This window comes from Variovorax sp. GW822-FHT04A09 (assembly GCF_058801005.1).
This window is the reverse complement of record NZ_JBXAMV010000008.1, coordinates 57672-170528: the sequence shown is the minus strand read 5'-3', so window position 1 is coordinate 170528 and position 112857 is coordinate 57672. Positions and strand designations below refer to the sequence as shown.

Genomic DNA, 112857 nt, shown 5'->3' with positions numbered 1-112857 from the left:
GTACATCACGACCGTCTTGGCGTCGCGCTGCTTGAGCAGGTCGGCCAGGCTGGCGTAGTCGGCGGGTTTGGACAGGTCCATGCGCAGGTAGTGCAGCATGGACGCGAACTTCTTGAACTCCTCGGGGGAGGGGCGCTTGGCGCCCTCGACGGCGCTGAAGCGCGACTGGATCAGCTCGCGGTACTGGTCGTCGGACAGGTCGTCGCGTGCCACGCCGACGATGCGCCCGTCCTGCGGCAGGCTGCCGTGCCTGAAGGCCTGGAACAGCGCGGGCATCAGCTTGCGCCACGCAAGGTCGCCAGTACCGCCGAACAGAACGAGATCGAAGCTCATGAGAAAACTTTCCTTTGTCTGAATGCCGAGCAGGCAACGTGCCAGTCGCGATGGTACTTGTACCGATTCGGCACACCTGTACTAAAGCTACGCTGTCCCATGGCCGCGAGGCCTTTTTTTATTGCCGAGGCAGGGGAATACCAATGAAGAAGCTTTTCACGGCAGCCGCGCTGCTGGGTCTGTCGGCCGCCGCGTCGGCGCAGACCGTCAACGTCATCTGCTCGGTGCAGGCCGAGTGGTGCAACGTGATCTCCACCGTCTACGCCCGCACCACGGGCGTGCGCATCAACATGGCGCTCAAGGGCTCGGGCGAGGCGCTGGCCCAGCTCATCGCCGAGAAGGACAACCCCAAGACCGACGTCTGGTTCGGCGGTACGGGCGACCCGCACCTGCAGGCGGCCGAGCAGGGGCTCACGCTCGAGTACAAGTCGCCCACGCTCACGCAGCTGCATCCCTGGGCCCAGCAGCAGGCCAAGCAGTCGGGCTACAAGACCGTGGGCATCTACTCGGGCCCGCTGGGCTTCGGCTACAACCCCGAGCTGCTGGCCAAGAAGAAGCTGCCCGTGCCCAAGACCTGGGCCGACCTGCTCAAGCCCGAGTACAAGGGCGACATCCAGGTGGCCAACCCCGCGTCGAGCGGCACGGCCTACACCATGATCGCCACGCTGGTGCAGCTCATGGGCGAGGACAAGGCCTTCGACTACCTCAAGGCGCTGCACAAGAACGTGGGCCAGTACACCCGCTCGGGCACCGGCCCGATCAAGGCGGTGGCGCGCGGCGAAACCGCGATCTCCATCAGCTTCGTGCACGACGGCCCCGGCGAGAAGATGCAGGGCTTCCCCGTCGAAACCATCACGCCCAGCGACGGCACCGGCGCCGAGATCGGCTCCATGAGCGTCATCAAGGGCGCGCGCAACCTCGATGCGGCCAAGAAGTTCTACGAATGGGCGCTCACGCCCGCCGCGCAGGAGCTGGGCGCCGCCAACAAGCAGTTCCAGCTGCCCAGCAACGCGAGCGCCAAGCTCGACCCGCGCATTCCTGATTTCAAGAAGATCAAGTTCATCAACTACGACTACGCCAAGTACGGCGCCAGCGCCGAGCGTCGCCGCCTGATCGCGCGCTGGGAAAAAGACGTCAACTCGCTGCCGCGCTAAGTGCAGGCGCGTTCCAACGAAGGCGCGCCGGCCAACCCGGCGTCCCTGGCCGCCGCCCGGCGCGCGCGGCGATGGATCTGGGCCTGGGTCGTGCTGGGCCTGGCGGCCTACCTCGTGCTGCCCTGGTATGCGATCCAGGATGCGACCTGGTACGAAGCCGTTCCGCAGGTCTTCGGCCAAGCCGAGGGCGCCAACGGCCTGATGCAGGCGGCCACGCAGGGCCGCAGCTGGCTCTTCATCGGGCTGGCCGGGCTGCTGCTGTGCGCTGTCGGCGCGGCCTTGCCCGCCGGCAAGGCGCAGGGGCGCTGGCTGCTGGTGGGTGGCGCAATCGGCGCCATCGGCCTGGCCGTGGCGGGCTTCACCATCGGCGCGCGCGGCTGGAGCGTTGCGGCGCTCAACACGCAGTTCGGCGAACTGGCCGTCAACCAGTTCGGCATCGGCGCGGGCGGCTTCGTGGCGCTCACGGCGCTGGTGCTGCTGGCGGCCTTCGGCGTCGCGCGGCTCGGCCTGTTCAAGGGCGACCTGTTCGTGTCCGCCTCGGTGGTCGGCTGCGGCGTGCTGATGGCGCTGTTCATCGCCTACCCGGTGAGCCGGGCGCTGTCGGGCGCCTTCTTCAACGAAGACGGGCAGTGGTCGATCGCGGCCTTCGCGGCGCGTGTGTTCACCGAGCGCATCTGGGGCCTGGGTTGCCTGGCGGGCGGCGTGCGCTGCGGCGTGGCCTGGAACACGCTGGTGCTGGCGCTGCTCACGGCCGCCGGCACCACCTTCCTGGGCACGCTGATGGCGCTGATGGCCGAGCGCGGCAGCCGGCGCGGGCAGGGCGCATTGCGCGTGCTGGCGCTGCTGCCGATCATCACGCCGCCGTTCGTGGTCGGCCTGGGCCTGATCCTGCTGTTCGGCCGTGCCGGCATCGTCAATCAGGTGCTCGAAAACGTGTTCGGCATCGAGCCCACGCGCTGGTTCTACGGCATGCCGGGCGTGCTGGTGGCGCAGCTGTTCGCCTTCACGCCCATCGCCTTCATGATCATGCGCGGCGTGGTGCAGGGCATCGCGCCCAGCCTGGAAGAAGCCGCGCAGATGCTGCGCGCCGACCGGCGCCGCGCCTTCTTCACCGTGACGCTGCCGCTGCTCAAGCCCGGGCTGGCCAACGCCTTCCTGGTCGGCTTCATCGAGAGCATTGCCGACTTCGGCAACCCGGTGGTGGTGGGCGGGCAGTTCTCGGTGCTGTCGACCGACATCTTCTTCGCCATCGTCGGCGCGCAGTACGACCAGGGCCGCGCCGCGTCGCTGGCCTGGGTGCTCACGCTGTTCGCGCTCGGCGTGTTCGCGCTGCAGCGCGGCCTGCTCGGCAAGCAGAACTACACGACGGTGAGCGGCAAGGGCGATGCCGGCATCGCGATGCCGTTGCCCGACGGCGTGCGCCGCACCATCCAGTGCATCGCGCTGCCGTGGATCGCATTCACCGCCGTGGTCTACCTGTTCGCCTTCGCGGGCGGCTTCGTGCAGACCTGGGGCCGCGACTACAGCTTCACGCTCAACCACTTCAAGAGCGCCTTCGCGCTGGAGTGGGGCCAGTTCGGGCTGGTGTGGGCCGGTACGGCGTGGAACTCGCTGATCACCACGCTGAAACTGGCCGGCATCTCGGCGCCGATCACCGCGGCGCTGGGCCTGCTCATTGCCTGGCTGCTGGCGCGCAACGAGTTCAAGGGGCAGGGCGCCTTCGAATTCGGCGCGCTGCTGGCCTTTGCGATCCCGGGCACGGTGCTGGGGGTGAGCTACATCCTGGCCTTCAACGTGCCGCCGTTCGAGCTCACGGGCACGGGGCTCATCATCGTGCTGTGCTTCATGTTCCGCAATCTGCCGGTGGGCGTGCGGGCCGGCACGGCCGCCTTCAAGCAGCTGGACCGCTCGCTCGACGAGGCCTCGCTGATGCTGCGCGCGTCCACGTCGCAGACGCTGTTCAAGGTGGTGCTGCCGCTGCTCAAGCCGGCGCTGGTGGCGGCGCTGGTCTACAGCTTCGTGCGCGCCATGACGACGGTGAGCGCGGTGATCTTCCTGGTCACGGCCGAGAACGAACTGGCCACCACCTACATCATCGGCCGCGTCGGCAACGGCGACTACGGCATCGCGCTCGCCTACTGCACGGTGCTCATGGTGCTGATGTCGCTGGCCATTGCGCTGGTGCAGTTCGTGGTGGGGGAGCGCAAGCTGGGGCGGCGCGGGGCAGTGCCCCCGCATGAGGGACATCACAAAATGGAAAGCCTGGCAGCATGAACGGTATCGAATTCCGCAACGTCACCAAGCGCTACGGCACGGACAAGAACGGGCCGATGGCCGTCAAGGGCATCAGCTTCGAGGTGCCCGTGGGCACGCTCACCACCATCCTCGGCCCCTCGGGCTGCGGCAAGACGACCACGCTGCGCATGATCGCGGGGCTCGAATCGCCGACCTCGGGCTCGATCTTCATGGGCGGGCGCGACGTCACCACGCTCGGCCCGGGCGAGCGCAACGTGAGCATGATGTTCCAGAGCTACGCGCTGTTCCCGCACATGAACGTGATCGAGAACGTGGGCTACGGCCTGCGCATGAGCGGCGTGAAGAAGGACGAAGCCACGGTGCGCGCGCGCGAGGCGCTCAGGGGCGTGGGCCTGGTCGGTTTCGACGAGCGCCTGCCCAGCGAGCTGTCGGGTGGCCAGCAGCAGCGCGTGGCCCTGGCGCGCGCGCTGGTGCTCGAGCCGGCGGTGCTGCTGTTCGACGAGCCGCTGTCCAATCTCGATGCCCGCCTGCGGCGCGAGATGCGCGAGGAAATCCGCTCATTGCAGCAGCGCCTGAAGCTCACCGTGGCCTACGTGACGCACGACCAGAGCGAGGCGCTGGCCGTGAGCGACCAGATCATCGTGATGGACCACGGCGTGATCGCCCAGCGCGGCACGCCCGAGCAGCTCTACGGCCGGCCCGAGAGCGAGTTCGTCGCCGGCTTCATGGGCGAGGCGATGGTGTTCCCGGCCGTGGCACAGGCCGACGGCAGCGTCACGCTCGGCCCGCTGCGGCTGCAGCCGCGCTACGCGGTGGCGCCCGGCACGGTGAAGGTGGCGGTGCGGCCCGAGGCCTGGGACATCGGCGCGCTCGACGGCCTGCCCGCCACGCTGCGCAAGTCGGCGTACCTGGGCAGCTTCTACGAATACGGCTTCGACACCCCGCTGGGGCCGGTCTTCGTGGTTTCGACCGACCTGTCGCGCCCGCTGGCGGCCGGCACGCAGACCACCCTGTCGCTCGGAACCCATGGCGTGAGCGTGGTGCCCGGCGCATGAAACAATGGCGCCATGAACGTGGTTTTCGATCTTGGCGCCGTGCTGTTCGCCTGGGAGCCGGCACGGCTGGTCCAGGCCCATCTCCCCTCTCACGCCCCCACTGACGCCGCCGCCGCGGCCCTGGGCCGGGCCCTTTTCCATCACGACGACTGGACCGGCTTCGACTGCGGCACCCGCACGCTGGACGATGCCATCGCCCGCATGTCGGCACGGCTGGCGCTGCCCGCCGAGTCGCTGCACGCCATGCTCGACGGGCTCGGGGAGCGGCTGGCGCCGATCGACGTCACGGTCGCGATGCTCGAAGAGCTGCTCGTGCAGCGCGACGCCGGCGAGCCGCTGCGGCTGTACTACCTGTCGAACATGCCCGTGCCGTTCGCCCGCGCCCTCGAGCGCCGGCACGCCTTCATGCGGCGCTTCGACGGCGGTGTGTTCTCGGGCGACGTGAAGTTCCTCAAGCCCGAGCGCGAGATTTACGAGCTGCTGGCCATGCGCCACGGCCTCGACCCCGAGCAGACGGTGTTCATCGACGACTCGGCCGCCAACGTCGAGATGGCCCGCGCCTTCGGCTGGCACGCCATCCACTGCACCGCGCCCGACAAGCTGCCGGCGCAACTGCAGCGCTACCTGCCGGTGAGCACCACCTTGTCGGTGTCGAACCCCAGGCTGCGGGCGTAGTCCAGCTCGGCCTGCAGCGCGTCGTCCTCCAGGCGCGGCGCGCGCGACAGCACCCAAAGGTACTCACGGTCGGGCGTACCGACCAGCGCCACCTGGTAGTCGCGGTCGAGCTTCAGGATCCAGTAGTCGCCCCACACCAGCGGCAGCCAGCCCATCCAGGCGGGGGCGAAGCGCACCTGCAGCCGTCCCGCGCCGGGCTGGCCGGCCACGGGCACCACGCGCGCGCTGCCGAAGGCCTCGTCGAAGTTGCCATCGTCGCGCACGCAGCGGTTGCGCACCTGCACGGTGCCGTCGGGCTGCGGCGTGTACTCGGCGCTCACCGGGCCGGCGCATTGTTTCTGGAACCGGTTGGGCAGCCGCGCCTGCTCGTGCCAGACACCGGCGTAGCGGTGCAGGTCGACCGGCGCCACCACCTGCAGCGGCGCGCGCATCAGCGGGGCGCCATCGGCCGGGCCGGCGGGCCGGGCACGGGCCGTGCGTGCGGCGCCCAGCGCGTACCAGGTGGCCACGCCGCCCACGACGAAGGCGGTGGCCATGGTGCCGATCGCGTGGCTGGTGCGGCGGTCGTCGAAGGCGCGACCGGCGGCGGTCGCGGGGCGTGGGGGGCGAGGGGTCATGAGGGCTCCTGGGGAAAGTCGTTCTCGGCGTGGATGCCGCGTCCCGTTGAGGGTGCCCCCGGCCGCGGCCGGCTGCCGTCAGCCGGGGACCACAGCCCCTGTAGGGCAGGGCGGCCGACAACCCTTCGCGCTGCAGGCCGATGGAGCTTCGCGAAAACCCGTGCTACGGTTCGCATGAAAACATCGACCGCCGCGCAACTGCGTGCAGGACTTGTCACACCCCTCCCCGGATAATTGATTTCATGAACCAACTCGATGCACTCCGCCAGTGGACCACCGTGGTTGCCGACACCGGTGACTTCAAGCAGCTCAGCATTTCCAAGCCGCAGGACGCGACCACCAACCCGTCGCTGATCCTCAAGGCCGTGCAGAAGGCTGAGTACCGGCCGCTGCTCGATGAAACCGTGAAGGCCCATGCCGGCAAGCCGCTCGACGAGGTCATCGACCGCCTGCTGGTGCGCTTCGGCACCGAAATCCTCTCCATCATTCCGGGCCGCGTGTCCACCGAAGTCGACGCGCGCCTCTCGTTCGACACCGCCGCCACCGTGGCCCGCGGCGAGCGCATCGTGGCGCTGTACAAGGCCGAGGGCATCGACACCGAGAAGCGTCTGCTGATCAAGGTCGCCTCCACCTGGGAAGGCATCGAAGCTGCGCGCCTGCTCGAGCAGAAGGGCATCCGTACCAACCTCACGCTGCTGTTCTCGTTCGCGCAGGCCGTGGCCTGCGGCGCGGCCGGCGTGCAGCTCATCTCGCCCTTCGTGGGCCGCATCTACGACTGGTACAAGAAGTCGGCCGGTGCGAAGTGGGACGAAGCCGCCAGCGCGGGCGCCAACGACCCGGGCGTGAAGTCGGTGCGCGAAATCTTCAACTACTACAAGCAGCAGGGCATCAAGACCGAGGTCATGGGCGCGAGCTTCCGCAACGTGGGGCAGATCCAGGCGCTCGCCGGTTGCGACCTGCTGACCATCAGCCCCGAGCTGCTGGCCGAGCTGGCCGCGAGCAACGCGCCGCTCACGCACGCGCTCGACGCCAAGGCTGCCGCGAGTGGCACGGCCGAGAAGGTGCACTACGACGAAGCCGGCTTCCGCTTCGCGCTCAACGAAGACGCCATGGCCACCGAGAAGCTCGCCGAGGGCATCCGCGCCTTCGCGGCCGACGCCGTGAAGCTCGAAAAGCTCATGCAGGAAAGCGGCAAGTAAACATGACCATGACCCTGCGCTGTGACCGCGCGCCGGCCTGGGCGCAACTGCAGTCCAGCTTCGACACGGCCGGTCGCCAGTTCGATCTTCGCCATGCCTTCGTGGAGGACGCCGGGCGCTTCGCGCGCTTCAGCCAGGAGGCGCCGCACGTCTTCGCCGACCTGTCGAAGAACCTGATCGACGCGCGCACCGAGGCGCTGCTGTTCACGCTGGCGCGCGAATGCGGCCTCGAAGCCCACCGCGACGCCATGTTCGCGGGCGCGCACATCAACAACACCGAAGACCGCGCCGTGCTGCACACGCTGCTGCGCGCGCCGGCCGATGCGGCCGCCGGCCGCCAGACGGCCCACGAGTTGCGCGAGGTGCATGCCACGCTCGACGCCATGCTGGCCTACGCCGAGAAGGTGCGCAGCGACCACACGATCACCGACGTGGTCAACATCGGCATCGGCGGCTCCGACCTCGGCCCGCAGATGGCCGTGCTGGCGCTCGCGGAGTTCGTGGCGCCGGGCAAGCGCTTTCACTTCGTCTCGAACGTCGACGGCCACGAGCTGGCGGGCGTGCTCAAGGGCCTGGCGCCCGAGCACACGCTGTTCCTGGTCGCCTCCAAGACCTTCACCACGGCCGAGACGATGACCAACGCGCTCTCGGCCAAGCGCTGGTACGAACAGTCGGGTGGCACCGACATCGCCGGCCACTTCGCCGCGCTCACCACCAACGTCGAGGCCGCGAAGCAGTTCGGCATCGACACCACCTTCGGCTTCTGGGACTGGGTGGGCGGCCGCTACTCGCTGTGGTCGGCCATCGGCCTGCCGATCGCGCTGGCCATCGGTGCCGACGGCTTTCGCCGGCTGCTGGCGGGCGCGCATGCGATGGACGAGCACTTCCGCACCGCGCCGCTCGAGCAGAACCTGCCTGTGCGGCTGGGCCTGCTCGATGTCTGGTACCGCAACTTCCACCGCTTCACGAGCCGCAGCATCGCGCCGTACCACAGCGCCCTGAAGCGCGTGCCTGCCTACCTGCAGCAGCTCGAGATGGAGAGCAACGGCAAGCAGGTCGATGCGAGCGGCGCGCCGCTGGCCTTCGGCACCTCGCCCGTGCTCTGGGGCGAGCCCGGCACCAACGGGCAGCACGCCTACTTCCAGATGCTGCACCAGGGCACCGACGTGATCCCGCTCGAGTTCATGGCGGTGCGCGACGCCTCGCACGACCTCGACGGCCACCACCCCAAGCTGCTGGCCAACGCGCTCGCGCAGGCGCAGGCGCTGATGGTCGGCAAGCTCGACGAAGGCGGCCACAAGAACTTCCCGGGCAACCGGCCGAGCACCTTCTTCGTGTTCGAGAAGCTCACGCCCGAAGCGCTGGGCGCCTTCCTCGCGATGTACGAGCACCGCGTGTTCACCAGCGGCGCGCTGTGGGGCATCAACAGCTTCGACCAGTGGGGCGTGGAGCTCGGCAAGGTGCTGGCGCGCGACATCGAGCCGCGCCTGGCCTCGGGCGATGTCTCGGGGCTCGATGCCTCCACGGCCGGCCTGCTGCAGCGGCTGAGCACCTGACGGCGCACGTCACTGCAAGCCTCGCAAGCCTTGGCCAAAGGCTCTATCCACTAGGCCTTTAGGCCATTGGTTTGCAGGGTGGTGGCCGGTTTGGCCGAGTTTGTCGTTGCACAGTGCGCCGATATGATGGCCCCGGGGAAATTTCCCTGGGATTCATCAAGAGGAGCGAGTCAATGGACTTTCAAACAGCGGTCAAGACGTGCATCGCCAAGTACACCGATTTCACGGGTCGTGCGTCGCGTTCCGAGTTCTGGTGGTTTTTTCTGGCCCAGTTCGGCGTGCTCGTCGTGACGGGCCTGATCCATGAGTACGTGTACTTCATTGCAGCGCTGGCCCTGCTTCTGCCCGCCCTCGCGGTGGGCGTGCGCCGCCTGCACGACATCGGCAAGAGCGGCTGGTTCTTGCTGCTGTCGATCATCCCGCTGATCAATCTGGTGCTGATCTACTTCTTCGTTCAGCCGTCGCAGCCGGAGAGCAATGCTTACGGCGAACCGCCGAGCGCCTGATCTTTCTGCCAAGGGCCGCACACGCGGCCCTTTTCTTTTGGGCGTTAGCAAGCGGCTTAGGCCACCGCCGCCTCCACGGATGCAGGCGCTGGCGCACCGCTTGCCATCCGCACGCACAGGTCGAAAGCCTGCTGCAGCCCTTCGATCTGCGCCACGCCCTGGCCGGCGATGTCGAAGGCGCTGCCGCTGGCCGAGGTGGCCACGGGCACGGGCAGGCCGCCGTGCAGGGTCACGCCCTGTTCGAAGCCCATGAGCTTCATCGCGATCTGGCCCTGGTCGTGGTACATCGACACCACCGCGTCCACGTCGCCGCGCCGCGCGCCGATGAACACGGTGTCGGGCGAGAACGGGCCGCGCGCGTCGTGGCCTTCGGCGCGCAGCTGTTCGATGGCGGGCGCGATGATCTCGATCTCTTCCATGCCGATCGAGCCGCCGTCGCCCGCGTGCGGGTTGAGCCCGGTCACGGCGATGCGCGGTTGTGCCACGCCGGCGCGGCGCAGTGCCGACGCGATGATCTTCACGGCGTCGCGCACGCCTTCCACGGTGATGTGCCGCGCCACGTCCTTGAGCGGAATGTGCGAGGTCACGCGCGAGGTCCACAGCGATCCGGTGAGGTTGAACTCGCAGACGAAGCCCGTGACCGCGAAGCGCTCCTGCATGTAGCGCAGCTCGTCCTCGTGCACGAGGCCGCCCAGGCGCAGCGAATGCTTGTTGAGCGGCGCGAAGAGGATCGCGTCGGCCTGGCCGTTTCGCACGGCCTGCGTGGCCAGCTCCAGTGCTTCGAACGACGCCCGGCCCGAGCGCCCGTTCGACTCGCCGAGCACCGGTTCCTCGCCCGCCATCCAGTCGCGCACGAGGAGGCTCAGCCGGCCGTCCTCGAAGCGCAGGCTGTCGAGGGTGTTCACCTGCAGCGGGGCCAGCTTCGCGCCCGCCACGCGCTCGCCCGCGGCCAGCACGACGGGGTCGGCGATCAGCAGCACGCGCGCGGCTTCGAGGTTGCGCTGGCGCGCGAGCAGCTTCACGGCCATCTCGGGGCCGACGCCGCTGGGGTCGCCGAGCAGCACGGCGATGCGGGGCTTAGCGGAGGTCACGCGTGGGGTTGTCGATGGGGTAGACATGGTCGGCAGTGGATGTGGGAAAAGAGAAGGAAGAGACGGCCTCACTCGGCCTTGATGCGCGCGTCGCGCACGAGCCGGCCGTAGTGGTCGAACTCCTGCCGGTTCATCGCCGCGAAGGGTTCGCCGGTCAGCGTGCCGGGCTCGCCGCCCAGGGCCTTGATGCGCGACTGCACGTCCGCCAGGCCCATCGTGCGCGTGAGTTCGGCGCTCAGCCGCTCGACCGCCGGGCGCGGCGTGCCGGCCGTCACGTACAGGCCGTACCAGGTCGACACGTCGGCGCCCTTGACGCCCTGCTCGGCGAGCGTCGGCACGTCGGGCAGCTCGGGCGAGCGCTGCGGCGCGCTCACGGCCAGCGCGCGGAACTTGCCGGCGCGGATCTGGCCCATGGCCGACGAGGTGCTGTCGAACATCATCTCGACCTCGCCCGAGATGATGTCGATGTGCGCTTGCGAGCTGCCCTTGTAGGGCACGTGGATCGAGGTCATGCCCGTGGCCAGGTTGAAGGCTTCGCCGCCGACGTGCTGCGTGCTGCCGATGCCCGACGAGGCGTACTTGAAGCCGCCGGGCTTCGCGGCCATCGCGGCCAGCAGGTCCTTCACCGACTTGTAGGGCGAGCTGGCCGACACCACCAGCACGTTGGGCATCACGGCCACGAGGCCGATGGGTTGCAGGTCTTTCAGCGGGTCGTACTTGAGCTTGAGGATGTGCGGCGCCACGGCCTGCGCCGTGTTGGTGGCCAGCAGCAGCGTGGCGCCGTCGGCCGGCGCGCGGGCCGTGAGTTCGCCGGCGATGGTGTTCGATGCGCCGGGGCGGTTCTCCACCGTCACGGGCTGCTTGAGCACGGGCGCGAACTTGTCGGCCAGCACGCGCGCGAGGATGTCGGTGCCGCCGCCGGGCGAGGCGCCGACCAGGATGCGCAGCGGCTTGTCGGGGTAGGCCGGCTGCGCACCCGCGCTCAGGCAGGCGGCCAGCGCCAGGAGTGCCGCCAGGCCGGCACCGCGGGCCAGGGGAAAGAGGGTCATCGCGTCGTCTCCTGCTTGTTGTAGGCCCGAGCCTACGGAGCTTCTGTCGCGCGATCCAATCGAAAAAGGCCGAAGCTCCATATACTTTTGTGCATGAAACCCGGCCTCACCGACGCCTCGCTGATGCTGCATGTGAGGCCGCGCCAGCTGCTCCTGCTGGCCCGGCTCGACGCGCACCGCCACCTCGGCCGCGCGGCCGAGGCCATGAACATCAGCCAGCCCGCGGCCACCAAGCTGCTGCAGCAGCTGGAAGAGTCGCTGGGCGAACAGCTCTTCGAGCGCCTGGCGCGCGGCATGGCCCCCACGCCCTACGGCGAGATCCTGATCCGCTACGCCCGCCGCGTGCTCAGCGACTTCGGCACCGCCCGCGAGGAAATGCTCGCGCTGCGTTCCGGCCTGAGCGGTGCGCTGCGCGTGGGCAGCGTGCCGGGTGCGGTGCCCGAGCTGCTGGCGCCGGCGCTGGTCGCCTACCACCTGCGCCATCCGCAGGTGGCCGTGTCGGTGGTGGTCGAGACCAGCGACCTGATGCAGGCGCAGCTGGAGCAGGGCGACGTCGACCTCGTGCTGGGCCGCCTCACCGACGGCCACGACGAGGCCAAGTACGCGAGCGTGCCGCTGCTGGGCGAGTCGCAGGTGGTCGTGGTGCGCGCCGCGCACCCGGTGTTCGAGCGCGCGGCCACGGTCACGCTCGCCGAGATGGCGACCTGGTCATGGGTGCTGCAGCCGCCGGGCTCGCCGCAGCGCGGGCGCTTCGAGGCGGCGATGCGCGAGGCCGGCATCCAGGCGCGGCTGGACATCATCGAAACGGCATCGCCCATCGCGATCACGGCGCTGCTGGAGAACTCCGACATGGCCGCCGTCATGCCGGCCTCGCAGGCCAACCATTACGGCCGGCTGGGCGTGCTGCGCACCGTGCCGGTCGAGCTGCCGGTGCGCGTGCCACCGATCTGCCTCATCACCCGCGAAGACCGCCCGCTGTCGCCGGCGGCGGCGCAGTTCCGGCGCCAGCTGCTGGGGGGCATGCGTGACGGGCGAGAACTTCGGTCGGACGCTTTTCCATCCTGAATTGCGTTAACTAGGGATTTCACTAGCCAACTGGTGCAAGAGAGTACTGGTTGGGCTGCTCGAAATACCAAAATCGCAAGCGCGTTTCTCCAGAATCCGGGCACGGCGACCACGATACCGAGGCGTCGCTCACCCAAGGAGACACCATGAAGCGCTTTCTGAAAGCGGGCCTCGCCCTCGCACTCATCGGCACGGGCCTTGTGTCCCACGCCGCCACCGAACTCGTGATCGCGACCGTCAACAACGGCCACATGATCGAGATGCAGAAGCTCACGCCCTTCTTCGAAAAGGCCAACCCCGACATCAAGCTCAAGTGGGTCACGCTCGAGGAAGGCACGCTGCGCCAGCGCGTGACCACCGACATCGCCACCAAGGGCGGCCAGTTCGACGTGATGACCATCGGCCTGTACGAAGCGCCGATCTGGTCGAAGAAGGGCTGGCTGCAGCCCATCGCCACCGACGCCGCCTACGACGCCGACGACCTGCTGCCCGCCATCCGCGCCGGCCTGTCGCACGAAGGCAAGCTGTACGCCGCGCCCTTCTACGGCGAGAGCTCGATGCTCATGTACCGCAAGGACCTGGCCGACAAGGTCGGCTTCAAGATGCCCGAGCAGCCCACCTGGGCACAGGTGAAGGAGCTGGCAGGCAAGATCCACGACCCCAAGGGTGGCTTGTACGGCATGTGCCTGCGCGGCAAGCCGGGCTGGGGCGACAACATGGCCTTCCTGACCACGCTGGTCAACACGAACGGCGGCCAGTGGTTCGACATGCAGTGGAAGCCGCAGATCGACACCAAGCCCTGGAAGGACGCGATCGGCTTCTACGTCGACCTGATGAAGGCCTACGGCCCGCCGGGCGCCTCGGCCAACAGTTTCAACGAGAACCTGGCGCTGTTCAACGAAGGCAAGTGCGGCATGTGGGTCGACGCGACCATCGCCGCCTCGTTCATCAGCGACCCCAAGCAGTCGAAGGTGGCCGACAAGGTGGCCTTCGCGCAAGCACCTGTCGCCGTGACGCCGAAGGGCGCGAACTGGCTGTGGACCTGGAACCTGGCCATTCCCGCCAGCTCGACCAAGGGCGCCGCCGCGCAGACCTTCGTGAAGTGGGCGACCTCCAAGGAGTACGTCAACCTCGTCGCCAAGGAACACGGCTGGGGCACGGTGCCCACCGGCACGCGCAAGTCGACCTACGCGAACCCCGAGTTCCAGAAGGTCGCCAAGTTCGCCGCCGCCGAGAAGAAGGCCATCGACAGCGCCAACCTCAGCGACAGCACCTTGCCGAAGTCGCCGTACGTCGGCGTGCAGTACGCGGCCATTCCCGAGTTCCAGGCCATCGGCGTGGCGGTGGGCCAGCAGATGAGCGCGGCGCTGTCGGGCAAGGTCACGGTCGATCAGGCGCTGAAGACCTCGCAGCTCGCGGCTGAGCGCGAAATGAAGAAGGCCGGCTACTACAAGTAAGCCACGCTTCTTCCCCTCTCCCCGCGGGGAGAGGGCCGCAGCCTGAGAGGAACAGACCATGAAAAGACTCCTGCCCCGCGCCCTCATGGCGCCCGCCGTGCTCACGCTCTTCCTGTGGATGATCGTGCCGCTGCTGATGACGTTGTACTTCTCGTTCGTGAACTACAACCTCATGCAGCCCGGCGAACGCACGTTCGCGGGCATCGAGAACTTTCACTACTTCGTCACCGACCCCGACTTCTGGCCGGCCACGTGGAACACGCTGCTGCTCATCGGCAGCGTCATCGTCATCACGGTGGTGTTCGGCGTGCTGCTCGCGCTCCTGGTGAACGAACCCTTCCCGGGCCGCGGCATCGTGCGCGTGCTGCTGATCTCGCCGTTCTTCGTCATGCCCGCAGTCAACGCACTGCTGTGGAAGCACATGATGATGAACCCCATCTACGGCATCCTGGCCGACGTGTGGCGCTTCTTCGGCGCGCAGCCGGTCGACTGGCTCACCGACGTGCCGCTGTTCTCCGTGATCATCATGGTGGCGTGGCAGTGGCTGCCTTTCGCCTGCCTGATCTTCATCACCTCGCTGCAGTCGCTCGACCGCGAGCAGATGGAAGCCGCGCGCATGGACGGCGCGAGCTCGTTCCAGCGCTTCTTCTATCTCACGATTCCGCACCTGGGCCGCCCGATGGCCGTGGTGATCATGATCGAGATGATCTTCCTGCTCAGCGTGTTCGCCGAGATCGCCATCACCACCAATGGCGGCCCGGGCAACGAGAGCACGAACATGACCTACATGATCTTCAAGCAGTCGCTCATGAACTTCGACGTGGGCGTGGCGTCGGCCGGTGCGCTGTTCGCAGTGGTGCTCGCGAACATCGTCGCGGTGTTCCTGATCCGCATCATCGGCAAGAACCTGGATTGAAGGAACGACCATGCAACCCAGCAACTTCCTTCCCCAGCTGCTGCGCACCGTCGGTGCGTGGGCCGTGGCGCTGCTTCTGTTCTTCCCGCTCGGCTGGCTGTTCCTCACGGCCTTCAAGACGGAGCTGCAGGCGATCCATGTGCCGCCTCTGTTCATCTTCGAGCCCACGCTCGACAACTTCGGCGAAGTGCAGCGCCGCAGCGACTACCTGCTGTACGCGCGCAACTCGCTCATCACCAGCCTGGGCTCGACGATCCTGGGCCTGCTGATCGCGGCGCCCGCCGCGTACTCGATGGCGTTCTTTCGCACGAAGAAGACGCGCGACATCCTCATGTGGATGCTCTCCACCAAGATGATGCCGGCCGTCGGTGCGCTGGTGCCGATCTACGTGCTCGCGCAGACCGCGGGCATGCTGGACTCGCTCACCGCGCTCACCATCGTGTTCACGCTGTCGAACCTGCCGATCATGGTGTGGATGCTCTACAGCGCCTACAAGGACATTCCGAACGAGATCCTCGAAGCCGCGCGCATGGACGGCGCGAGCCTGTGGACCGAGTTCCGCCATGTCGTGATGCCGCTGTCGGTCGGCGGGCTCGCATCGACCGGCCTCCTGTGCCTGGTGCTGAGCTGGAACGAGGCCTTCTGGGCGTTGAACCTCACCTCCGCCAAGGCCGGCACGCTGGCCACGCTCATCGCCTCGTACTCCAGCCCCGAGGGCCTGTTCTGGGCCAAGTTGTCGGCCGCGTCGCTGATGGCCATCGCGCCCATCGTCGTGTTCGGCTGGTTCAGCCAGAAGCAACTGGTGCAAGGCCTGACCTTCGGCGCCGTCAAGTAAAGAAAGGGAGACATCTCATGGCCTACCTCGAACTCAAGAACATCAAGAAGAGCTTTGGCGACGTCCACATCATCAAGGGCGTCGACCTGCAGATCCAGAAGGGCGAGTTCATCGTCTTCGTCGGGCCTTCGGGCTGCGGCAAGTCGACGCTGCTGCGCCTGATCGCGGGGCTCGAACCGATCACCAGCGGCAACCTGCTGCTCGACGGCAAGGACATCACCTGGACGCCCTCGGGCAAGCGCGACCTGGCGATGGTGTTCCAGAGCTACGCGCTGTACCCGCACATGAGCGTGTACGACAACATGTCCTTCGCGCTGAAGCTCGCGGGTGTGGCCAAGGACGAGATCAGGACCAAGGTCGAGTACGCGGCCAAGACGCTGAACCTCACGCAGTACCTGGACCGCACGCCGAAGGATCTGTCGGGCGGCCAGCGCCAGCGCGTGGCCATCGGCCGCGCGATCGTGCGCGCGCCCAAGGTGTTCCTGTTCGACGAGCCGCTGTCCAACCTCGATGCGGCGCTGCGCGGCAACACGCGCGTCGAGATCCACAAGCTGCACCGCGCGCTCGGCGCGACCACCATCTACGTCACGCACGACCAGGTCGAGGCCATGACGCTGGCCGACCGCGTGGTGGTGCTCAAGGACGGGCTTATCGAGCAGGTCGGCACGCCGCTGGAGCTATACGACCGCCCCGCCAACCAGTTCGTCGCGCAGTTCATCGGCATGCCGTCGATGAACATGGTGGCGGCGAGCGCGATCCCGAGCTTTTCCGCCGCGACCGGCGGGCGCCTGCCGAGCGACGGCTTCCTGGGCGTGCGCCCCGAAGGCCTGCGCGTGCATCCGAAGCAGGGCGCGGCCGCCGGCGTGCCGGGCCGCGTCGAGCTCATCGAGGCGCTGGGCGCCGACACGCTGATCCACGTGGACGTGGGCGGCGTGCCGCTCATCGCGCGCCAGAACGAACGCACGCCGCTGCAGGCCGGCGACGACGTGGCGGTCGAGCTCGACCCGTCCGTGCTGCACCTGTTCAGCCGCGAAGGCCGCGCCGTCGCCGCCTGATCCGACGCCCCCTCACTTTCAACGGACCTTCCCCGTGACCCTCGCAGCAGCGGGCCTCGTGCCCACCCCACCGGCGCCTTCGGAATTCACGGTGCTTCACCTCGGCCTCGGCTCGTTCCATCGCGCCCACCAGGCCGTCTACCTGCAGCGGCTGATCGATGCGGGCGACACCCGCTGGTCGCTGTCGGGCGCCAACATCCGGCCCGACATGGCCGAGGTCGTCGCGGCATTGCAGGCCCAGGGCGGGCGCTACACGCTCGAGACGGTGTCGCCCGCGGGCGAGTACCGTTACGAGCAGATCGAAGCCATCCGCGAGGTGCTGCCGTACGAGCCCTCGCTGGCCCCGGTGATCGCGCGCGGCGCGGCGCCGTCCACGCGCATCGTCTCCTTCACGGTGACCGAGGCGGGCTACTACCTCGACACCAAGGGCAAGCTCGACCTGTCGTTCGCCGACCTCGCGGCCGACATCGAACGCGCGCGGCGCGGCGAGGCCGGCGAGACGATCTACGGCGCGGTCTGCGCGATCCTGCGGGCACGACGCGCCGCGCAGGCGGGCCCCGTGACGCTGCTGAACTGCGACAACCTGCGCCACAACGGCGACCGCTTTCGCGCGGGCCTGCTCGAGTTCATCGCGCTGGTCGGCGACGCGCCGCTGCAGGCCTGGGTCGATGCCAACACCCGCTGCCCGAACGCCATGGTCGACCGCATCACGCCGCGCCCGCCGCCGGAGCTGCGCGCGCGCGTGCGCGCCGCCACGGGCCGCGACGACGGCGCGGCGGTCACGGGCGAGAGCTTCATCCAGTGGGTGATCGAAGACGACTTCATCGCCCGCCGGCCCGACTGGGGGCGCGTGGGCGTCGAACTCGTCGAATCGGTGCAACCGTATGAAGAGGCCAAGATTCGCATCCTCAACGCCACGCACAGCTGCATCGCCTGGGCCGGCACGCTGGCGGGGCTGGGCTTCATCCACGAAGGCACGCACGACGCGGCCATTCGCCGCATGGCCTTCGACTACGTGACCGACGACGTCATCCCGTGCCTGAGCCCGAGCCCGATCAATCTCGCGACCTACCGCGACGTGGTGCTCGACCGCTTCGGCAACCCCGCGATCCGCGACACCAACCAGCGCGTGGCGGCCGACGGCTTCTCGAAGATCCCGGGCTTCATCGCGCCGACCGTGCGCGAGCGGCTCGCGGCCGGGCAGGGCATCGACAGCGTGGCGATGCTGCCCGCGCTGTTCCTCGCGTTCCTGCAGCGCTGGCACCGGGGCACGCTGCCCTATGCCTACCAGGACCAGAGCATGGACGACGCCGCCGCGCACGCCATCTGCGACGCGGCCGACCCCGTGGCGGCACTGTGCGCCGATGCCGGACTGTGGGGCAGCCTCGCGGGCGATGCGCGGCTGGTCGATGCGGTGCGCCGTGCCGGCGAGCGCGTGGCGCGCTTCATCGAAGAGAAGGCCGCGCCATGAGCGGCCGCCTGCAGGACCGCCATGTGCTGCTGACCGGTGCCGGCGGCGGCATCGGCCTGGCCGTCGCCGAGGCCTGCATCGCCGAGGGCGCGCGCTGCAGCGTGATCGACCGCGCGACTGCCGCGCCCGAGGCCGTGCGCGCGCTGCAGCAAGCCCACCCCGACACGCTCGCCTACATCGCGGCCGACGTGACCGACACGCGGGCCATCGCGCACATGCTGGCCGAGGCACAGGTCGCCTTCGGCCCCATCCACACGCTGTTCAACAACGCCGCCGTGTTCGACCTCGCGCCGCTGCTCGACAGCGACGAAGCCTCGTTCGACAAGCTCTTTGCCGTCAACGTGAAGGGCATGTTCTTCGTGATGCAGGCCGTGCTGCGCCACATGGTCGAGGCCGGCACGCCGGGCGCGTCGGTCATCAACATGGCTTCGCAGGCCGGGCGCCGCGGCGAGGCGCTGGTGTCGCACTACTGCGCGACCAAGGCGGCCGTCATCAGCTACACGCAGAGCGCCGCGCTGGCCATGGCGCCGCACGGCATCCGCGTCAACGGCATCGCCCCCGGTGTGGTCGACACGCCGATGTGGGACCATGTCGACAGCCTGTTCGCCAAGGCCGAAGGGCTGGCGCCGGGAGAGAAGAAGCGGCGCGTCGGCCTCGCGGTGCCGCTCGGGCGCATGGGCGTGCCGGGCGACATTGCAGGGGCGGCGGTGTTTCTCGCCAGCGACGAGGCGCGCTACATCACGGCGCAGACCCTCAATGTCGACGGCGGCAATGTCATGAGCTGAACCCACCTTCCTTCCGCATTTCTGCATGAACGACGACTTCCACCTGTACCTCGACAGCGCCGACCTGGCCGAGCTGCAGGCCTGCCTGCCGCACCCGGTGGTGCACGGCGTGACGACCAACCCGACGCTGCTGCAACGCGCCGGCGTGGGGCGCGCTTACGTCCCCGATCTGCTGAAGCGTTGCATCGACCTGGGCGCGCGCCAGGTGCAGGCCCAAGTGTATTCGAGCGAGGTCGACGGCATGCTGGAAGACGCCGCCGTCCTGCTGCCGCAGTTCGACCCCGGCCAGCTCGTCATCAAGATTCCCGCCACGCGCCAGGGCCTGGACGCCGGCGCGCGGCTCATCGCCCAGGGCGTGCCTGTGACGTGGACCGCCGTGTACGCGCCCGAGCAGGCGCACTTCGCCGCGCAGCTGGGCGCGGCCTATGCGGCGCCGTACCTCGGTCGGCTCGAAGACGCCGGCATCGACGGGCTGGCGCTCATCGCGCAGATGCAGTCGCTGGTCGCGCAACGGCCTTCTTCGGGTACGCGGCTGCTGGTGGCGAGCATCCGTTCGCGCGCGGCCTACCTGTCGCTGCTGGGGCTGGGCGTGGGCGCCATCACCATCCCGCCGCGCCTCTTTGCCGAGCTGCTCGACCATCCCGCCACCCTGGCTGCCGAAGCGGGTTTCCTGGCCGACGCCCGCGTCTTGCCCTGACAGAAGAAGAAAATCCAAGCACCATGCGCATTGCACTCACGGGCGAGGCCCTGATCGATTTCACCGCCGGCGAAGGTGGCACCCTGGCGTTCCTCGGCCATGAAGGCGGCTCGCCGCTGAACACGGCCGTGGCCTGTGCGCGGCTCGGGCAGCCGACCGGCTTTCTCACGCAGCTGTCCACCGACCTGTTCGGCGAGCGGCTGATGGCCTTTCTCGAACGCAACGGTGTCGACACCCGGCTCATTTTGCGCAGCGGCGCGCCGTCGACGCTGGCTTTTGTCGAACGCACGCCGCAGACCAACCGCTACGCCTTCTACACACGCGGCAGCGCCGACGCCACCTGGGCGCCCGAGCCGCTGCCGCAGCTGCCGGCGGAATGCCGCTTCCTGCACTTCGGCTCGATCTCGCTGCTGCAGGAGCCGGCGTCGTCGCGCATCGCCGACCTCGTGGCCGCCCACACGGGGCGCTGCGTGATCGTGTTCGATCCCAACGTGCGGCCCAGTCTGATCCCGGACATGGCCGCTTACCGCGCCCGCGTCAGCGAGTGGTTCGCCATGGCCGACCTGGTCAAGCTCAGCGACGAAGACGCCGCGCTGCTCGCCCCCGGGCGGCCCGTGGATGTGCTCGCGGCCGAATGCCTCACGGCCGGCGCGCGCGCCGTGGTCGTCACGCGCGGCGGTGCCGGCGCCACGCTGTGGCGCACCGGCAGCGCGCCGCTCACCGTGGCCGCGCCGCGCGTCGAGGTGGTCGACACCATCGGCGCGGGCGACACCTTCACCGCCGGGCTGTCCGTGGCGCTGCTGGCGCATGGCGTCGAGCATCCGGCGCAACTGGCCGAACTGGGCGACGACGCCTGGCGTGCCGTGATGCGCTTCGCCGCCACCGCCGCGGCCCTGAACTGCACCCGCGAGGGCGCCGATCCACCGACGCTGGAAGCCGTTCGCACGGCGCTTTCGCAGGAAGACAACGAGGCCGTCGCTTCCCGGCCCTGATCGATCCGTGCCGCCATGACCACGACCACCCGCAAACGCGCGATCCCGCGCCAACGCCAACCCGAGCTGGAGCGCGACTTCGCGCGCTCCCCGTCGCTGGGCTACGAGGCACCGGAAGAAACCGGCCTGGTGCGCTGCCTCGCGCACGGCTTTCCGAGCCCGCTGGTGCGATGGCACTTCCATGAAGACTACGAGCTGCACCTGATCACCGAGACCTCGGGCAAGGCCTTCATCGGCGACTGGATCGGACCGTTCCAGCCCGGGCATCTCGTGCTGTGCGGGCCGCGCCTGCCGCACAACTGGATCTCGCTCGATGTGCCCGAAGAAGGCGCCGCCGGGCGCGACCGCGTGATCCAGTTCCGCCATGAGCCCATCGAGCGCGCGGCCGCCGAGATTCCCGAGCTGCGCGACGTGATGCCGCTGCTCGATCGCGCGCGCCACGGCATCGAGTTTTTCGGCATGTCGGCGCAGGCACTCGCGCACTGGGACGCCATCAAGGCCGCGCGCGGCGTGCGCCGCCTGGGCCTGTTCTGCGAGTTCATGGCCGACCTGGCCCAGTGCACCGACTACCGGCTGCTGTCGAGCGTGCAGATGCAGGGCGTGCAGGGCAGCGACGGCGATGCGCAGGTCGACCAGATCAACGACATCGTGAACCGCATCACCAACAACATGACCGACTCGATCTCGATGTCGGACGTGGCCGCCGAGCTGGGCATGAGCGAGAGCCGCTTCAGCCGCTTCTTCCGACGCTCGACGGGCAACAGCTTCACCGACTTCGTGAACCGCGTGCGCATCAACAGCGCCTGCCACCTGCTGATGCAGACCGACCACTACGTGACCGACATCTGCTACCAGGTGGGCTTCAACAACGTGGCGAACTTCAACCGGCGCTTTCTCGAAATCAAGGGCATGACGCCGAGCGAGTTCAGGCGCCAGGCCGACACGCGCTTCGGCTGACTTCTTTCAAGGCGAACGCGCCCGCTCCGAAGGCGCCATCAGGGAGACCATCTTGTATCTGGGACTCGACCTCGGCACGTCCGAGCTCAAGGCATTGCTGCTCGCGGACGATCACCGCATCGTCGGCGTGGCACGCGCACCGCTCACGGTCGACCGGCCGCAGCCGCTGTGGTCCGAGCAGGCGCCTGCCCAATGGTGGCAGGCGCTCGAGGCGGTCATGGCCGAGCTGCGCACCACGCATGCGAAGGCGCTGGTGCAGGTACGCGCCATCGGCCTGTCGGGCCAGATGCACGGCGCCACGCTGCTCGATGCGGAAGGCGAGGTGCTGCGCCCGGCCATCCTCTGGAACGACGGCCGCAGCGGTGCGCAGTGCGAGGCGCTCACGCGCGCCGTGCCGCGCCTGGGCGAGATCGCCGGCAACCTCGCGATGCCCGGCTTCACCGCGCCCAAGCTGCTGTGGGTGCGCGAGCACGAGCCCGAGGTCTTCGCCCGCGTGGCGCGCGTGCTGCTGCCGAAGGACTGGTTGCGCTTCATGCTCAGCGGCGAGGCGGTCAGCGAGATGTCCGACGCGGCCGGCACGCTGTGGCTCGACGTGGGCGCGCGCGACTGGTCCGACGAACTGCTCGCCGCCACGGGGCTCACGCGCGATCACATGCCGCGGCTGGTGGAAGGCAGTGAAGTCTCCGCGTTGCTCAAGCCGGAACTGGCGGCGCGCTGGGGATTGCGCGAGGGCGTGAAGATCGCCGGCGGCGCGGGCGACAACGCCGCCAGCGCGGTCGGCATGGGGCTCGTCGAGCCGGGGCAGGGCTTCGTCTCGCTCGGCACCTCGGGCGTGGTCTTCGTCTCGACCGACCGCTTCCTGCCGAACCCCGCGCAGGCGATGCACGCCTTCTGCCATGCCTTGCCCAGGCGCTGGCACCAGATGTCGGTGATGCTCTCGGCCGCGAGCGCGGTGAGCTGGGCTGCGAAGACCTTCAAGTTCGCGGACGAGGCGGCGCTGCTCGAAGCCGCGGCCTCGGTCGCGCTGGCGGACCGGGCGCGCTGCCCGCTGTTCCTGCCGTACCTGTCGGGCGAGCGCTCGCCGCACAACAACCCGAATGCGCAAGGGGTGCTGTTCGGCCTCACGCATGCGCATGGCCCCGCGGAGATTGCCTACGCCGTGGTCGAGGGCGTGAGCTTCGGGCTGCGCGATGGCTTCGACACGCTGCGCCTGCCGGCCGACATGCCGCTGCGTGAAGTCGCGCTGGTGGGGGGCGGTGCGCGCAGTGTGTGGTGGGGGCAGTTGCTGGCCGACATCTTCCAGGTGCCGCTGACGCTGTACGCGGGCAGCGAGACGGGCGGGGCGCTCGGTGCGGCGCGGTTGGCGTGGCTGGCTGATGGAGGTGCTGTGGCAGAGGTGTGCACGCTGCCGCCGGTGAAGCAGACGCTGGAGCCTTCAACCGAAGGGGCCGATGGGCACAGGACGCGGCATGCGCGGTTCCAGGTGCTCTACATGGCGCTGCGCGACCAGTTTCGATAAGCGAGCGCATCTGATCGCCCCATGAAAAAAGCCCCGCCGAAGCGGGGCTTTTTTCTATTTCGCGAAACACCGCGGAACCGGCTTTGCCGGGCCGCAGGTGTTGCCCCCGGTAGGGGGTTGGCGTAGCGGACACGAAGTGCCGCGCAGCCTGGGGGCGAGCGAAATTACATGCCCATGCCGCCCATGCCGCCCATGCCACCCATGTCGGGCATGCCACCGCCGCCGGCGCCGGACTCGTCCTTGGGTGCGTCAGCAACCATGGCTTCGGTCGTCAGCAGCAGCGAGGACACCGAAGCGGCGTTCTGCAGTGCGGTGCGGGTGACCTTCGTCGGGTCCAGGATGCCCAGCTCGAGCATGTCGCCGTACGTGTCGTTCGCAGCGTTGAAGCCGTAGTTGCCCTTGCCGGCCAGCACAGCGTTCACCACCACCGAGGCTTCGCCGCCGGCGTTGTTCACGATTTCGCGCAGGGGCGCTTCGATGGCCTTCAGCACCAGCTTGATGCCGGCTTCCTGGTCAGCGTTGTCGCCCTTGACCGACTCGCCCACGGCTTGCTTGGCACGCAGCAGTGCCACGCCGCCGCCAGCCACAACGCCTTCTTCCACTGCAGCGCGGGTGGCGTGCAGGGCGTCTTCGACGCGAGCCTTCTTTTCCTTCATTTCGACTTCGGTGGCCGCGCCAACCTTGATCACTGCCACGCCGCCGGCCAGCTTGGCCACGCGCTCTTGCAGCTTTTCACGGTCGTAGTCGCTGGTCGCTTCTTCGATCTGAACGCGAACTTGCTTCACGCGGGCTTCGATGTCAGCAGCAGCGCCAGCGCCGTCGATGATGATCGTGTTTTCCTTGCCCACTTCGATGCGCTTGGCTTGACCCAGGTCGGCCAGCGTCACCTTTTCGAGCGTCAGGCCCACTTCTTCAGCGATGACCTTGCCGCCCGTCAGGATGGCGATGTCTTCCAGCATGGCCTTGCGGCGGTCGCCGAAGCCAGGAGCCTTCACAGCCACGACCTTCAGGATGCCGCGGATCGTGTTCACGACCAAGGTAGCCAGGGCTTCGCCTTCGACTTCTTCGGCAATGATCAGCAGCGGACGGCCAGCCTTGGCGACTTGCTCCAGCACCGGCAGCAGGTCACGGATGTTGCTGATCTTCTTGTCGAACAGCAGCACGAAGGGGTTGTCGAGCAGCGCCGATTGCTTCTCGGGGTTGTTGATGAAGTAGGGCGACAGGTAGCCGCGGTCGAACTGCATGCCTTCGACGACGTCGAGTTCGCTGTCCAGCGACTTGCCGTCTTCCACGGTGATCACGCCTTCCTTGCCGACCTTGTCCATCGCGTCAGCGATGAGCTTGCCGATGGTTTCGTCGCTGTTGGCCGAGATGGAGCCGACTTGCGCGATTTCCTTGGAGGTGGTGGTGGGCTTGGAAGCCTTCTTCAGCTCGGCGACCAGGGCCGTGACAGCCTTGTCGATGCCGCGCTTCAGGTCCATCGGGTTCATGCCGGCAGCCACCAGCTTGAAACCTTCGCGAACGATGGCTTGTGCCAGGACCGTGGCGGTCGTGGTGCCGTCACCAGCGTTGTCGCTGGTCTTGGAGGCCACTTCCTTCACGAGCTGGGCGCCCATGTTCTGCAGCTTGTCCTTGAGTTCGATTTCCTTGGCCACGGACACACCGTCCTTGGTCACGGTGGGGGCGCCGAACGAACGCTCGAGCACCACGTTGCGGCCCTTGGGGCCCAGGGTCACTTTGACTGCGTTGGCCAGGATGTTGACACCCTCGACCATGCGTGCGCGGGCTTCTCCGCCGAAGACTACGTCTTTTGCTGCCATGATGAATTAACTCCGAATGGATTGAATTTGGATGGGATCGAAAGGGAGGAGAAGAATTACTTCTCGACGACTGCGAACAGGTCGTCTTCCTTCATCACGAGCAGTTCGTCGCCATCGACCTTGACGGTCTGGCCGCTGTACTTGCCGAACAGGACGCGGTCGCCGACCTTGACGGTCAGTGCGGCCAGTTCGCCCTTGTCGTTGCGCTTGCCCGGGCCCACGGCCAGGACTTCACCCTGATCGGGCTTTTCGGCGGCTGCGTCGGGGATGACGATGCCAGAGGCGGTCTTGGTTTCGCTGTCAACACGCTTGACGATCACGCGATCGGCCAAAGGACGAAGTTTCATTGCATCTCCTGGAAGGGTAAGAAACGGGTTTGTTTGTGGTCGGGCGCCGGAGAAACCGGCGACCTGTCAACTGGATGGGAGGGCTGTTAGCACTCGTCAGCAGCGAGTGCTAATCATAAGGGCATTCGATGACCTTTCAAGGGCGGCGCCCTTGCCGCCGTTTGGCACCGCCGTGCTTTTCCGGGGAAACACCGGGTGGCCGGGTGCCTTCGGCCGGGAAGTTTTGAGATATTTTGCCCGGGCAAAATAAGGCCGTGCCCATGTCGCCGATGCACGGAGGTCGCGCGCAGATTGCTTTTTTGTAATCCGGGTGATCGGTGGTGGACGGGCTTGGCTTCCTAGAGTCGCGGCATCCCGGCAACCTCCAAGGACACCATGACACACACCTTCCGCAACACCGTTTTCGCCGCAGGAGCCGCACTGGCCGCTGCCGGCGCCTTTGCCTCGGGCACCCATGCCGGTGGCCACGGCCACGATGCCGAGGCCGCCGTCGGCAAGCCTGGCGTGGCCGCCAAGGTGACGCGCACGGTCCAGGTCGACATGACGGACTCGATGCGCTTCACGCCGGCGGACATCAAGGTCAAGCAGGGCGAGACGGTGCGCTTCGTCGTCAAGAACTCCGGCGTCCTGAAGCATGAGCTCGTGCTCGGGACCGAGAAGGCGCTGCTGGCGCACTACGAGGCCATGAAGAAGAACCCCGAGATGGAGCACGCCGATCCGAACATGGTCACGCTGGCCGCTGGCAAGACCGGCGAGATCGTCTGGCAGTTCACCCAGGCCGGCAAGGTCGACTTCGGCTGCCTGCAGCCGGGCCACTACGACGCAGGAATGAAGGGCGCGGTGCTGGTGGGCAAGGCCGGCAAGTGAGCGTCCTGCGCACGCGTCTTTCACGTGCCGGCCGCCATGCCGGCGCTTTTTCTTCCAGGGAATCGCGCGACAGGGCTTGACCTTCACATCGTGTCAACCTGGACACTGATCGCTTCCCCCTCAAGGGCTTCCCCCTTTCCTGTCGGAGAACGCGAATGAACGACACGTCCACCAGGCACGCAGGACACCCCCACGGTCATCACGGCCACCACGATCACCACGCATCGCACGGGCATGCGCCCGCGGGCCCTGCGCAGCCCGCTGCGGAGGGCACGGTCTACACCTGCCCCATGCACCCGGAGATCCGGCAGGACCACCCGGGCAACTGCCCCAAGTGCGGCATGACGCTGGAGCCCGAGATGCCGACCCTCGACGAGGGCGAAGACCCCGAGCTGAAAGACTTCAAGCGGCGCTTCTTCTGGACGCTGCCGCTCAGCGTTGTCGTCACCGTGCTCGCCATGGCCGGCCACCGCCTGCAGTGGTTCGAGATGGGCACGCAAAGCTGGATCGAGCTCGTGCTCAGCGTGCCGATCGTGCTGTGGGCCGGCTGGCCGTTCTTTGTGCGCGCGGTGCAGTCGGTGGCGAACCGCAGCCCGAACATGTGGACCCTGATCGGTCTGGGCACGGCCGCCGCCTTTGTCTACAGCGTCGTGGCCACGGTGGCGCCGGGCGTGTTCCCCGCGTCGTTCGTGTCGATGGGGCGCGTGTCGGTCTACTTCGAGGCGGCGGCGGTGATCATTTCGCTCACCTTGCTGGGCCAGATCCTCGAACTCAAGGCGCGCTCGCAAACCTCCGCGGCGATCAAGTCGCTGCTGGGGCTCGCGCCCAAGACGGCGCGCCGGATCGGCGCCGACGGCACCGAGGAAGACGTGCCCATCGCCCACGTGCACGTGGGCGACCGGCTGCGCGTGCGCCCCGGAGAGAAGGTGCCGGTGGACGGCGTGGTGATCGAAGGCGGCAGTGCGGTCGACGAATCGATGCTCACCGGCGAGCCGCTGCCCGTGACCAAGCGCGTGGGCGACAAGCTCATCGGCGCGACGCTCAACACCAATGGCGCGCTGGTCATGCAGTCGGAAAAGGTCGGCTCGCAGACCGTGCTCGCGAGCATCGTGCAGATGGTCGCGCAGGCCCAGCGCTCGCGCGCGCCGATGCAGCGGATGGCCGACCAGGTCGCCGGCTACTTCGTGATGACGGTGATCGCCATCGCGGTGCTGACCTTCTTCGCCTGGGGGTTCTTCGGGCCGCAGCCCAGCTGGGTCTACGGCCTCATCAATGCCGTGGCGGTGCTCATCATTGCCTGCCCCTGTGCGCTCGGCCTCGCGACGCCGATGTCGATCATGGTGGCCACCGGCAAGGCGGCCACGCAGGGCGTGCTGTTCCGCGATGCCGCCGCGATCGAGAACTTCCGCAAGGTCGATGCGCTCATCGTCGACAAGACCGGCACCCTGACGGAAGGCCGGCCGCAGTTCGAGCGCGCGGTGCCTGCGCCGGGCTTCACCGCGGACGAGGTGCTGCGTCTGGCGGCCAGCCTGGACCAGGGCAGCGAACACCCGCTGGCCGACGCCATCGTGCGGGCGGCGCGCGAGCGCCAGCTGGCGCTGGACACGCCCGAGGGTTTCGAATCCGCCAGCGGCATCGGCGTGAGCGGCGCCGTGGCGGGCCGGAAGCTGGCGCTGGGCAACACGGCGCTCATGGAGCAGCTGCGCGTGCGGGTCGACGCGCTCAAGCCGCAGGCCGAGGCCCTGCGGGCCGAGGGCGCGAGTGTCATGTTCCTGGCGGTGGACGGCCAGGCGGCCGGCCTGCTCGCGGTGTCGGACCCGATCAAGCCCACCACGCTGGAGGCGCTGGCCGCGCTCAAGGCCTCGGGCCTGCGCGTCATCATGGCCACCGGCGACGGGCTGACCACGGCCCGGGCCGTCGCCGCGAAGCTGGGCATCGACGAGGTGCACGGCGAAGTCAAGCCCGCCGACAAGCTCGCGCTGGTCGACAGGCTGCAGCGCGAGGGCCGCATCGTCGCGATGGCCGGCGACGGCATCAACGACGCGCCCGCGCTCGCCAAGGCCGACGTCGGCGTGGCCATGGGCACCGGCACCGATGTCGCGATGAACAGCGCCCAGGTGACGCTGGTCAAGGGCGACCTGCGCGGCATCGCGCAGGCGCGCGTCATCTCCGAGCAGACCATCGCCAACATGAAGCAGAACCTCGGCTTCGCCTTCCTCTACAACGCGCTGGGCGTGCCGCTGGCCGCGGGCGTGCTGTTCCCGTTCACCGGCTGGCTGCTGTCGCCGATGATCGCGGCGCTGGCGATGAGCCTGAGCTCGGCATCGGTGATCACCAATGCCTTGCGCCTGCGCGGCGCTACCTGGCGCGAGGCTTGAGAAGGCCCGCCAGGGCCTTCTGGTCTTCGGCCAGCTGGATGCGCATGAGCTGGAGCACGCGCACCGCCAGGCCGGACAGCGGCTGTCCCGGCGGCAGCACCAGCATGCCAGCGAAGGACACCTCCAGCGACAGCGGGCGCACGGCCAGGCCGCGCTGCGCGTACTCCAGCGCGGTGACCGGGTTGACGACGCCGATGCCCATGCCGCTCAGGGCCATCTCACACACGCTGGCCGCGTACGGGGTTTCGACCAGCACGCTCAAGGCGACGTTGCAGTCCGCCAGGGCCCGCTCCAGGCGGCGCCGGGACGCATCTTCCGGGTTGAGCGCGAGGAAGGGCTCTTCGGCGAGTTGATGCGGCTGGATGGTCCTGGCGCGGGCCAGCCGGTGCTTGGCGTGCATCACCACCACGCCCGGAAAGCGCGCGAATTCGGAGTGCTCCAGGCCGGTCGTCGGCATCTCGTCGGCCATCAGCCCGAAGTCGACCTGGCGCCCCAGCACGGCCTCGTGCACCTCCCGCGAACTGAGCACCTGCAGCGAAATCTGCGGACGGGCGTCGGCGTCGCCGCGCTCGGCCACCAGCCGCGACAGCACCCGCGGCACGAAGCTCAGGCCGAAGGCCGGGTACACCGCCATGCGCAACGTGTTGACGCCGAAGCGCTTGAGGCTGCGCATGCGGTGCTCGATGCTGCTCAAGCCCACGAAGACGCGCTCGACCTCGGTCAGCAGCGCTTGCGCTTCGGGCGTGGGGTGCAGGCGGCCGCGCAGCCGGCGGAACAGGGGAAAGCCCGCGGCTTCCTCGAGCCTGCGCAGCGACTGGCTGATGGCCGGCTGCGTCACGCCCAGCAGCGCCGCCGCCTTGCTCGCGGAGCCCACGGACATCACGGAACGGAACACCTCGATCTCTCGGAGCAACATATAACAACCGCTTATGGAGAAAGAATTTCGGGCGCGATCCGGATTATCTCCAGCGTCCTAGAGTTGGCGTCTTCAGCCACTTCCCGAAAGACGCGAGATGAACCTTCGAACAGCGCTTGCAGTGACGGTCCTGGCGTGTGCGGCGCCCGTGTGGGCGCACGACTTTTCCAGCGACGTCGCCAGGTTCCAGACCCTCGCGGCCACCCGCAAGCCCGACAGCCCGCAGGCGGTGGCCGCGAAGCTTGCTCTGGAGCGGGCGCAGGGCGAGATGGAGCAGTCGGACGTGAAGATGCTGCTGCGCATCCGTTCGATGACCAACGCCGGTCTGCGTGCCCTCGGCGAACAGCCGGCCCTGCTCACCAGCGAGTACAAGCGCCTGGAGGCGGCGCTGGCCAACCCGAAGACGCAGGACCCGGCCCGGATCGCCACCGCCCGCGAAACCTTCACCCGCCTGGGCGTGGAGATGAAGGTCTACACCGATCTCGAAACCATGGCCGTCGAGCAGATGAAGCATGCGCTGCAGCTCATCGAATCGGCCCCCGCGAACTGACTTCCACCGTGAACCCATCCATTTCCCATCCCGGCACGTCCTCTGCAGACGCCGCCTTCGCCAGCCTGGCGCCGCCGGTGTGGCGCGCCTCCACGGTCGTCTTCGACTCGCTCGACGATTTCGTGCATCGCCGCACCCGCCTGCCGGACGGCTTCAGCTACGGCACGACGGGCACGCCGACGCAGCGTGCCCTGGAGGCGCGCATCGCCGAGCTGGACGGCGCCGCCCACGGCATCGTCTTTCCTTCCGGACAGGCGGCCATCTGCGGCGTGCTGCTCGCACTGCTCCAGAAGGGCGACCACCTGTTGATGACCGATGCCGCCTACGGCCTGGCCAAGTCCTTCGCCGTCGAACGGCTGCAGGCGCTGGGCATCGAGGTCGAGTTCTACGCGCCGCGCATCGGCGCGGGCATCGAGCGCCTCGTGCGCCCGAACACGCGGCTCATCTGGCTGGAGTCGCCCGGCACGGTGACGATGGAGGTGGAGGACGTGCCGGCGATCACCGCCGTGGCGCGCGCCCGTGGCGTGCTGACCGCCATCGACAACACCTGGGCCAGCCCGCTGGGCTTTGCCGCGCTGGCGCACGGCGTCGACCTGTGCATTCACGCATGCACCAAGTACATGGGCGGGCATTCGGACGTGCTGATGGGCAGCGTCACCACCCAGGACGAAGGCCTGTACCGCTCCTTGCGCGGCCTGCAGTCGCTGATGGGTCTGGCCGTGAGCCCGGAGGACTGCTTCCTGGTGGCCCGGGGCCTGGACACGATGCAGGTGCGCATGGAGCGCCAGGCCGCCAGCGCGCGCCTGATCGCCGGGCAACTCGCCGCGCACCGCCTCGTGCGCCGCATGCTCTTTCCGGCGCTGCCCGGCGCGCCGGACCATGCGCTGTGGGCGCGCGATTTCGCGCAGCCCGGCTGCGTGATGTCGCTGCAGCTCGTGGACTGCCCCTACGACGCCTACCGGACGCTGTTCGCAGGCCTGAAGCGCTTTGCCATCGGCGCCAGCTGGGGCGGCGTGCGCAGCATCGCGGCCTTCTACCCGGCGGAAGAACTCGCCAGGCGCAATTTCTGCGACGTCGAAGGGCCGGTCATCCGCCTGTCGATCGGCCTGGACGACCCCCAGGCCCTGCGCGACGAGCTGCTGGGCGCGCTGGACGCCTGCGCCACGCGTTTCGATCTCTGATCCCCGACACCTGGAGCCCGCGATGACCCTCAAGCCGACCCTTCACGCCGCGTCGACCCGTTCCTTCCTCGCCATGGCCGGCCTCGCGCTGTGCGCAAGCGTTGCCGCGCAGACCGCGCCGCCGCTGGACGGCACGCTCAAGAAGATCAAGGACACCGGGGCGATCACCGTGGCCACGCGCGGCGCCTCGATCCCGTTCAACTACCTGGACGACCACAACAAGCAGGCCGGCTTCGCCTGGGAAGTCTCGCAGCGCGTGGTCGCCCAGGTGAAGAAGGACCTGCAGCTCGCCCGGCTGGAGGTCAAGACCCTGGAAGTCACGCCGCAGACGCGCATCCCGCTGGTGGCCAACCAGACCGTCGACCTGGAGTGCAGCTCGACCACCAACAACGCCGAGCGGCAGAACCAGGTGTCGTTCTCGACGACCTTCTTCGTCGTGGGCGCGCGGCTGCTGGTGCGCAAGAACTCGGGCATCAAGCACTGGGCCGACCTCGTGGGCAAGAACGTCGTGGTCAGCGCGGGCACCACGGCGGAGCGCATGCTGCGGCAGCTCAACGAGAAGAACAAGTGGGGCATCCAGATCATCCTGGCCAAGGACATCAACGAGAACTTCCTGACCGTGGAGACGGGGCGCGCGGTGGCCGCGACGCAGGACGACATCATTCTGTTCAGCAACATCGCCCGCGCCAGGAACCCGGCGGACTGGGAGGTGGTCGGCGTGCCGCAGCAGAAGGAAGCTTATGGCTGCATGCTGCGCAAGGGCGACGCGGCGTTCAAGAAGCTCGTCGACGGCGTGATCACCGGGATGATGCGATCGGGCGAGTTCACCGCGCTGTACGAGAAGTACTTCCTCAAGCCCATCGCGGTGAAGGGCAGCGTGACGGTCAACTTCCCGATGTCGCCCGACATGCAGGACCTCGTGCGCCATCCGAGCGACCAGCCGCTGTAAGGCGCGGGCGCGGCCACCCCTTCACGAACCGAACCGCCTGCCGGCACCTTTCGCGATGCACTACACCTGGGATTGGTTGATCTTCTTCAAACCCTCGGTCACGGGGGAGGGCCTATACGGCCTGATGCTGGTGCGCGGGTTGCTGTGGACGGTCGCGCTGTCGCTGCTGGCCTGGACGCTGGCATTGGGCCTGGGCCTGATCGCCGGCGTGGCCCGCACGCTGCCCCACCGGACGGCGCGCACGCTGTCGGCGGTGTACATCCACTGCTTTCGCAACACGCCGCTGCTGGTGCAGCTGTTTCTCTGGTACTTCGTGGTGCCCGAGCTGTTGCCGACCGCCTGGGGCCATGCGATCAAGCAGATGAACCCGACCGCGAACCAGTTCCTCACCGTGCTGGTGGGCCTCACGCTCTACACGGCGGCGAAGGCGGCCGAGCAGGTGCGCGCGGGCATCGAGTCGGTGCCGCGCAGCCAGAAGCAGGCGGCCATGGCGATGGGCCTGGGAACCGTGGCGGCCTACCGCTACGTGGTCCTGCCGCAGGCCCTGCGCATCGTCATCCCGCCGCTGACCTCGGACTTCCTGAACGTGTTCAAGAACTCGGCCGTCGCGCTGACGATCGGGCTCATGGAGCTCACCGGGCAGACGCGCCAGCTCAGCGAGTTCAGCGCCCATCCCTTCGAGGCCTTCATCGTGGCGACGCTCATCTACATGGCGATCACCTACGGCGTGATCGTGCTGATGCGCCGCATCGAACATCGGGTGCGCGTGCCCGGGCTGCTGGGCGCCGCGTGATGGGCTACGACTTCGATTGGGTCGCCCTGCAGCGCGCCTGGCCCTACCTGCTGCAGGGCCTGCAGATGACCGCCTTGCTGGTGGCGGCCTCCATGGCCGCGGGCATCGGCCTGGGAACCTTGCTGGCGATCACGCGGATCTTCGCGCCGCGGCCGGTGGCGGCGCTCGTGGCGGGGTACGTGAACCTGTTCCGCTCGATCCCGCTGATCCTCACGATCCTGTGGATCTACTTCCTGATGCCGGTGGTGCTGCGCGCCGTGACCGGCGACCCGAACCTCGGCGTCGGGCCGATCTACGCCGCGCTCGTGGCGTTCGTGCTCGCGGAGTCCGCCTACTACTGCGAGATCATCCGCGCCGGCATCGGCAGCGTGCGCGCCGGCCAGATGCAGGCGGCGCAGTCGCTGGGGATGTCGCCGGGGCAGGCGATGCGGCACGTGATCCTGCCGCAGGCCTTTCGCAACATGACGCCCTCGCTCATCAACCAGACCATCGCGCTGCTCAAGGACACCTCGCTGGTCTACGTGATCAGCCTGAACGACTTTCTCGGCGCCGCCAGCAAGGTGGGACAACGCGACGGGCGCGTGGTCGAGGTCTACATCCTGGTCGCCGTCGTCTACCTGGTGCTGTGTACGGCGGGCGCCTGGTGGGTCACGTGGCTGCAACGGCGCAAGGTGGCGGCGGCGACCTGAGGCCTTCTCAGAACTTCGCGCGCAGCGTCAGCTGCACTTCGCGCCCCGGTCCCGGCAGGATCAGGTTGTCCACGCTGCCGTGGGCCGACACGTAGTACTTGCGGTTCGCGATGTTCTTCAGGTTCAGCGCGATCTCGTAGCGCTCGGTCTTGTAGTTGGCCGCGAGGTCGGCGGTCAGGTACGAGGGCAGCGTGACGAGGTTGCTCAGCGAGGCATAGCGCGCGCTGACGTAGTTCAGGCCGCCGCCGGCGCTGAAGCCGTGGCCCAGGTCCTTCATGGCCCACACGAAGGCCGAGTGGCGCGGCGTGAGCGCGGCGGTCTTGCCCTGCACCGGGATCGCGGCGCCCACGGGCAGCTGCAGCGAACTCACGGTGGCGAGCGACTTGGTCATCTTCGCGTCGAGGTAGGCATAGCCCGCACTCACGTCCCAGCGGCCCGGCAGGCGGCCGTTGAGCGCGAGCTCCAGGCCGTTGGTGCGCTGCGTGCCGACGTTGATCTGGCGGCGCGGGTTGTTCGGGTCGGTGTTCTTGATGCCCGAGCGTTCCAGGTTGAACAGCGCGGTCGTGAGGTTCAGGCCACCGTCGAGCAGATCGAACTTGGCGCCGATTTCCTTGTTGACGGTGATCTCTGGCGCGTTGTCGATGTTGCCGGTGGACAGCGCGAAGTTCTCACCCGAGGGCTGGAACGAGCGGCTGTACGACACGTAGTACGACTGCACCGTGTCGGGCTGCCACACCACGCCGGCGCGCGGGCTGAACTTGCGGTCGGTGCGTTCCAGCGGCGCGAGCTTGCGCTCGAAACTGGTGTCCTGCTTGAACACGTCGTAGCGCCCGCCGATCAGCGCCTTCCAGTGCGGCGCCAGCGTGATCTGGTCCTGGAAGTACACGGCCGCGGTCTTGAACTCGCTGTTGCTCGGGATCGCGCCGTCGGCGAGGTAGGTGGCCAGCGGGATCGGCAGCGGGTCCGCCACCGGGCTGAACAGGTTCACGCGCTGCGCTCCTGTGGCGGAAGACACGCTGAAAAGGCGCTTGCGCTGCACGCCGAACTCGGCACCGACCAGCCACTCCTGCTTGAAGCCGCCCAGGTCGTTGCGCCAGGTCAGGTCGGTCTGGTTGAACCAGCCGCTCTCGTCGCGGTCGACGATGCCGCGCGTGCGGCCCACCGTCAGGCGCACCGGGTCGGTGGTGCCGCTGGGCAGCGTGTTGTTGCGGTCCAGGTGGTAGCTCGAATAGCGCGTGGTGTTGCGCAGGCTCAGCGCGTCGCTGAAGCGATGGTTCAGCGTGGCGGTGAAGGTCTGCACCTTGCTGGTCACGGTGTCGTCGCGCTTGCCGTGCGCCGAGCCGTAGTAGGCGCCGATGGGCACGTCGACCGGGCGGCCGTTGAGCGCCGGAATGCCGAAGTCGGTGAGGCGCTGGTCGCGCAGGTTGGTGTACTGCAGCAGCAGGTCGGTCTGCGGGCTGAACTTGATCGCGAGCGAAGGCGCGATGTTGTGGCGGTCGGTGAACTGCTGGTCGCGGTAGCTGTCCGACTGCTCGCCCGCCACGTTCAGGCGAAAAGCCATGTTCTCGCCGATGGGCGTGTTCAGGTCGATCGTGCTGCGCGTGTAGTGGTGGCTGCCCAGGCCCAGCGAGACCTCGCCGAAGCGGCGCTCGAACACGGGCTTCTTGGTCACGCGGTTGATCAGGCCGCCCGAGGAGCCGCGGCCGTAGAGCACGGCGGCCGGGCCCTTGAGCACTTCGATGCGCTCGGTGTCCGAGAGGTCGCGGAAGTACAGCGCGTCGTCGCGCACGCCGTCCACGAACCAGTCGGAGATGCCGCTGAAGCCGCGGATCACGACCTGGTCGCGCTGGCCGTCGCCGTGGTTGAAGCTCACGCCCGGCACGTTGCGCAGGGCGTCCTGCATCGACACGGCGCCCTGGTCGCGCAGCAGCTGTTCGGGCAGCACGTTGACGGCCTGCGGCACGTCGCGCAGCGGCGCGCTGCCCTTGGTGGCGGTGCTGGCGGCGGCGGGGGCGTAGCCCTTGTCGTCCTCGGCGCTGACGGTGACTTCCTTCAGCGTCGTGGCGGCGGTCTGCGCCAGCGCCATGCCCGACAGCGACGCGAGGGCGGTGCCGGCCAGCAGCGAAAGGGGCCACAGCGGGCGCGAGGGGGTGGCGGTGCGGGAGGAGGGCTTCATGTTGTCCGGTTGTGCTTGTTCTTGGAGGGCGGCGCCGCGCAGGCGCAGCCGTACGCGACAACGCCCTTCGTCGCGAGAGACGAAGGGCGTTGTCGTGCCCTGCCTTGAACTGGAAATGTCTGGGTGAGGCAATGGCGCAGCGCGGACGGAAGAAGCTCCGTGGCGGGACGCCATGACGGCCGCTGGACGCGGCGGGCTGAATTCTAAAGAGCTAAATGCGAGGCGTTTGCATTTGTGGCGAGGATGCGACGCGGGGCCGCCCGCTCGCGGCTCACAGCTGGTCGGTCGGCACGAACCACGAGAACAGCAGCAGCTGCAGGCGCGTGAGCATGCTGGAGTCGGGCTCGCTGTCGAGCACCTCGTTGTGCACGTCGCCGGTGCCGATCCATTGCACGTTCTGGCCGTCGGGCTTGAGCACGACGCGGTACACGCCTTCCATGTCGTCCAGCTGGTAGGCGAAGAGCAGCGCCTGCGTCAGCTCGAAGCTGCGCACGCGCACGCCGAACTCGGTGTTCAGCAGGGCCGAGCGCGGGTCGAGGTTCATCGAGCCCAGCAGCACCCATTGGCGGTCGACCAGCGCCAGCTTGGCGTGCAGGCGACCGCGCGCCTTCTTGAGCAGGCTGCGGAACTGGCCGCTGCGCTTGAGCTGCTGCGTGCTCACCTCGTACAGGTTCACGCCGAGCTTGAGCATGTCGACGCGGTAGCGGTTGTAGTTGATGTTCACCAGCGGCTCGTCGCTGTCGGCCAGCGAGTTGGTGACCACGGTGATGCTCAGGCCGTGGTCGCGGCCCATGCGGATGCGCTCCATGCCCTCGTCGCCGGGAATGAAGTAGGGCGAGATCACCACCACGTTCGACTTCGCGGCGCCCAGCATCTCGTGGAAGCGCTGCGCCAGCGACTCCTGCGGACGCGCCATCGTGCCCAGGGCCTTGTTCGGGCTGTCGGCGGTGGCGGCGGCCTCGGCGCGGATCCAGCGCGTCTCGCCGATGTTGTCCAGCTGCGCGCCCAGCGGCAGGTCGCCCAGCAGGTCGGTGGCGGCCAGCGGGTCGGGCAGCGGCGCGAAGGCCGGCGAGGTCGCGGCGTCGAAGGCGGCCTTGAGTTCGTCGGGCGTGAGCGTCGTGCCGGCCATGCGCTGCAGCGGGTAGACCACGTCGCTGTTCCAGTAGGTGTCGAAGATCCCGGCCGACTGCGGCACCACCGGGCCGGCCAGCAGCAGTTCGAAGTCGATGAAGTTGGCGCTCTCGCTGCGCAGGAAGTACTCGTCCGCGAGGTTGCGCCCGCCGGCGATGGCCATGGCGCCGTCGGCGATGAACAGCTTGTTGTGCATGCGGTGGTTGAGCCGCCGGAAATCGCCGAAGAATTCCAGCCAGCGCAGCGACGAATGGTCGCGTGCGTTCACGAAGGGGTTGAACAGCCGCACCTGCGCGTTGGGCTCGGCGGCCAGCCCGAGCAGCAAGCGGTCCATGCCGGCGGTGTAGAAGTCGTCGAGCAGCAGGCGCACGCGCACGCCGCGCCGGGCGGCATCGCGCAGTTCGCGCAGCAGCAGGCGGCCGGTCTTGTCGTTGCCGAGCTGGTAGGTCTGCACGTCGAGCGAGGCCCGGGCGCGGCGGATGAGCTCCAGCCGCGCATCGAGCGCGAACGAGGCCTCGATCAGCGGCCGCATGCTCGACAGGCCGTCGGGCGGCGAATCGAGGCTGGCGGCGGCATGGCCGAGCGGGGTGGCGGCCGAAGCCGGAATGGCGATCGAGGGCGGCCCATCGGGCAGGCGCGGCGGCAGGCCGGCGCAGCCGGTGAGCACCAGCACGGCCAGCACCAGCGCCGGGCCGCGCAGCGCGGGAAACAACGAGGCGAGGAGCTTGAGCATGGGGCCTGTCAGCGCACGCAAGGGCGTGCGGGCGGCATCGTAGCCCGGCGCGCGACGGCGACCGCGGCGGTTTTGCAACGCTTCGCCCCTGTGTGCTGGAAAACCCGTGGACCGCGACTTTCTTGACAATAGAATGCGAATTGTTATCAATAGTGTTCAATGAGCAATAAAAACATGGCAAGAATGAGGGCGCGGCGCAGAGCCGCTTCGGTGCTGGCGGGCTGCCTGGCGATCTACGCGCAGCAGCACGTTCTGGCGCAAACGGGCGGCACCGGCTCGCTGCCTGAAGTGCGCGTCGATGCGAACGCCGAAGCCGAAACCGCCACCTCGCCCGTGATCGGCTACCGCGCGAAGAACGCCGTTACCGCCACCAAGACCGACACGCCGCTGTCGGAAACGCCGCAGTCCGTCACCGTGATCACGCGCGACCAGATGGTCGACCAGGGCGCCAACAACCTGCAGGACGCCCTCAACTACGCGGCGGGCGTGCGCTCCGACGCCTACGGTGTCGATTCGCGCACCGACTCGATCCGCGTGCGCGGCGCCTATCCCGACATCTACCTCGATGGCCTGCGCCAGGCCTACGGCTACTACACCAGCACCACGCGCACCGAGCCCTACACGCTGGAGCGCCTCGAAGTGCTGCGCGGCCCCTCGGGCATGCTGTTCGGCGCGGGCACCGCGGCGGGCGTGGTCAACATGGTCAGCAAGCGGCCGCTGCAGGAGGCCCAGCGCGAGGTGGGCGTGCAGTTCGGCAGCTTCGGCCGCAAGCAGGTGCAGGCCGACCTGACCGGTCCGCTGAACGCCGACGGCTCGCTGTCGTACCGGTTGGTCGCATTGCAGCGCAAGTCCGATTCGCAGGTGGACAACGTGCCCGACGACCGCAGCGTGATCGCGCCCTCGCTCACCTGGCGCCCCAACGCGGCGACCTCGCTCACGTTGCAGGGCCTGTGGCAGAAGGACAAGAGCGGCAGCAGCTCGCAGTTCCTCCCGTGGGAAGGCACCTTGCTGCCGAACCCGAACGGCCGCGTGCCGGCCAGCCGCTTCATCGGCGAGGCCGGCGACTACTACAACAGCGAGCGCCAGACCTTCGGCTGGCAGTTCGAGCACAAGTTCAACGACAGCTGGACCGTGCGCCAGAACTTCCGCTACGCGAAGAACGAAAACGACAACCGCTACCACTACGGCGGTGCGTTCAGCGGCTTCGACAGCTGGTCGACCGACCCGATCTTCAAGCGCGTGTTCCCCCGCTACTTCGACAGCCAGCTGACGCGCAACCGCACGCAGACCCTGGACAACCACGTCGAGGGCCACTTCCAGACCGGCGCGCTCCAGCACACGCTGCTCGTGGGCGCGGACTTCGCGCGTCAGCGCGAGAACGTCTGGGGCGGCACCACCGCGGACACCATCGACCTCTATGCGCCGGTGTACGGCCACGTGGACGAACCCGAGCGCGTGGCGCGTCCGCGCACCCGCCAGCGCCAGACCGGCCTGTACCTGCAGGACCAGATCAAGCTCGACAACTGGATCTTCGTGGCCGGCCTGCGCCATGACCGCGCCGTGTCCAGCGCCGCCGGCAGCGACGAGCAAAAGAGCAGCGCCACCACCAAGCGACTGGGCGTGATGTACGCCCATCCTTCGGGCTGGTCGCCGTACCTGAGCTACAGCGAGTCGTTCACGCCGCAGTCGCCGCGCGAAGGCCGCATCTTCTCGCCGCTGCGCGGCGAGCAGTGGGAAGCGGGCCTGAAGTACGAGCCGAAGAACCGCGCCATGGCCTTCAGCGCCGCGGTGTACGACCTGCGCGAGAAGAACCAGATCGTCGAAGAGCAGCCGAAGGTGTTCTCGCAGCGCGGCCTGACCAAGACCAAGGGTGTGGAGCTGGAAGCCAAGGGCTCGGTGGGTGCGAACCTCGACCTGATCGCCCACTACAACTACACCGACGCCGACGCGCAGATCGAAGGCCTGCCCAAGCACCAGGCCAGCTTCTGGGCCAAGTACAGGTTCTCGGTGGCCGGCATGAGCGGCTTCTCGGCCGGCGCCGGCGTGCGCGTGATGAGCTCGTTCCGCGACACCCAGTTCGGCGCCGGCCCGCGCATCCCCGGTGTGGCGCTGGCCGACCTGGTGTTTGCTTACGATACGGCCCAGTGGCGCTATGCGCTCAACATCAACAACGTGACGGACAAGGTGTACTTCAGCACCTGCCTGTCGCGCGGTGACTGCTGGTACGGTGCGCGACGCAACATCGTGGCGAGCGCCACCTACCGCTTCTAGCCTTTTCCCCACCCAACGACGCACGACGACATGGACAGCCGAAAGATCAAGACCTGGGCCTGGGTGCACAAGTGGAGCAGCCTTGTCTGCACGGTGTTCATGCTGCTGCTGTGCATCACCGGCCTGCCGCTGATCTTCCACCACGAGATCGGCCACCTGCTGGGCACCGAGGTCGAGGCGCCGAAGATGCCGGCCAACACGCCGCGCATCAGCCTGGACAAGGTGGTCGAGATCGGCCGCGCCAAGCACCCCGACCGCGTGGTGCAGTTCGTCTCGCAGCCCGAGGACGACGACGGCCTGTGGTTCGTCACGCTCACGCCCACGCCCGAACCCACCGAAGACTTCAAGTCGGTGGCGGTCGATGCGCGCACCGGCGTCGTGCTGGCGCAGCCGGAGTTCAGCCAGGGCTTCATGTACGTCATGTTCAAGCTGCACGTCGACCTGTTCGCCGGGCTGCCGGGCAAGCTGTTCCTGGGCTTCATGGGGCTGCTGCTGCTGGTGGCCATCGTCTCGGGCGTGGTGCTGTATTCGCCGTTCATGCGCAAGCTCGACTTCGGCACGGTGCGACGCGAGAAGCGTCCGCGCCTGAAGTGGCTCGACCTGCACAACCTGCTGGGCATCGTCACGCTGGTGTGGCTGTTCGTGGTGGGTTCGACCGGCATGATCAACACTTGGGCCGACCTGATCATCAAGTACTGGCAGTACGACCAGCTGAGCACGCTGCTCGCGCCCTACAAGAACGAGCCGGTGGTGCCGGTGGCCGAGCGCGGCTCGCTGCAGCGCTCGATGGAAGGCGCGATGCAGAAGGCGCCCGGCATGAAGCTGTCGTTCATCGCCTTCCCGGGCACCTCGTTCTCGAGCCCGCACCACACGACCTTCTTCCTGCGCGGCAACGAGCCCTTCACCTCGAAGCTGCTGCAGCCGGTGCTGGTCGATGCCAAGACGGCGGAGGTCACGGCGGCGCCGAAGATGCCGTGGTACCTCACGGGCCTGCTGGTGTCGCAGCCGCTGCACTTCGGCGACTACGGCGGCATGCCGATGCAGATCCTGTGGGCGCTGCTGGACATCGCGACCATCATCGTGCTGGGCAGCGGGCTGTACCTGTGGCTCAAGCGCGGCAACACCGTGCCGGCACGGACGACCACGACGACTGCGGCGCCCGCCACGGTATCGGGCCCGCAGCCTGACCCGGCACCGGCCATGAAGGTGCAGGCATGACGACGCACCACAAGGCACCGCACCAGTCCTTCTGGCGCATGTGGGGCTGGCCGATCGCGCTGGGGGTGATGACCACCGTCGGCCTCATCACCGCGCTGTTCAGTGACGGCGGCCTCGGCGACATGGTGGCCTGGGTGGGCCTGGGCATTCCGGTGCTCGTGTGCGCCTGGTACGGCTGGCGCCGGTCGCCGCGCACGGGTTCGCGCTAGGCGAAAGGGGCAGGGCACCGACGCAGAATCGGTGCCGATGAATGCCGCACTCTCCTACCCGCTTCGCCTCCTGATCCTGGGCGCTCCGCTGGCCGTGCACGGCCAGCAACCCGCCACGTCGCCGGCTGGCACGCTGCGCGATGTCACCGTTTCGACGCCGCGCGGCACGCTGTCTCCGTTCCTCGTGCCCGGCTCGGTCGACCGCGTCGATGGCGACGAGATGCGCGACAGCCGGATGCAGGTCAACCTGTCCGAGAGCCTGGGCGCCGTGCCCGGCCTGCAGGTGCAGAACCGCATGAACTACGCGCAGGACCTGCAGCTGTCGGTGCGCGGCTTCGGCGCGCGCTCGACCTTCGGCGTGCGCGGCGTGCGCCTGTACGTCGACGGCATCCCGGCCACCTTGCCCGACGGGCAGGGGCAGACCTCGAACATCGACATCGGCTCGGTCGATCGCGTCGAGGTGCTGCGCGGGCCGTTCTCGGCGCTGTACGGCAATTCGTCGGGCGGCGTGGTGCAGGCGTTCACGGCCTCGGGGGAGGGCGCACCGCGCCTGTCGTATGCGCTGGCGGGCGGCAGCTTCGGCAGCTGGCGCCAGTCGCTGCAGCTCAGCGGCTCGCAGGGCGCGGTCGACTACCTGCTCGGCGCGAGCCACTTTCGCACCGACGGCTGGCGCGAGCAGAGTGCCGCGCGGCGCAACATCGCGAACGGCAAGCTGGGCATCGCGCTGGACAACGGCGACAAGCTCACGCTGGTGTTCAACAGCGTGCGCATCGAGGCGCAAGACCCGCTGGGCCTGACGGCCGAGCAGGTCGAGCAGGCACCGCGCAAGGCGCCGCTGGCGCTGCAGTACGACACGCGCAAGACGGTCGAGCAGACGCAGGTCGGCCTGCGCTACGAGCGGCGCCTCAATGCCGAGCAGGCGCTGCAGTTCATGGTCTATGGCGGCGAGCGCAAGACGGTGCAGTTCCAGTCGATCCCGCCGTCGGCGGAGCAGAGTCCGCTGCACGCGGGCGGCGTGATCGACCTCTCGCGCCAGTACGGCGGCGTCGACCTGCGCTGGACCGCCGCGCTGCAGCTGGCCGACCGGCCCTTCGACCTCGTGGCGGGCCTGGGCTACGACAGCCTGCGCGAGCGCCGCCGTGGCTACGAGAACTACCTGGGCCCAGTGGCCGCGCCCCTGCTGGGTATGCAGGGGCGCCTGCGCCGCAACGAGCGCAACGAGGTCTGGAACCTCGACCCCTATGCCCAGGCGGCCTGGCGCTTCGCCGAGCGCTGGACGCTCGAGGCCGGCGTGCGCCGTAGCCGCGTGCACTTCGATTCGCACGACCTGTACATAGCCGGTGCCAACCGCAACGACAGCGGCAGCGCGAGCTACAGCAAGACCCTGCCCGTGGCCTCGCTGCGCTACCAGGCCACGCCCGATCTCACGGTGTACGGCTCGGTCGGCCGGGGCTTCGAGACGCCGACGCTCAACGAGCTGTCGTACCGCCCGGGCGGTGCCAGCGGGCTCAACTTCGGGCTGCGGCCTTCGGTGAACGACAGCCTCGAAGTGGGCGCGAAGGCGCGGCTGGGCGGCGGCCTGCTGACGGCGGCGCTGTTCCACACCCGCACGCGCGACGAGATCGTCACCGCCACCAACAGCGGCGGTCGCGCCACCTTCCAGAACGCGGGGCGCACGCGGCGCAACGGCTTCGAGCTGGGCTGGCAGCACGAGACGGCCGACCACTGGCGCACGCAGGTCGCCTACACCTGGCTGGACGCGACCTACCGCGATGCGTTCTGCTCGCCGTCGCCCTGCGCGGGCGGCAATGCCGTGAACGCGGGCAACCGCATCCCGGGCATCGCGCGCCAGTCGCTCTTCGCCTCGCTCGGCTGGGTGCCGTCCGAAGGCTGGCGCGCGGGCGTCGAGATGCGCGCGCTGAGCCGCATCCAGGCCAGCGACCTGAACACCGCGAGCGCGCACGGCTACGCCGTGGCGGCGCTGTACGCCGGCTACCTGAAGAAGTGGGAGCGCTGGGACTTCAACGCCTTCGCGCGCGTCGACAACCTGTTCGACCGCCGCTACATGGGCTCGGTCATCGTCAACGAAGGCAATGCGCGCTTCTACGAGCCCGCGCCCGGTCGCAACTGGACGGTGGGCCTGAGCGGCGCGTACCGCTTCTGAAGAACGCGCCATGAAAGGAAAAGGCCCGCCGCCCCGAGGGGACGGCGGGCCTTGAGACCCGGTATTCGCAGTGCTTACTTGAGGCCGGCTGCAGCGCGCAGTGCGGCCGCTTGCGTCGTGGCTTCCCAGGTGAACTCGGGCTCTTCGCGGCCGAAGTGGCCGTAGGCGGCGGTCTTCTGGTAGATCGGGCGCAGCAGGTCGAGCATCTGGATGATGCCCTTCGGACGCAGGTCGAAGTGCTCGCGCACGAGCTCGGCGATCTTCTCGTCGGGGATCACGCCGGTGCCTTCGGTGTAGACCGTGATGTTCATCGGCTGGGCCACGCCGATGGCGTACGCCACCTGGATCTGGCACTGGCGCGCCAGGCCGGCGGCCACGATGTTCTTGGCCACGTAGCGCGCGGCGTAGGCGGCCGAGCGGTCGACCTTCGACGGATCCTTGCCTGAGAACGCACCGCCGCCGTGCGGGCAGGCGCCGCCGTAGGTGTCGACGATGATCTTGCGGCCGGTGAGGCCGCAATCGCCCTGCGGGCCGCCGATGACGAAGCGGCCGGTCGGGTTGATCAGGTAGCGCGTGTTCTGCAGCCATTCCTTGGGCAGCACGGGCTTGATGATCTCTTCGATGATGGCTTCGTTGAACGAGGCCTTCATCTTGGTCGGCGTTTCGCTCTGGTCGGGGCTGTGCTGCGTGGAGAGCACCACGGTGTCGATGCTGTGGGGCTTGCCGTCCACGTAGCGCATCGTGACCTGGCTCTTGGCGTCGGGGCGCAGGAAGGGCAGGCGGCCGTCCTTGCGCAACTGGGCCTGGCGCTCCACGAGGCGGTGCGCGTAGTAGATCGGCGCGGGCATCAGCTCGGGCGTTTCGTCGCAGGCGTAGCCGAACATCAGGCCCTGGTCGCCGGCGCCGGTGTTCAGGTGGTCGTCCGAGGCGTGGTCCACGCCCTGGGCGATGTCGTTGGACTGCTTGTCGTAGCAGACCATCACCGCGCAGCCCTTGTAGTCGATGCCGTACTCGGTGTTGTCGTAGCCGATGCGCTTGATGGTGTCGCGCGCGACCTGGATGTAGTCGACGTGCGCGTTGGTCGTGATCTCGCCGGCAAGCACCACGAGGCCGGTGTTGGTCAGCGTTTCGGCGGCGACGCGGCTGCGGGGGTCTTGTTCGAAGATCGCGTCGAGGATCGCGTCCGAGATCTGGTCCGCGACCTTGTCGGGATGGCCTTCGGAAACCGATTCGGAAGTAAAGAGAAAGTCGTTCGCCACTGTGGTCACTCCTTGAAGTTCAATTGGCGCGTTGCCAACTCTGCGGAGCCCTGGCGAACGCTTTAGCAGATGTCGATGAATCGACGGGACACAATCGCATTCGCGCTTGTGGGTGTCGCCCTGCAAGTTGTTCCGTAACTCGGCGACAATTTGCATTCTATTCGAGCCGCGCAATACCATGCGCGCGCGTCCGCCTTTTGACCCTCCCTGACTCTCTCCCCCTCCCCGTTCAATGATCACCCTGTTCCGCCTGCTTGCCCGCGTGCCGATGCCGTTGATGCATCGGCTCGGCGCCTTGCTGGGATGGCTGGTCTGGTGGTGCGCGCCGGATTACCGCCGCCGCTTCAAGGCCAACGCCGAGAGCGCCGGCTTCTCGCCCGCGCAGTACCGTCCCGCCATCGCCGCCGCCGGTCACATGGCGTCCGAGCTGCCCTGGCTGTGGCTGCGCCCGCAGGGCGAGAGCGTGCTGACGCGCGTGGTGCGCTGGGAAGGCGTCGAGGCCTTCGAGGCCGCGATGCGCGCGAAAAAGGGCGTGATCCTCGTGGCGCCGCACCTGGGCAGCTGGGAGATGTGCGGCCAGGCCATCGGCGAGCGCTTTCTCGCGGACTTCGGGCCGATCACCGCGCTGTTCCGTCCGGCGCGCAAGAAATGGATGGCCGACCTGATCGCCGCGGGTTCGCGCGACCGGCCCGGTCTGCAGACCCTGCCGACCAACAACACCGGCGTGCGCGGCCTGATCCGCACGCTGCGCGGCGGCGGCTACACCGGCATCCTGCCCGACCAGGTGCCGCCGCTGGGGCAGGGCGTGTGGGCGCCTTTCCTCGGCCGCCCCGCCTACACCATGACCCTGCTTCCCCGTTTGGCCCAACAGACCGGTGCCGCCTGCTTCCTCAGCGTGTGCGAGCGCCTGCCGCGCGGCGCGGGCTACGTGATCCGCTTCGAGCCGATCGTCGGCACCGCGCTCACGGACCCCGAGGCCTCCATCGAGGACGCCGCAGCCGCCATGAACGACGGCATCGGCCGCCTGATCCACAGCCTGCCCGGCCAGTACGTGTGGGACTACGCGCGCTACAAGGAGCCGCGCGGCGAACCCGCCGTGGTGGCCAATGCCGCGGGAGGGGCCGCGCCATGAGCCTCAGTTCCCGACTCGGTATCGGCTTCATGCGGGTGCTGGCCCCGCTGCCCCTGCCGCTCGTGCGCGGCTTCAGCAGGGTCCTCGGCCGCCTGCTGCACACCATCGCCGTGCCGCGGCGGCGCGTGGTCGACCGGAACCTGGCCCTGTGCTTCCCCGAAAAATCGGAGGCCGAGCGCCGCGCCATCGCGCGCGAGACCTTCGTCTTCGTCGCGCAGTCATGGCTGGACCGCAGCTGGCTCTGGCATGCGCCAGAGCAGGTGGTGAAGAGCCGGCTGAAGATCGTCGGTTCTGCCTCGGAGATCCGCGAAATCGCCGAGGGCGACGCGCCGATGATCCTGTTCGCGCCGCACTTCTACGGCCTCGATGCCGCGGCCACCGCGCTCACCATGCACACGGCGCGCCCGTCGGCCACGATCTACACGACCCAGCGCGACCCGATGGTCGATGCCTGGATCCGCGAAGGCCGCACCCGCTTCGGCGACGTGGCGGCGCTCAACCGGGTGGACGGCATCAAGCCCATCCTCTCGGGGCTGCGCAAGGGCGGCCTGCTGTACCTGCTGCCCGACATGGACTTCGGGCGCGACCAGACCATCTTCGTGCCCTTCTACGGCGTGCAGGCGGCCACCGTGCCGTCGCTCTCGCGCTTCGCGCGGCTGGGCAAGGCCAAGGTGGTGCCGGTGGTGGCCAAGCTCACGCCGGGCGGTTACGAGATTCAGGTCCTGCCGGCGTGGCAGAACTTCCCGACCGACGACGTCGAGGCCGACACGGCGCTCATGAACGAGCGCCTGCAGGGCTACATCGACACGATGCCGTCCCAGTACTACTGGGTGCATCGGCGCTTCAAGACCCGCCCTGAGGGCGAGCCACCCATTTACTGAGCGCGCTGGAGGAAGCCCTCGATCTCGCGCGCGACCAGCTGCGGCTGCTCGTGCACGATCCAGTGGGTGGCGTTCGGCACCTTCTTGACCTCAAGCTTCGGCACGTAGTCTTCCAGCCCTTCGAGCAGGCCCGGCAGCAGTGCCGCGTCGTCGAGCGCCCAGAACACGAAGGTCGGCATGGTCACCGTGAGGCGTTCGCGCGGCAGCACCGGAATGCTGTCGATCGACTGGCCCGGCAGTGGCGGCTTCATCGGCGTCACGCGGTACAGGTTGCAGGCGCCCGTGAGGCCCGCGCTCCAGACTTCGCGGTACTGCTGCTTCACCTCTTCGGTGAGCCAGCCGAAACCGTCCGGGCCGGCCTTCATCAGCAGGAAGAAGGGCCACATGCGCTTGAAATCGTCGGCCGCGAGCAGGGCTTCGGCGTCGGGGCGCGCCAGGAAGTGCATGTAGGCGCTGGCCTGCTGCTGCGCCGGGTTGTTGCGCAGCTCGCGCGTGAAGGTGCCCGGGTGCGGCGAATTGATGATGACCAGCTTGCCGACCTGCTGCGGGAAGGCGTTGGCGTAGCCCCAGGCGAAGGCGCCGCCCCAGTCGTGGGCCACCAGCGCGGCCATGGTGCCGTCGGCGCTCTCGGTGGCCACGAGCTGCTGGATGTCCTGGATCAGCAGGTGGGCCTTGTAGTCGGCGACTTCCGTGGGCGCGCTGGACTTCTCGAAACCGCGCAGGTTGGGCGCCACGCAGCGGTAGCCGCCGTGGGCCGGGTCCGAGAAGTAGGCGAGCAGCTCGTCCCAGATGAACGCGGCCTCGGGAAAGCCGTGCAGGAACACCATCAGCGGCTGGCCCGGCTTGCCGGCGGCGCGGCAACTCAGGGTGGTGCCGTTGGGCAGGCTGCGTTGGAAGGTCTCGATCATGCTTCGTGTCTCCTTGGGTTGACTGTCGCTATTGTTTTGATAGTGAACTTCGCAGGCGAGGCGCTCGATGCAGCCGGTTCCTCTAGCGCATCAGGCGTCTTCGGCCGGTGGTGGCGCGGGCGCTGGCGCGGCGTCGTCGGGGTGCACCCAACGCCACAGCAGCTCGGCCGCCTCGCCGACCCCTTGCTTCTTCAGGGCCGAGAACAGTTTGACCTCGCCGCCGCCGGCGTTCAGTCGCGTAATCGACAGCACCTTGGCGGCTTCGGTGCGGGTGAGCTTGTCGGACTTGGTCAGCAGCACGAGGAATTTGAGGCCTTGCTCGACGCGCGGACGGATCACGTCGAGCAGGATCTCGTCGAGCTCGGTCATGCCGTGGCGCGGATCGCACATCAGGACAACCCCGCGCAGACTTTCGCGCGTCATGAGGTAGTTGCCCATCACGCGCTGCCAGCGCAGCTTGGCTTCCTTCGGCACGGCCGCGTAGCCGTAGCCGGGCAGGTCGGCCAGCACGGCGTCGTCGACCTTCTGCTTGCCGATGCCGAACAGGTTGATGTGCTGCGTGCGGCCCGGCGTCTTCGAGGCGAAGGCCAGGCGCGTCTGCTGCGTCAGGGTGTTGATGGCGGTCGATTTGCCGGCGTTGGATCGGCCGACAAAGGCGATCTCGGGCAGGTCGACCGGGGGCAGGTGCTCGAGTTGCGGAGCGCTGGTCAGGAAGTGGGCGGTGTGCAGCCAACCGAGGGCCACGCGCTCGCGTTCAGCGACCTGCGGGTCCACGGCAGGGGCCGCGCGGGGAGGATAAGCGGCGGACTTGGCGCGCGGGGAGGTCATCAATGGGCTTTCGGAACGGGGCGCCATTGTAGAATCGCGGGGTTTTGCGCCATAAATTCGAAGCCCCCGATATGAAGTTGTTTGCCAATATTCTGCTTGCAGCCCTCATGGGCGTCGCAGCCAGCGCGAGTTTTGCAGCCGATGAGCATGCAGCTGCCCCCGCAGCGGCAGCCGCCAAGCCGGCCAAGCCCGATCCCGCCAAGGGCGACACGCTGTTCAATGCGACGCCGGCCAACAGCCAAAGCTGCGCTTCGTGCCACAACGCGGACGGCAACTCGGCCATCGCAGCCAACCCCAAGCTGGCGCAACAACACCCCGAATACATCCTCAAGCAGCTGCAGGACTTCAAGTCCGGCAAGCGCAAGAGCGCCATCATGAAGCCGCTGGCCTCGGCGCTGTCCGAAGAAGACATGCGCAACATCGCCTGGTTCGTCGGCTCCAAGAAGATCAAGCCGGGCTTCTCGAAGGAGAAGGACACGGTCGCCCTCGGCGAGAAGATCTACCGCGGCGGCATCGGCGATCGCCAGATCCCCGCCTGCGCCGGCTGCCACAGCCCGAACGGTGCCGGCCTCCCGGCCCAGTACCCGCGCCTGGGCGGCCAGCACGCCGACTACACCGTGGCCCAGCTCGTGGCCTTCCGCGACAACGTCCGCCTGAACAGCTCGCCCATGAACGGCGTGGCCGCCAAGCTCAACGACCGCGAAATCAAGGCCGTGGCCGACTACATCGCCGGCCTGCGCTGATTTCCGCCGTCGCGCTGTCCAGCGTGAACTAACCGCCGATAAAAATCCCAAACAAAGGGCGGGCCGATCCAGGAGGATGGCCCGCCCTTTTGTTTTTTTCCTCTTTCCTGGTTCCCTCCCGATGACCGTTTCCACCCATGGCCTTCGCGTGCATCGCGGCCCGCAGCTGCTTCGCGCCGCGGTGGAACTGCTGTCGTCGATGCGCTTCGCGATCGCGCTGCTCACGGTCATCTGCATCGCCTCGATCATCGGCACCGTGCTCAAGCAGCATGAGCCGATCAACAACTACATCAACCAGTTCGGGCCCTTCTGGGCCGAGCTGTTCCGCACGGCGCGGCTCGACTCGGTTTACAGCGCCTGGTGGTTCCTGCTGATCCTGCTGTTTCTGGTGATCAGCACGTCGCTGTGCGTCGCGCGCAACACGCCGCGCATCCTGATCGACCTGCGCACCTTCAAGGAAGACATCCGCGCGCAGAGCCTAAAGGCCTTCGGCCAGCGCGCCGAGAACCGGCTGGCTGAAACGCCCGACATGGCGGCCAACCGCATCGGCCAGCTGCTCGTGAGCGGCGGCTGGAAGGTCAAGCTGCAGCAGCGCAACGCCAGCGCCGACGGCAAGGCCGCAGCGGGCTGGATGGTCGCGGCGCGCGCCGGCGGTGCCCACAAGCTGGGCTACATCGCCGCCCACGGCGCCATCGTGCTGGTGTGCATCGGCGGCCTGCTCGACGGCGACCTCGTGGTGCGCGCCCAGACCTGGTTCAATGGCAAGAGCGTGTTCACGGGCGGCGGCATGATCGCCGACGTGGCGCCCGAGCACCGCCTGTCGACCGCCAACCCGACCTTCCGCGGCAACATCCTCGTGCCCGAGGGCGGGCGGGGCAACGTGGCCATCCTGAACCAGGCCGACGGCGTGCTGCTGCAGGAGCTGCCGTTCACCATCGAGCTGAAGAAGTTCATCGTCGACTACTACTCGACCGGCATGCCCAAGCTGTTCGCCAGCGAGGTGGTGCTGCACGACCGCGAGAGCGGCGAGCAGGTGCCCGCGCGCATCGAGGTGAACCATCCGGCCAGCTACAAGGGCGTGGAGATCTACCAGTCGAGCTTCGACGACGGCGGCTCCACGGTGAAGCTCAAGGCGGTGCCGATGGCGGCCGCGGCCAAGCCCTTCGAGGTCGAGGGCATCATCGGCGGCCCGAGCACCGAGATCACCAACGGCAAGGACAAGCTCACGCTCGAGTACGCCGCGCTGCGCGTGATCAACGTCGAGAACTTCGCCGACGGCGGCGCGATGGGCAGCGGCGCCGACGTGCGCAAGGTCGATCTGCGCCACGGCATCGAGTCGCGCCTGGGCGCCGCCAACAAGACCAACAAGCCCAAGGTGCTGCGCAACATCGGCCCGAGCATCGGCTACAAGCTGCGCGACGCGGCCGGCCAGGCGCGCGAGTACCAGAACTACATGGTGCCGGTCGACGCCGGCGACGGCCAGCCGGTGTTCCTGCTGGGCATGCGCGAGAAGCCCGAGGAGCCGTTCCGCTACCTGCGCGTGCCGGCCGACGAGCAGGGCTCGATGGACGGCTTCGTGCGCATGCGCACCGCGCTGGGCGACCCCGCCACGCGCGAGCGCGCCATCCAGCGCTACATCGCCAAGGCGACCGACCCCAAGCGTCCCGAAATGGCCGAGCAGCTGCGCGTGTCGGCCGCCCGTGCGCTGGCGCTGTTCTCGGGCGCCGAGCGCGCCAAGGCCGACGCCGCGTCGCAGGGCGGCTGGCAGGCGATTGCCGAATTCATGGAAGCCAACGTGCCCGAGGCCGAGCGCGAGCGCGCCGGCACGGTGCTGGTGCGCATCCTCAACGACGTGCTGTTCGAGGTGCTCAACCTGAGCCGCGAAGGTGCCGGCCTGGCCGCGCTGCCGAACGACGAGAAATCGCAGGGCTACCTGACGCAGGCCGTGCTGGCCCTGAGCGACGCGCACTTCTACCCGGCGCCGGTCGCGATGATGATGACCGACTTCACCCAGGTGCAGGCCAGCGTGTTCCAGGTGGCGCGTGCCCCTGGCAAGAACATCGTCTATCTGGGGTGTCTGTTGCTGATCGTCGGTATTTTTGCCATGCTGTACGTGCGCGAGCGCCGCCTGTGGGTGTGGCTGACACCCGGCGGCGGCGCCTCTGGAGACAACGACGGCCGCGAAACGGTCGCCACGATGGCGTTCTCGGTCAACCGCAAGACCCTGGACAGCGATCGCGAATTCGAGCACCTGAAGCACAGGTTGCTCGCCCTGAAGAAAGAAGAACCGGCGTCACTATGAACACCACGACCCTCACGCTCCACGAAAGCTGGCTCTCCCGCCGCAACCTGTTCGACTGGGTGTTCGCGGCGCTGGTGCTGGCCGGCGGCGCGTTCGCCTTCATGCGCCACGCCGGCTCGATGGACAGCTACGAAAAGCCGATCCTCGTGGCGGCGCTGGTCTCGGTCATCGGCATCTGCTGGTTCTGGCGCCCGCTGCGGGTGCTGACGCTGGTGGTGGCCGCGGCCTCGCTGCTGGCCATCAGTTCCTACCAGGGCGATCTGGCGCGCGCCGATTCGGTGTTCTGGCTCAAGTACTTCCTGTCGAGCCAGTCGGCCATCCTCTGGATGAGCGTGCTGTTCTTCATGAGCACGCTGTTCTACTGGATCGGCTTCGCCGCCGGCAAGCAGCAGGCCGACACCTTCGACCTGATCGGCTCCCGCCTGGCCTGGGCGGCCGTGACGATGGCGCTGATCGGCACCATGGTGCGCTGGTACGAAAGCCACCAGCTCGGCCCGGACATCGGCCACATCCCGGTGAGCAACCTGTACGAAGTGTTCGTGCTGTTCTGCTGGCTGACGGCGGCGTTCTACCTGTACTTCGAAGAGCGCTACAACACGCGCGCGCTGGGTGCCTTCGTGATGCTGGTGGTGAGCGCGGCGGTGGGCTTTTTGCTCTGGTACACGATCGTGCGCGAGGCGCATGAGATCCAGCCGCTGGTGCCCGCGCTGCAGAGCTGGTGGATGAAGCTGCACGTGCCCGCCAACTTCATCGGCTACGGCACCTTCGCGCTCGCGGCGATGGTCGCGTTTGCGTACCTCATCAAGGAACAGGCGAGCGAGACCTGCTGGTACAAGCTCACGCCGATCTGGCTCTTGGGCGTGGCGCTGTGCTTCGTGCCGGTGGCCTTCCGCCAGCGCGTGCAGGAAGCCGGCGGCAGCTACTGGGTGATCTACGCTGGCATCTCGGCGCTGATCGCCGCGGGCATCCTACTGGGGCGCAAGCGCATCGCGGCGCGCCTGCCGGCCAACGAGGTGCTCGACGACGTCATGTACAAGTCGATCACCGTCGGCTTTGCCTTCTTCACCATCGCGACCGTGCTCGGCGCCCTGTGGGCGGCCGACGCCTGGGGCGGCTACTGGAGCTGGGACCCGAAGGAAACCTGGGCGCTGATCGTCTGGCTCAACTACGCGGCCTGGCTGCACATGCGCCTCGTGAAGGGCCTGCGCGGCACCGTGGCGGCCTGGTGGGCGCTGGCCGGCCTGGCCGTGACCACCTTCGCCTTCCTCGGCGTGAACATGTTCCTGAGCGGGCTGCACAGCTACGGCACGCTGTAGGCGCAGGCCTGGCGCCTTTTGCGAAGAATTGAAACCACGCGCCGCCATGGCGCGTAACCAAACCGGGGCATGTCACGAACTACCCTGAGCACAACGATTCACGCGAAAGGCCTGCCATGTCGTTCCCTTCCCGTTCGCACCGTCGCGACACCCACGGTTTCAACCATCCGCTGTCGAGCGAGATCACGCCGCGCGCCGCCTACGAAGGCCGACGCGACCTGCTCAAGCTGATGGCCGGCGGTGCCGCGGGTGCGGCGCTCGCCACCTTCGCCGGGCGCGAGGCCTTCGCCCAGGCGACCGGCCCGCACAAGCTGGCCCTGCTGCCGGGCGCCAAATCGGCCGTGCCGGGTGCGCAGACCATGGAAAAACTCACCGACTACAAGGACGCGAGCAGCTACAACAACTACTACGAGTTCGGCGTCGACAAGGGCGATCCGGTGAAGAACGCCGGCACCCTCAAGACGCGGCCGTGGACCGTGGAGGTCGAGGGGCTGGTCAAGAAGCCGGGCAAGTACGGCATCGAAGACCTGCTCAAGCTCAGCGCGCAGGAAGAGCGCATCTACCGCCTGCGCTGCGTCGAGGGCTGGTCGATGGTGATCCCGTGGGTGGGCTATTCGCTGGCCGAGCTCATCAAGAAGGTCGAGCCGCAGGGCAATGCCAAGTTCGTCGAGTTCGTGACGCTGGCCGACCCGAAGACCATGCCCTTCGTCGGCTCGCGCGTGCTCGACTGGCCCTACACCGAAGGCCTGCGCATGGACGAGGCGATGCATCCGCTCACGCTGCTGGCCTTCGGCATGTACGGCGAGGTGCTGCCCAACCAGAACGGCGCGCCGGTGCGGCTCGTGGTGCCATGGAAGTACGGCTTCAAGTCGGCCAAGTCGATCGTCAAGATCCGCTTCGTCGAGAAGGAGCCGAGCACAGCCTGGAACAAGGCGGCGGCGCAGGAGTACGGCTTCTATTCGAACGTGAACCCGACCGTCGACCACCCGCGCTGGAGCCAGGCGACCGAGCGCCGCATCGGCGACGGCGGCGGCCTGTTCGCGAAGCGGCGCAAGACCGAGATGTTCAACGGCTACGAGGCGCAGGTCGGCCAGCTCTACGCCGGCATGGACCTGAAGAAGAACTACTGAGCGGGCGCGCCCGCCCAGTCGTTGCGCCATGCTGAACAAGCTGCTCATGCACCCGGCGACCAAGCCGGTCGTCTTCCTGCTGTGCCTGCTGCCGTTCGCGCGGCTGGCCTTCGGTGCCTTCACCGACGGGCTGGGCGCGAACCCGGCCGAGTTCCTGATCCGCGCGACGGGCGACTGGACCCTGCGCTTCATCTGCATCGTGCTGGCGGTGACGCCGGTGCGCGTGATCGCCAAGCTCAACGCGCTGGCGCGGCTGCGCCGCATGCTGGGCCTGTTCGCGTACTTCTACGTGGTGCTGCACCTGCTGTGCTACAGCTGGTTCGACATGGGCTTCGAATGGGGCGAGATCGCCAAGGACATTGCCAAGCGGCCGTTCATCCTGGTGGGGTTCTCGGCCTTCGTGCTGCTGACGCCGCTGGCGGCCACGTCGTTCAATCGCGCGATCAAAGCGATGGGCGCCAAGCGCTGGCAGCTGCTGCACAAGCTGGTCTACGTGATCGCGGGGCTCGGGCTGCTGCACTTCTTCTGGATGCGCGCGGGCAAGAACAACTTCGCCGAAGTGTTCGTCTACGCCGCGATCATCGGGGTGCTGCTGGCGTGGCGCGTCTGGAATTTCGCGCGCAAGCGCCAGGCCAGGCCCGCAGTGGCCGTGCGCGGCAGCGAGAAGCCGCTGCGCACCGGCTGAGACCGGATCAGCCGTCGATCTCGGCGCGCAGCTGGTCTTCCATCGTCTCGCGGCGACGGATCAGCTTCGCTGTGGCGCCGCTCACCAGAACCTCGGCGGCACGGCCGCGCGTGTTGTAGTTGCTGGCCATGCTCATGCAGTACGCACCCGCCGACAGCACGGCCAGCAGGTCGCCGGCCGCCACGTTGAGTGCGCGGTCGCGGCCGATCCAGTCGCCGCTTTCGCAGACCGGGCCCACCACGTCGTAGGTCGGGGCGTCGCCGGCGCGCTCGCGCAGCGGCACGATCTTCTGGAAGGCCTGGTACATCGCGGGGCGCGGCAGGTCGTTCATGGCCGCGTCGACGATGCAGAAGTTCTTGTCTTCGCCGGGCTTGGTGTAGAGCACCTCGGTCACGCACACGCCGGCATTGCCGACCAGCGAGCGGCCGGGTTCGATCACCAGCTTGCGCTGGCCGAAGCCGCGCGCGTCGAGCTTGGCGAGCAGCTGCTGCCACAGCGCATCGGCCTTGGGCGGCACTTCGCCGTTGTAGTCGATGCCCAGGCCGCCGCCGAAGTCCAGGTGATGGACCGGCACGCCGGCTGCCTCGATGGCTTCCACCAGGTCGAGCACGCGGTCGCAGGCGTCCAGGTAGGGCGAGGCTTCGGTGATCTGCGAGCCGATGTGGCAGTCGATGCCGACCACCTCGAGGCCCGGCAGCCGGGCGGCGTGCTGGTAGGCCTGCACCGCACGGTCATGCGCGATGCCGAACTTGTTGCCCTTGAGGCCGGTGGAAATGTAGGGGTGCGTCTTCGGGTCGACGTTCGGATTGATGCGGATGCTGATCGGCGCGCGCACCTTCTCGGCCAGCGCCACCTCGTTGAGCACGTCGAGCTCGGCCTCGCTCTCGACGTTGAAGCAGGCGATGCCGGCCGCCAGGGCCTGGCGCATCTCGGCGCGCGTCTTGCCGACGCCCGAGAAGATGATCTTCTTCGGATCGGCGCCCACGGCCAGCACGCGCGACAGTTCGCCGCCGGAGACGATGTCGAAGCCGCAGCCGGCCTCGGCGAACACGCGCAGCACGCCGAGCGAGGAGTTGGCCTTCATCGCGTAGCAGATCAGCGCCTCGCGGCCCTCGAAGCCGCGCTGGTAGGCGGCCAGGGCGTCGAGCATCCACTGCTTCGAATAGACGAACAGCGGCGTGCCGTGCGCGCGCGCCAGCGCGTCGAGCGTGACGCCCTCGACGTGCAGGGCGCCGTCGCGGTGGGCGATGTGGGGGTGGCCGGGCAGGGGGGTGTTCGTCGTCATTTCTGGGGGGAGGCGGGGGCGCTGCTGGCTGCGGCGGGCTTGGGGGCCGCTTCGTTGTCGGAGGCTTTGGAGCCGCCGGGGGTGAGCAATTGGGGCAAGGTGGCGCGCTGGGCGGCCGCCGGATCGGTCGGCAGATAGAGCGCGCCGCGCTGTCCGCACGCCGCAAGGCCGGCCGCGCTGGCGGCAAGGCAGACCATGAGCGCGGTGCGGGCGCGAGCGCTCACTAGAATTTGGCGAACATTCAACATGCTGAAATTGTAATGACCGACACCGAGTACATGGACCGCGCCGAGGCGGCGCTTGCTGCCATCGAGCAGGGCTGCGACCGCATCAACGACGCGACCGACGCCGACATCGACAACCAGCGGGTCGGCGGGATGATCACGATGTCGTTTCGCAACGGCAGCCAGCTGATCGTGAACCTGCAAAAGCCGCTGCAGGAAATCTGGCTGGCGGCGCGCTCCGGCGGCTACCACTACCGGCACGACGGCCGGGTGTGGGTGGACACCAAGACCGGGGAAGAGTTCTTCGGCAACCTGTCGCGCGAGGCGACCCTGCAGGCGGGGCAGCCGCTGGTGTTCGCGGCGGCCTGAGCCGCCGCTCCGTCTTTTTCGATTAGTTCCTGAACAGGTCGAGGATGCGGTTGCGCTCCTCGGGCGGCGCGGGCGCGCTGATCGCTGGACCGCTCAGGGCTTCGGCCGGTGCCACCGGCGCGGAAGACTCCACGCCCAGGCTCGACACGCCGCGGCCCGGCGCGTAGTCGTCGTAGTACCACTCGCCGCCGACGCTCACGATGCCCGAAGGCGGCGTGGTCGACAGGTCGGTCACGGGCACGCCCTTGAGGGCGGTTTCCATGTAGTTGATCCAGATCGGCAGGCTCAGGCCGCCGCCGGTTTCGCGGTCGCCCAGGTTGCGCGGCGTGTCGTAGCCGATCCACGAGATCGCCGTCATGGTGGGCTGGAAGCCCGCGAACCAGGCGTCGAGCGAGTCGTTGGTGGTACCGGTCTTGCCGTAGAGGTCGGGGCGCTTGAGCATCGCCTGCGCCTTCGCGGCCGTGCCGGCGCGCGTGATGGACTGCAGCAGCGTGTCCATGATGAAGGCGTTGCGCTGCGGGATGGCGCGCGAGGCTTCATTGAGCAGCGGCGGCTGGACGTCGACCAGCACGCGGTCCTTGTGGTCGGTGACGCGGGTCACGAGGTACGGATTCACGCGGTAGCCGCCGTTGGCGAACACCGAATAGCCCACCGCCATCTGCATCGGCGTGACGGCACCGGCACCGAGCGCCATCGGCAGGTAGGCGGGGTGCTTGTCCTTGTCGAAGCCGAAGTTGGTGATCCAGTCTTGCGCGTAGCGCGTGCCGATGGATTGCAGGATGCGGATCGACACGAGGTTGCGCGACTTCATCAGCGCGGTGCGCATCGACATCGGACCGTCGAAGCCGCCGCCGTAGTTCTTGGGCTCCCAGGGCTGGCCGCCGGTGGTGCCGGCGTCGAAGAACAGCGGGCCGTCGTTGATGACCGTGGCGGGGGTGAAGCCCTTTTCGAGCGCCGCCGAGTAGATGAAGGGCTTGAAGCTCGAGCCCGGCTGGCGCCACGCCTGCGTGACGTGGTTGAACTTGTTCTTGCCGAAGTCGAAACCGCCGACCAGCGCCTTGATGGCGCCGTCGCGCGGGTCCATGGCCACGAACGCGCCTTCCACCTCGGGCAGCTGGGTGATTTCCCAGGTGCTCTTGGGCGTCTTCGCGACGCGGATCACGGCGCCGCGGCGGATCTTGATGTTGGGCGGCGCCTTGTCCGACAGGCCGGACTGCGCGGGCTTGAGGCCGTCGCCCGTGATCTGCACGGCGTCGCCGTTGGCGCGGATGGCCTGGATTTCCTTGGGCGTGGCCTTGAGCACCACGGCCGCCATCACGTCGCCGTTGTCGGGGTGGTCGTTCAGCACGTCGTCCACCGCTTCGTCGAGCTCCTTGGGGTCGTTCGGCAGGTCGATGAACTTCTCGGGGCCGCGGTACACCTGACGGCGCTCGTAATCCATGATGCCCTTGCGCAGCGCCTTGTAGGCCGCGGCCTGGTCGGCTGCGACCAGCGAGGTGTAGACCTTGAGGCCGCGCGTGTAGGTGCTGTCGCCGTACTGGGCGTACATCAGCTGGCGCACGGTTTCGGCCACGTACTCGGCGTGCAGGCGGTTCGGGTCGGCGGCGTCGCGCAGGTGCAGCTCTTCCTTCTTGGCCTCCGCCGCCTGCTCGGCGGTGATGAAGCCGGCCTCCTGCATGCGGTCGATCACGTAGAACTGGCGCCCGCGTGCGCGCTGCGGGTTGTTGACCGGGTTGTTGGCGCCGGGCGCCTTCGGCAGGCCGGCCAGCATGGCGGCCTGGGCGATCGTCATCTCGGACAGCGGCTTGCCGAAGTAGGCCTCGGAGGCGGCGGCGAAGCCGTAGGCGCGGTTGCCCAGGTAGATCTGGTTCAGGTAGATCTCGAAGATCTGGTCCTTCGTGAGCAGGTGCTCCAGCTTGAAGGTCAGCAGCACTTCGTAGATCTTGCGGGTCAGCGTCTTCTCGGAGCTCAGGTAGACGTTGCGGGCCACCTGCATCGTGATGGTGGAGGCGCCCTGGCTCTTCACGCGGTTCAGGTTGGCGAGGCCGGCGCGGACCAGACCCTTGTAGTCGACGCCGCCGTGGTCATAGAAGCGGGCGTCTTCGGCGGCGAGGACAGCGTCCTTCACGACCTTGGGGATCGCCGCGATGGGGGTGAGGTTGCGTCGCTCTTCCCCGAATTCGCCGATCTGCGTGCCTTCGGCGGAGAACACCCGCAGCGGCAGCTTGGGGCGGTAGTCGGAGAGCTCCGAGATGTCCGGCAGGTTGGGATAGGCCACTGCCAGGGCCACGGCCACCACGCACAGGATGGAAAGCAGGCCCGCCGCAGCGATGCCCGCCCCCCAGAACACGAAACGCAACAGCCATTTCAGCCAGAAGGGGCGTTCGGGTGGAGGAGTCTTGGCGCGCCCTTTCGGGCTGGAAGTTTCTTGCATGGGAGCCCGGAGAGTCACCGGACATTATAAAAAGCCGCCCCCTCGGCGCCTCCGGATCTTTGTTACCTCGCGCATTCCCTCTCCAGGGGCTAAGCAGAAAGTTACAGAATGCGGCTTTGACGTCACGTTTTGACAACGGTTGTCGGTTTCGGGCTTTCTGCACGCTTGGTGGGCGCTGTGCCTGCTGCTAGCATGCAACCGAACGCATATTTTTCCATTGGTTACAAATAACAGGGGGAGAGGGACCTAACTTGGCTGCTCTTGGATCATTGTTTCGTCGTCAGAACGCCCCCCTGCTGGGACTGGACGTCAGTTCGTCCAGCGTGAAGCTGGTGGAGCTCGGCCGTGAGGCCAGCGGCAAGCTGGTCCTGGAGCGCTGCGCCATCGAGCCGCTCGAACGCGGCTGGATCACCGACGGCAACGTCGAAAAATTCGACGAAGTCGCCGAAGCCGTGCGCCGCGTCGTGCGCAAGAGCGGCACCAAGACCCGCAACGTGGCGCTGGCGCTGCCGCCCTCGGCGGTCATCACCAAGAAGATCATTCTCCCGGGCGGGATGAGCGAGCAGGAGCTCGAGATCCAGGTCGAATCCGAAGCCAACCAGTACATCCCGTTCTCGCTCGATGAGGTGAGCCTCGACTTCTGCGTGACAGGACCGAGCACGACCTCCGTCGGTGACGTGGAAGTGCTGATCGCCGCCTCCCGCAAGGAGAAGGTGCAGGACCGCGAAGGCCTGGCGGAAGCCGCGGGCCTGAAGGCCATGATTCTCGACGTCGAGTCGTATGCCTCGCGCCTCGCAACCGCGCGCCTGATCGAGCAGCTCCCGGGCAAGGGCGTGGACGCCATCGTGGCGCTGTTCGAAGTCGGCGCCTTCACGACCAGCATGCAGGTGCTGCGCAACCAGGAAGTGCTGTACGACCGCGACCAGGCCTTCGGCGGTGCTCAATTGAGCCAGTTGATCGTGCGTCAGTACGGTTTTTCCGCCGAGGAAGCCGAAGCCAAGAAGCGCAGCGGCGACCTGCCCGACGACTACGGTTCGGGCGTGCTCAAGCCCTTCGTCGAAAGCATCGCGCAGGAAATCGCGCGGGCGTTGCAGTTCTTCTTCACCAGCACGCCGCACAACCGCGTCGACTACGTGCTGCTGGCGGGCGGCTCGTCGTCGCTGCCGGGGCTGACCAATGCCGTGACCCGCCAGACTTCTTTTGCCTGTTCGCTCGTGAATCCGTTCGACGGCATGGACTTCGGCCCCAGCATTCGCGAGAAGAAGGTCCGCCGCGAAGCGCCTTCCTATCTGACCTCCTGCGGCCTGGCCATGCGGAGGTTCCTGCAGTGATCCTGATCAATCTGCTTCCGCACCGCGAAGCCGCGCGCAAGCGCCGCCGCGAGGCTTTCTACGGCACCTTGGGTGGTGCCGCGCTGCTGGGCGCCCTGATCGCCGGCCTCGGTTACCTGTGGTTCGAGGCCCAGATTTCGGCTCAGCAATCGAAGAACGGTTTCCTTCAGGCCGAGATCAAGAAGCTCGAAGTCGAGATCAAGGAAATCTCGACACTGCAGGAAGAAATCGCAGCCTTGCGCGCGCGCCAGCTGGCCGTGGAAGACCTGCAAGGCGACCGCAATCTGCCCGTGCACCTGCTCAACGAACTCGTCCGGCAATTGCCCGACGGCGTCTACCTCACCAGCATGAAGCAGGAGAACCAGACCGTGACCCTGCAAGGCATGGCGCAGTCGAACGAGCGCGTGTCGGAGCTGCTGCGCAACCTCGGCAACAACAGCCCCTGGCTGGTGAAGCCCGAGCTGGTCGAAATCACCTCGGCCAACGTGAACCTGAGCCAGCGCGACCAGCGCCGCGTGGCGAACTTCACGATGCGCATCGGCCTCAAGCGGCCCACCGACGCCCAGAAGGCGGAGGCCGAGAAGGCCCTGGCCGCCAAGGCGCAGGCGAAGGGGTAATCGATCATGGCCATCAGCAACCGATCTCTCCCCAAAGTCGACGTCGCCACCGCACTGCGGAACTTCGGCGACCAGTTCCGCGGACTGAATCCGAACGATCCTTCCATGTGGCCGGCGGTGCCGCGCTACGCACTGTGCCTGGCCGTGTCCGCGCTGGTGCTGGCGGGCCTGTGGTTTGTCTGGCTCACGAACTCCAATGACGAGCTCGAAGCCGAGCGCGCCAAGGAAGTCACGCTTCGGACCGACTACCAGAAGAAAGTGGCGCAAGCCGCCAACCTCGACCTGCTGAAGAAGCAGCGCGAGCAGGTGCAGCAGTACGTGATCCTGCTCGAGAAGCAACTGCCCAGCAAGGCGGAAATGGACGCACTGCTCTCCGACATCAACCAGGCCGGTCTCGGCCGCAGCCTGCAGTTCGAACTGTTCCGTCCGGGCCAGGTGTCGGTCAAGGACTACTACGCCGAGCTGCCGATCGCCGTGCGCGTCACGGGCCGCTACCACGACATGGGCGCCTTCGCGGCCGACGTGGCCAGCCTGTCGCGCATCGTGACGCTCAACAACGTGACCGTCACACCGCAGAAGGACAAGGACGTGCTGACGATGGACGCCACCGCGCGCACCTACCGCTACCTCGACGAAGACGAGCGGGCCGCCCAGAAACGCGCCACGGCGCCGAAGGCGAAGAAATGAAGCCGGTCGCCAAAGTCCTGTGGCTGGCACTGGCCACGCTGGGCCTGAGCGCCTGCGGCGATTCCGACCAGGAAGACCTGCAGCGCTGGATGGTCGAGCAGCGCGCGCAGGTGAAGCCCTCGGTGCCGCCGATCTCCGAGCCCAAGAAGTTCACGCCGCAGGCCTACACCGAGGCGTCGTCGTTCGAGCCCTTCAACATGCTGAAGCTGACCCAGGCGCTGCGCCGGGAGTCGAACCAGCCGAGCACGTCCGAGCTGATCGCGCCGGAGCTGGCGCGCCGCAAGGAAGCCCTCGAAGCGTTCCCGCTCGACACGATGGCGATGGTCGGCAGCATGAACCGCAACGGCCAGCCGGTGGCGCTCGTGCGTGTCGACAAACTGCTCTACAAGGTGCGCGTCGGCGAGTACCTGGGGCTCAACTACGGGCGCATCACCCGTATCAACGAAACCGAAGTCGCCCTGCGCGAGATCGTGCAGGACGCCGCGGGCGAATGGATCGAACGCGTAGCCACGCTGCAGTTGCAAGAGAGTGCGAAATGAACCATAAAAAATCAACGATGGCACAGTGGCTGCGCGCCGCCGGGCTGGGTCTGCTGGCTTTCGGTGCCCTGGCCGTCGCCCATGCGCAAAACGCGATCGAGTCGGTGACGAGCTCGACCCAGTCGGGCGCGGAAGTGATCCGCATCGACCTGGCGCAGCCGCTCACCGCCGTGCCCGCCGGGTTCTCGGTGCAGACGCCGGCGCGCATCGCGCTGGACTTCCCGGGGGTGACGAACGCCATCGGGCGTTCGGCCATCGAGGTGAACCAGGGCAACCTGCGCTCGGTCAACGTGGTGCAGGCCGGTGACCGCAGCCGCGTGGTGCTGAACCTGAAGCAGGCCACGGCGTACAAGGCCGAGATCCAGGGCAAGTCGCTGCTGGTGGTGCTCGAACCGGTGGCTGGCACGGCACTCGTCGCTTCCGCGGCGACCACTTTCGCCGAGAACCGCAATCGCGACACGCTGCCGCTGCGCGACGTCGATTTCCGCCTCGGCGCCGACAACACCGGCCGCGTGCTGGTCGACCTGCCGAACAACCAGGTCGGCGTCGACGTGAAGCAGCAGGGCAAGAGCCTGGTGGTGGAGTTCACCAAGTCGACGCTGCCCGAAGGCCTGCGCCGCCGCCTCGACGTGGCCGATTTCGGTACGCCGGTGCAGCTGATCACCTCGCAGCAGTCGGGCGACCGCGTGCGCATGACGATCGATGCCAAGGGCGACTGGGAGCACAGCGCCTACCAGAGCGAGAACCAGTTCGTGGTGGAAGTCCGCGCGCGCAAGGTCGATCCGAGCAAGCTCACGCAAGGCGTCGGCTACAACGGCGAGAAGCTGTCGCTCAACTTCCAGAACATCGAGATCCGCTCGCTGTTGCAGGTGATCGCCGACTTCACGAACTTCAACATCGTGACCTCGGATTCGGTCAGCGGCGCACTGACGCTGCGGCTGAAGGATGTGCCCTGGGACCAGGCGCTCGACATCATCATGCAGGCGAAGAACCTGGGCATGCGCAAGAACGGCAGCGTGCTGTGGATCGCGCCCAAGGACGAGATCAACGCCAAGGAAAAGCTCGAATTCGAAGCCAAGGCGGCGATCGAGAACCTGGAGCCGCTGCGCACGCAATCGTTCCAGTTGAACTACACGAAGGCCATTGCGATTGCACAGGGCCTGACGGGGACTGGTGCATCGGCGGGTGGCGGCGGTGGTGGTGGCGGCGGCGCGACCTCGCGCATCCTGAGCCCCCGCGGCAGCGTGATTGCCGAATCGCGGACCAACCAGCTGTTCGTCTCCGACATTCCTTCGCGCCTGGCGCAGGTCACCGACCTGATCCAGAAGCTGGACATTCCAGTCCGTCAAGTGCTGATCGAGGCGCGCATCGTGGAAGCCTCCGACACCTTCGGCAAGTCGCTCGGCGTGCGGATGGGCGGCGGCATCTCCCGCGAACGCGTCGCGTCGGCCAACGGCAATCCGGCCTACGGCACCTTCGGCGTCATGCCTGCCACCACCAACGGGGGCGGCGTCGGCGGCGCAGCAGCCACCTGGACCAACTCCAACTTCATCAACCTGCCCGCCGGCGACGCTGGCGGCACCGGCAACGCCGCAGGCACCTTCGCGATCTCGCTGTTCAACTCGAGCTTGTCGCGCATGCTGAACCTCGAAATCTCGGCCCTCGAAGCCGATGGCAAGGGCAAGCTGGTCTCCAGCCCCCGCGTCATCACGGCCGACCAGACCAAGGCGCTGATCGAGCAGGGCGAGGAAATCCCGTACCAGCAGGCTACCTCCAGCGGCGCGACCTCGATCTCGTTCCGCAAGGCGGTGCTCAAGCTTGAAGTCACGCCGCAGATCACGCCCGAAGGCAACATCATCCTCACGCTGGACGTGAGCAAGGACGCCCGCGGCGTCAACACCTCGGCGGGCCCGGCCATCAACACCAAGCACGTGCAGACCGAGGTGCTGGTCGAGAACGGCGGCACGGTCGTCATCGGTGGTATCTTCGAGCTCACCGAAACCAATGACGAATCGCGCGTGCCGGTGCTGGGTGAAATCCCCTACATGGGGGCATTGTTCCGCAAGCGCGAACGCGTTGCCAACAAGACCGAAATGCTCGTCTTTATCACCCCGAAGATGATTACCGACCGCAACGCCGCGCGCTGACGCGCGGGCGTAGCAGCCACCGCGTGGCGGTCGCACTTGTCGGGTTGCCCGGCGCCGGAAAGTCCGCAGTGGGCCGGCGGCTGGGCGCTCGGCTGAACACTCCCTTCATCGACACCGATCACGTGATCGAGCAGCGCATCGGCTGCACGATCCGTGATTTCTTCGATCGCGAGGGCGAAGCCGCCTTCCGCGACATCGAGCAGGCGGTCATCGCCGACCTGGCCGCCCATCCCCACGGCGTGCTGGCGACGGGCGGTGGCGCCGTGCTGCGCGAGGCCAATCGGCAGCAGCTGCGCGACCATTTCCACGTCATTTACCTGCGCTCCTCGCCCGAAGACCTGTTCCGGCGCCTGCGCCACGACGTCAAGCGCCCGCTGTTGCAGGTGGCCGATCCGCTGGGCCGGCTGCGCGAACTGCACGATGCGCGTGACCCGTTCTACCGGGAAACCGCCCACGACGTGGTCGACACCGGCCGGCCGTCGATCGCGGTGCTGGTCAACCTCATCGTGATGCAGCTCGAACTGGCCGGGGTGGTCGAACCCGGCGCCCATCCGGAAGAGCCCTCGGACTGACCCCGGCAGGCCCGAGCGCCTAAACTCGCGGCCATGTCCCTGTCTGTTTCGCCCGCACTTTCCGCCCCGCCAAAGCCCGAACGCGTCGAGATCCAGCTCGGCGAGCGCAGCTACCCGATCCTGATCGGCGGCGGCCTGCTGGAAGACCCCGCCAGCTTCGGCGTCGTTCCCGCAGCCGCCAGCGCGCTGATCGTCAGCAACACCACCGTGGCGCCGCTCTACGCGCAGGCCTTGCGGACCGTGCTGGCCAAACGCTTTCGCACGGTCCACCTGCTCGAACTGCCCGACGGTGAGGCATACAAGAACCTTGAGACGCTCAACCTGATCTTCGACGCCCTCCTGGGCCACGGCAGCGACCGCAAGACGGTGCTGTTCGCGCTCGGCGGCGGGGTGGTGGGCGACATGACCGGCTTCGCCGCCGCCAGCTACATGCGCGGCGTGCCCTTCGTGCAGGTGCCGACCACGCTGCTGGCGCAGGTCGACTCCTCGGTGGGCGGCAAGACGGCCATCAACCACCCGCTGGGCAAGAACATGATTGGCGCGTTCTACCAGCCGCAGCTCGTGCTGTGCGACTTGAACACGCTGCAGACGCTGCCGCCGCGCGAACTGAGCGCCGGCCTCGCCGAGGTCATCAAGTACGGTCCGATCTACGACATGGCCTTCTTCGACTGGATCGAAGCGAACATCGAAGCGCTGGTGGCGCGCGACCCGGCCGCGCTGGCCCATGCCGTGAAGCGCAGCTGCGAGATCAAGGCGCTGGTGGTCGGTCAGGACGAGCGCGAGACCGGCCTGCGCGCCATCCTCAATTTCGGCCACACCTTCGGCCATGCCATCGAGTCGGGACTGGGCTACGGCGAGTGGCTGCATGGCGAAGCCGTCGGCTGCGGCATGGTCATGGCGGCGCAGCTGTCGCAGCGCCTCGGCGGCGTCGACGCGGCCTTTGTCGCGCGGCTCACCCGCCTGATCGAGCGCGCCGGCCTGCCCACCGTGGGACCGGCGCTGGGCGCCGAGCGCTACCTGGAGCTGATGCGCGTCGACAAGAAATCGGAAGCCGGCGAGATCCGCTTCGTGGTGATCGACCGGCCCGGCTCCGCCGTCGTGCGCAGCGCGCCCGACGCGATGGTGCGCGACGTGCTCGCGCAGTGCTGCGTGGCATGAGCGCAGCGCGACACGCGGAGATCCAGCCGTGAGCCTTGCGGCGTACGCCTGCCACCCCGCGCGCTCGCGCGGACGGCGCCACGCGGAGCCGCCCGCGCCCACGCGCGACGCCTTCCAGCGCGACCGCGACCGCATCGTCCATTCCACCGCCTTCCGCCGGCTGGTCTACAAGACCCAGGTGTTCCTGAATCACGAGGGCGACCTGTTCCGCACGCGGCTCACGCATTCGCTCGAAGTCGCGCAGCTGGGCCGCTCCATCGCGCGCGCGCTGCGGCTCAACGAAGACCTGGTCGAGGCGATCGCGCTGGCCCATGACCTGGGCCACACGCCCTTCGGCCACGCGGGCCAGGACGCGCTCAACGCCTGTATGGCCGAACACGGCGGCTTCGAGCACAACCTGCAGAGCCTGCGCGTGGTCGATGCGCTGGAGCACCGCTACCCGCAGTACGACGGCCTGAACCTCAGCTTCGAGACCCGCGAAGGCATCCTCAAGCATTGCTCGCGTGCCAACGCCGAGCGCATCGAGGCGGCCGAGCCGCAGGGCGTGGCCCGTCGCTTTCTCGACCGCACGCAGCCGGGGCTGGAGGCACAGCTGTGCAACCTGGCCGATGCCATCGCCTACAACGCGCACGACATCGACGACGGCGTGCGCTCGGGCCTGATCAGCGTCGAGCAGCTGGCCGATGTGGAACTGTTCGAGCGCTACCGCCGCGAAGCTCTGGTCGAGCATCCGCACCTGCAGGGCCAGGGCCGGCGCGTGCTCTATGAAACCATCCGCCGCATGCTCAGCGCGCAGGTCTACGACGTGATCGACACGACGCGCGCGGCCATCGAGGCGCTGGCGCCCGCCGATGCCGACGTCGTGCGCCAGGCGCCACCGCTGGTGGCCTTCAGCGGCGTCATGCAGGCGCAGTCGGAGGCGCTCAAGCAGTTCCTGTTCCGCAACCTCTACCGCCACCCGCAGGTCACGCAGACCACCGACCAGGCGAGCGAGGTCGTGCGCGGGCTGTTCGACGCCTACCTGGCGCGCGGCGCCGAGATGCCCGCCTCGTACGCCGAGCGCCGCGACCGGCACCGCGCCGTGGCCGACTACATCGCCGGCATGACCGACCGCTTCGCTATGCGCGAGCACGAGCGGCTGACTGGCCGGCGAGGCATCGCATGACGGCGGCCGTGCGCTCGAACAGCGCGTCGGCCCGCGTGCCGGCCGCGGCCTTCGCTGTCGTGCTGGGCGGCGTCAGTGCCGCGCTGCACCTGGGCAAGCTGCCGCCCGCCGTGCCGGCGCTGCAGGCGTCGCTGGGCATCGACCTGGTCGAGGCGGGTTTCCTGCTCTCGCTGGTCCAGGTCGCGAGCATGACGCTCGGGCTGCTGGCCGGGCTTGCGGCCGATTCCATCGGTCTGCGGCGCAGCATGCTCGTCGGGCTGGCGGTGCTGACGACGGCCAGCCTGCTCGGGGGCGCTGTCGGTGCCGGTCTGCTGGGCGGGTCTCACGCGGTGCTGTGGCTGTTCGTGCTGCGTGCGGCCGAAGGCATCGGCTTCCTGATGGCGGTGATGCCTGGCCCGGGACTCATCCGCGCACTGACGCCGGCGGGCGCCGACAAGGCCGCGCTGGGCCTGTGGGGCGCCTACATGCCGCTCGGCGTGGCGCTGGCGCTGCTCATCGGTCCGGCCCTGATCGGTTGGGGCGGATGGGCCGACTGGTGGTGGACGCTGTCGCTGGTGTCGGCGGGTGCGGCACTCTGGGTGTGGCTGGCAGTGCCGCGCGACCGGTCCCGCGTGGCCGGTGCAAGCCCGCAGCCCGCGTCGGCCGGTTGGGCGTCGCGGCTGCGCGAGACGGTCGGTGCACGTGCGCCGTGGCTGGTCGCGTTGACCTTCGCCGTGTATTCGTCGCAATGGATGGCCGTGATCGGTTTCCTGCCCGCCATCTATGCCGACGCGAAGGTGCCGGCCGCCTGGAGCGCAGTGCTGACCGCGCTGGCCGCGGCGATGAACATCGTCGGCAACCTCATGGGCGGCCGCTGGCTGCAGCGCGGCGTGGCGCCCGAGCGCCTGCTGCAATGGGGTTTCCTGGCCATGGCGCTGGGCGGTGTCGCCGCCTTCGCGCAGGTGGGGCAGGGCGCCGGCGCCGAGGCGCTGGGCCTGCCGCCCGCGCTGCGCTATGCCGCGATCTGCGCCTTTTCGCTCGGCGGCGGCATGGTGCCGGCCACGCTGTTCCTGCTGGGCGTGCGGCTGGCGCCGGGGCCGAGCACCGTGTCGACCACCGTTGGCCTGATGCAGCAGGCGTCCTCGCTCGGTCAGTTCTTGGCGCCGCCGGCGGTGGCTTGGCTGGCCCACCGCGTCGGTGGCTGGCACTGGACCTGGACCGCCACGCTGGCCTGTTCGCTTGCCGGCATGGCGGTCGCCGCGCGCCTCGGGCGCATCCGCCGGCTGACGGAGGCCACGGCATGAGCGACCCGACGGTCATCGACGCCGCGCAGGCCGAAGCCGACACCCGCCGCTGGCTCGAGCGCGCCGTGATCGGCCTCAACCTGTGCCCCTTCGCCAAGGCGGTGCATGTGAAGGGCCAGATCCACTACGTCACCTACCTCGACACCCACGAAGGCCGCCTCATCGATGCGCTGCTGGCCGAAGCCCGCGCGCTCGTGGCGCTCGATGCCGAGGTGCGCGACACCACCTTGCTGATCGTCCCTCACGCGCTGGCGGACTTTCTCGACTTCAACGATTTCACCGAGCGCGCCGAGCGCAAGCTCGCCCGCGCGGGCTTCGACGGCGTGCTGCAACTCGCCAGCTTCCATCCGCATTTCCAGTTCGCCGGCACCGAGGCCGACGACATCACCAACGCCACCAACCGCGCGCCGTACCCCACGTTGCACCTGCTGCGCGAAGACAGCGTGGACCGCGCGGTCGAGGCCTTTCCCGAGGCCGAGGCGATCTTCGAGCGCAACATCGAGACGCTTGAAGCCCTGGGCCCCGACGGCTGGACCGCGCTCGATGTCGGCCCGGGAAGCGCCACGCCATGAACAACAAGAACACCATGCCCCGTCCCGCGAAAGCCCACCCCACCAACAAGGCTGCGAAGGCAGAGGCCGAGCTGGCCGAAGTCCTGCGGCCGGGCCAGTCTGTCGAGCTCCTCAAGGAGCTGCACATCCTCACGCGCGAAGGCCGGCTCAACCAGGATTCGCGGCGCAAGCTCAAGCAGGTCTACCACTTGTTCCAGTTCATCGAGCAGCTGCTGCGCGAGCTGCCGGGCGAGGGCGCCGAGGCCACGCTGGCCGACCACGGGGCGGGCAAGTCGTACCTGGGCTTCATCATCTACGATCTGTTCTTCCGCGCGCGGCAGGGCGGGCATGTCTACGGCATCGAGACGCGCAGCGAGCTGGTCGAGCGTTCCCGCGCGCTGGCGCAGCAGTTGGGCTTCGGGCGCATGTCGTTCCTGAACCTCACCGTGGCCGAGTCGGCGCAGGCCAGCGAGCTGCCGGCGCAGATCGACGTGGTCACCGCGCTGCACGCCTGCGACACCGCCACCGACGACGCCATCGCCTTCGGCCTGGCCAAGAAGGCGCGCTGCATGGTGCTCGTGCCCTGCTGCCAGGCCGAAGTGGCGGCCTGCCTGCGCGAGACCAAGGCGCTGGCCCTGTCGCGCACGCCGCTGGCCGAACTGTGGCGCCATCCGCTGCACACCCGCGAGATCGGCAGCCAGCTCACCAACGTGCTGCGCTGCCTGTACCTGGAGGCTAACGGCTACAGCGTCACCGTCACCGAGCTGGTCGGCTGGGAGCACAGCATGAAGAACGAGCTGATCCTGGCGCGCTACACCGGCCAGCGCAAGGCGAGTGCGGCGACGCGGCTGCGCGAGCTGCTGGCGCAGTTCGGGCTCGGCACGCTGGGCGACACGCGCTTCCGTCTCGCCGATTAAGTACCCGGACGGCGTCGTCCATCGTCCCCATGGCCCGTCTCCCTCGTCTCACGCTGGCTGGCATGCCGCACCACGTGATCCAGCGCGGCAACAACCGCCAGCCGATCTTCGTGGACCGCGCCGACCACGAGAAGCTGCTCGGCCTGCTGGCCGAGAATGCCGCGCGCTTCGGCATCGCGCTGCATGCCTACGTGCTGATGGACAACCATTTCCACCTGCTGGCCACGCCCGACAGCGCCACGGGCCTGCCGCAGTTCATGCAGTCGGTCGGGCGCAGCTACGTGCGCTACTTCAACGACCGCCATGGCCGTAGCGGCACCTTGTGGGAAGGGCGCTACAGATCGACCCTGATCCAGACCGAGCGCTACCTGCTGACCTGCATGGCCTACATCGACCTGAACCCGGTGCGCGCCGGCATGGTCGCCGAGGCGCGCGACTTCCCGTGGTCCAGCCACGGCCACTACGCCGGCTTGCGGCAGGACCGCCTGCTGACGCCGCATCCGCTGTACTGGGAGCTCGGCAACACGCCCTTCGCGCGGGAGGCGGCGTATGCCGAACTGGTGCGTGGCGGGGTTCGCGCGGCCGATCAGCAGGCCCTGACCGAGGCCACCTTGCGCGGCTGGGCGGCTGGCGACGACGGTTTTCTGGACAGCCTGCAGAAGTCCACCGAGCGCCGCGTGATCAAGGCCAAGGCCGGCCGGCCGCCTGCGCCCGCCAAAGATCCGGACTGAAAGCGGTCGAAAGCCGTGCCCTCGTTGGCAATCGTGCTCCTGTTTTTAATATGTCCCTAATTTAATTCTGACAAGAAAACTCAAGATTTAATAGGAATCTGACCCCTATTAAAGTGTTTGGCATTCTTTGTGCATCGCAATATGCTCCCTTTCCCTGCGAAAACTGAAGGAGCGCGCCATGACGACGGCTGCCGAGATTCAACACCTCCAAGAACACGGTCTGTATTCCGGTGCCGACGAGCACGACGCCTGCGGCGTCGGCTTCGTCGCCCACATCAAGGGCGAGAAGAGCCACGCCATCGTGCTGCAGGGCCTGAAGATCCTCGAGAACCTCGACCACCGCGGCGCCGTCGGTGCCGACAAGCTGATGGGCGACGGCGCGGGCATCCTGATCCAGCTGCCCGACCTGCTGTACCGCGAAGAAATGGCCAAGCAGGGCGTCACGCTGCCCCCGCCTGGCGAATACGGCGTCGGCATGATCTTCCTGCCCAAGGAACACGCCTCGCGCGAAGCCTGCGAACAAGAGATGGAACGCGCCATCAAGGCCGAAGGCCAGGTGCTGCTGGGTTGGCGCGACGTGCCGGTCAACCGCGACATGCCCATGTCGCCCACCGTGCGCGAAAAGGAACCGCTGCTGCGCCAGATCTTCATCGGCCGCGGCAACGACGTGATCGTGCAGGACGCGCTGGAGCGCAAGCTGTACGTGATCCGCAAGACCGCCAGCGCCAACATCCAGCGCCTGAAGCTCAAGCACAGCAAGGAATACTACGTTCCGAGCATGTCCAGCCGCACCGTGGTCTACAAGGGCCTGCTGCTGGCCGACCAGGTCGGTACCTACTACCTCGACCTGCAGGACAAGCGCTGCGTCTCGGCCCTGGGCCTGGTGCACCAGCGCTTCTCGACCAACACCTTCCCCGAGTGGCCGCTGGCCCACCCGTACCGCTACGTCGCCCACAACGGCGAAATCAACACGGTCAAGGGCAACTACAACTGGATGAAGGCACGCGAAGGCGTCATGTCGTCGCCCGTGCTCGGCGCCGACCTGCAGAAGCTCTACCCGATCAGCTTCGCCGGCCAGTCCGACACCGCCACCTTCGACAACTGCCTCGAGCTCTTGACGATGGCCGGCTACCCCATCAGCCAGGCCGTGATGATGATGATTCCCGAGCCCTGGGAACAGCACGCCACCATGGACACGCGCCGCCGCGCGTTCTATGAGTACCACGCCGCCATGCTCGAGCCGTGGGACGGCCCGGCCTCCATCGTGTTCACCGACGGCCGCCAGATCGGCGCGACGCTCGACCGCAACGGCCTGCGTCCCTCGCGCTACTGCGTGACCGACGACGACCTGGTCATCATGGCCTCCGAGTCGGGCGTGCTGCCCGTGCCCGAGCAGAAGATCGTTCGCAAGTGGCGCCTGCAGCCCGGCAAGATGTTCCTCATCGACCTGGAGCAGGGCCGCATGATCGACGACGAGGAGGTCAAGGCCACCCTCGCCAACAGCAAGCCCTACAAGCAGTGGATCGAGAACCTGCGCATCAAGCTCGACAGCGTCAAGGCCGAACCGGCCGCGATTCCCGTGAGCCAGGTCGCGCTGCTCGACCGCCAGCAGGCCTTCGGCTACACCCAGGAAGACATCAAGTTCCTGATGAGCCCGATGGCGCAGGCCGGTGAAGAGGGCATCGGCTCCATGGGCAACGACAGCCCGCTGGCCGTGCTCTCCAGCAAGAACAAGCCGCTGTACAACTACTTCAAGCAGCTGTTCGCGCAGGTCACGAACCCGCCGATCGACCCGATCCGCGAAGCGATCGTGATGTCGCTGGTGTCCTTCATCGGCCCTAAGCCGAACCTGCTGGACATCAACCAGGTCAATCCGCCAATGCGGCTCGAAGTGAGCCAGCCCATTCTCGACTTCGCCGACATGGCGAAGCTGCGCGACATCGGCCGCTACACGCAGGGCAAGTTCAAGAGCTACGTGCTCGACATCACCTACCCGCTGGGCTGGGGCGATGAAGGCGTCGAAGCCAAGCTGGCCTCGCTGTGCGCAGAAGCCGTGGATGCCATCAAGGGCGGCCACAACATCCTGATCGTGAGCGACCGCGGCGTGGGCCCGACGCAAGTCGCGATCCCCGCGGTGCTGGCCCTCTCGGCCGTGCACCAGTACCTCGTGCGCGAGGGCCTGCGCACCACGGCCGGCCTCGTGGTCGAGACCGGTTCGGCGCGCGAAGTGCATCACTTCGGCGTGCTCGCCGGCTACGGTGCCGAAGCCGTGCACCCGTACCTCGCGATGGAAACGCTGGCGGCCATGCACGCCGACCTGCCGGGCGACCTGAGCGCCGACAAGGCGGTCTACAACTACGTCAAGGCCATCGGCAAGGGCCTGTCGAAGATCATGTCGAAGATGGGTGTCAGCACCTACATGAGCTACTGCGGCGCCCAGCTGTTCGAAGCCATCGGCCTGAACACCGAGACGGTGAACAAGTACTTCACCGGCACCGCCAGCCGCGTGGAAGGCATCGGCGTCTTCGAGATCGCCGAGGAAGCCATCCGCATGCACAAGGCCGCCTTCGGCGACGACCCCGTGCTCGCCCACATGCTGGACGCCGGCGGCGAATACGCTTGGCGCACGCGCGGCGAAGAGCACATGTGGACGCCCGACGCCATCGCCAAGCTGCAGCACAGCACGCGCTCCAACAATTGGAACACGTACAAGGAATACGCGCAGCTCATCAACGACCAGAACCGCCGCCACCTCACGCTGCGCGGCCTGTTCGAGTTCAAGATCGATCCGGCCAAGGCCATCCCGGTCGACGAGGTCGAAGCCGCTGCCGAGATCGTCAAGCGCTTTGCCACCGGCGCGATGTCGCTCGGCTCGATCAGCACCGAGGCGCACGCCACGCTCGCCATTGCCATGAACCGCATCGGCGGCAAGAGCAACACGGGCGAAGGCGGCGAAGACCCCGCGCGCTACCGCAACGAACTGAAGGGCATCCCGATCAAGCAGGGCGACACGCTCAAGAGCGTGATCGGCGCGGCCAACGTCGAGGTCGACCTGCCGCTGAACGACGGCGACTCGCTGCGTTCGCGCATCAAGCAGGTCGCGTCGGGCCGCTTCGGCGTCACCGCCGAGTACCTGCACTCGGCCGACCAGATCCAGATCAAGATGGCGCAAGGTGCCAAGCCGGGCGAGGGCGGTCAGCTGCCCGGCGGCAAGGTCACCGAGTACATCGGCAAGCAGCGCTATGCCGTGCCGGGCGTGGGCCTCATCTCGCCCCCGCCGCACCACGACATCTACTCGATCGAGGACCTGGCCCAGCTCATCCACGATCTGAAGAACACCGCGCCGCACGCGAGCATCAGCGTGAAGCTGGTGAGCGAAATCGGCGTCGGCACCATCGCTGCAGGCGTGGCCAAGTGCAAGAGCGACCACGTCGTGATCGCCGGCCATGACGGCGGCACGGGCGCCTCGCCCTGGTCGTCGATCAAGCACGCGGGCAGCCCGTGGGAAATCGGCCTGGCCGAAACGCAGCAGACGCTGGTGCTCAACCGCCTGCGCAGCCGCATCCGCGTGCAGGCCGACGGCCAGATGAAGACCGGCCGCGACGTCGCCATCGGCGCGCTGCTGGGTGCGGACGAATTCGGCTTCGCCACCGCGCCGCTGGTGGTCGAGGGCTGCATCATGATGCGCAAGTGCCACCTGAACACCTGCCCGGTGGGCGTGGCCACGCAGGACCCGGTGTTGCGCAAGAAGTTCTCGGGCAAGCCCGAGCACGTCGTCAACTACTTCTTCTTCGTTGCCGAAGAAGTGCGCCAGATCATGGCCCAGCTGGGCATCCGCAAGTTCGACGACCTGATCGGCCGCGCCGACCTGCTCGACATGCGCAAGGGCATCGAACACTGGAAGGCTTCGGGCCTGGATTTCAGCCGCCTGTTCGCGCTGCCGATCGTGCCGGCCGACGTGCCGCGCTTCCATGTCGAGAACCAGGACCACGGCCTCGAGCGTGCGCTCGACGTGAAGCTCATCGAGAAGTCGCGTCCCGCCATCGACAAGGGCGAGAAGGTGCAGTTCATCGAGGTGGCGCGCAACGTCAACCGCTCGGTGGGCGCGATGCTCTCGGGCGCGCTGACCAAGGTGCATCCGCAGGGCCTGCCCGACGACTCGATCCGCATCCAGCTCGAAGGCACGGGCGGCCAGTCGTTCGGCGCCTTCCTGGCACGCGGCATCACGCTGTACCTGATCGGCGACGCCAACGACTACACCGGCAAGGGCCTCTCGGGCGGCCGCGTGGTGGTGCGCCCCAGCCTCGACTTCCGCGGTGAAGCCGCGCGCAACACCATCGTCGGCAACACCGCGCTGTACGGCGCGACCACCGGCGAGGCCTACCTGTGCGGCGTGGCCGGCGAGCGCTTCGCGGTGCGCCTGTCGGGCGCCACGGCGGTCATCGAAGGCACCGGCGACCACGGCTGCGAATACATGACCGGCGGCACGGTGGCCGTGCTCGGCAAGACGGGCCGCAACTTCGCGGCCGGCATGAGCGGCGGCGTCGCCTTCGTCTACGACGAAGATGGCCAGTTCGCCTCGCGCTGCAACCTCTCGATGGTGTCGCTCGACAAGGTGCTCACCTCGGCCGAGCAGATCGCCAGCGTGCATCGCAAGATCTGGCACGGCGGCGAGACCGACGAAGCGCAGCTGAAGAAGCTGCTCGAAGAGCACCACCGCTGGACCGGCAGCAAGCGCGCGCGCGAGCTGCTCGACACCTGGGCCGAGTCGCGCACCAAGTTCGTCAAGGTGTTCCCGAACGAGTACAAGCGCGCCCTGGCCGAGCTGCACGACCGCCAGGTCGAGCTGGCCAGCAGCGGCAACAACGCCCACGTGGGCCTCGAGCCGCACGCACTGGCCGCGCCCGCCACGGCCGCCGTCTGAGCGCGCCATAGATACGAAGAACAGAGGAAAGCACGATGGGAAAAATCACCGGCTTCATGGAGCATGAGCGCATCGAAGAGGGCTACAAGCCTGTCGAAGAGCGCGTCAAGCACTACAAGGAATTCGTCGTCGGCCTGAACACCGACCAGGCCAAGGTGCAGGGCGCACGTTGCATGGACTGCGGCACGCCGTTCTGCAACAGCGGCTGCCCGGTCAACAACATCATTCCGGACTTCAACGACCTCGTGTACCGCGACGACTGGCAGAACGCCTTCGCGGTGCTCGACTCGACCAACAACTTCCCCGAGTTCACCGGCCGCATCTGCCCCGCGCCCTGCGAGGCCGCCTGTGTGCTCAACGTGAACGACGACGCGGTCGGCATCAAGTCGCTGGAACACGCGATCATCGACCGCGCCTGGGACGAAGGCTGGGTGGCGCCGCGCGTCGCCAAGCACAAGACCGGCAAGAAGGTCGCCGTGGTGGGCTCCGGCCCGGCCGGCATGGCTGCCGCGCAGCAACTGGCGCGCGCCGGCCACGACGTCACGCTGTTCGAGAAGAACGACCGTGTCGGCGGCCTGCTGCGCTACGGCATTCCCGACTTCAAGATGGAGAAGTCGCACATCGACCGCCGCGTCGAGCAGATGAAGGCCGAGGGCGTGACCTTCCGCACCGGCGTCATGGTTGGTGCCGCGAAAGACCCGCTGGGCAAGGGCTCCAAGGTCACCAACCTGGCCAAGGAAACCGTCACGCCCGAGCAGCTGCAGAAAGACTTCGACGCCGTGGTGCTCACCGGTGGCGCCGAGCAGTCGCGCGACCTGCCCGTGCCCGGCCGCGACCTCGACGGCATCCATTTCGCGATGGAGTTCCTGCCGCAGCAGAACCGCGTCAACGCGGGCGACAAGGTCAAGGGCCAGCTGCGCGCCGACGGCAAGCACGTCATCGTGATCGGCGGCGGCGACACCGGCTCCGACTGCGTGGGCACCAGCAACCGCCACGGCGCCGTGAGCGTCACGCAGTTCGAACTGATGCCCCAGCCGCCGGAAGAAGAGAACCGCCCGCTGACTTGGCCCTACTGGCCGATCAAGCTGCGCACCAGCTCCAGCCACGAAGAAGGCTGCGAGCGCGAGTTCGCCATCTCGACCAAGGAATTCATCGGCGAGAAGGGCAAGGTCACCGGCCTGAAGACCGTGCGCGTCGAATGGAAGGACGGCAAGATGCAGGAAGTGCCCGGCAGCGAGCAGATCCTCAAGGCCGACCTGGTGCTGCTGGCGATGGGCTTCATCAGCCCCGTGGCCACCGTTCTCGACGCCTTCGGTGTCGAGAAGGACGCCCGCGGCAACGCGCGCGCCACGGTCGACTTCATCGGCGGCTATGCCACCAATGTGCCCAAGGTGTTCGCCGCAGGTGACATTCGCCGCGGCCAATCGCTGGTGGTGTGGGCAATTCGCGAGGGCCGTCAAGCGGCGCGTTCGGTCGACGAATTTTTGATGGGATTCAGCGACTTACCGCGCTGATTTTTGTTTCATTTGAAGCGGCGCCGTTCGCGGCCCCGTTATCATCCGCGGAAACCGCATGCCGGGATGCCTGAGAAGGCGCCCGGCTTTTTTATTGAGATGGACCCAGCCACACCCACGTCTTCCTCCTTCGTCGAATTCCGCGATGTCACGTTCGGCTACGGCGCGCGCGCGATCCTCGACGGCGTGTCGTTTTCCGTGCCGCGCGGCAAGGTGACGGCGTTGATGGGGGCATCGGGGGGCGGCAAGACCACCGTGCTGCGCCTCATCGGCGGCCAGCAGCGCGCCCAACGCGGCGAGGTGCTGTTCGACGGCAAGGATGTCGGCCACTTCGATGTCGCGACGCTGTATGCGGCGCGGCGCCGCATGGGCATGCTGTTCCAGTTCGGTGCGCTGTTCACCGACATCAGCGTGTTCGACAACGTGGCCTTTCCGCTGCGCGAGCACACGCAGCTGTCGGAAGCGCTGGTGCGCGACATCGTGCTCATGAAGCTCGACGCCGTCGGCCTGCGCGGCGCGCGCGACCTGATGCCCAGCGAGGTGTCGGGCGGCATGGCGCGGCGCGTGGCGCTGGCCCGCGCGATCGCGCTCGACCCCGACCTCGTGATGTACGACGAACCCTTCGCGGGGCTCGACCCGATCTCGCTCGGCACGGCCGCGCGGCTGATCCGCCAGCTCAACGATGCGCTCGGCCTCACCAGCATCATCGTGTCCCACGACCTCGAGGAAACCTTCCGCATCGCGGACCACGTGATCATCCTGGCCAACGGCGGCATCGCCGCGCAGGGGCGGCCCGACGAGGTGCGCGAGAGCGCCGATCCGCTGGTGCATCAGTTCGTCAATGCGCTGCCTGACGGGCCGGTGCGCTTCCACTATCCCGGTGTCAGCATCGAAGACGACTTCGGCAACGGCGAAGGAGGGCGCTCATGACCTGGTGGAAGCCCGCCGACGTCGGCTTTGCCGTGCGCAGCCAATTGGCCGACATGGGCCATGCGGCCAAGCTGTTCCTGCGCCTGCTCGGCCCGGGCGCGCAGATCATGCGGCGCTTCGGGCTGGTGCGTGACCAGATCCATTTCCTGGGCAACTACTCGCTCGCGATCATCGGCGTGTCGGGCCTGTTCGTGGGCTTCGTGCTCGGGCTGCAGATGTACTACGCGCTGCAGCGCTACGGCTCGTCCGAAGCGCTCGGCCTGCTGGTGGCGCTGAGCCTCGTGCGCGAACTCGGTCCCGTGGTGGCGGCCCTGCTGTTCACCGGCCGGGCCGGTACCTCGCTGACGGCCGAGATCGGCCTCATGAAAGCCAACGAGCAGTTGAGTGCCATGGAAATGATGGCGGTCGACCCGGTGCAGCGCATCCTCGCGCCGCGCTTTTGGGCCGGCGTCATCACCATGCCGCTGCTGGCGGCCGTGTTCAGCGCGGTCGGCATCATGGGCGGCTATGTCGTGGGCGTGCTCATGCTGGGCGTCGACCCGGGCGCGTTCTGGGGCCAGATGCAGGGCGGCGTCGATGTCTGGCGCGACGTCGGCAACGGCGTCATCAAGAGCATCGTGTTCGGTTTCACCGTGACCTTCGTCGCGTTGCTGCAGGGCTTCGAGGCCCAGCCGACGCCTGAGGGCGTGTCGCGCGCGACCACGCGCACCGTGGTGATGGCGTCGCTGGCGGTCTTGGGGCTCGATTTCCTGCTCACCGCCATGATGTTCAGTATCTAAAGGGGCCCCGGCTCCATCGTTCTAGACAGAGAGTGCAAACCATGCAACGTTCCACCAACGACATCTGGGTCGGCCTGTTCGTGCTGATCGGCGGCGCCGCCTTGCTGTTCCTGGCGCTGCAGTCGGCCAACCTGCTGAGCCTGAACTTCCAGAAGACCTACACGGTCACCGCGCGTTTCGACAACATCGGCGGGCTCAAGCCCCAGACCGCGGTCAAGAGCGCGGGCGTGGTGGTCGGTCGTGTGGAATCCATCGCGTTCAACGACAAGGCCTTTCAGGCCGATGTGACGCTGGCGCTGCAAAACCGTTACAGTTTTCCCAAGGACAGCTCGCTCAAGATCCTGACCAGTGGCCTGCTCGGCGAGCAGTACATCGGCATCGAGGCGGGCGCCGAGGAAAAGAACCTGCAAGCCGGCGACACCATCACCGCGACCCAATCGGCCGTGGTGCTGGAGAACCTGATCAGCCAGTTCCTGTACAGCAAGGCCGCCGAGGGGAATACGGCGCCGGGAACAGCCAACAAGAAATGACCACACGACTTTTTTCGTCGACTGCTATTAAAAGTGTAGCTAGCTCCGCCCGTTGGGCCACCGCCACCGTCGGTTTCGCCCTCGTGGCCGGATGCGCCACCGGATCCGGCGCGAGCCCGACCGACCCTTTCGAGCCGTACAACCGCGGCATGACGCGCTTCAACGACACCGTCGACGAGGCCGTCCTGGAGCCCGTGGCCACCGCCTACCAGAACGTGGTGCCCTCGCTGGTGCGCCAGGGCGTGACCAACTTCTTCAGCAACCTCGGCGACATCTGGAGCCTGGCCAACAACGTGGCCCAGCTCAAGCTGCAGAACAGCGCCGAGACTTTCATGCGGCTGAACGTCAACACCTTCTTCGGCCTGGGCGGCCTGCTCGACGTCGCCTCCGAGGCGCGCCTGCCGCGCCACGAGGAAGACTTCGGCCAGACGCTGGGCTACTGGGGCGTGGGCGCCGGTCCGTACGTCGTGCTGCCGTTGCTCGGCCCTTCCACGCTGCGCGACACGTTCGCCCGGCCGCTCGACATGTACGGCGACGCGCAGGGCCATATCCACGACATCGCCTGGCGCAATTCGCTGGCGGGCCTGCGTGTCGTGGACACCCGTTCGCGCTACCTGGGGGCCACCCGCCTGCTCGACGAAGCCGCGCTCGACAAGTACTCGTTCACGCGCGATGCCTTCCTGCAGCGTCGCCGCAACCAGGTCTACGACGGCAACCCGCCGGAAGACGACAACGCCGGCAAGTGACGGCAAAAAGGGGGCGGACGGGGTGGTCCTGCTTGCATCCGGTTGCAAGGCTTCACCTCCGCTTCAGGAACCCGGTCGGCCTGGCGCCTGTCGAAACCGTTCCTGTCTCAGCACGGAGCCATTGGCTGCACCGTGCAGGGAAGACAATTCAACCTGAGGGACTCACCATGAACAACAAGATCTTGCTGCAACGACGCGACCTGGGCCGCCTGGCATTGGCCGGCGCGCTGCTGTTCGGCGCCGCCACCGCTTTCGTGCACCAGAGCGCATTCGCGGCCGACGAAGCCCCCGATGCGCTCGTCAAGCGCCTGTCGACCGACGTGCTCGAAACCATCAAGGCCGACTCGTCGATCAAGGCCGGTGACATCAACAAGATCATGCTGCTGGTCGACAGCAAGATCATGCCCAACGTCAACTTCCAGCGCATGACCGCCTCGGCCGTCGGCCCGGCCTGGCGCCAGGCTACGCCCGAGCAGCAAAAGCGCCTGCAGGACGAGTTCAAGACCCTGCTCGTGCGCACCTACGCCGGCGCGCTCGACCAGGTGAGTGACCAGACCGTCACCATCCGCCCGTTCCGCGGCGCGCCCACCGACACCGACGTGCTCGTGCGTACCGAGGTGAAGGGCCGCGGCGATCCGGTGCAACTGGACTACCGCCTCGAAAAGACGCCGGGGCAGGGCGCCGGCTGGAAGGTCTACAACCTGAATGTGCTGGGCGTGTGGCTGGTCGACACCTACCGCACCCAGTTCGCCCAGGAGATCAACAAGAGCGGTATCGATGGCCTGATTGCCGCGCTGGCCGCGCGCAACAAGGGCAACGGCAAGGGCTGACGGGCGCACGCCATGCTGGTCCTTCCCTCCCGACTCACCCACGACGAGGCTCCTGCCTGCATGCGCATGCTGCAGCAGGGGCTCAAGGGCCAGACCGATTCGTCGTCCACCGTGGTCGACGCCACGGCACTGGCCCAGTTCGATTCCTCCGCGCTGGCGGTGCTGCTCGAGTGCCGGCGCGAATCCAGCGCGCTGGGCCGGGGGTTCTCTGTCAAGGGCCTGTCGCCGCGCTTGCGCGAGTTGGCCGCGCTGTACGGCATCGCGGGCCTTCTGCCCGCTGCGCCCTGACCCCCTAGCGCGTGCGTGGCACTGCTGCGGTCAGCAGCGCGAGTGCCTTGTTCAGGGTCGAGGTCGCGAATCGCTCCCCCTTGGAGTGGCCGATGCGCACGACGACGAGATCGTGCGACGGAATCACGAGCACGAACTGGCCCCCTGCGCCGAGCATGTAGTAGGCCGTCGTCGGCGCCGCCAGTGCCCCCGTTCCATTGATCCAGAAGAATCCCCCGTAGATGGGGCGCTGGTCTGCGGCCCAGGCCGGTGCGGCCGTGCTCACGAAATTGACGAACCCCTCGGGAAGAATGCGCTCCCCGTTCCACACGCCGTCCTGCAGGTAGAGATTGGCCAGCCGGGCCCAATCGCGGGCCGACATGAAGTCGTAGCCTTGCGTGAGGAAGTTGCCGTAGGGATCGGTCTCGATCACCATGGAGCGGATGCCGATCTTGTCGAAGATGGCGCGCTGCGGGAACGAGAGGTACTCTTCGCCGCGCTTCTCGACCCCAAGGCGGACCAGGTAATTGGCAAGCACCGGATCGGTGTTGCGGTAGCGGCCCACCGTGTTGGGCGGCCATTGCTGCGGTCGGGTCGCGGCGTAGTTGAATGCGTTGATCCGGCCCGTGTAGTAGTAGATGTGATCGGGGTAGGTGCCGTTGGGGTCGAAGTCCGGATCGTCCGGGGCCTTGATGCGCAGCCCGCTGGACATGCGCAGGATGTCGGCAATGCGGATCTGCTGGCGGCCGTCGCCGGCACCTTGCCATTCGGGAATCGGCGCGGGCTGGTCGAGCTTGTACACACCCTGCTTGATCAGCACGCCCATCATCGTGGCCACGACGCTCTTGCCCATCGACCATGATTCGAGCGGCGTTGTCGCGCTGATGCCGCTCATGTAGCGCTCGCCGATGAGCCGCCCCTTGTGCGTGACCACGAAGGCCGCGGTGTAGGCCTCCGTCGTTTCGAAGGCGGCGCTGAGGGCCTGGTTCACCTTGGCCATGTCGACGTCGGCGGGCGGCGGGTCGTTCGGCAGCATATCGCCCATGGGCCAGGGCACGGTCGTGGGGTCGGCCAGCGCGCTCTTGACATTGACGGGTGTGAAGAAAACGTCGTCCTTGCCGGGCGGCAGCGTGATGCAACCCTGCGATCCGAAGTGGCGGGCCACCAGCGTCGGGCCGCCGTTGGGCATCGTGATCCGCACCTCTTTCTTGGTGCGGTCGACGACCGGCGCACCCACCTTCTTGCGCTGCTCGTACGGCCCCGTGAAGTACCCGATGGTTTCGGCGGCGACTGCAGGATCGAGTCCGGTGATGAAGACCGCCGAGCACATGGCCTTGGCATACCCGGACGTGTTGTGCTCCAGCACATCGCCGGGTGGTGGCACGTAGGGCGTGTCCAGCTCCAGGCACTTGGCGCGCGCAATGAGTGCATCGCGGGCCGGCAGCTGGGCCGAACCGGCAGATGAAGTGCAAGGTTGGGCGGTGCCACCCCCTGCGCCAGCGCCTGCGCCGCCGCCGACAAGGGCGATGCCGCCACCACCTCCGCCGCCACCACCTCCTCCCCCGCAAGCAGTCAGCACCATCGCCAGGAGCAGGGCGGCAACGGTTGGGAGGGGGCTGCGGGTCAAACACTTCATTGGCGTTCCTCGCGATGGGCGGTTGCGGTGCGCAAAATCGGCACCGGCGGGATTGTGGGTGAACTTCGGGCCGATGCCTAGCGCGGCCGGCTCCCCGCGTTCACCCCTGAACAGCGCCGAAAAACCCATCGCCCGTAAAATCGCGGGCTCCCATGCCCGCGATCTCATTCCAGTCGGTCTCCAAGACCTACCCTCCCTCCCGTCAGCAACGCGCCCAAGGTAAGCAGGGGCTGCGTGCGGTCGACGAGGTTTCCTTCCAGATCGAGCCGGGCGAGTTCTTCGGCCTGCTCGGCCCCAACGGCGCGGGCAAGACCACCCTGATCAGCATGCTGGCGGGCCTGTCGCGGCCCACGGCGGGCGCGATCAGCGTGCACGGCTTCGACGTGCAGCGCGACTACGCCGAAGCCCGACGCCAGCTCGGCATCGTGCCGCAGGAGCTGGTGTTCGACCCCTTCTTCAACGTGCGCGAGTCGCTGCGCATCCAGTCGGGCTACTTCGGCATCAAGAACAACGAAGCCTGGATCGACGAGCTGCTGCAAAGCTTGGGCCTGGCCGACAAGGCCACCGCCAACATGCGCCAGCTCTCGGGCGGCATGAAGCGCCGGGTGCTGGTGGCGCAGGCGCTGGTGCACAAGCCACCGGTCATCGTGCTCGACGAGCCCACGGCCGGCGTCGACGTCGAATTGCGCCAGACGCTCTGGCAGTTCGTCGCCAAGCTCAACAAGCAGGGCAGCACCGTGCTGCTCACCACCCACTACCTCGAAGAGGCCGAGGCGCTGTGCAGCCGCATCGCGATGCTCAAGCTCGGCAAGGTGATCGCCCTGGACCGCACCAGCGAGCTGCTGAAATCGGCCGCAAGCAACGTGCTGCGCTTCAAGACCGACGCCATGCTGCCCTGGGCCATCGCCCAGCACGCGCGCATCACCGGGCGCATCGTGCAGCTGCCGGCGCAGAACGCCCATGAAGTCGAACAACTGCTGGCCGCGATCCGCGAAGCCGGCGTCGCGGTGGAAGACGTGGAAATGCGCAAGGCCGACCTGGAAGACGTGTTCATCGACCTGATGGCGGGCGAGCAGACGCCGCTGGAGGTGTCGCGATGATGGCCGTCACGGGCTGGCGCGCGCTCCTGTACAAGGAAACGCTGCGCTTCTGGAAGGTCGGCTTCCAGACCGTCGGCGCGCCGGTGCTCACCGCGCTGCTGTACCTCATGGTGTTCGGCCATGTGCTCGAAGGCCGCGTCACGGTCTACGGCTCCGTGGGCTACACCGCCTTCCTGATCCCCGGCCTCGTGATGATGAGCGTGCTGCAGAACGCGTTCGCGAACAGCTCGTCTTCGATCATCCAGAGCAAGATCATGGGCAACCTCGTGTTCGTGCTGCTCACGCCGCTGTCGCACTGGGGCTGGTTCTTCGCCTACGTGGGCTCCTCGGTGATCCGCGGGCTGGCGGTGGGCGTGGGCGTGTTCGCCGTGACCGTCTTCTTCGCCGTGCCGAGCTTCGTGGCGCCGGTGTGGATCCTGGTGTTCGCGCTGCTGGGCTCGGCCATGCTGGGCACGCTGGGCCTCATCGCCGGGCTCTGGGCCGAGAAGTTCGACCAGATGGCCGTGTTCCAGAACTTCCTGATCATGCCCATGACCTTCCTGTCGGGCGTGTTCTATTCGATCGGCTCGCTGCCGCCGTTCTGGCAGAGCGTGAGCCACCTGAACCCCTTCTTCTACATGATCGACGGCTTCCGCTACGGCTTCTTCGGGGTGAGCGACGCTTCGCCCTGGCTGAGCTTCGGCATCGTCGGTTCCGCCTGGCTGGTGGTGAGCGCGATTGCCGTCCACCTCCTGCGCATCGGCTACAAAATCCGCGGCTGATCCCGCCTTCCAAGACCCCATGACCGCTGACGAACTCCAAGCCATCATCGCAGCCCATCTGCCGTGCGAGCACATCACGCTCGAGGGCGACGGCCGACATTGGTACGCGACCATCGTCTCAGCCGAATTCGAGGGCAAGCGCGCCATCCAGCGCCACCAGCGGGTCTACGCCACCCTCGGTGCGAAAATGCACACCGACGAGGTGCATGCGCTCTCGATGAAGACCTACGCGCCGGCCGAATGGGCCGCCGTGGACAAATGACTTTCCGGCCCCTGCGGGCCTCCTGATTTCGCTGGATCCTTCATGGACAAACTTCTGATTCGCGGCGGGCGTGAGCTTCGCGGCGAAGTGCTCATTTCCGGCGCCAAGAACGCCGCGCTGCCCGAGCTGTGCGCAGCGCTGCTGACCGACCAGCCCGTGGTGCTCCACAACGTGCCGCGCCTGCAGGACGTGTCGACCATGCTCAAGCTGGTGCGCAACATGGGCGTGACGGCCGAGGCCGACGACAACGGCACCGTGCGCCTGAACGCTGGCGAGCTCGGCAACCCCGAGGCCCCCTACGAACTCGTGAAGACCATGCGCGCCTCGGTGCTGGCATTGGGCCCGCTGCTGGCGCGCTTCGGCCACGCCAAGGTGTCGCTGCCGGGCGGCTGCGCCATCGGCTCGCGGCCGGTCGACCAGCACATCAAGGGCCTGCAGGCGATGGGCGCCGAGATCGTGGTCGAGCACGGCTACATGGTCGCGCGCCTGCCCGAGGGCCGCACGCGGCTGAAGGGCGCGCGCATCCTGACCGACATGGTCACCGTCACCGGCACCGAGAACTTCCTCATGGCCGCCGCGCTGGCCGAGGGCGAGACGCTGCTCGAGAACGCCGCGCAGGAGCCCGAGATCGTCGACCTGGCCGAGATGCTGATCCGCATGGGCGCGAAGATCGAAGGCCACGGCACCAGCCACATCCGCATCCAGGGCGTCGAGAAGCTGCACGGCTGCGAGCACGCCGTGGTGGCCGACCGCATCGAGGCCGGCACCTTCCTGTGCGCCGTGGCGGCCACGGGCGGCGAGGCCTTCCTGCGCCATGCGCGCGGCGACCACCTCGACGCCGTGATCGACAAACTGCGCGACGCCGGCTGCACTGTCGTGACCGAGCCCGACGGCATCCGCATCGGCTCGCAGGGCCCCGCGTACGACCACCTGAAGGCGCAGAGCTTCAGCACCACCGAATACCCGGGCTTCCCGACCGACATGCAGGCCCAGTTCATGGCCCTGAACGTGATCGCGCGCGGCGCTTCGATGGTCACCGAGACCATCTTCGAGAACCGCTTCATGCACGTGAACGAGATGGTGCGCCTGGGCGCGCGCATCCACGTCGAGGGCAAGGTCGCGATGGTCGAGGGCGTGCAACAGCTCTCGGGCGCCACCGTGATGGCCACCGACCTGCGCGCCTCCGCCAGCCTCGTCATCGCCGGCCTCGTGGCCGAGGGCGAGACGCTGGTCGACCGCATCTACCACCTCGACCGGGGCTACGACCGCATGGAATCGAAACTGCGCGGCCTCGGTGCCGACATTGAACGCGTGACGGGAGCCGCCGCATGATCACCCTGGCTCTTTCCAAAGGCCGCATCTTCGAAGAGACGATGCCCCTGCTGGCCGCCGCCGGCATCGAGGTCACCGAAGACCCCGAGAAATCGCGCAAGCTGATTCTTGAAACCACCCGACCCGACGTGCGCGTGGTGCTGGTGCGCGCCTCCGACGTGCCCACCTACGTGCAGTACGGCGGCGCCGACCTCGGCGTGACCGGCCTGGACGTGCTGCTCGAGCACGGCAACCAGGGCCTGTACCAGCCGCTGGACCTGCGCATCGCGGCCTGCCGCCTCAGCGTGGCCGTGCGCGCCGACTACGACTACGCCTCGGCCGTGAAGCAGGGCTCGCGCCTGCGCGTGGCCACCAAGTACGTGGGCCTGGCGCGCGACTTCTTCGCCAGCAAGGGCGTGCACGTCGACCTGATCAAGCTCTACGGCAGCATGGAGCTGGCGCCGCTCACGGGCCTGGCCGACGCCATCGTCGACCTGGTCTCGACCGGCAACACGCTCAAGGCCAACCACCTCGTCGAGGTGGAGCGCATCATGGACATCAGCGCCCGGCTGGTCGTCAACCAGGCCGCGCTCAAGCTCAAGCGCGAACCCATCCGCCGCATCATCGACGCCTTCGCGTCCGCCACTCCCTCCGCCTGAACCTCAAGCCCATGACTCTGCAAGCAGCCCCCGCCCGACTGTCCACGAACTCAGCCAGCTTCGACGCTGAATTCAAGGCGCGGCTGCATTGGTCCGCGGACGCGGACGCGGCGATCGAGAAGGTGGTGGCCGACATCCTGGCCGACGTGCAAAAGCGCGGCGACGAGGCGGTGCTGGAGTACACCAACCGCTTCGACAAGCTCGACGCGAAGACGCTGCCCGAGCTCGAACTCACGCAGGCCGAGCTGAAGGCCGCGTTCGAGGGCCTCCCCGCCGCGCAGCGCGACGCGCTCGAAGCCGCCGCGCGCCGCGTGCGCAGCTACCACGAGGCACAGAAGAAGGCCTCCGGCGAAAGCTGGAGCTACCGCGACGCCGACGGCACGCTGCTCGGCCAGAAGGTCACGCCGCTGGACCGCGTCGGCATCTACGTGCCGGGCGGCAAGGCCGCGTACCCGTCGAGCGTGCTGATGAACGCCATTCCCGCGCACGTCGCGGGTGTGGGCGAGATCATCATGGTCGTGCCCACGCCGAAGGGCGAGAAGAACCAGCTCGTGCTCGCCGCGGCCTACGTGGCCGGCGTGACGCGCGGCTTCACCGTCGGCGGTGCGCAGGCCGTGGCCGCGCTGGCCTACGGCACGGCCACCATCCCGGCCTGCGACAAGATCACCGGCCCCGGCAACGCCTACGTGGCCGCCGCCAAGCGCCGCGTGTTCGGCACCGTGGGCATCGACATGATCGCGGGCCCGAGCGAAATCCTGGTGCTGGCCGACGGCTCCACGCCGCCCGACTGGGTGGCCATGGACCTGTTCAGCCAGGCCGAGCACGACGAACTGGCCCAGAGCATCCTGCTGTGCCCCGACGCCGCCTACATCGACCGCGTGCAGGCCGAGATCGACCGCCTGCTGCCGACCATGCCGCGCGCCGAGATCATCGCCGCCTCCCTCAACGGCCGCGGCGCGCTGATCCACACGAAGAGCATGGAAGAGGCCTGCGAGATCAGCAACCGCATCGCCCCCGAACACCTCGAGGTGAGCAGCAGCGAACCGCACCGCTGGGAGCCGCTGCTGCGCCACGCCGGCGCGATCTTCCTGGGCAACTTCACCAGCGAGAGCCTGGGCGACTACTGCGCCGGCCCGAACCACGTGCTGCCCACGAGCGGCACGGCGCGCTTCTCGAGCCCGCTGGGCGTGTACGACTTCCAGAAGCGCTCCAGCCTCATCGAGGTGAGCGAGGCCGGCGCGCAGGTGCTGGGCCCGATCGCGGTCACGCTGGCCGAAGGCGAGGGCCTGCAGGCGCACGCCGAAGCCGCGCGCATGCGCCTGCGTAAGATCTGAGGCTCCAACAACCCCGCTTCAGGGAGGAGCACGCCAGATGATTCAACGCCTCTATCGCTCGCGATTTTTCCGTTTCGCCACCGGCCTCGTTGCCGGTGCCGCCTTGCTGGCCGCCTGCACCCAGATGCCGCAAAACCGCGCCGAGACGACCGCGATGGCGGCCACGTCCAGTGCTGCAAAGCCTGCACCCGCACCGGCGCAGCTTGGCACGCAATGGGGCGAGGGCATCGAGTCGAAGACCCGCACGGTGGCTGCCAAGCGCCTGTCCGACCAGCCCGACGACGTGGCTTCGATCGGCTACAACGACGCGGCCAGCGTGCGCCGCGATGCGGGCAGCAACCCCGAGCGCCGGCTGAACCTGCAGCTGGCCCAGGGCGACATCGAGTGGTCGGTGCTCGACGAGAACGACCGCCCGTTGCCGTTGCAGCGCGCACGTCGAAGCGGCAATGACGACCTGTTTCGCCTCGCCGGCGTCGAAGGTGCGCGCTACACGCTGCGCTTTCGCAATCTCAGCGATCGCAGCTACGAGGTGATCGCCACCGTCGACGGCCTGGACGTGCTCAACGGCAAGCCCGGCAGCCTGCGCAACGGCGGCTACGTGCTGCGCCCGCAGCAGACCCTGAACATCGAGGGCTTCCGCAAGAGCCAGAGCGAAGTGGCCGCCTTCCGTTTCGCCACGCCGGGCCGTGCCTACGCCGCGAACACCGAGGCCGGCGACGTGCGCAACATCGGCGTGATCGGCGCCGCGCTGTTCGAGCTCGAAGAGCCGAACGCCCCGCGCCGCACCCGTCGCGACGCCTCGCCGTCGCAGCCCAGCGCCTTCCCGGCCGACGGCGCGTATGCGCCGCCGCCGCGCTACCGCAAGTAAGCCAGCGAGGCCATGCAACGCGCCGCCGTCCTGCTGTTGCCGCGCCTGCCGGCGCTGCTGCTCGCCCTGGCGGCCGGTGCGATCGGCGCCGGCGCGCAGGCCATGAGCATCCGCGAGCTGCGCACGCTCGAAGCCAACGAGAAGGACGGCAAGGCCTACGCCAGCTACTACCTCGTCGGCGTGCTCGAGGGCCTGCGCGAGGGCGTCGAGTCGTCGCAGCGCAACGGCCAGGTGCCGCCGTTCTGCATCGAGGGCCGCCGCCTCGAACCCTCGATGGCCCGCTCGCTCTACCAGACCGAGCTGAGCCGTAACGCCGACAGCTACGAAGCCGACATGCCCGTGCAACTGGTCATGGCCGGCGCCCTCCGCAACAGCTACCGCTGCACCCGATGACCGTTTCCGATTCTTCCGCTTCCGACAACCGCCTGCCGCTCGCGCGCATCCGCGCCGATGTGCGCGCCATGCACGCCTACGCGGTGCAGGACGCGCGCGGCTTCCTCAAGCTCGACGCGATGGAGAACCCCTACGGCCTGCCGCCCGCGCTGCAGGCCGAGCTCGGTGCGCGCCTGGGCGCACTGGCGCTCAACCGCTACCCCGGCGACCGCGGCGCCGACCTGCAGCGCGCGCTGGCCGCCCATGCGGGCCTGCCCGAAGGCTTCGGGCTGATGCTGGGCAACGGCTCGGACGAACTGATCTCGCTGCTGGGCATCGCCTGCGACCAGCCCGGCGCCGCCGTGCTGGCGCCCGTGCCCGGCTTCGTCATGTACGCGATGAGCGCCCAGCTGCAGGGCCTGCGCTTCGTGGGCGTGCCGCTCACGGCCGATTTCGAGCTCGACGAGGCCGCCATGCTGGCCGCCATTGCGCGCGAGAAGCCGGCCATCGTCTACCTCGCCTACCCGAACAACCCGACCGCCAACCTCTGGGACGACGCCGTCATCGAGAAGATCGTGCAGGCCCAGGGCGCGCAGGGCGGCCTGGTGGTGATCGACGAGGCCTACCAGCCCTTTGCCGCCCGCAGCTACATCGACCGGCTCGCGAACCACCGCCACGTGCTGCTGATGCGCACCCTGAGCAAGTTCGGCCTGGCCGGCATCCGCCTGGGCTACCTCATGGGCCCGGCCGCGCTGGTCGCCGAGATCGACAAGGTGCGCCCGCCGTACAACATCAGCGTGCTCAACTGCGAGGCCGCGCTGTTCGCGCTGGAGCACGCGGCCGTGTTCGAGGCCCAGGCGCGCCAGATCCGCGAAGGGCGCGACCAGCTCATGGCCGCGCTGGCCCGGTTGCCGGGCGTGAAGACCTGGCCCAGCGACGCCAACATGATCCTGCTGCGCGTGCCCGATGCCACCCGTACCTTCGAGGGCATGAAGGCCCGCGGGGTGCTGGTGAAGAACGTTTCTAAAATGCATGAACTGCTCGCCAACTGCCTGCGCCTCACCGTCGGAACGGCCGACGAGAACGCGCGGATGCTGGCGGCGCTCGAAGCCTCACTATGACCACCCCCACGACCCCGGGCAGCACCGATCGCATCGCGACGGTCACCCGCCACACCGCCGAGACGAAGATCACGGTCAGCGTCAACCTCGACGGCACCGGCAAGGCCAAGCTCTCCACGGGCATCGGCTTTTTCGATCACATGCTCGACCAGATCGCCCGCCACGGGCTGATCGACCTGGACATCGACTGCGAGGGCGACCTGCACATCGACGGCCACCACACGGTGGAAGACGTGGGCATCACGCTCGGCCAAGCCGTGGCCAAGGCCATCGGCGACAAGAAGGGCATCCGCCGCTACGGCCATGCCTACGTGCCGCTGGACGAGGCATTGAGCCGCGTCGTCATCGACTTCTCGGGCCGCCCGGGCCTCGTGATGCACGTGCCCTTCACCAGCGGGATGATCGGCACCTTCGACAGCCAGCTCACCTACGAGTTCTTCCAGGGCTTCGTGAACCACGCCTTCGTCACGCTGCACATCGACAACCTGAAGGGCGTGAACGCGCACCACCAGTGCGAGACCGTGTTCAAGGCCTTCGCGCGCGCCATGCGCGGCGCGCTGGAACTCGATCCGCGCTCCGTCGGCGTCATTCCCTCGACCAAGGGTTCGCTCTGAAATTCCTCAGCGAACAGCTATGAAATCTGTAGCAAAGAATTCCGTCGCGGTCGTCGACTACGGCATGGGCAACCTGCACTCCGTGTCGCAGGCCGTGCGCCATGCGGCCGACCAGGTGGGCGTGGAGGTGTTCGTCACCTCCGACCCGGACGTGGTGCGCCAGGCCACCCGCGTGGTGCTGCCGGGGCAGGGCGCCATGCCCGACTGCATGCGCGAGCTGCGCGATTCGGGCCTGCTCGAATCGGTGCTCGAAGCCGCGGCCAGCAAGCCGCTCTTCGGCGTGTGCGTGGGCATGCAGATGCTGCTGTCGCGCAGCGACGAAGGCCCGACCGACGGCCTGGGGCTCATTCCCGGCGAGGTCGTCAAGTTCGACCTGGCCGGTCGCCTGCAGCCCGACGGCAGCCGCTTCAAGGTGCCGCAGATGGGCTGGAACCAGGTGCGCCAGGCCCAGCCGCACGCGGTGTGGGCGGGCATTCCCGACCAGAGCTACTTCTATTTCGTGCACAGCTTCTACGCGTGTCCGGCCGATGCCCGGCACAGCGTGGGCGAGGCCGATTACGGGGCATGCTTTACCGCGGCCATCGCACGCGATAACATTTTTGCAACCCAGTTCCACCCGGAGAAGAGTGCGGACCATGGGCTGCAGCTGTATCGCAACTTCCTCCACTGGAATCCCTGACCTTATATTCCCGCCCGGGCCGCACCGTTGGCAGCCCGGCTTTCGCACACTCGCGTCACTTCCATGCTCCTCATTCCCGCCATTGATCTCAAAGACGGCCACTGCGTTCGCCTCAAGCAGGGCGACATGGACCAGTCCACCATCTTCAGCGAAGACCCCGCCGCCATGGCCCGCAAATGGGTCGAGGCCGGCGCCCGTCGGCTGCACCTGGTCGATCTGAATGGCGCCTTCGCCGGCAAGCCGCAGAACCACGCGGCGATCAAGGCGATCCTGAAGGAAGTCGGTGACGACATCCCGGTGCAGCTGGGCGGCGGCATCCGCGACCTGGACACCATCGAGCGCTACATCGACGACGGCCTGCGCTACGTGATCATCGGCACCGCCGCGGTCAAGAACCCCGGCTTCCTGAAGGACGCCTGCAGCGCCTTCGGCGGCCACATCATCGTGGGCCTGGACGCCAAGGACGGCAAGGTCGCCACCGACGGCTGGAGCAAGCTCACGGGCCACGAGGTGGCCGACCTGGGCAAGAAGTTCGAGGACTACGGCGTCGAATCGATCATCTACACCGACATCGGCCGCGACGGCATGCTCTCGGGCATCAACATCGACGCCACCGTCAAGCTCGCGCAGGCGCTGACCATCCCGGTCATCGCCTCGGGCGGTCTGTCGAACATGGCCGACATCGACCAGCTCTGCGCGGTCGAGTCCGAAGGCGTCGAGGGCGTGATCTGCGGCCGCGCCATCTATTCGGGCGACCTCGACTTCGCCGCTGCCCAGGCGCGCGCGGACGAACTGGCCGGCGCCTGACGCCTTTGCTGTAGCGGCGCGTGCTCTCCGCGCTCGCCATCGCCAACTACCGCTCGCTGCGCCAGCTGACGGTGCCGCTGGGCCGCCTCACGGTGGTCACCGGCGCCAACGGCAGCGGCAAGTCGAGCGTGTACCGCGCGATGCGCCTCTTGGCCGACATCGCCAACGGTGGCGTGATCCGCTCGCTGGTGCGCGAGGGCGGGCTGTCTTCCACGCTGTGGGCCGGGCCCGAGCGCTTTTCGGCGGCCATGCTGCGCGGCGAACAGCCGGTGCAGGGCACCACGCGCAGCGAGCCGGTGGCGCTGAAGCTGGGCTTCGCCGGCGCCGAGGCCGACGATTTCGGCTACGCCATCGACATCGGCCTGCCGCCGCCCGTCCCGTCCTCGGCCTTCTCGCACGACCCGCAGATCAAGCACGAGGCGATCTGGAGCGGCCCGCTGCTGCGCCCCTCCACGCACCTGGTCGACCGCAAGGGCGCCGCGCTGCGCCTGCGCGACGGCAAGGGCTGGCAGGCCATCGGCCGGCCGATTCCCGCCTTCGCCAGCATGATGACCGAGCACGCCGATCCGCGCGACGCGCCCGAGATGCTCACGCTGCGCGAGCAGATGCGCTCCTGGCGCTTCTATGACCACTTCCGCTCCGATGCCGACGCCCCGGCGCGTCAGCCGCAACTGGGCACCTACACGCCTGTGCTGGCGAACGATGGGGCCGATCTGGCCGCGGCCCTGCAGACCGTCCGCGAGATCGGCGACGGCGAGGCGCTCGACAGCGCCGTGGACGACGCCTTTCCGGGCGCCCGCATCGAGGTGCAGGCGAACGGCGACCGCTTCGAGACGCTGATGCACCAGCACGGCCTGCTGCGGCCCCTGACGGCCGCCGAGCTGTCGGACGGCACCCTGCGCTACCTGCTGTGGATCGCGGCGCTGCTGACGCCCCGTCCGCCCGCGCTGCTGGTGCTCAACGAGCCCGAGACCAGCCTGCACCCCGACCTGCTGCCGGCGCTGGGCCGCCTCATCGCGCAGGCCGCGCGGTCGTCGCAGGTGATCGTGGTGTCGCACGCGGCGCGCCTGATCGCCGCCCTGGACGACAGCGACGGCCTGCAGCCGGTGGTGCTCGAAAAGCGCTTCGGCGAGACCCGCATCGCGAACCTCGACATGAGCGAGATCCCGCGCTGGGAGTGGCCGACGCGCTAGGGATGAAGGGCAGGCGGGCCTACTCGGCCTTCACCGCCATCGTCTGGATGATCGTTTCCAGCTGCGCGCTCATCGGCAGGTTGAGGCTTTCCCCCGAGGGCAGCTTGCGCATGAACCAGCGCTTGTACTGGCGGTGGATCTCGCCGTCTTCCGCCAGTACCTGGAAGGTATCGACCACCACCTTGTTGAGCTGCGGGTCGCCCTTGCGGTACATGACCGCGTACGGGTCGTAGGAGAGGAAGTCGCCCACCACCTCGTACTGCGCCTTGGCGGCGTCGCGGGCGATCAGGCCGTAGAGCAGCACGTCGTCGGTGGCAAAGGCGTCGGCCTGGCCGTCCTTCACGAGCGCGAACGACTCGGCATGGTCGCGTGCCACCTTCAGCTCGATGTTCAGCTTGAACTTCTGCGACAGGTCGCGCAGCGTCTTCTCGTTGGTGGTGCCGGCCGTCACCGCCACCTTCCTGCCGGCCAGGTCGCGGAACGACTGGATCGGCGCGCCCTTCTTCACCAGCACCTTGGTGCCCGAGACGAACATCGTCGGAGAGAAGGCCACGCGCTTCTGGCGCTCGAGGTTGCTGGTGGTGGAGCCGCACTCGAGGTCGATCTGGCCGCTGACGACCGCGTCGATGCGCGAATCGGAGGTGACGGGCACCCACTTGATCGTGAGGCTCTTGTTGACCGTGTCCTCGATGGCCGTGACGAGCGCGCGGCACAGCTCGATGGAATAGCCGATCGGTTCCTTGCGCGCATTGAGGTACGAAAAAGGCACCGAGGCCTCGCGGTGGCCGATGGCGATGGTGCCGCTCTCGCGCACCTTGGCCAGCGTGCCGGTGAGGAGCTCCTGCGCCTGTGCCGGGCCGGCCGGCAAGGCCAGGACCACGGCCGCCAGCAGCCATGCGGCGGCAGCGGAGGGCAGCGTGGCGATGCGCGTCATGGCGTGGCGCCTCACGCGTGCGCCGGGTGGGCGAGGGTGGCGGCGGCTTCCTCGTCGAGCACCTTGGCGTTGGCCTCGGCATCGCTCTCGGACAGCAGCTCGCCCTCCCACTTGGCGACCACGGCCGTGGCGATGGAGTTGCCCACCGCGTTGGTGGCCGAGCGGCCCATGTCCAGGAAGGTGTCCACGCCCAGGATCAGCAGCAGGCCGGCCTCGGGAATGTCGAAGTGGTTCAGCGTGGCGGCGATCACCACCAGCGACGCACGCGGCACGCCGGCCATGCCCTTGGAGGTGAGCATCAGGATCAGCAGCATGGTGATCTGCGTGCTGATCGGCATGTGGATGTCGTAGGCCTGCGCGATGAACAGCACGGCGAAGGTGCAGTACATCATCGAGCCGTCGAGGTTGAACGAGTAGCCCATCGGCATCACGAAGCTGGAGATCTTGCGCTTCACGCCGAAACGGTCGAGCGCCTGCAGGATCTTCGGGTAGGCGGCTTCGGAGCTCGCGGTGGCGAACGAGAGCAGGAACGCCTCCTTGATGAGCACCAGCAGCTTGAACACGCGCGGCCCCAGGAACAGCAGGCCGGCCATGATCAGCACGCCCCACAGCACGAACAGGCCCAGGTAGAAGTCGCGCATGAACACGGCGAACTTGACGAGAATGCCCAGCCCGTTCACGGCCACGGTGGCGGCCATGGCGGCCAGCACCGCCAGCGGCGCGAGCTTCATGACGTAGCCCGTGATCTTGAGCATGGCGTGCGACAGCTCCTCGATGGCGGCCACCAGCGTCTTGGCCTTGTCGCCGAGCGAGGCCAGCGCCACGCCGAAGAACATCGAGAACACCACGATCTGCAGGATCTCGTTGTTGGCCATCGCCTCCACGAACGACTTGGGCACCGTGTGGCTCACGAAGTCCTTGAAGGTGAACTTGTTGGTCGCCAGGTTGGCCGAGGCGCCGATGTCGGGCAGCGGCAGGCCCAGGTTCTCGCCGGGCTTGAGCAGGTTGGCCATGACCAGGCCGATCACCAGCGAGATCAGCGAGGCCGTGAGGAACCAGCCGATGGCCTTGCCGAACACGCGGCCGACCGACTTGGCGTCGCCCATGTGCGCGATGCCCACCACCAGCGTGGAGAACACCAGCGGGCCGATCAGCATCTTGATCAGGCGCAGGAAGACGTCGGAGACGATGGAGACGTAGTCCGCGATCTCCTTGGCGGCCTTCTTGTCGGGAAAGCTGGTGAAGATCATGTAACCGACGATGATGCCGAGCACCATGGCGATCAGGATCCAGGCGGCCATGGGCAGCTTTTTCTTCATGCGTATCCCCTTTGTCGTGTGAGAGTGGTTCTTTTCGAGTGCACGGGACCGACCCGGCACAGGGTATCCAAGAAAGGCGGATGCACGCAATGGCCTGCTGCCAGGATGCGGCGGCTGCCTACAATTCCTCACATGGATATCCGCTCGATCGAGTTTCGAGGCCAGCCGGCGTTGCACGCCGTGGCGGCCGATGGCAGCACGCTGACGGTGGCGCTGCATGGCGCCCAGGTGCTTTCCTGGGCCCCGGCCCGCGGTGGGGAGCGACTGTATCTGAGTCCGAAGGCCGTTTTTGACGGCCAAACCGCCATCCGCGGCGGCATTCCCCTGTGCTGCCCCCAGTTCAACCAGCGCGGCATGCTCCCCAAGCATGGCTTCATGCGCAATCTGCCTTGGATTCGCGAGGAATCGGGCGCGCCCGACACGCTGCGGCTGGTGCTGCGCGACAACGACGCCACCCGCCGGCTCTGGCCGCATGCCTTCGAGGCCCGGATGGACGCCACGCTCGCCGCCGGCCAGCTGCGCACCGCGCTCACCCTGGCCAACACCGGCGACGCACCCTGGCCGTTTTCGGCCGCGCTGCACACCTACCTGCGCGTGGACGACATCGCCGCCGTGCGCCTCGAAGGCCTGCAGGGCGCCGCCCGCTGGGACGCGGTGCGCGACGTGCGCCAGACCGAAACCGCCGCCGCGCTGCAGTTCGACGCCGAGTTCGACAGCGTCTACACCGCCCCGGCGCAGCCGCTGCGGCTGGTGCAGCCCGGCGGCACGCTCGAAATCACCCAGAGCGAAACCTGCACCGAAACCGTGGTCTGGAACCCCGGTCCCGTGCTCGGTGCGACACTCGCGGACATGCCCGCAGAGGGCTTCCGCCACATGCTGTGCGTCGAGGCGGCCCGCATCGACGAACCCGTCGTGCTGGCGCCCGGCGCCCAATGGCAGGGCTGGCAACAGCTTTGCGTTCTCTGATTTCTCTCTGGTTCACCACCCCATGCTTGCCAAACGCATCATTCCCTGCCTCGACGTCACCGGCGGCCGCGTCGTCAAGGGCGTCAACTTCCTCGAGCTGCGCGATGCCGGCGACCCGGTCGAGATCGCCGCGCGCTACAACGCGCAGGGCGCCGATGAACTCACCTTCCTGGACATCACCGCCACCAGCGACGGCCGTGACCTGATCCTGCCGATCATCGAAGCGGTGGCCTCGCAGGTCTTCATTCCGCTGACCGTGGGCGGCGGTGTGCGCACCGTGGCCGACGTGCGTCGGCTGCTCAACGCGGGCGCCGACAAGACCAGCTTCAACTCGGCCGCCATCGCCGATCCGCAGGTGATCAGCGACGCGGCCCAGAAGTACGGCTCGCAATGCATCGTGGTCGCCATCGACGCCAAGCGCCGCAGCCCCGAAGACGCCGCCACGCGCGGCGCGGGCTGGGACGTCTACAGCCACGGCGGGCGCAAGAACACCGGCTTGGACGTGGTGCAGTGGGCGACCGAGATGGCACGCCGCGGCGCTGGCGAGATCCTGCTCACCAGCATGGACCGCGACGGCACCAAGAGCGGCTTCGACCTGGCCCTGACGCGCGCCGTGAGCGACGCGGTCAACGTGCCCGTGATCGCCTCGGGCGGCGTCGGCAACCTCGACGACCTGGCCGACGGCATCCAGAAGGGCGGCGCCGACGCGGTGCTGGCCGCGAGCATCTTCCACTACGGCGAGCACACCGTGGGCGAGGCCAAGGCGCGCATGGCCGAGCGCGGGATTCCCGTGCGCATCGACGCCTGAGCGGGACCGGAAGGGTCTTTTCCTATCCTCGACAATATCCCCATGAATTGGCTCGATGAAGTGAAGTGGGACGCGAACGGGTTGGTGCCCGTGATCGCCCAGGAACAAGGCACGAACGACGTGCTCATGTTCGCGTGGATGAACCGCGAGGCGCTCGAAAAGACCGCCGAGCTGGGCCGCGCGGTGTATTTCAGCCGCTCGCGCAGCAAGCTGTGGTTCAAGGGCGAGGAGTCGGGCCACGTGCAGACCGTGCACGAGATCCGCCTCGACTGCGACAACGACGTCGTGCTGCTCAAGGTGACGCAGCTGGGCCACGAGCCCGGCATCGCCTGCCACACCGGCCGCCACAGCTGCTTCTTCAGCAAGTACGAGAAGGGCCAGTGGACCGTGGTCGAACCAGTCTTGAAAGACCCGGAGTCGATCTACAAATGAGCGCCACAGTGAACGATTCGAACACCTCCGACGCGCTCGCCCGCCTGGCCGCGGTGCTCGAGAGCCGCCTGCCCGCGAACGGCGGCGACCCCGAGAAAAGCTACGTCGCCCGGCTGCTGCACAAGGGCCCCGACGCCTTCCTCAAGAAGATCGGCGAGGAAGCCACCGAGGTCGTGATGGCCGCCAAGGACGCGGACCACGGCGGCGACCGCTCGAAAATAGTGAACGAAGTGGCCGACCTGTGGTTCCACACCATGGTGGCGCTGGCCCACTACGGTTTCTCGCCAGCCGACGTCGTCGCGGAGCTCGAGCGCCGCGAAGGCACCAGCGGCATCGAGGAAAAAGCCCTGCGCAAGGTGCAGGCCCGCGAAGCTTCCAACGACTGAATGATCGATTGAAAGGGCATCGACCATGGCCAATGACATCGTGAACGTGGAACCCGACGACTCCCTCAAGACCTGGGGCTGGGTCAGCTACGTGCTGCACCTGATCGTGGCCATCGGCGCGGTCGTGCCGGGCGCGCAGGCCTCCGTGCTGCTGCTGCTCATCGCCCTCCTGATCGATTTCGTGAAGCGCGACGACGCGGCCGGCACCTGGCAGGCCTCGCACTTCAGCTGGCGCATCCGTTCGGTGCTGTGGGCCGGCCTGCTGTACATCGTCACCTCGTGGCTCTGGCTGCTGCTGTTCGTGCCGGGCTGGATCGCCTGGAGCCTGATTTCGCTGTGGTTCCTCTACCGGATCGTGAAGGGCATGATCCGGATGAACGACGGCCGTCCCATGGAACCCAAAGATGTCATCTGATCCGAACTGCGTCTTCTGCAAAATCATCGAAGGCAAGATCCCCTCGCGCAAGGTCTACGAAGACGACGACCTGTTCGGTTTCCACGACATCTCGCCCTGGGCGCCGGTGCATTTCATGCTGGTGCCGAAGAAACACATCGCCTCGATGGCGCAGCTGACGCCCGAGGATTCGGCGCTCATGGGCAAGATCATGACGCTGGCCCCCCAGCTGGCGCTGGAGCAGGGCTGCAGGCCCTATCCGGACGGCGGCTATAGGGTCGTCGTGAACACCGGCGCCGAGGGCGGGCAGGAGGTTCACCATCTCCATGTGCACGTCATGGGCGGCCCTCGCCCCTGGCTTCGCGGCTGAGCAGGGTTAAGCCAAACTGTCACATTCCCCCCGACTAAAATCGGACACATTCTTAGGAGTTCTCCATGGGTTCTTTTTCCATCTGGCACTGGCTGATCGTGCTGCTCGTCGTGGTCATGATCTTCGGCACCAAGAAGCTGCGGAACATGGGTTCGGATCTCGGTGGCGCCGTCAAGGGCTTCAAGGACGGCATGAAGGACGGCTCGGCCTCCCCCGATGCCTCCACCACGTCGGCCCCCACGCAGCAAGTGACCGGCCAGCCGGCCAACAGCGACAAGTCGACGATCGACGTCGAAGCGCGCCAGAAGTCCTGAGCACCGCAGGCACACATCCGTGATCGACCTCGGCATTGAGAAGCTGGCGCTCATCGGCGTCGTGGCGCTGATCGTGATCGGGCCGGAGAAGCTGCCGCGCGTTGCACGCACGGTGGGCGCCCTGCTCGGCAAGGCACAGCGCTACGTGAACGACGTCAAGGCCGAAGTCAACCGTTCGATGGAGCTCGACGAGCTCCGCAAGATGAAGACCACGGTCGAGGACGCGGCGCGCGATGTGGAGCACAGCATCCACACCGGCGCCAGCGAGTTCGAGAAGCAGTTTTCCGGCGCGTCCGGCGACACCCTGTCGGCACTGGCCGAGCCCGAGCAGGCGGTGCCCGAATACAGGCACCCCCGCAAGAACTGGCGCCTGAAGCAGGGCGCCACGCCGAACTGGTACAAGGCGCGCAACGGCGTGCGTACCAAGGCGCTGTCGGGCGCGGCGCGGGTCGCCCGCTTCCGCCCCCACAAGATCAACTGACGCACGCGCACGCCCCGCGGCGTTCCCGGGCGCCCCGTGCGCCTGTGTCTTCTCCCACGCTTTCTCCTCTCCCATGGCCGATTCCGACAACAAGAACAAAGAAGACGAGCTGGCGGGCACCGAGCAGCCGTTCGTGCAGCACCTGGTCGAGCTTCGGGACCGGCTGCTGTACTGCGTCTACGGCCTCGTGGTCGCGGGCATCCTGCTGGCGATCTGGCCCGGCCCGAGCGGGCTCATGGACATCATCGCCATGCCGATCCGCGCGCACATGCCGCCGGACGCCAAGCTGATCGCCATCGGCGTGTTCTCGCCGTTCTTCGTGCCGCTCAAGGTGCTGATGATGGCGGCGGTGCTGCTGGCGCTGCCCTGGCTCATGTACCAGGCCTGGATGTTCGTCGCGCCTGGTCTGTACAGCCACGAGAAGCGCTTTGCCCTGCCGCTGATCTTCTTCGGCAGCGTGCTGGCCTACGGCGGCATCGCCTTCGTGCAGCTGTTCGTGCTGGACAAGATGTTCGGCTTCATCCAGAAGTTCACGCCCGCGGCGGTGGCGGCCACGCCCGACATCTCGTCGTACGTCGAGGCCATCCTGTCGCTGTACATCGCCTTCGGCGTGGCCTTCCAGGTGCCGATCGTGGTGATGCTGCTGGTGCGTTTCGAGATGGTCACCATCGAGAAGCTGCGCTCGTTTCGCGGCTACTTCATCGTGATCGCCTTCGTGGTGGCCGCGGTGCTCACGCCGCCCGACGTGGTCTCGCAACTGGCGCTGGCGGTGCCGATGTGCCTGCTGTACGAGGTGGGGATCATCGGGGCGCGCTATTTCGCAGGAACGGGCAAGGCGCCCGAGAGTGAAGAAGAGGGCGCGGGTTCGGGGTCTTCCGGCAGTTCCTGATCCCCGAATCGATCGGCTCCTGCCCCCAAAACAAAAGCGGCCCGAGGGCCGCTTTTTTGTTGCCGTCCGATCTGCGGCCGGAGCCGCTGTCGTTTCTTGCCTATTCGTTGTTCGGCAACTGCTGCCTGATCGGGCTCTTCGGCCGCAGCCCTGGCGTCACGTCCAGTTCCATCTTGTCAGTGCCGCGCTGCAGCGCGAAGCGTGCGGTGTCGCCCGGCTTGAGGCCGGCGACGGCGGTCAGCAGGGCCTGCACGCTGTCGGTCTTCTTCTCGCCCACCGATGTGATCACGTCGCCCGGGCGGATGCCGGCCTTGGCGGCGGGGCCGTTCTGCAGCACGCCGGTGATGATCACGCCCGCGTCGGCCTTCACGCCGAAGGTCTCGGCCAGTTCGGGCGACAGGTCGCTCGGCTCGACGCCGATCCAGCCGCGGCGCACCTGGCCTTCCTTCACGATGCCCTCGAGCACGATCTTGGCCATCGACACCGGAATGGCGAAGCCGATGCCCATGCTGCCGCCCGAGCGCGAGTAGATCGCGGTGTTGATGCCCTGCAGGTTGCCGTTGACGTCGATCAGTGCGCCGCCCGAGTTGCCGGGGTTGATGGCCGCGTCGGTCTGGATGAAGTTCTCGAACTGGTTGATGCCCAGCTGGTTGCGGCCCAGCGCCGAGACGATGCCGCTGGTCACGGTCTGGCCCACGCCGAAGGGGTTGCCGATGGCCAGCACCTGGTCGCCCACCAGCAGCTCGTCGGAGTTGCCCAGCACGATCACCGGCAGCTTGTCGAGCTCGATCTTGAGCACGGCCAGGTCGGTGTCGGGGTCGGTGCCGATCACCTTGCCGCGCGCGTGGCGGCTGTCGTTCAGGGTGACCTCGATTTCGTCGGCGCCCTCGACCACGTGGTTGTTGGTGAGGATGTAGCCGTCGGTGCTGACGATCACGCCGCTGCCCAGGCCCACCTGGGGCTGGTCGGCCTGGTCGCCGAAGAAGAAGCGGAACCAGGGGTCGTTGCTGCGCGGGTGGCGCTGCGCGGCCTTGCTGGTGTTGATGCTCACGACTGCCGGCGAGGCCTTCTTGGCTGCAGCGCTCAGGCTGCCCGCGGCGGGCACGGCCGGCGCGCCGCTGGGCGCTTCGACGATCGACACCACGCCGCCCAGCGAGGTCGAGCGCTTATTGATCCACTCGGGCTTGAGCGTCGCGACGACGAAATAGGCCGCCAGCAGGACGGTCACGGCTTGGGCAAAGAGCAGCCAGGTGCGTTTCATGAAAGCTTGAAGAAAGAGCGTTGGAAAAGCGCTGAAAGACGGCGCCGGTTGCAATTGTCCCTCAACCGGCCTGGCGCCATAGACCGCGCGGCAGGGTCGAGATTGCGCGGCCTGCGGGGCGTGAATACGGGCTAACCCTTAGTATCGGCAAGCGATCCGACCCGGATCGCCCCCTTCAGGCCTTCCGCGCCGCCCACCCGGCGGACGCGGCCAGGCGATCCCTTCGTCGGCGTGCCACGCTCTGCCCCTATCCGGTTCAAGGCAGGCGAGCGGCCACGATACCCCTGCTGCCATGACCTCAGAAGCTACCTACACGGACGGCGCCACGCCCGCTCCGGCGCGCACGCTCGATGCGCGCGACTACAAGACCCTGGCCCTGTCCGCCCTCGGCGGCACGCTCGAGTTCTACGACTTCGTCATCTACGTCTTCTTCGCGACCGTGCTGGGCGCGCTGTTCTTCCCCGCCGACATGCCCGACTGGCTGCGCCAGCTGCAGACCTTCGGCATCTTCGCCGCGGGCTACCTCGCGCGGCCCGTGGGCGGCATCGTCATTGCGCACTTCGGCGACCTGCTGGGGCGCAAGCGCATGTTCACGCTGTCGATCTTCCTGATGGCGGCGCCCACGCTGGTGATCGGCCTCTTGCCCACCTACGCGAGCATCGGCGTCGCAGCGCCCCTGCTGCTGCTGGCCATGCGCGTGCTGCAGGGTGCGGCCATCGGCGGCGAGATGCCCGGCGCCTGGGTGTTCGTCGGCGAACACGTACCGGCGAAGCGCTACGGCTTCGGCATCGGCACGCTGACCTCGGGCATCACCGGCGGCATCCTGCTGGGCTCGCTGGTGGCCGTGGCCATCAACCGCCATTACTCGCCGGAGCAGGTGAACGACTTCGCCTGGCGCATTCCCTTCATCCTGGGCGGCGTGTTCGGGTTGTTCTCGGTCTACCTGCGCCGCTTCTTGCACGAGACGCCGGTCTTCAAGGAGCTGGCCGGCCGCAAGACGGTCGCCCGCGAGCTGCCGCTGCGCACCGTGCTGCGCGAGCACCGCCTGGCGAGCGTGTACGTGGGGCTGCAGACCTGGGTGCTGTCGGCCGCCATCGTCGTGGTGGTGCTGTACACGCCCACCTACCTGCAGAAGGTGCACCACATTCCGGCGGCGCTGGCGCTCGAAGCCAACGCGCTCGCCACGCTGACCCTGACCATCGGCTGCGTGATCGTCGGCTGGGCCAGCGACCGCATCGGCACGCGCGCCGTGATGCTCATCGGCTGGGGTGGCCTCTTTGCCACCGCCTACCTGTTCTACACCGGGCTGCCCGGCACGCCGGCCACGCTGTTCTGGCACTACGGGCTGGTGGGGCTCTTCGTGGGCACCATCGCCACCGTGCCGATCGCGGGCGTGCGGGCATTTCCGGCGCCGGTGCGCTTCACGGGGCTTTCGTTCGCCTACAACATGTCATATGCCGTCTTCGGCGGCCTGACGCCGGTGATCCTCACGCTCTGGCTGCAGCACGACACCATGGCGCCGGCGCACTACGTCGCCGCGCTGGCGGCGCTGGGCTTCCTGCTGGCCCTGTGGCCCCTGGCCGCACGCGGCCACCCGATGCGCGATGGCGCGCCGGCCGCGGGGAGCGCGACAATGTCGCGATGAGCACCACACGCCACGAACTGCTTCACGCATTCGACCTGCTGCTGGCCCCCGGGCGCTTCAAGGATTACGGACCCAACGGCCTGCAGGTCGAAGGGCGCACCGTGGTCCGCAAGATCGTCTCGGGCGTGACCGCCAGCCGCGCGCTGATCGAGGCCGCGATCCACGCCGAGGCCGATGCCATCTTCGTCCATCACGGCCTGTTCTGGCGCGGCCAGGACGGCTGCGTCACCGGCTGGATGAAGCAGCGCCTGGGCCTGCTGCTGGGCGACGACGTCAACCTGTTCGCCTACCACCTGCCGCTCGACGCGCACCCCGAACTGGGCAACAACGCGCAACTCGGCCTGCAGCTGGGGCTTGTGGCGCATCCGGGGTCGGCAGGACGCTTCGGCGAACAGGAGCTGGGCTTCCTGGGCGCGCGCGAGAACGGCGAGAACTTCGCCAGCGCCAAGGCCCTGGCGACCCATGTCGAGAAGGTGCTGAAACGGCCCGTCACGCTGGTCGACACGGCCCACCGTCCGATCAAGAACATCGCGTGGTGTACGGGCGGCGCCCAGGGCTACTTCGAGGCCGCCATCGCGGCCGGTGCCGACGCCTTCATCACCGGCGAGATTTCCGAGCCGCAGGCGCACTACGCCCGCGAGCTGGGCGTGGCCTTCCTGGCCTGCGGCCACCACGCCACCGAGCGCTACGGCGCGCAGGCCGTGGCCGCCCATGTGGCGGCGCAGCTCGGGCTGAAGCACGAGTTCATCGACATCGACAACCCCGCATGAAGGCGCCGATCGCGATCACGCTCGGCGACCCGGCGGGCATCGGCCCCGAGATCATTGCCAAGGCCTTCCGCGACGCGCCCGACGCCGTGCGCGGTGCGTTCGTGGCCGGCGACGTCGGCACGCTGCGCAGCGCCTCCCAGGCGCTCGCGGTGCCGGGGCGGCTGGGGTGGCCGGTCGTGGAGATTGCCAGCGTCGCTGAAGCGGTTGCCGTGCCGCCGGGGTGCATCCCGGTGCTGCAGGTGATCGCGCCGCCGAAGGGCATCGTGCAGGGGCGCATCAGCGCCGAGGCCGGGCGCGCCGCTGGCGACTGCGTGGTGTGGGCCGCGCGGGCTGCGTTGCGCGGCGAGATCTCGGCCCTCGTCACCGCACCGCTGCACAAGGAAGCGCTGGCCGCGGCCGGCTTTCCGTACCCCGGCCACACCGAACTGCTGCAGGCCGAGGCCGCCGCCCACCTGGGCCGCACCGTGGCCGACGTGCCCGTGCGCATGATGCTGGCCAACGACGAGCTGCGCACCGTGCTCGTGAGCATCCACATGTCGCTGCGCGACGCCATCGAGGCCGTGCGCTTCGACGGCGTGCTGGACACGCTGCGCATCACCCATCGCGCCTTGACCCACGCCCTCGGGCGGCCGCCGCGCATCGGCGTGGCCGGGCTCAACCCGCACGCGGGCGAGGGCGGCCTGTTCGGTTCGGAAGAGCGCACCGTCATCGCGCCGGCCATCGAGGCCGCACGCGCCGAGGGCATCGACGCCCATGGGCCCCATGCGCCCGACACCGTCTTCATGCGCGCGCGCGCCAAGGCCGGCGTGCCGTCCAGCGGCGAGTTCGACGTGGTGATCGCGATGTACCACGACCAGGGCCTGATCCCGGTCAAGTACCTTGGAGTGGAGAAGGGCGTGAACGTGACGCTCGGGCTGCCGCTGGTGCGCACCAGCCCGGATCACGGCACGGCGTTCGACATCGCGGGCCAGGGCGTGGCCGATGCCTCGAGCCTCGTTGAGGCGTTGCGCATGGCGCGAACGCTGGCCGGCGCCTGAGCGCGCGGCCGGAAAGAAAAGCTCAGGGACGCTTCAGGCTGTCGCGGATTTCGCGCAGCAGCGTGATGTCTTCCGGCGTGGCGGCCGGCGCGGCCGGGGCCGCTTCTTCGGTCTTGCGCAGCTTGTTGATCTGCTTGACCATGATGAAGATGATGAAGGCGAGGATCACGAAATTGACAGCAATCGTGATGAAGTTGCCATACGCCAGCACCGGCACGCCGGCTTTCTTCAGTTCCGCCAGCGTGTTCGTCACGCCCGCCGGCACCGTGCCCAAGATCACGTAGAGGTTCGAGAAGTCGAGCTTCCCGAACACCATGCCGACGAGCGGCATGATGATGTCGGCCACGAGCGAGTCGACGATCTTGCCGAACGCCGCCCCGATGATCACGCCGACGGCGAGGTCGATGACGTTGCCCTTGACGGCAAACTCCTTGAATTCGCTGAGGATGCTCATGATTCAGAAAGGGTGCTGAAGACCTGCTGTTGAAAGGGGTGCCAGTATGCCTGTGGAAGCGGGAGGGCAAGACGGCGGCGCGGCGGGTGATGCTGGACTGCAACTGAGGCATGACCGCTGGCGGCTCTTGCCTGGAACGGACGAAGGGTACCCAGTCTCCGTAGCTAACCCTTGCCGACTACGCTTTGGAACGTCTTGTTTCCAATTTCGCGGGATGGGTAGAACCGGTCGGATACGCCGTGTTTTGCTCTCGAAAAGAAGGCAAAACGGCGCGGTGCGGGCATTCCGGAAGCATCCTGGAACGCAGGCAAAGCCCCATTGACAGTGCACTGCACTGGTACGATGAGAGGGGAGCAGTGGGGAGCGGCCGCGCGAAATCGACCTTCAAGACTTCTGTCTGTCAGAGCGCATTCGCCCTGGGTGCACCAGATTCTTGCGTGACCCCGCGATGAATTCTGCACCTTTGTTGCCTGAATTTGCCAGTTTCAGCGCGACTATAACTGTTCAAATTTTTACATAAATGGTGCCGCGTAGTGGTGGCGATCACAAGTGTTTGAAAAAGAAGCGCGATACAAGAGAGCGGATGTGCGAGCCTCGCATGCCTCCGGGAATTGCCGTTCTTTCGCCGCTTCGTTATTGATACGACTGACTGACTTTCAAGGGACCTGAATTGAGAAGAGATGCGAAAGCCCTCGCGTGGGTAGCGCTTGCCGGCGCGGTGTTGCTCCAGGGCTGTGCCGTGGTGCCCGGCATGGGTTCGGTGGAGCCTTACGAAGCAGGCGGTGAGTTGCCGTCGCAGTTCCGGTACCTTCCCGATGAAGCGCCGGAAGGCGAAATCACTCCGATCTCGCTGGCGCTGGTGCGTACGCTGGCGGAGGTGTCGCCCAAGGGCGTGCCGCCTGAGGTGCAGGCGTTGTTTGGCAAGGGCGCGCGCTACACCATTGGCCCCGGCGATGTGGTGGGCGTGATCGTGTATGACCACCCTGAGCTGCTGCCCAATGCCGGAGCCGTGATTTCGCAGTCGGTAGACCCTACGGGTGTTCAGGTGGCGCCTGGTTTTATCGTCGACGCCAACGGAGAAATATCCTTCCCGTACATCAAGGGCCGGGTCCGGGTTGCGGGTTTGAGTGAGAGCGAAGCTTCGGAGTTGTTTGTCAAGTTACTCGCGCCGCATATCCGGGATCCGCAAGTGACGGTGCGGATTCAGTCTTTCAGAAGCCGTCGTGCCTATGTGGAGGGCGAAGTCCGGAATCCTGGTTCTCAGATCTTCACCGACGTGCCCATGACGTTGAATGAAGCGATCAATCGAGCCGGCGGCATTACTTCCGATGGCAATCGGTCTGCGATTACCTTGGTCCGGGATGGTCGCTCGATCCCCATCGACATGACCCGACTGCGGGAGGCAGGCTATGACGGAAACAACATCCCGCTGAAGAATGGCGACACCGTACGTGTGGCGCACAGAGAAGATTCCAAGGTCTTCGTCATGGGGGAAATCATGGCAACAGCGGCGTTGCCCATGCGCAGCAATGGCCGGCTGAGCTTGAACGAGGCTTTGGGAGAGGCCGGAGGCCCTATGGCCTCGACGTCCAATCCCGGGCAAATCTATGTCATCCGCCAAGGGGCAACGGGTAGGCCGGCCATTTTTCATCTGAATGCCAAGAACCCGGCTGCGTTTGCGCTGGCGAGTCAATTTCGGTTGCAGCCACAGGACGTTGTTTATGTCGACCCGGTGCCGTTGGTCAAGTGGAACCGCGTGGTCAGTCTGATTCTGCCGTCCGCATCGGTGGCTAACACCGCCAGCGAGATGTACATCAGGCACCGTTAGCCTTGCAAAGAGCCCAACCGAATTCTTGAGGTTCACGGCGCGAGTTAGCTTACTTTGAAGTCGGCGGCCGCGAATGCGGTGTGGCGGCATGGCTCCTGTCTGGGTCTGTCGCCAATTTTTTGTCTCCAGTGTTTTCAACACAACATGCAAGTCATTCAATTAACTCAACCCATTGCGATCATCGGTCTCGGCTACGTGGGCCTTCCACTCGCCGTGGAATTTGGCAAGAAGCGTCGGGTGGTCGGCTTCGACATCAATGTCAAACGCATTGCGGAACTGCAGGGTGGACACGATCACACGCTCGAGACCACCAGCGAAGAGTTGAAAGCGGCAGCACAGCTGGCGTTCACGTCGCATGCCGATGATTTGCGTGACTGCTCTGTCTTTGTCGTGACAGTGCCTACGCCAATCGATAAGGCGAACCGGCCCGACCTGACGCCGCTGATCAAGGCTAGCGAAACCGTCGGCAAGATCATGTCGAACGGGGCGATCGTCATCTTCGAATCGACGGTGTACCCCGGCGCGACGGAGGAGGTGTGCGTGCCCGTGCTGGAGAAATTCAGCGGCAAGAAATTCAATGTCGATTTCTTCTGCGGTTACAGCCCGGAGCGGATCAACCCCGGTGACAAAGAGCATCGTCTGCCCAACATCAAGAAGGTGACCAGCGGCAGCACGCCGGAAGTCGCTGAGATCGTGGACCAGATGTATCGCGAGATCATCATCGCGGGTACTCACAAGGCTAGCAGCATCAAAGTAGCCGAAGCCGCAAAGGTGATCGAGAACACACAGCGCGACGTCAACATCGCGCTCATGAACGAGCTCAGTCTCATTTTTCACCGGCTCGGCATCGACACGCTCGAAGTGCTTCAGGCAGCCGGCACCAAGTGGAACTTTCTGCCGTTTCGTCCGGGGCTGGTGGGCGGCCATTGCATTGGCGTGGATCCGTACTACCTTACCCACAAGGCGGTCGAGGTTGGCTATCACCCCGAGGTGATCCTGGCCGGCCGTCGCATCAACGACAACATGGCGAGCCATGTCGCGGACGAAGTCATCAAGCTGATGCTGCGCAAGCACGTGCCGGTCTTGGGTAGCAAAGTGCTGGTGCTGGGGTTGACCTTCAAGGAAAACTGCCCGGATGTGCGTAACACCAAGGTGGTGGACATCGTCCGCACTCTGAAAGGCTACAACACTGAAGTCGACGTATTCGACCCGTGGATCGACGTGGCCGAGGCGGAATATGAGTACGGTTTGCAGTGTTTGGCCGAAATGCCTGCTGCTGGGCAGTACGCTGCCATCGTTTTGGCCGTGGGCCATCACCAGTTCGTGGCCCTCGGTGCAGCCGGCATCAAGGCGCTGGGCCGACCCGATGCCGTGCTGTTCGACGTGAAGAGTCTGCTGCCTTTGGGCGCCGCAGACGGTCGACTGTGAGCGGGGTAGACACCATGAGTCAACCCGATACCAGTACGTCAGCCTACGACAAGCTTTGCGCTTGCTTAGTTACGGAGCGCCATGTGTGGCTCGTCACAGGTGTGGCCGGCTTCATTGGCAGCAACCTGCTCGAGAAGTTGCTCAAGCTGAACCAGCATGTTGTGGGGCTAGACAACTTCTCCACCGGTCACCAGCGCAATCTGACCGAGGTTCAAACCCTAGTCACTTCTGAGCAATGGGCCAACTTCCATTTCATCGAAGGCGATATACGCAATCTCGACGATTGCCAGCGGGCCATGGCTTTTCCTGTTGGCGAAAGTCGATTGCCCGTGGAACACGTTCTTCACCAAGCCGCTCTCGGCAGCGTTCCTCGAAGTTTGGCCGACCCTATTGCGAGTAACGATGTCAATATCAGCGGCTTTCTCAATATGTTGCTCGCTTCGCGCGATGCACGCGTCAAGAGTTTCACATACGCAGCCAGCAGCAGCACCTATGGAGATCATCCGGCGTTGCCGAAAGTCGAGCACACCATCGGAAAGCCGTTGAGTCCGTACGCTGTCACCAAGTACGTTAACGAGCTTTACGCCGATGTATTTGCGCGGTGCTACGGCTTTGACACTATCGGGTTGCGTTACTTCAACGTGTTCGGCCCGAGGCAAAGCCCAAGTGGCGCGTATGCCGCTGTCATTCCAAAATGGATTGACAGCATGATTCAGGATAAACCAGTTTACATCAATGGCGATGGTGAAACGAGCCGTGACTTTTGCTTCATTGCAAATGTGGTGCAAGCTAATTTGCTGGCCGCCACCGTGGCTAATTTTTCGGCAACCTTTTCGCGCCCCGTACCCGATGCTGGAAATATTCACGGATTCTTATCGCCAGTTAATCAGATTTATAACGTGGCGGCCGGCGAACGAATTACTCTAAATGAATTATACGTTCAGTTGCACCGTAGCCTGTTGCCACTTTATCCGCATCTCGACGGCATTAATCCTGTTTATCGTGATTTCCGTTCAGGTGACGTGCGCCATAGCCTGGCAGACATAGGAAAGGCGCGGCTTTTGTTGGGCTACGCACCCACTCAATGCGTTGGGCAGGGACTAGAGATGGCTATGCCCTGGTATGTGAAGCAAGCTCAAAAGACGAACAATCGGTAAACGTGATCAGTATATGGGCTTTGGCAGTGTGAGCGCGGCGCGGCCTGATGTTGTATTGCACTCGGAAAACTTCCTTATGGATATTCACTTGTGAGTTTGGTTTGAAGTTAAAAGCTGTGTCGTTTCAGATTTTCGTCACTTTTTTTGGATTGGCGAAAGGTTTATTGAGTCTTAAGCTCATGGCTAAGCTAGGTCACGAGAGTTACGCAATGCTTGCGCAATTCATGATTTTCTCGACATTTGGCGTGCAAATTGCCGTGGCCAGCTTCGATGCCCCCCTTGTCGCCGCAATTGCCGCGAAAAATAATGAAAAGATCGCACGCACATCATTTCTCTTTTTGCTGTGCGCAAATTTTTCGATATTTGTGGTGGCGGTTATTTTGTTTGGCAGCGAAATTTCCTTGTTGATATGGGGTGACGTTAAATATTTTGAATATGTTCGATTTTTGCTTGCCTATGTTTTTGCGCTATCCCTTAATCATTTTTTCTTGGTAAATTTCCAAGGCCAGAAGAACTTTAGGGCTTACGGTGGAGTGCAGCTAACGCAGCAGTTGTTGCAACTGCTGGCAATCTGTCTTGGCGTCTTGATGAATAGCGCTGTAGTACTAGCCGTTGCACTCGTGATGGTGGAACTCTTGCTTTGGCTCGTGTTGTGCGTTCTTAATAAAGACTCTCTCTTGGCTCCAGTGAATGGCAAGAGTGCAGTAAATTGGATTCTTGAAAACTCCAGAATTGCTGTTCCGCTATTTGTAGCATTTCTTTTGATTTGGGCGCTGAATAATAGCGCGCGACTGGCCCTAGTGAATTTCGGAGGGCTCGCAAAGCTTGCGCCATTTGCAGCGACTTTCTCCATTAGCGTATTGGCGGGAGTTGTCGTAAATCCCATATGCGCAATATTTTTTCCCTACTTCAGTAGTGCAAACGCAGAGAGGGAAAAAAGCAAAGATGCATTGATTTCAGCCCAGTTAGCGCTTGCATTTTTGACCACCTCAGCGTCAATTCTCATCATCTTGGGTTGCGGAAAATTTTTGTCCTACTTAGTGGGGGAAGAACTTTACGCGGGAGATTTTTTTGTCTTTTGTGTCTGTGCTGCGCAAGTTGCTTATGCACAGGCCCGAATAGCCATGCTGTACCTCTCAGTAAATGAGAAGCCTAAGCGTGGGGTGCTGTACTTTTTTATTGGTGTAATTGCGATGCTTGGCTTGGATTGGTGTGTGGCCAAGAAATATGGATCCGATGGGGTCGCGTTTGCGTACCTCATTGGATGCTTGATAATTGCATCTTTATTTATTCGGGATGCATATTTTGGCAGTCAGGAAATGAGCATTTTAAGCAATAGCAAGAAGTTGATATTTTTCTTGCTGATCGGATTTGCAGTAATGCTAGGGTGCGTTGTTGTGTCGATTGACTCTTGGGGGCGAATGTTTGGATTCCTCGCTATATTTTTTGCCTTATATGCGGCATTGGCCTATGCTAATTTCTCTCAAGAAATATTTTTTCTAAAGTTGAAAAGGCGGGTCGCTTTTCTTTTTGGGGGCAAGCATGCTTAGGATCTTGAGAAGAATAATTTCAAAATTTAAAAAAATAAAAACCGAAATTAAATTTAATCGCTATCGTGATTTGAACATTGGCGCCGGGACTCAGTTCTCGTTGGAAAACCTTGATGGTATTGCCCCTCAGCTTATAAAAATTGGCCGTGACTGCGTATTTGCCCCGAAAAGCGTCGTGTTAACGCATGACGCTTGTTTGTTGCCAACCACCGGAAAGTACATTTTCGATAGTGTTGAAATCGGCGATCGAGTATTTGTTGGATATGGCGCGGTCATCATGCCTGGTGTAAAGATCGGCAGTGATGTAATAGTAGGGAGCAACGCTGTGGTCACGAGAAATGTACCTGCAGGAGTTGTCGTCGTTGGCGCGC

General features: G+C 67.0%; 107 protein-coding genes (2 of these 107 running past the window's edge). 87 read left to right on the top strand and 20 right to left on the bottom strand.

Going from position 1 to position 112857, the window contains the following annotated elements; all coding sequences use genetic code 11:
• Positions 1–333: the start of a glucose-6-phosphate dehydrogenase gene (gene zwf / locus AC1RLW_RS29635; RefSeq protein WP_062472648.1), read on the bottom strand. The gene continues 1140 nt to the left of window position 1, outside the view; only the first 333 of its 1473 coding nucleotides appear in the window; its start codon is at positions 331–333; its stop codon lies beyond the left edge, outside the window.
• Positions 334–476: 143 nt separating this feature from the next.
• Between zwf and AC1RLW_RS29630 the strand changes: the two genes are divergently transcribed.
• From AC1RLW_RS29630 to AC1RLW_RS29615, 4 genes are read left to right on the top strand one after another with little or no spacing between them, the layout of a single operon-like run.
• Positions 477–1487, top strand: coding sequence for an ABC transporter substrate-binding protein (locus tag AC1RLW_RS29630; protein WP_062472650.1), 1011 nt, complete (start codon positions 477–479; stop codon positions 1485–1487).
• Positions 1488–3761 (top strand): ABC transporter permease, encoded by a 2274-nt coding sequence (locus tag AC1RLW_RS29625; protein ID WP_493196054.1) that lies wholly within the window; start codon positions 1488–1490, stop codon positions 3759–3761. It abuts the gene before it with no gap.
• Positions 3758–4798 (top strand): ABC transporter ATP-binding protein, encoded by a 1041-nt coding sequence (locus tag AC1RLW_RS29620; protein ID WP_062472653.1) that lies wholly within the window; start codon positions 3758–3760, stop codon positions 4796–4798. The genes AC1RLW_RS29625 and AC1RLW_RS29620 overlap by 4 nt, the downstream gene beginning before the upstream one ends.
• A gap of 12 nt (positions 4799–4810) precedes the next feature.
• Complete coding sequence (locus tag AC1RLW_RS29615) at positions 4811–5473, top strand: HAD family hydrolase (RefSeq protein WP_070059991.1); 663 nt, start codon at positions 4811–4813, stop codon at positions 5471–5473.
• Here the strand turns inward: AC1RLW_RS29615 and AC1RLW_RS29610 are convergent.
• Positions 5419–6090, bottom strand: a complete 672-nt coding sequence (locus AC1RLW_RS29610) for a lipocalin family protein (protein ID WP_493196052.1) — start codon at positions 6088–6090, stop codon at positions 5419–5421. The genes AC1RLW_RS29615 and AC1RLW_RS29610 overlap by 55 nt on opposite strands.
• Positions 6091–6332: 242 nt before the next feature.
• Between AC1RLW_RS29610 and tal the strand changes: the two genes are divergently transcribed.
• From tal to AC1RLW_RS29595, 3 genes are all read left to right on the top strand, one after another.
• Positions 6333–7289: a transaldolase gene (tal, locus tag AC1RLW_RS29605; protein ID WP_493196051.1), complete on the top strand. Its 957-nt coding sequence runs from the start codon at positions 6333–6335 to the stop codon at positions 7287–7289.
• A 2-nt stretch (positions 7290–7291) separates the two neighbouring features.
• Positions 7292–8845, top strand: a complete 1554-nt coding sequence (gene pgi, locus AC1RLW_RS29600; protein WP_493196050.1) for a glucose-6-phosphate isomerase — start codon at positions 7292–7294, stop codon at positions 8843–8845.
• A 173-nt stretch (positions 8846–9018) separates the two neighbouring features.
• A complete protein-coding gene (locus tag AC1RLW_RS29595; protein WP_062472662.1) occupies positions 9019–9351 on the top strand; it encodes a DUF805 domain-containing protein in 333 nt (110 codons plus the stop codon).
• Positions 9352–9407: 56 nt separating this feature from the next.
• Here AC1RLW_RS29595 and AC1RLW_RS29590 read toward each other — a convergent pair whose 3' ends face one another.
• Both AC1RLW_RS29590 and AC1RLW_RS29585 read right to left on the bottom strand, forming a co-directional pair.
• Positions 9408–10469 carry a 4-hydroxythreonine-4-phosphate dehydrogenase PdxA gene (locus AC1RLW_RS29590; protein ID WP_493196049.1) on the bottom strand — a complete coding sequence of 354 codons (1062 nt, stop codon included), beginning with the start codon at positions 10467–10469 and terminating at the stop codon, positions 9408–9410.
• Positions 10470–10510: 41 nt separating this feature from the next.
• A complete protein-coding gene (locus AC1RLW_RS29585; protein WP_492743940.1) occupies positions 10511–11491 on the bottom strand; it encodes a Bug family tripartite tricarboxylate transporter substrate binding protein in 981 nt (326 codons plus the stop codon).
• A 93-nt stretch (positions 11492–11584) separates the two neighbouring features.
• Here AC1RLW_RS29585 and AC1RLW_RS29580 point away from each other — a divergent pair, with 93 nt between their 5' ends.
• The 11 genes from AC1RLW_RS29580 to xylB all read left to right on the top strand — a co-directional run bounded on the left by AC1RLW_RS29580 (position 11585) and on the right by xylB (position 23240).
• On the top strand, positions 11585–12556 hold the full coding sequence (locus AC1RLW_RS29580) for a LysR family transcriptional regulator (RefSeq protein WP_493196048.1): 972 nt from the start codon (positions 11585–11587) through the stop codon (positions 12554–12556).
• Between the two features lie 146 nt (positions 12557–12702).
• Positions 12703–14013 carry an ABC transporter substrate-binding protein gene (locus tag AC1RLW_RS29575; protein ID WP_062472668.1) on the top strand — a complete coding sequence of 437 codons (1311 nt, stop codon included), beginning with the start codon at positions 12703–12705 and terminating at the stop codon, positions 14011–14013.
• 58 nt (positions 14014–14071) lie between these two features.
• Positions 14072–14929, top strand: a complete 858-nt coding sequence (locus AC1RLW_RS29570) for a carbohydrate ABC transporter permease (RefSeq protein WP_070059984.1) — start codon at positions 14072–14074, stop codon at positions 14927–14929.
• 10 nt (positions 14930–14939) lie between these two features.
• Positions 14940–15764, top strand: a complete 825-nt coding sequence (locus AC1RLW_RS29565) for a carbohydrate ABC transporter permease (protein WP_013539656.1) — start codon at positions 14940–14942, stop codon at positions 15762–15764.
• A 17-nt stretch (positions 15765–15781) separates the two neighbouring features.
• Positions 15782–16819, top strand: a complete 1038-nt coding sequence (locus tag AC1RLW_RS29560) for an ABC transporter ATP-binding protein (protein ID WP_493196047.1) — start codon at positions 15782–15784, stop codon at positions 16817–16819.
• Positions 16820–16910: 91 nt separating this feature from the next.
• Positions 16911–18290 carry a D-arabinitol 4-dehydrogenase gene (dalD, locus tag AC1RLW_RS29555; protein WP_493196134.1) on the top strand — a complete coding sequence of 460 codons (1380 nt, stop codon included), beginning with the start codon at positions 16911–16913 and terminating at the stop codon, positions 18288–18290.
• Entirely contained in the window at positions 18287–19075 is a 789-nt protein-coding gene (locus tag AC1RLW_RS29550; RefSeq protein WP_493196046.1) for an L-iditol 2-dehydrogenase, read from the top strand. The genes dalD and AC1RLW_RS29550 overlap by 4 nt, the downstream gene beginning before the upstream one ends.
• Positions 19076–19100: 25 nt before the next feature.
• Positions 19101–19772 (top strand): transaldolase family protein, encoded by a 672-nt coding sequence (locus AC1RLW_RS29545; protein WP_493196045.1) that lies wholly within the window; start codon positions 19101–19103, stop codon positions 19770–19772.
• Between the two features lie 23 nt (positions 19773–19795).
• Positions 19796–20764, top strand: coding sequence for a carbohydrate kinase family protein (locus AC1RLW_RS29540; RefSeq protein ID WP_493196043.1), 969 nt, complete (start codon positions 19796–19798; stop codon positions 20762–20764).
• A 15-nt stretch (positions 20765–20779) separates the two neighbouring features.
• A complete protein-coding gene (locus AC1RLW_RS29535) occupies positions 20780–21721 on the top strand; it encodes an AraC family transcriptional regulator (protein ID WP_062471853.1) in 942 nt (313 codons plus the stop codon).
• Positions 21722–21773: 52 nt separating this feature from the next.
• Positions 21774–23240: a xylulokinase gene (xylB, locus tag AC1RLW_RS29530; RefSeq protein ID WP_493196042.1), complete on the top strand. Its 1467-nt coding sequence runs from the start codon at positions 21774–21776 to the stop codon at positions 23238–23240.
• Positions 23241–23404: 164 nt separating this feature from the next.
• Here xylB and groL read toward each other — a convergent pair whose 3' ends face one another.
• Entirely contained in the window at positions 23405–25060 is a 1656-nt protein-coding gene (gene groL / locus AC1RLW_RS29525) for a chaperonin GroEL (RefSeq protein WP_493196040.1), read from the bottom strand.
• 56 nt (positions 25061–25116) lie between these two features.
• The gene (locus tag AC1RLW_RS29520) at positions 25117–25407 is read right to left on the bottom strand and encodes a co-chaperone GroES (protein ID WP_056572926.1); all 291 of its coding nucleotides are present in this window, start codon (positions 25405–25407) and stop codon (positions 25117–25119) included.
• A 375-nt stretch (positions 25408–25782) separates the two neighbouring features.
• Here AC1RLW_RS29520 and AC1RLW_RS29515 point away from each other — a divergent pair, with 375 nt between their 5' ends.
• Complete coding sequence (locus AC1RLW_RS29515) at positions 25783–26274, top strand: cupredoxin domain-containing protein (RefSeq protein ID WP_095743735.1); 492 nt, start codon at positions 25783–25785, stop codon at positions 26272–26274.
• A gap of 155 nt (positions 26275–26429) precedes the next feature.
• On the top strand, positions 26430–28652 hold the full coding sequence (locus AC1RLW_RS29510; protein WP_493196039.1) for a copper-transporting P-type ATPase: 2223 nt from the start codon (positions 26430–26432) through the stop codon (positions 28650–28652).
• On the opposite strand, the gene AC1RLW_RS29505 is transcribed toward AC1RLW_RS29510, so the two are convergent.
• Positions 28633–29568, bottom strand: coding sequence for a LysR substrate-binding domain-containing protein (locus tag AC1RLW_RS29505; protein WP_447741337.1), 936 nt, complete (start codon positions 29566–29568; stop codon positions 28633–28635). The genes AC1RLW_RS29510 and AC1RLW_RS29505 overlap by 20 nt on opposite strands.
• A gap of 97 nt (positions 29569–29665) precedes the next feature.
• On the opposite strand from AC1RLW_RS29505, the gene AC1RLW_RS29500 reads away from it, so the two are divergent.
• Genes AC1RLW_RS29500 through AC1RLW_RS29480 form a run of 5 tightly spaced genes read left to right on the top strand, consistent with a single transcriptional unit; the run spans position 29666 to position 33730 of the window.
• Positions 29666–30118 (top strand): hypothetical protein, encoded by a 453-nt coding sequence (locus AC1RLW_RS29500; RefSeq protein ID WP_159278448.1) that lies wholly within the window; start codon positions 29666–29668, stop codon positions 30116–30118.
• 8 nt (positions 30119–30126) lie between these two features.
• Positions 30127–31299: a trans-sulfuration enzyme family protein gene (locus tag AC1RLW_RS29495; protein WP_493196038.1), complete on the top strand. Its 1173-nt coding sequence runs from the start codon at positions 30127–30129 to the stop codon at positions 31297–31299.
• Between the two features lie 22 nt (positions 31300–31321).
• Positions 31322–32248, top strand: coding sequence for a transporter substrate-binding domain-containing protein (locus AC1RLW_RS29490; protein WP_493196037.1), 927 nt, complete (start codon positions 31322–31324; stop codon positions 32246–32248).
• Positions 32249–32303: 55 nt separating this feature from the next.
• Entirely contained in the window at positions 32304–33041 is a 738-nt protein-coding gene (locus tag AC1RLW_RS29485; RefSeq protein ID WP_493196036.1) for an amino acid ABC transporter permease, read from the top strand.
• Positions 33041–33730 (top strand): amino acid ABC transporter permease, encoded by a 690-nt coding sequence (locus tag AC1RLW_RS29480; protein WP_159278447.1) that lies wholly within the window; start codon positions 33041–33043, stop codon positions 33728–33730. Before AC1RLW_RS29485 ends, AC1RLW_RS29480 begins: the two co-directional genes overlap by 1 nt.
• Positions 33731–33737: 7 nt before the next feature.
• On the opposite strand, the gene AC1RLW_RS29475 is transcribed toward AC1RLW_RS29480, so the two are convergent.
• On the bottom strand, positions 33738–35906 hold the full coding sequence (locus AC1RLW_RS29475; RefSeq protein ID WP_493196035.1) for a TonB-dependent receptor: 2169 nt from the start codon (positions 35904–35906) through the stop codon (positions 33738–33740).
• Positions 35907–36177: 271 nt separating this feature from the next.
• Positions 36178–37770, bottom strand: coding sequence for a phospholipase D family protein (locus AC1RLW_RS29470; protein ID WP_307695440.1), 1593 nt, complete (start codon positions 37768–37770; stop codon positions 36178–36180).
• 174 nt (positions 37771–37944) lie between these two features.
• On the opposite strand from AC1RLW_RS29470, the gene AC1RLW_RS29465 reads away from it, so the two are divergent.
• Genes AC1RLW_RS29465 through AC1RLW_RS29450 form a run of 4 tightly spaced genes read left to right on the top strand, consistent with a single transcriptional unit; the run spans position 37945 to position 43632 of the window.
• Entirely contained in the window at positions 37945–40041 is a 2097-nt protein-coding gene (locus tag AC1RLW_RS29465) for a TonB-dependent siderophore receptor (protein ID WP_493196034.1), read from the top strand.
• Positions 40042–40071: 30 nt separating this feature from the next.
• Positions 40072–41259 carry a PepSY-associated TM helix domain-containing protein gene (locus tag AC1RLW_RS29460; RefSeq protein ID WP_493196033.1) on the top strand — a complete coding sequence of 396 codons (1188 nt, stop codon included), beginning with the start codon at positions 40072–40074 and terminating at the stop codon, positions 41257–41259.
• The gene (locus AC1RLW_RS29455) at positions 41256–41468 is read left to right on the top strand and encodes a hypothetical protein (RefSeq protein ID WP_070059960.1); all 213 of its coding nucleotides are present in this window, start codon (positions 41256–41258) and stop codon (positions 41466–41468) included. The genes AC1RLW_RS29460 and AC1RLW_RS29455 overlap by 4 nt, the downstream gene beginning before the upstream one ends.
• A gap of 37 nt (positions 41469–41505) precedes the next feature.
• On the top strand, positions 41506–43632 hold the full coding sequence (locus tag AC1RLW_RS29450; RefSeq protein WP_493196032.1) for a TonB-dependent receptor domain-containing protein: 2127 nt from the start codon (positions 41506–41508) through the stop codon (positions 43630–43632).
• 74 nt (positions 43633–43706) lie between these two features.
• Here the strand turns inward: AC1RLW_RS29450 and metK are convergent, their stop codons facing one another.
• Positions 43707–44891, bottom strand: a complete 1185-nt coding sequence (gene metK, locus AC1RLW_RS29445; protein ID WP_062471813.1) for a methionine adenosyltransferase — start codon at positions 44889–44891, stop codon at positions 43707–43709.
• A 232-nt stretch (positions 44892–45123) separates the two neighbouring features.
• Between metK and AC1RLW_RS29440 the strand changes: the two genes are divergently transcribed.
• On the top strand, positions 45124–46023 hold the full coding sequence (locus AC1RLW_RS29440; RefSeq protein ID WP_492686189.1) for a lysophospholipid acyltransferase family protein: 900 nt from the start codon (positions 45124–45126) through the stop codon (positions 46021–46023).
• Positions 46020–46904: an LpxL/LpxP family acyltransferase gene (locus AC1RLW_RS29435; RefSeq protein WP_493196031.1), complete on the top strand. Its 885-nt coding sequence runs from the start codon at positions 46020–46022 to the stop codon at positions 46902–46904. Before AC1RLW_RS29440 ends, AC1RLW_RS29435 begins: the two co-directional genes overlap by 4 nt.
• On the opposite strand, the gene AC1RLW_RS29430 is transcribed toward AC1RLW_RS29435, so the two are convergent.
• Complete coding sequence (locus AC1RLW_RS29430) at positions 46898–47812, bottom strand: alpha/beta fold hydrolase (protein WP_493196030.1); 915 nt, start codon at positions 47810–47812, stop codon at positions 46898–46900. The two genes, AC1RLW_RS29435 and AC1RLW_RS29430, sit on opposite strands and share 7 nt — an antisense overlap.
• 90 nt (positions 47813–47902) lie before the next feature.
• Complete coding sequence (yihA, locus tag AC1RLW_RS29425) at positions 47903–48640, bottom strand: ribosome biogenesis GTP-binding protein YihA/YsxC (RefSeq protein WP_354347923.1); 738 nt, start codon at positions 48638–48640, stop codon at positions 47903–47905.
• A 71-nt stretch (positions 48641–48711) separates the two neighbouring features.
• Here yihA and AC1RLW_RS29420 point away from each other — a divergent pair, with 71 nt between their 5' ends.
• From AC1RLW_RS29420 to msrQ, 5 genes are all read left to right on the top strand, one after another.
• Positions 48712–49383: a c-type cytochrome gene (locus AC1RLW_RS29420; protein WP_095743749.1), complete on the top strand. Its 672-nt coding sequence runs from the start codon at positions 48712–48714 to the stop codon at positions 49381–49383.
• A gap of 121 nt (positions 49384–49504) precedes the next feature.
• The gene (locus tag AC1RLW_RS29415; protein ID WP_493196029.1) at positions 49505–51685 is read left to right on the top strand and encodes a cytochrome c biogenesis protein ResB; all 2181 of its coding nucleotides are present in this window, start codon (positions 49505–49507) and stop codon (positions 51683–51685) included.
• Positions 51682–53001: a c-type cytochrome biogenesis protein CcsB gene (gene ccsB / locus AC1RLW_RS29410; protein WP_493196028.1), complete on the top strand. Its 1320-nt coding sequence runs from the start codon at positions 51682–51684 to the stop codon at positions 52999–53001. Before AC1RLW_RS29415 ends, ccsB begins: the two co-directional genes overlap by 4 nt.
• Before the next feature lie 116 nt (positions 53002–53117).
• A complete protein-coding gene (msrP, locus tag AC1RLW_RS29405) occupies positions 53118–54131 on the top strand; it encodes a protein-methionine-sulfoxide reductase catalytic subunit MsrP (RefSeq protein ID WP_159274009.1) in 1014 nt (337 codons plus the stop codon).
• Between the two features lie 31 nt (positions 54132–54162).
• Complete coding sequence (msrQ, locus tag AC1RLW_RS29400; protein WP_493196133.1) at positions 54163–54816, top strand: protein-methionine-sulfoxide reductase heme-binding subunit MsrQ; 654 nt, start codon at positions 54163–54165, stop codon at positions 54814–54816.
• Positions 54817–54823: 7 nt separating this feature from the next.
• Here msrQ and lysA read toward each other — a convergent pair whose 3' ends face one another.
• Positions 54824–56101, bottom strand: a complete 1278-nt coding sequence (gene lysA, locus AC1RLW_RS29395; RefSeq protein WP_493196027.1) for a diaminopimelate decarboxylase — start codon at positions 56099–56101, stop codon at positions 54824–54826.
• Positions 56098–56349: an LPS translocon maturation chaperone LptM gene (gene lptM / locus AC1RLW_RS29390; protein WP_062471782.1), complete on the bottom strand. Its 252-nt coding sequence runs from the start codon at positions 56347–56349 to the stop codon at positions 56098–56100. Before lptM ends, lysA begins: the two co-directional genes overlap by 4 nt.
• 12 nt (positions 56350–56361) lie before the next feature.
• Between lptM and cyaY the strand changes: the two genes are divergently transcribed.
• Complete coding sequence (gene cyaY, locus AC1RLW_RS29385) at positions 56362–56694, top strand: iron donor protein CyaY (protein ID WP_062471779.1); 333 nt, start codon at positions 56362–56364, stop codon at positions 56692–56694.
• Between the two features lie 22 nt (positions 56695–56716).
• Here cyaY and AC1RLW_RS29380 read toward each other — a convergent pair whose 3' ends face one another.
• On the bottom strand, positions 56717–59128 hold the full coding sequence (locus tag AC1RLW_RS29380) for a penicillin-binding protein 1A (RefSeq protein ID WP_493196025.1): 2412 nt from the start codon (positions 59126–59128) through the stop codon (positions 56717–56719).
• Positions 59129–59379: 251 nt separating this feature from the next.
• Here AC1RLW_RS29380 and AC1RLW_RS29375 point away from each other — a divergent pair, with 251 nt between their 5' ends.
• The 20 genes from AC1RLW_RS29375 (at position 59380) to AC1RLW_RS29280 (ending at position 81367) form a co-directional block, all read left to right on the top strand.
• Positions 59380–60459 carry a pilus assembly protein PilM gene (locus tag AC1RLW_RS29375; RefSeq protein WP_062471776.1) on the top strand — a complete coding sequence of 360 codons (1080 nt, stop codon included), beginning with the start codon at positions 59380–59382 and terminating at the stop codon, positions 60457–60459.
• On the top strand, positions 60456–61076 hold the full coding sequence (locus tag AC1RLW_RS29370; protein ID WP_070059948.1) for a PilN domain-containing protein: 621 nt from the start codon (positions 60456–60458) through the stop codon (positions 61074–61076). The genes AC1RLW_RS29375 and AC1RLW_RS29370 overlap by 4 nt, the downstream gene beginning before the upstream one ends.
• 6 nt (positions 61077–61082) lie before the next feature.
• Positions 61083–61763 carry a type IV pilus inner membrane component PilO gene (locus tag AC1RLW_RS29365; RefSeq protein WP_070059947.1) on the top strand — a complete coding sequence of 227 codons (681 nt, stop codon included), beginning with the start codon at positions 61083–61085 and terminating at the stop codon, positions 61761–61763.
• Positions 61760–62302: a pilus assembly protein PilP gene (locus AC1RLW_RS29360; protein WP_062471766.1), complete on the top strand. Its 543-nt coding sequence runs from the start codon at positions 61760–61762 to the stop codon at positions 62300–62302. Before AC1RLW_RS29365 ends, AC1RLW_RS29360 begins: the two co-directional genes overlap by 4 nt.
• Positions 62299–64449 carry a type IV pilus secretin PilQ gene (locus AC1RLW_RS29355; protein ID WP_493196024.1) on the top strand — a complete coding sequence of 717 codons (2151 nt, stop codon included), beginning with the start codon at positions 62299–62301 and terminating at the stop codon, positions 64447–64449. Before AC1RLW_RS29360 ends, AC1RLW_RS29355 begins: the two co-directional genes overlap by 4 nt.
• 23 nt (positions 64450–64472) lie before the next feature.
• The gene (locus AC1RLW_RS29350) at positions 64473–65021 is read left to right on the top strand and encodes a shikimate kinase (RefSeq protein WP_062471759.1); all 549 of its coding nucleotides are present in this window, start codon (positions 64473–64475) and stop codon (positions 65019–65021) included.
• A gap of 33 nt (positions 65022–65054) precedes the next feature.
• On the top strand, positions 65055–66179 hold the full coding sequence (gene aroB, locus AC1RLW_RS29345; protein ID WP_493196023.1) for a 3-dehydroquinate synthase: 1125 nt from the start codon (positions 65055–65057) through the stop codon (positions 66177–66179).
• Between the two features lie 28 nt (positions 66180–66207).
• The gene (locus AC1RLW_RS29340) at positions 66208–67344 is read left to right on the top strand and encodes a deoxyguanosinetriphosphate triphosphohydrolase (protein WP_493196022.1); all 1137 of its coding nucleotides are present in this window, start codon (positions 66208–66210) and stop codon (positions 67342–67344) included.
• On the top strand, positions 67341–68627 hold the full coding sequence (locus tag AC1RLW_RS29335; protein WP_493196021.1) for an MFS transporter: 1287 nt from the start codon (positions 67341–67343) through the stop codon (positions 68625–68627). The genes AC1RLW_RS29340 and AC1RLW_RS29335 overlap by 4 nt, the downstream gene beginning before the upstream one ends.
• Positions 68624–69199: a DUF1415 domain-containing protein gene (locus AC1RLW_RS29330; RefSeq protein ID WP_492686176.1), complete on the top strand. Its 576-nt coding sequence runs from the start codon at positions 68624–68626 to the stop codon at positions 69197–69199. The genes AC1RLW_RS29335 and AC1RLW_RS29330 overlap by 4 nt, the downstream gene beginning before the upstream one ends.
• A 14-nt stretch (positions 69200–69213) precedes the next feature.
• A complete protein-coding gene (locus tag AC1RLW_RS29325; RefSeq protein WP_493196132.1) occupies positions 69214–70095 on the top strand; it encodes a class I SAM-dependent methyltransferase in 882 nt (293 codons plus the stop codon).
• 29 nt (positions 70096–70124) lie between these two features.
• Positions 70125–70826 (top strand): transposase, encoded by a 702-nt coding sequence (locus AC1RLW_RS29320; RefSeq protein WP_492686175.1) that lies wholly within the window; start codon positions 70125–70127, stop codon positions 70824–70826.
• A 178-nt stretch (positions 70827–71004) separates the two neighbouring features.
• Entirely contained in the window at positions 71005–75750 is a 4746-nt protein-coding gene (locus AC1RLW_RS29315; RefSeq protein ID WP_493196020.1) for a glutamate synthase-related protein, read from the top strand.
• 35 nt (positions 75751–75785) lie between these two features.
• Positions 75786–77264 carry a glutamate synthase subunit beta gene (locus AC1RLW_RS29310; protein ID WP_062471739.1) on the top strand — a complete coding sequence of 493 codons (1479 nt, stop codon included), beginning with the start codon at positions 75786–75788 and terminating at the stop codon, positions 77262–77264.
• A gap of 66 nt (positions 77265–77330) precedes the next feature.
• Positions 77331–78194, top strand: a complete 864-nt coding sequence (locus AC1RLW_RS29305; RefSeq protein ID WP_354347912.1) for an ABC transporter ATP-binding protein — start codon at positions 77331–77333, stop codon at positions 78192–78194.
• Positions 78191–78973, top strand: coding sequence for a lipid asymmetry maintenance ABC transporter permease subunit MlaE (gene mlaE / locus AC1RLW_RS29300; RefSeq protein WP_062471733.1), 783 nt, complete (start codon positions 78191–78193; stop codon positions 78971–78973). The genes AC1RLW_RS29305 and mlaE overlap by 4 nt, the downstream gene beginning before the upstream one ends.
• A 41-nt stretch (positions 78974–79014) precedes the next feature.
• The gene (gene mlaD, locus AC1RLW_RS29295; RefSeq protein ID WP_062471729.1) at positions 79015–79503 is read left to right on the top strand and encodes an outer membrane lipid asymmetry maintenance protein MlaD; all 489 of its coding nucleotides are present in this window, start codon (positions 79015–79017) and stop codon (positions 79501–79503) included.
• The gene (locus tag AC1RLW_RS29290; protein WP_493196019.1) at positions 79500–80249 is read left to right on the top strand and encodes an MlaA family lipoprotein; all 750 of its coding nucleotides are present in this window, start codon (positions 79500–79502) and stop codon (positions 80247–80249) included. The genes mlaD and AC1RLW_RS29290 overlap by 4 nt, the downstream gene beginning before the upstream one ends.
• Before the next feature lie 167 nt (positions 80250–80416).
• Entirely contained in the window at positions 80417–81079 is a 663-nt protein-coding gene (locus AC1RLW_RS29285; RefSeq protein ID WP_062471721.1) for an MlaC/ttg2D family ABC transporter substrate-binding protein, read from the top strand.
• A 12-nt stretch (positions 81080–81091) separates the two neighbouring features.
• Positions 81092–81367: an STAS domain-containing protein gene (locus AC1RLW_RS29280; protein ID WP_062471718.1), complete on the top strand. Its 276-nt coding sequence runs from the start codon at positions 81092–81094 to the stop codon at positions 81365–81367.
• A gap of 4 nt (positions 81368–81371) precedes the next feature.
• Here AC1RLW_RS29280 and AC1RLW_RS29275 read toward each other — a convergent pair whose 3' ends face one another.
• Positions 81372–82982 (bottom strand): serine hydrolase domain-containing protein, encoded by a 1611-nt coding sequence (locus tag AC1RLW_RS29275; RefSeq protein ID WP_493196018.1) that lies wholly within the window; start codon positions 82980–82982, stop codon positions 81372–81374.
• A 152-nt stretch (positions 82983–83134) separates the two neighbouring features.
• Here AC1RLW_RS29275 and AC1RLW_RS29270 point away from each other — a divergent pair, with 152 nt between their 5' ends.
• The 13 genes from AC1RLW_RS29270 to AC1RLW_RS29210 all read left to right on the top strand — a co-directional run bounded on the left by AC1RLW_RS29270 (position 83135) and on the right by AC1RLW_RS29210 (position 94063).
• On the top strand, positions 83135–84082 hold the full coding sequence (locus AC1RLW_RS29270) for an ABC transporter ATP-binding protein (RefSeq protein WP_070059934.1): 948 nt from the start codon (positions 83135–83137) through the stop codon (positions 84080–84082).
• Positions 84079–84843 carry an ABC transporter permease gene (locus tag AC1RLW_RS29265; protein WP_487847952.1) on the top strand — a complete coding sequence of 255 codons (765 nt, stop codon included), beginning with the start codon at positions 84079–84081 and terminating at the stop codon, positions 84841–84843. The genes AC1RLW_RS29270 and AC1RLW_RS29265 overlap by 4 nt, the downstream gene beginning before the upstream one ends.
• Before the next feature lie 19 nt (positions 84844–84862).
• Positions 84863–85105, top strand: a complete 243-nt coding sequence (locus AC1RLW_RS29260) for a BolA family protein (protein WP_493196017.1) — start codon at positions 84863–84865, stop codon at positions 85103–85105.
• Positions 85106–85147: 42 nt separating this feature from the next.
• Positions 85148–86437: a UDP-N-acetylglucosamine 1-carboxyvinyltransferase gene (gene murA, locus AC1RLW_RS29255; RefSeq protein WP_062471705.1), complete on the top strand. Its 1290-nt coding sequence runs from the start codon at positions 85148–85150 to the stop codon at positions 86435–86437.
• Positions 86434–87075 carry an ATP phosphoribosyltransferase gene (gene hisG, locus AC1RLW_RS29250; RefSeq protein WP_493196016.1) on the top strand — a complete coding sequence of 214 codons (642 nt, stop codon included), beginning with the start codon at positions 86434–86436 and terminating at the stop codon, positions 87073–87075. The genes murA and hisG overlap by 4 nt, the downstream gene beginning before the upstream one ends.
• Before the next feature lie 11 nt (positions 87076–87086).
• Positions 87087–88409, top strand: a complete 1323-nt coding sequence (gene hisD / locus AC1RLW_RS29245; RefSeq protein WP_307584240.1) for a histidinol dehydrogenase — start codon at positions 87087–87089, stop codon at positions 88407–88409.
• A 37-nt stretch (positions 88410–88446) separates the two neighbouring features.
• On the top strand, positions 88447–89277 hold the full coding sequence (locus AC1RLW_RS29240; protein ID WP_493196015.1) for a hypothetical protein: 831 nt from the start codon (positions 88447–88449) through the stop codon (positions 89275–89277).
• Positions 89278–89289: 12 nt separating this feature from the next.
• Positions 89290–89670 (top strand): hypothetical protein, encoded by a 381-nt coding sequence (locus tag AC1RLW_RS29235; RefSeq protein ID WP_070059929.1) that lies wholly within the window; start codon positions 89290–89292, stop codon positions 89668–89670.
• The gene (gene hisC, locus AC1RLW_RS29230; RefSeq protein WP_493196014.1) at positions 89667–90770 is read left to right on the top strand and encodes a histidinol-phosphate transaminase; all 1104 of its coding nucleotides are present in this window, start codon (positions 89667–89669) and stop codon (positions 90768–90770) included. Before AC1RLW_RS29235 ends, hisC begins: the two co-directional genes overlap by 4 nt.
• Positions 90767–91384 carry an imidazoleglycerol-phosphate dehydratase HisB gene (gene hisB / locus AC1RLW_RS29225; protein WP_062471688.1) on the top strand — a complete coding sequence of 206 codons (618 nt, stop codon included), beginning with the start codon at positions 90767–90769 and terminating at the stop codon, positions 91382–91384. Before hisC ends, hisB begins: the two co-directional genes overlap by 4 nt.
• Before the next feature lie 19 nt (positions 91385–91403).
• Complete coding sequence (gene hisH / locus AC1RLW_RS29220) at positions 91404–92063, top strand: imidazole glycerol phosphate synthase subunit HisH (RefSeq protein WP_062471685.1); 660 nt, start codon at positions 91404–91406, stop codon at positions 92061–92063.
• Between the two features lie 63 nt (positions 92064–92126).
• The gene (gene hisA, locus AC1RLW_RS29215; RefSeq protein ID WP_062471681.1) at positions 92127–92870 is read left to right on the top strand and encodes a 1-(5-phosphoribosyl)-5-[(5-phosphoribosylamino)methylideneamino]imidazole-4-carboxamide isomerase; all 744 of its coding nucleotides are present in this window, start codon (positions 92127–92129) and stop codon (positions 92868–92870) included.
• Positions 92871–92890: 20 nt separating this feature from the next.
• Positions 92891–94063, top strand: a complete 1173-nt coding sequence (locus AC1RLW_RS29210; protein ID WP_493196012.1) for an AAA family ATPase — start codon at positions 92891–92893, stop codon at positions 94061–94063.
• 19 nt (positions 94064–94082) lie between these two features.
• Here AC1RLW_RS29210 and AC1RLW_RS29205 read toward each other — a convergent pair whose 3' ends face one another.
• A complete protein-coding gene (locus tag AC1RLW_RS29205; protein ID WP_493196011.1) occupies positions 94083–94997 on the bottom strand; it encodes an amino acid ABC transporter substrate-binding protein in 915 nt (304 codons plus the stop codon).
• 11 nt (positions 94998–95008) lie between these two features.
• On the bottom strand, positions 95009–96316 hold the full coding sequence (locus AC1RLW_RS29200) for a dicarboxylate/amino acid:cation symporter (protein WP_070059926.1): 1308 nt from the start codon (positions 96314–96316) through the stop codon (positions 95009–95011).
• Positions 96317–96448: 132 nt separating this feature from the next.
• On the opposite strand from AC1RLW_RS29200, the gene AC1RLW_RS29195 reads away from it, so the two are divergent.
• From AC1RLW_RS29195 to tatC, 9 genes are all read left to right on the top strand, one after another.
• A complete protein-coding gene (locus AC1RLW_RS29195; protein WP_493196010.1) occupies positions 96449–97282 on the top strand; it encodes a D-hexose-6-phosphate mutarotase in 834 nt (277 codons plus the stop codon).
• Positions 97283–97304: 22 nt separating this feature from the next.
• A complete protein-coding gene (gene hisF / locus AC1RLW_RS29190) occupies positions 97305–98090 on the top strand; it encodes an imidazole glycerol phosphate synthase subunit HisF (RefSeq protein WP_056572731.1) in 786 nt (261 codons plus the stop codon).
• Positions 98091–98132: 42 nt separating this feature from the next.
• On the top strand, positions 98133–98522 hold the full coding sequence (gene hisI, locus AC1RLW_RS29185) for a phosphoribosyl-AMP cyclohydrolase (protein WP_095743771.1): 390 nt from the start codon (positions 98133–98135) through the stop codon (positions 98520–98522).
• A complete protein-coding gene (locus AC1RLW_RS29180; RefSeq protein WP_139701050.1) occupies positions 98519–98908 on the top strand; it encodes a phosphoribosyl-ATP diphosphatase in 390 nt (129 codons plus the stop codon). The genes hisI and AC1RLW_RS29180 overlap by 4 nt, the downstream gene beginning before the upstream one ends.
• Positions 98909–98933: 25 nt before the next feature.
• Positions 98934–99323, top strand: coding sequence for a DUF4870 family protein (locus AC1RLW_RS29175; RefSeq protein ID WP_056572726.1), 390 nt, complete (start codon positions 98934–98936; stop codon positions 99321–99323).
• Positions 99313–99672: a histidine triad nucleotide-binding protein gene (locus AC1RLW_RS29170; RefSeq protein ID WP_070059922.1), complete on the top strand. Its 360-nt coding sequence runs from the start codon at positions 99313–99315 to the stop codon at positions 99670–99672. The genes AC1RLW_RS29175 and AC1RLW_RS29170 overlap by 11 nt, the downstream gene beginning before the upstream one ends.
• Positions 99673–99737: 65 nt before the next feature.
• A complete protein-coding gene (gene tatA / locus AC1RLW_RS29165) occupies positions 99738–99986 on the top strand; it encodes a Sec-independent protein translocase subunit TatA (RefSeq protein WP_062471655.1) in 249 nt (82 codons plus the stop codon).
• 19 nt (positions 99987–100005) lie between these two features.
• Positions 100006–100467 carry a Sec-independent protein translocase protein TatB gene (gene tatB / locus AC1RLW_RS29160; RefSeq protein WP_062471652.1) on the top strand — a complete coding sequence of 154 codons (462 nt, stop codon included), beginning with the start codon at positions 100006–100008 and terminating at the stop codon, positions 100465–100467.
• 73 nt (positions 100468–100540) lie between these two features.
• Positions 100541–101356 (top strand): twin-arginine translocase subunit TatC, encoded by an 816-nt coding sequence (gene tatC / locus AC1RLW_RS29155; RefSeq protein ID WP_493196009.1) that lies wholly within the window; start codon positions 100541–100543, stop codon positions 101354–101356.
• A gap of 100 nt (positions 101357–101456) precedes the next feature.
• Here tatC and AC1RLW_RS29150 read toward each other — a convergent pair whose 3' ends face one another.
• Entirely contained in the window at positions 101457–102617 is a 1161-nt protein-coding gene (locus AC1RLW_RS29150; RefSeq protein WP_307584233.1) for a S1C family serine protease, read from the bottom strand.
• Positions 102618–102909: 292 nt separating this feature from the next.
• Between AC1RLW_RS29150 and AC1RLW_RS29145 the strand changes: the two genes are divergently transcribed.
• Genes AC1RLW_RS29145 through pdxA form a run of 3 tightly spaced genes read left to right on the top strand, consistent with a single transcriptional unit; the run spans position 102910 to position 106069 of the window.
• Positions 102910–104262: an MFS transporter gene (locus AC1RLW_RS29145; RefSeq protein ID WP_070059916.1), complete on the top strand. Its 1353-nt coding sequence runs from the start codon at positions 102910–102912 to the stop codon at positions 104260–104262.
• Positions 104259–105032: a Nif3-like dinuclear metal center hexameric protein gene (locus AC1RLW_RS29140; RefSeq protein WP_062473645.1), complete on the top strand. Its 774-nt coding sequence runs from the start codon at positions 104259–104261 to the stop codon at positions 105030–105032. The genes AC1RLW_RS29145 and AC1RLW_RS29140 overlap by 4 nt, the downstream gene beginning before the upstream one ends.
• A complete protein-coding gene (pdxA, locus tag AC1RLW_RS29135) occupies positions 105029–106069 on the top strand; it encodes a 4-hydroxythreonine-4-phosphate dehydrogenase PdxA (protein WP_493196008.1) in 1041 nt (346 codons plus the stop codon). The genes AC1RLW_RS29140 and pdxA overlap by 4 nt, the downstream gene beginning before the upstream one ends.
• A 22-nt stretch (positions 106070–106091) precedes the next feature.
• Here pdxA and mscL read toward each other — a convergent pair whose 3' ends face one another.
• Positions 106092–106523 (bottom strand): large conductance mechanosensitive channel protein MscL, encoded by a 432-nt coding sequence (gene mscL / locus AC1RLW_RS29130; RefSeq protein WP_493196007.1) that lies wholly within the window; start codon positions 106521–106523, stop codon positions 106092–106094.
• Positions 106524–107274: 751 nt separating this feature from the next.
• Here mscL and AC1RLW_RS29125 point away from each other — a divergent pair.
• The 5 genes from AC1RLW_RS29125 to AC1RLW_RS29105 all read left to right on the top strand — a co-directional run.
• Positions 107275–108351, top strand: a complete 1077-nt coding sequence (locus tag AC1RLW_RS29125) for a polysaccharide biosynthesis/export family protein (protein ID WP_493196131.1) — start codon at positions 107275–107277, stop codon at positions 108349–108351.
• A gap of 144 nt (positions 108352–108495) precedes the next feature.
• Entirely contained in the window at positions 108496–109779 is a 1284-nt protein-coding gene (gene tviB / locus AC1RLW_RS29120) for a Vi polysaccharide biosynthesis UDP-N-acetylglucosamine C-6 dehydrogenase TviB (protein WP_493196006.1), read from the top strand.
• 14 nt (positions 109780–109793) lie between these two features.
• A complete protein-coding gene (locus AC1RLW_RS29115; RefSeq protein ID WP_493196004.1) occupies positions 109794–110936 on the top strand; it encodes an NAD-dependent epimerase/dehydratase family protein in 1143 nt (380 codons plus the stop codon).
• A 209-nt stretch (positions 110937–111145) separates the two neighbouring features.
• Positions 111146–112486, top strand: a complete 1341-nt coding sequence (locus AC1RLW_RS29110; RefSeq protein ID WP_493196003.1) for a lipopolysaccharide biosynthesis protein — start codon at positions 111146–111148, stop codon at positions 112484–112486.
• A 4-nt stretch (positions 112487–112490) separates the two neighbouring features.
• Positions 112491–112857, top strand: the 5' portion of a protein-coding gene (locus AC1RLW_RS29105; RefSeq protein ID WP_493196002.1) for an acyltransferase. Its footprint extends 143 nt past the window's final position; only the first 367 of its 510 coding nucleotides appear in the window; it begins with the start codon at positions 112491–112493; the stop codon falls past the right edge of the window.

Bases quoted from the DNA above. Each gene is read 5' to 3' on its own strand.
- AC1RLW_RS29415 (WP_493196029.1), top strand. From the start codon at position 49,505: ATGACCGTTTCCACCCATGGCCTTCGCGTGCATCGCGGCCCGCAGCTG.
- AC1RLW_RS29270 (WP_070059934.1), top strand. From the start codon at position 83,135: ATGCCCGCGATCTCATTCCAGTCGGTCTCCAAGACCTACCCTCCCTCC.
- tviB (WP_493196006.1), top strand. From the start codon at position 108,496: ATGCAAGTCATTCAATTAACTCAACCCATTGCGATCATCGGTCTCGGC.
- AC1RLW_RS29470 (WP_307695440.1), bottom strand. From the start codon at position 37,770: ATGCTCAAGCTCCTCGCCTCGTTGTTTCCCGCGCTGCGCGGCCCGGCG.
- aroB (WP_493196023.1), top strand. From the start codon at position 65,055: ATGTCCCTGTCTGTTTCGCCCGCACTTTCCGCCCCGCCAAAGCCCGAA.
- AC1RLW_RS29240 (WP_493196015.1), top strand. From the start codon at position 88,447: ATGATTCAACGCCTCTATCGCTCGCGATTTTTCCGTTTCGCCACCGGC.
- AC1RLW_RS29275 (WP_493196018.1), bottom strand. From the start codon at position 82,982: ATGAAGTGTTTGACCCGCAGCCCCCTCCCAACCGTTGCCGCCCTGCTC.
- AC1RLW_RS29440 (WP_492686189.1), top strand. From the start codon at position 45,124: ATGATCACCCTGTTCCGCCTGCTTGCCCGCGTGCCGATGCCGTTGATG.
- AC1RLW_RS29260 (WP_493196017.1), top strand. From the start codon at position 84,863: ATGACCGCTGACGAACTCCAAGCCATCATCGCAGCCCATCTGCCGTGC.
- AC1RLW_RS29330 (WP_492686176.1), top strand. From the start codon at position 68,624: ATGAGCGACCCGACGGTCATCGACGCCGCGCAGGCCGAAGCCGACACC.
- AC1RLW_RS29125 (WP_493196131.1), top strand. From the start codon at position 107,275: ATGGGTTCGGTGGAGCCTTACGAAGCAGGCGGTGAGTTGCCGTCGCAG.
- AC1RLW_RS29320 (WP_492686175.1), top strand. From the start codon at position 70,125: ATGGCCCGTCTCCCTCGTCTCACGCTGGCTGGCATGCCGCACCACGTG.
- hisC (WP_493196014.1), top strand. From the start codon at position 89,667: ATGACCGTTTCCGATTCTTCCGCTTCCGACAACCGCCTGCCGCTCGCG.
- AC1RLW_RS29465 (WP_493196034.1), top strand. From the start codon at position 37,945: ATGGCAAGAATGAGGGCGCGGCGCAGAGCCGCTTCGGTGCTGGCGGGC.
- AC1RLW_RS29180 (WP_139701050.1), top strand. From the start codon at position 98,519: ATGAGCGCCACAGTGAACGATTCGAACACCTCCGACGCGCTCGCCCGC.
- hisB (WP_062471688.1), top strand. From the start codon at position 90,767: ATGACCACCCCCACGACCCCGGGCAGCACCGATCGCATCGCGACGGTC.
- AC1RLW_RS29455 (WP_070059960.1), top strand. From the start codon at position 41,256: ATGACGACGCACCACAAGGCACCGCACCAGTCCTTCTGGCGCATGTGG.
- AC1RLW_RS29630 (WP_062472650.1), top strand. From the start codon at position 477: ATGAAGAAGCTTTTCACGGCAGCCGCGCTGCTGGGTCTGTCGGCCGCC.
- AC1RLW_RS29435 (WP_493196031.1), top strand. From the start codon at position 46,020: ATGAGCCTCAGTTCCCGACTCGGTATCGGCTTCATGCGGGTGCTGGCC.
- AC1RLW_RS29325 (WP_493196132.1), top strand. From the start codon at position 69,214: ATGCCCCGTCCCGCGAAAGCCCACCCCACCAACAAGGCTGCGAAGGCA.
- groL (WP_493196040.1), bottom strand. From the start codon at position 25,060: ATGGCAGCAAAAGACGTAGTCTTCGGCGGAGAAGCCCGCGCACGCATG.
- AC1RLW_RS29280 (WP_062471718.1), top strand. From the start codon at position 81,092: ATGCTGGTCCTTCCCTCCCGACTCACCCACGACGAGGCTCCTGCCTGC.
- AC1RLW_RS29510 (WP_493196039.1), top strand. From the start codon at position 26,430: ATGAACGACACGTCCACCAGGCACGCAGGACACCCCCACGGTCATCAC.
- AC1RLW_RS29285 (WP_062471721.1), top strand. From the start codon at position 80,417: ATGAACAACAAGATCTTGCTGCAACGACGCGACCTGGGCCGCCTGGCA.
- lysA (WP_493196027.1), bottom strand. From the start codon at position 56,101: ATGACGACGAACACCCCCCTGCCCGGCCACCCCCACATCGCCCACCGC.
- AC1RLW_RS29380 (WP_493196025.1), bottom strand. From the start codon at position 59,128: ATGCAAGAAACTTCCAGCCCGAAAGGGCGCGCCAAGACTCCTCCACCC.
- hisF (WP_056572731.1), top strand. From the start codon at position 97,305: ATGCTTGCCAAACGCATCATTCCCTGCCTCGACGTCACCGGCGGCCGC.
- mlaD (WP_062471729.1), top strand. From the start codon at position 79,015: ATGCAACGTTCCACCAACGACATCTGGGTCGGCCTGTTCGTGCTGATC.
- AC1RLW_RS29355 (WP_493196024.1), top strand. From the start codon at position 62,299: ATGAACCATAAAAAATCAACGATGGCACAGTGGCTGCGCGCCGCCGGG.
- hisD (WP_307584240.1), top strand. From the start codon at position 87,087: ATGACTCTGCAAGCAGCCCCCGCCCGACTGTCCACGAACTCAGCCAGC.
- AC1RLW_RS29235 (WP_070059929.1), top strand. From the start codon at position 89,290: ATGCAACGCGCCGCCGTCCTGCTGTTGCCGCGCCTGCCGGCGCTGCTG.
- mscL (WP_493196007.1), bottom strand. From the start codon at position 106,523: ATGAGCATCCTCAGCGAATTCAAGGAGTTTGCCGTCAAGGGCAACGTC.
- AC1RLW_RS29450 (WP_493196032.1), top strand. From the start codon at position 41,506: ATGAATGCCGCACTCTCCTACCCGCTTCGCCTCCTGATCCTGGGCGCT.
- AC1RLW_RS29315 (WP_493196020.1), top strand. From the start codon at position 71,005: ATGACGACGGCTGCCGAGATTCAACACCTCCAAGAACACGGTCTGTAT.
- AC1RLW_RS29515 (WP_095743735.1), top strand. From the start codon at position 25,783: ATGACACACACCTTCCGCAACACCGTTTTCGCCGCAGGAGCCGCACTG.
- hisG (WP_493196016.1), top strand. From the start codon at position 86,434: ATGATCACCCTGGCTCTTTCCAAAGGCCGCATCTTCGAAGAGACGATG.
- AC1RLW_RS29560 (WP_493196047.1), top strand. From the start codon at position 15,782: ATGGCCTACCTCGAACTCAAGAACATCAAGAAGAGCTTTGGCGACGTC.
- AC1RLW_RS29480 (WP_159278447.1), top strand. From the start codon at position 33,041: ATGGGCTACGACTTCGATTGGGTCGCCCTGCAGCGCGCCTGGCCCTAC.
- cyaY (WP_062471779.1), top strand. From the start codon at position 56,362: ATGACCGACACCGAGTACATGGACCGCGCCGAGGCGGCGCTTGCTGCC.
- AC1RLW_RS29615 (WP_070059991.1), top strand. From the start codon at position 4,811: ATGAACGTGGTTTTCGATCTTGGCGCCGTGCTGTTCGCCTGGGAGCCG.
- AC1RLW_RS29565 (WP_013539656.1), top strand. From the start codon at position 14,940: ATGCAACCCAGCAACTTCCTTCCCCAGCTGCTGCGCACCGTCGGTGCG.
- hisH (WP_062471685.1), top strand. From the start codon at position 91,404: ATGAAATCTGTAGCAAAGAATTCCGTCGCGGTCGTCGACTACGGCATG.
- AC1RLW_RS29590 (WP_493196049.1), bottom strand. From the start codon at position 10,469: ATGTCTACCCCATCGACAACCCCACGCGTGACCTCCGCTAAGCCCCGC.
- AC1RLW_RS29145 (WP_070059916.1), top strand. From the start codon at position 102,910: ATGACCTCAGAAGCTACCTACACGGACGGCGCCACGCCCGCTCCGGCG.
- AC1RLW_RS29500 (WP_159278448.1), top strand. From the start codon at position 29,666: ATGAACCTTCGAACAGCGCTTGCAGTGACGGTCCTGGCGTGTGCGGCG.
- tatA (WP_062471655.1), top strand. From the start codon at position 99,738: ATGGGTTCTTTTTCCATCTGGCACTGGCTGATCGTGCTGCTCGTCGTG.
- AC1RLW_RS29430 (WP_493196030.1), bottom strand. From the start codon at position 47,812: ATGATCGAGACCTTCCAACGCAGCCTGCCCAACGGCACCACCCTGAGT.
- hisI (WP_095743771.1), top strand. From the start codon at position 98,133: ATGAATTGGCTCGATGAAGTGAAGTGGGACGCGAACGGGTTGGTGCCC.
- ccsB (WP_493196028.1), top strand. From the start codon at position 51,682: ATGAACACCACGACCCTCACGCTCCACGAAAGCTGGCTCTCCCGCCGC.
- AC1RLW_RS29485 (WP_493196036.1), top strand. From the start codon at position 32,304: ATGCACTACACCTGGGATTGGTTGATCTTCTTCAAACCCTCGGTCACG.
- AC1RLW_RS29585 (WP_492743940.1), bottom strand. From the start codon at position 11,491: ATGACCCTCTTTCCCCTGGCCCGCGGTGCCGGCCTGGCGGCACTCCTG.
- AC1RLW_RS29115 (WP_493196004.1), top strand. From the start codon at position 109,794: ATGAGTCAACCCGATACCAGTACGTCAGCCTACGACAAGCTTTGCGCT.
- AC1RLW_RS29620 (WP_062472653.1), top strand. From the start codon at position 3,758: ATGAACGGTATCGAATTCCGCAACGTCACCAAGCGCTACGGCACGGAC.
- pdxA (WP_493196008.1), top strand. From the start codon at position 105,029: ATGAAGGCGCCGATCGCGATCACGCTCGGCGACCCGGCGGGCATCGGC.
- AC1RLW_RS29595 (WP_062472662.1), top strand. From the start codon at position 9,019: ATGGACTTTCAAACAGCGGTCAAGACGTGCATCGCCAAGTACACCGAT.
- AC1RLW_RS29520 (WP_056572926.1), bottom strand. From the start codon at position 25,407: ATGAAACTTCGTCCTTTGGCCGATCGCGTGATCGTCAAGCGTGTTGAC.
- AC1RLW_RS29360 (WP_062471766.1), top strand. From the start codon at position 61,760: ATGAAGCCGGTCGCCAAAGTCCTGTGGCTGGCACTGGCCACGCTGGGC.
- AC1RLW_RS29545 (WP_493196045.1), top strand. From the start codon at position 19,101: ATGAACGACGACTTCCACCTGTACCTCGACAGCGCCGACCTGGCCGAG.
- AC1RLW_RS29365 (WP_070059947.1), top strand. From the start codon at position 61,083: ATGGCCATCAGCAACCGATCTCTCCCCAAAGTCGACGTCGCCACCGCA.
- AC1RLW_RS29150 (WP_307584233.1), bottom strand. From the start codon at position 102,617: ATGAAACGCACCTGGCTGCTCTTTGCCCAAGCCGTGACCGTCCTGCTG.
- AC1RLW_RS29290 (WP_493196019.1), top strand. From the start codon at position 79,500: ATGACCACACGACTTTTTTCGTCGACTGCTATTAAAAGTGTAGCTAGC.
- AC1RLW_RS29540 (WP_493196043.1), top strand. From the start codon at position 19,796: ATGCGCATTGCACTCACGGGCGAGGCCCTGATCGATTTCACCGCCGGC.
- AC1RLW_RS29310 (WP_062471739.1), top strand. From the start codon at position 75,786: ATGGGAAAAATCACCGGCTTCATGGAGCATGAGCGCATCGAAGAGGGC.
- AC1RLW_RS29575 (WP_062472668.1), top strand. From the start codon at position 12,703: ATGAAGCGCTTTCTGAAAGCGGGCCTCGCCCTCGCACTCATCGGCACG.
- AC1RLW_RS29570 (WP_070059984.1), top strand. From the start codon at position 14,072: ATGAAAAGACTCCTGCCCCGCGCCCTCATGGCGCCCGCCGTGCTCACG.
- AC1RLW_RS29550 (WP_493196046.1), top strand. From the start codon at position 18,287: ATGAGCGGCCGCCTGCAGGACCGCCATGTGCTGCTGACCGGTGCCGGC.
- pgi (WP_493196050.1), top strand. From the start codon at position 7,292: ATGACCATGACCCTGCGCTGTGACCGCGCGCCGGCCTGGGCGCAACTG.
- AC1RLW_RS29535 (WP_062471853.1), top strand. From the start codon at position 20,780: ATGACCACGACCACCCGCAAACGCGCGATCCCGCGCCAACGCCAACCC.
- AC1RLW_RS29170 (WP_070059922.1), top strand. From the start codon at position 99,313: ATGTCATCTGATCCGAACTGCGTCTTCTGCAAAATCATCGAAGGCAAG.
- AC1RLW_RS29475 (WP_493196035.1), bottom strand. From the start codon at position 35,906: ATGAAGCCCTCCTCCCGCACCGCCACCCCCTCGCGCCCGCTGTGGCCC.
- msrP (WP_159274009.1), top strand. From the start codon at position 53,118: ATGTCGTTCCCTTCCCGTTCGCACCGTCGCGACACCCACGGTTTCAAC.
- yihA (WP_354347923.1), bottom strand. From the start codon at position 48,640: ATGACCTCCCCGCGCGCCAAGTCCGCCGCTTATCCTCCCCGCGCGGCC.
- AC1RLW_RS29420 (WP_095743749.1), top strand. From the start codon at position 48,712: ATGAAGTTGTTTGCCAATATTCTGCTTGCAGCCCTCATGGGCGTCGCA.
- lptM (WP_062471782.1), bottom strand. From the start codon at position 56,349: ATGTTGAATGTTCGCCAAATTCTAGTGAGCGCTCGCGCCCGCACCGCG.
- AC1RLW_RS29200 (WP_070059926.1), bottom strand. From the start codon at position 96,316: ATGAAGAAAAAGCTGCCCATGGCCGCCTGGATCCTGATCGCCATGGTG.
- AC1RLW_RS29610 (WP_493196052.1), bottom strand. From the start codon at position 6,090: ATGACCCCTCGCCCCCCACGCCCCGCGACCGCCGCCGGTCGCGCCTTC.
- AC1RLW_RS29265 (WP_487847952.1), top strand. From the start codon at position 84,079: ATGATGGCCGTCACGGGCTGGCGCGCGCTCCTGTACAAGGAAACGCTG.
- tal (WP_493196051.1), top strand. From the start codon at position 6,333: ATGAACCAACTCGATGCACTCCGCCAGTGGACCACCGTGGTTGCCGAC.
- AC1RLW_RS29580 (WP_493196048.1), top strand. From the start codon at position 11,585: ATGAAACCCGGCCTCACCGACGCCTCGCTGATGCTGCATGTGAGGCCG.
- hisA (WP_062471681.1), top strand. From the start codon at position 92,127: ATGCTCCTCATTCCCGCCATTGATCTCAAAGACGGCCACTGCGTTCGC.
- AC1RLW_RS29140 (WP_062473645.1), top strand. From the start codon at position 104,259: ATGAGCACCACACGCCACGAACTGCTTCACGCATTCGACCTGCTGCTG.
- murA (WP_062471705.1), top strand. From the start codon at position 85,148: ATGGACAAACTTCTGATTCGCGGCGGGCGTGAGCTTCGCGGCGAAGTG.
- AC1RLW_RS29175 (WP_056572726.1), top strand. From the start codon at position 98,934: ATGGCCAATGACATCGTGAACGTGGAACCCGACGACTCCCTCAAGACC.
- AC1RLW_RS29490 (WP_493196037.1), top strand. From the start codon at position 31,322: ATGACCCTCAAGCCGACCCTTCACGCCGCGTCGACCCGTTCCTTCCTC.
- AC1RLW_RS29205 (WP_493196011.1), bottom strand. From the start codon at position 94,997: ATGACGCGCATCGCCACGCTGCCCTCCGCTGCCGCCGCATGGCTGCTG.
- tatC (WP_493196009.1), top strand. From the start codon at position 100,541: ATGGCCGATTCCGACAACAAGAACAAAGAAGACGAGCTGGCGGGCACC.
- AC1RLW_RS29335 (WP_493196021.1), top strand. From the start codon at position 67,341: ATGACGGCGGCCGTGCGCTCGAACAGCGCGTCGGCCCGCGTGCCGGCC.
- AC1RLW_RS29110 (WP_493196003.1), top strand. From the start codon at position 111,146: ATGCTTGCGCAATTCATGATTTTCTCGACATTTGGCGTGCAAATTGCC.
- AC1RLW_RS29305 (WP_354347912.1), top strand. From the start codon at position 77,331: ATGCCTGAGAAGGCGCCCGGCTTTTTTATTGAGATGGACCCAGCCACA.
- AC1RLW_RS29195 (WP_493196010.1), top strand. From the start codon at position 96,449: ATGGATATCCGCTCGATCGAGTTTCGAGGCCAGCCGGCGTTGCACGCC.
- AC1RLW_RS29505 (WP_447741337.1), bottom strand. From the start codon at position 29,568: ATGTTGCTCCGAGAGATCGAGGTGTTCCGTTCCGTGATGTCCGTGGGC.
- AC1RLW_RS29460 (WP_493196033.1), top strand. From the start codon at position 40,072: ATGGACAGCCGAAAGATCAAGACCTGGGCCTGGGTGCACAAGTGGAGC.
- mlaE (WP_062471733.1), top strand. From the start codon at position 78,191: ATGACCTGGTGGAAGCCCGCCGACGTCGGCTTTGCCGTGCGCAGCCAA.